Origin of the sequence: Pantoea sp. B_9 (genome assembly GCF_008632015.1) — a bacterium.
In the GTDB taxonomy this organism is placed as follows: Bacteria; Pseudomonadota; Gammaproteobacteria; order Enterobacterales; family Enterobacteriaceae; genus Pantoea; species Pantoea dispersa.
Window position 1 is genome coordinate 1,149,070 of sequence record NZ_VWVL01000001.1, and the last position, 110,944, is coordinate 1,260,013.

Annotated in this window: 114 protein-coding genes, 1 tRNA gene, 1 other RNA gene and 1 other annotated feature (1 of these 117 cut by a window edge); of the genes, 59 read left to right on the top strand and 57 right to left on the bottom strand. The window is 57.6% G+C overall.

The genetic code is table 11. From position 1 onward, the window contains the following. Positions 1–342: 342 nt before the first annotated feature. Both F3I21_RS05520 and F3I21_RS05525 read left to right on the top strand, forming a co-directional pair. Entirely contained in the window at positions 343–588 is a 246-nt protein-coding gene (locus F3I21_RS05520) for a hypothetical protein (protein ID WP_021508600.1), read from the top strand. 101 nt (positions 589–689) lie between these two features. Next, positions 690–1,772, top strand: a complete 1,083-nt coding sequence (locus F3I21_RS05525; RefSeq protein WP_150058456.1) for a malate/lactate/ureidoglycolate dehydrogenase — start codon at positions 690–692, stop codon at positions 1,770–1,772. Positions 1,773–1,805: 33 nt separating this feature from the next. Here the strand turns inward: F3I21_RS05525 and gntT are convergent, their stop codons facing one another. Further along, on the bottom strand, positions 1,806–3,122 hold the full coding sequence (gntT, locus tag F3I21_RS05530) for a gluconate transporter (protein ID WP_150058457.1): 1,317 nt from the start codon (positions 3,120–3,122) through the stop codon (positions 1,806–1,808). A gap of 277 nt (positions 3,123–3,399) precedes the next feature. On the opposite strand from gntT, the gene F3I21_RS05535 reads away from it, so the two are divergent. Then, entirely contained in the window at positions 3,400–4,545 is a 1,146-nt protein-coding gene (locus F3I21_RS05535; RefSeq protein WP_150058458.1) for an iron-containing alcohol dehydrogenase, read from the top strand. A gap of 34 nt (positions 4,546–4,579) precedes the next feature. Here the strand turns inward: F3I21_RS05535 and F3I21_RS05540 are convergent, their stop codons facing one another. From F3I21_RS05540 to F3I21_RS05550, 3 genes are all read right to left on the bottom strand, one after another. Further along, positions 4,580–5,407, bottom strand: coding sequence for a Cof-type HAD-IIB family hydrolase (locus tag F3I21_RS05540; RefSeq protein WP_150058571.1), 828 nt, complete (start codon positions 5,405–5,407; stop codon positions 4,580–4,582). Between the two features lie 109 nt (positions 5,408–5,516). After that, complete coding sequence (locus F3I21_RS05545) at positions 5,517–5,978, bottom strand: RcnB family protein (protein WP_150058459.1); 462 nt, start codon at positions 5,976–5,978, stop codon at positions 5,517–5,519. A gap of 778 nt (positions 5,979–6,756) precedes the next feature. Beyond that, positions 6,757–6,996, bottom strand: coding sequence for a DUF1272 domain-containing protein (locus F3I21_RS05550; protein WP_058769424.1), 240 nt, complete (start codon positions 6,994–6,996; stop codon positions 6,757–6,759). Positions 6,997–7,188: 192 nt separating this feature from the next. On the opposite strand from F3I21_RS05550, the gene F3I21_RS05555 reads away from it, so the two are divergent. The 5 genes from F3I21_RS05555 to F3I21_RS05575 all read left to right on the top strand — a co-directional run bounded on the left by F3I21_RS05555 (position 7,189) and on the right by F3I21_RS05575 (position 10,776). Next, entirely contained in the window at positions 7,189–8,292 is a 1,104-nt protein-coding gene (locus tag F3I21_RS05555) for an AI-2E family transporter (RefSeq protein ID WP_058769423.1), read from the top strand. 256 nt (positions 8,293–8,548) lie between these two features. Beyond that, positions 8,549–9,709 carry a diguanylate phosphodiesterase gene (locus tag F3I21_RS05560; protein ID WP_150058460.1) on the top strand — a complete coding sequence of 387 codons (1,161 nt, stop codon included), beginning with the start codon at positions 8,549–8,551 and terminating at the stop codon, positions 9,707–9,709. A 66-nt stretch (positions 9,710–9,775) separates the two neighbouring features. Continuing rightward, on the top strand, positions 9,776–10,057 hold the full coding sequence (locus tag F3I21_RS05565) for a hypothetical protein (RefSeq protein WP_088516275.1): 282 nt from the start codon (positions 9,776–9,778) through the stop codon (positions 10,055–10,057). A 180-nt stretch (positions 10,058–10,237) separates the two neighbouring features. Continuing rightward, positions 10,238–10,498 (top strand): hypothetical protein, encoded by a 261-nt coding sequence (locus F3I21_RS05570; RefSeq protein ID WP_021508609.1) that lies wholly within the window; start codon positions 10,238–10,240, stop codon positions 10,496–10,498. A gap of 80 nt (positions 10,499–10,578) precedes the next feature. Beyond that, on the top strand, positions 10,579–10,776 hold the full coding sequence (locus F3I21_RS05575; protein WP_021508610.1) for a hypothetical protein: 198 nt from the start codon (positions 10,579–10,581) through the stop codon (positions 10,774–10,776). A 32-nt stretch (positions 10,777–10,808) separates the two neighbouring features. Here F3I21_RS05575 and F3I21_RS05580 read toward each other — a convergent pair whose 3' ends face one another. The 3 genes from F3I21_RS05580 to ycgZ form a co-directional block, all read right to left on the bottom strand. Beyond that, positions 10,809–11,075 carry a biofilm development regulator YmgB/AriR family protein gene (locus F3I21_RS05580; RefSeq protein ID WP_058757917.1) on the bottom strand — a complete coding sequence of 89 codons (267 nt, stop codon included), beginning with the start codon at positions 11,073–11,075 and terminating at the stop codon, positions 10,809–10,811. Between the two features lie 134 nt (positions 11,076–11,209). Further along, positions 11,210–11,479, bottom strand: a complete 270-nt coding sequence (locus tag F3I21_RS05585; protein ID WP_150058461.1) for a hypothetical protein — start codon at positions 11,477–11,479, stop codon at positions 11,210–11,212. Between the two features lie 99 nt (positions 11,480–11,578). Beyond that, positions 11,579–11,821 carry a regulatory protein YcgZ gene (gene ycgZ / locus F3I21_RS05590; protein ID WP_021508613.1) on the bottom strand — a complete coding sequence of 81 codons (243 nt, stop codon included), beginning with the start codon at positions 11,819–11,821 and terminating at the stop codon, positions 11,579–11,581. A 312-nt stretch (positions 11,822–12,133) separates the two neighbouring features. Here ycgZ and F3I21_RS05595 point away from each other — a divergent pair, with 312 nt between their 5' ends. Next, a complete protein-coding gene (locus tag F3I21_RS05595) occupies positions 12,134–12,373 on the top strand; it encodes a biofilm development regulator YmgB/AriR family protein (RefSeq protein WP_021508614.1) in 240 nt (79 codons plus the stop codon). 221 nt (positions 12,374–12,594) lie between these two features. Here the strand turns inward: F3I21_RS05595 and F3I21_RS05600 are convergent, their stop codons facing one another. Together F3I21_RS05600 and F3I21_RS05605 are read right to left on the bottom strand one after the other, a co-directional pair. Continuing rightward, positions 12,595–12,855 carry a hypothetical protein gene (locus F3I21_RS05600; protein ID WP_150058462.1) on the bottom strand — a complete coding sequence of 87 codons (261 nt, stop codon included), beginning with the start codon at positions 12,853–12,855 and terminating at the stop codon, positions 12,595–12,597. A 198-nt stretch (positions 12,856–13,053) separates the two neighbouring features. Continuing rightward, positions 13,054–14,517 (bottom strand): sugar porter family MFS transporter, encoded by a 1,464-nt coding sequence (locus tag F3I21_RS05605; protein WP_081315752.1) that lies wholly within the window; start codon positions 14,515–14,517, stop codon positions 13,054–13,056. Positions 14,518–14,860: 343 nt separating this feature from the next. Here F3I21_RS05605 and F3I21_RS05610 point away from each other — a divergent pair, with 343 nt between their 5' ends. Continuing rightward, positions 14,861–15,436, top strand: coding sequence for a TetR/AcrR family transcriptional regulator (locus F3I21_RS05610; RefSeq protein WP_190286070.1), 576 nt, complete (start codon positions 14,861–14,863; stop codon positions 15,434–15,436). A gap of 23 nt (positions 15,437–15,459) precedes the next feature. Here the strand turns inward: F3I21_RS05610 and F3I21_RS05615 are convergent, their stop codons facing one another. Next, positions 15,460–16,140, bottom strand: coding sequence for a BPL-N domain-containing protein (locus tag F3I21_RS05615; protein ID WP_223815640.1), 681 nt, complete (start codon positions 16,138–16,140; stop codon positions 15,460–15,462). A 299-nt stretch (positions 16,141–16,439) separates the two neighbouring features. Then, a complete protein-coding gene (locus F3I21_RS05620) occupies positions 16,440–16,895 on the bottom strand; it encodes a MarR family winged helix-turn-helix transcriptional regulator (protein WP_058769416.1) in 456 nt (151 codons plus the stop codon). Between the two features lie 77 nt (positions 16,896–16,972). Here F3I21_RS05620 and F3I21_RS05625 point away from each other — a divergent pair, with 77 nt between their 5' ends. Further along, entirely contained in the window at positions 16,973–18,052 is a 1,080-nt protein-coding gene (locus F3I21_RS05625) for an NAD(P)/FAD-dependent oxidoreductase (protein WP_141497081.1), read from the top strand. A 43-nt stretch (positions 18,053–18,095) separates the two neighbouring features. Here F3I21_RS05625 and F3I21_RS05630 read toward each other — a convergent pair whose 3' ends face one another. The 5 genes from F3I21_RS05630 to F3I21_RS05650 all read right to left on the bottom strand — a co-directional run bounded on the left by F3I21_RS05630 (position 18,096) and on the right by F3I21_RS05650 (position 21,604). Beyond that, positions 18,096–18,299 (bottom strand): hypothetical protein, encoded by a 204-nt coding sequence (locus F3I21_RS05630; RefSeq protein WP_150058464.1) that lies wholly within the window; start codon positions 18,297–18,299, stop codon positions 18,096–18,098. A gap of 150 nt (positions 18,300–18,449) precedes the next feature. Beyond that, positions 18,450–18,875 (bottom strand): cell envelope integrity TolA C-terminal domain-containing protein, encoded by a 426-nt coding sequence (locus F3I21_RS05635; RefSeq protein ID WP_223815630.1) that lies wholly within the window; start codon positions 18,873–18,875, stop codon positions 18,450–18,452. Positions 18,876–19,224: 349 nt separating this feature from the next. Beyond that, complete coding sequence (locus F3I21_RS05640; RefSeq protein ID WP_150058465.1) at positions 19,225–20,472, bottom strand: PD-(D/E)XK nuclease family protein; 1,248 nt, start codon at positions 20,470–20,472, stop codon at positions 19,225–19,227. 456 nt (positions 20,473–20,928) lie between these two features. Next, positions 20,929–21,005 (bottom strand) — tRNA-Arg (locus F3I21_RS05645). A gap of 95 nt (positions 21,006–21,100) precedes the next feature. After that, entirely contained in the window at positions 21,101–21,604 is a 504-nt protein-coding gene (locus tag F3I21_RS05650; protein ID WP_141496716.1) for a DUF1198 family protein, read from the bottom strand. Positions 21,605–21,779: 175 nt separating this feature from the next. Here F3I21_RS05650 and folD point away from each other — a divergent pair, with 175 nt between their 5' ends. Both folD and ybcJ read left to right on the top strand, forming a co-directional pair. After that, positions 21,780–22,646, top strand: coding sequence for a bifunctional methylenetetrahydrofolate dehydrogenase/methenyltetrahydrofolate cyclohydrolase FolD (gene folD, locus F3I21_RS05655; RefSeq protein WP_058757932.1), 867 nt, complete (start codon positions 21,780–21,782; stop codon positions 22,644–22,646). Beyond that, positions 22,646–22,858: a ribosome-associated protein YbcJ gene (ybcJ, locus tag F3I21_RS05660; protein WP_010618497.1), complete on the top strand. Its 213-nt coding sequence runs from the start codon at positions 22,646–22,648 to the stop codon at positions 22,856–22,858. The genes folD and ybcJ overlap by 1 nt, the downstream gene beginning before the upstream one ends. A 148-nt stretch (positions 22,859–23,006) precedes the next feature. Here ybcJ and cysS read toward each other — a convergent pair whose 3' ends face one another. Next, the gene (gene cysS, locus F3I21_RS05665) at positions 23,007–24,392 is read right to left on the bottom strand and encodes a cysteine--tRNA ligase (protein WP_021508630.1); all 1,386 of its coding nucleotides are present in this window, start codon (positions 24,390–24,392) and stop codon (positions 23,007–23,009) included. A 218-nt stretch (positions 24,393–24,610) separates the two neighbouring features. On the opposite strand from cysS, the gene ppiB reads away from it, so the two are divergent. From ppiB to purK, 4 genes are all read left to right on the top strand, one after another. Then, positions 24,611–25,105, top strand: a complete 495-nt coding sequence (gene ppiB, locus F3I21_RS05670; protein ID WP_021508631.1) for a peptidylprolyl isomerase B — start codon at positions 24,611–24,613, stop codon at positions 25,103–25,105. Further along, positions 25,105–25,821, top strand: a complete 717-nt coding sequence (locus tag F3I21_RS05675; RefSeq protein WP_058769412.1) for a UDP-2,3-diacylglucosamine diphosphatase — start codon at positions 25,105–25,107, stop codon at positions 25,819–25,821. The genes ppiB and F3I21_RS05675 overlap by 1 nt, the downstream gene beginning before the upstream one ends. Positions 25,822–25,954: 133 nt before the next feature. Then, positions 25,955–26,464 carry a 5-(carboxyamino)imidazole ribonucleotide mutase gene (gene purE, locus F3I21_RS05680; RefSeq protein WP_021508633.1) on the top strand — a complete coding sequence of 170 codons (510 nt, stop codon included), beginning with the start codon at positions 25,955–25,957 and terminating at the stop codon, positions 26,462–26,464. Next, entirely contained in the window at positions 26,461–27,525 is a 1,065-nt protein-coding gene (gene purK / locus F3I21_RS05685) for a 5-(carboxyamino)imidazole ribonucleotide synthase (RefSeq protein WP_150058466.1), read from the top strand. The genes purE and purK overlap by 4 nt, the downstream gene beginning before the upstream one ends. 161 nt (positions 27,526–27,686) lie before the next feature. Here the strand turns inward: purK and ybbP are convergent, their stop codons facing one another. Next, positions 27,687–30,104, bottom strand: a complete 2,418-nt coding sequence (gene ybbP, locus F3I21_RS05690; protein WP_150058467.1) for a putative ABC transporter permease subunit YbbP — start codon at positions 30,102–30,104, stop codon at positions 27,687–27,689. Further along, positions 30,101–30,787 (bottom strand): putative ABC transporter ATP-binding protein YbbA, encoded by a 687-nt coding sequence (gene ybbA / locus F3I21_RS05695; RefSeq protein ID WP_021508636.1) that lies wholly within the window; start codon positions 30,785–30,787, stop codon positions 30,101–30,103. Before ybbA ends, ybbP begins: the two co-directional genes overlap by 4 nt. Here ybbA and tesA point away from each other — a divergent pair. The 5 genes from tesA (at position 30,755) to F3I21_RS05720 (ending at position 34,557) form a co-directional block, all read left to right on the top strand. Next, a complete protein-coding gene (gene tesA, locus F3I21_RS05700) occupies positions 30,755–31,381 on the top strand; it encodes a multifunctional acyl-CoA thioesterase I/protease I/lysophospholipase L1 (protein ID WP_021508637.1) in 627 nt (208 codons plus the stop codon). The genes ybbA and tesA overlap by 33 nt on opposite strands. Positions 31,382–31,412: 31 nt before the next feature. Then, entirely contained in the window at positions 31,413–32,186 is a 774-nt protein-coding gene (locus F3I21_RS05705) for an SDR family oxidoreductase (protein WP_150058468.1), read from the top strand. A 79-nt stretch (positions 32,187–32,265) separates the two neighbouring features. Beyond that, the gene (locus F3I21_RS05710) at positions 32,266–33,120 is read left to right on the top strand and encodes a co-chaperone YbbN (protein WP_021508639.1); all 855 of its coding nucleotides are present in this window, start codon (positions 32,266–32,268) and stop codon (positions 33,118–33,120) included. Positions 33,121–33,184: 64 nt separating this feature from the next. Further along, a complete protein-coding gene (locus tag F3I21_RS05715; protein WP_021508640.1) occupies positions 33,185–34,099 on the top strand; it encodes an SPFH domain-containing protein in 915 nt (304 codons plus the stop codon). Beyond that, entirely contained in the window at positions 34,099–34,557 is a 459-nt protein-coding gene (locus F3I21_RS05720) for an NfeD family protein (protein WP_021508641.1), read from the top strand. Before F3I21_RS05715 ends, F3I21_RS05720 begins: the two co-directional genes overlap by 1 nt. Here F3I21_RS05720 and cueR read toward each other — a convergent pair. Further along, positions 34,533–34,949, bottom strand: a complete 417-nt coding sequence (gene cueR, locus F3I21_RS05725) for a Cu(I)-responsive transcriptional regulator (RefSeq protein ID WP_088516259.1) — start codon at positions 34,947–34,949, stop codon at positions 34,533–34,535. The genes F3I21_RS05720 and cueR overlap by 25 nt on opposite strands. A 95-nt stretch (positions 34,950–35,044) precedes the next feature. Here cueR and copA point away from each other — a divergent pair, with 95 nt between their 5' ends. The 3 genes from copA to ybaK all read left to right on the top strand — a co-directional run bounded on the left by copA (position 35,045) and on the right by ybaK (position 39,067). Further along, a complete protein-coding gene (gene copA, locus F3I21_RS05730; protein WP_150058573.1) occupies positions 35,045–37,555 on the top strand; it encodes a copper-exporting P-type ATPase CopA in 2,511 nt (836 codons plus the stop codon). Positions 37,556–37,623: 68 nt separating this feature from the next. Continuing rightward, positions 37,624–38,424 (top strand): TraB/GumN family protein, encoded by an 801-nt coding sequence (locus F3I21_RS05735; RefSeq protein ID WP_141496713.1) that lies wholly within the window; start codon positions 37,624–37,626, stop codon positions 38,422–38,424. 163 nt (positions 38,425–38,587) lie between these two features. Next, complete coding sequence (gene ybaK / locus F3I21_RS05740; RefSeq protein WP_141496712.1) at positions 38,588–39,067, top strand: Cys-tRNA(Pro)/Cys-tRNA(Cys) deacylase YbaK; 480 nt, start codon at positions 38,588–38,590, stop codon at positions 39,065–39,067. Here the strand turns inward: ybaK and F3I21_RS05745 are convergent. Beyond that, entirely contained in the window at positions 39,064–39,933 is an 870-nt protein-coding gene (locus tag F3I21_RS05745) for a LysR family transcriptional regulator (RefSeq protein ID WP_150058469.1), read from the bottom strand. The two genes, ybaK and F3I21_RS05745, sit on opposite strands and share 4 nt — an antisense overlap. A 90-nt stretch (positions 39,934–40,023) precedes the next feature. Between F3I21_RS05745 and F3I21_RS05750 the strand changes: the two genes are divergently transcribed. Next, a complete protein-coding gene (locus tag F3I21_RS05750) occupies positions 40,024–40,455 on the top strand; it encodes a multidrug/biocide efflux PACE transporter (protein ID WP_021508647.1) in 432 nt (143 codons plus the stop codon). Between the two features lie 34 nt (positions 40,456–40,489). On the opposite strand, the gene ushA is transcribed toward F3I21_RS05750, so the two are convergent. Beyond that, entirely contained in the window at positions 40,490–42,241 is a 1,752-nt protein-coding gene (gene ushA, locus F3I21_RS05755) for a bifunctional UDP-sugar hydrolase/5'-nucleotidase UshA (protein WP_150058470.1), read from the bottom strand. 164 nt (positions 42,242–42,405) lie between these two features. Between ushA and F3I21_RS05760 the strand changes: the two genes are divergently transcribed. Both F3I21_RS05760 and ybaL read left to right on the top strand, forming a co-directional pair. Beyond that, positions 42,406–43,605, top strand: coding sequence for an MFS transporter (locus tag F3I21_RS05760; protein WP_058769404.1), 1,200 nt, complete (start codon positions 42,406–42,408; stop codon positions 43,603–43,605). 219 nt (positions 43,606–43,824) lie between these two features. Then, a complete protein-coding gene (gene ybaL, locus F3I21_RS05765) occupies positions 43,825–45,513 on the top strand; it encodes a YbaL family putative K(+) efflux transporter (RefSeq protein ID WP_150058471.1) in 1,689 nt (562 codons plus the stop codon). 188 nt (positions 45,514–45,701) lie between these two features. Here the strand turns inward: ybaL and F3I21_RS05770 are convergent, their stop codons facing one another. From F3I21_RS05770 to F3I21_RS05785, 4 genes are all read right to left on the bottom strand, one after another. After that, positions 45,702–47,003, bottom strand: coding sequence for an inosine/guanosine kinase (locus tag F3I21_RS05770; RefSeq protein WP_150058472.1), 1,302 nt, complete (start codon positions 47,001–47,003; stop codon positions 45,702–45,704). A 58-nt stretch (positions 47,004–47,061) separates the two neighbouring features. Next, the gene (gene hemH / locus F3I21_RS05775) at positions 47,062–48,021 is read right to left on the bottom strand and encodes a ferrochelatase (protein ID WP_021507223.1); all 960 of its coding nucleotides are present in this window, start codon (positions 48,019–48,021) and stop codon (positions 47,062–47,064) included. Positions 48,022–48,136: 115 nt separating this feature from the next. After that, positions 48,137–48,781: an adenylate kinase gene (adk, locus tag F3I21_RS05780; protein WP_021507222.1), complete on the bottom strand. Its 645-nt coding sequence runs from the start codon at positions 48,779–48,781 to the stop codon at positions 48,137–48,139. Positions 48,782–48,932: 151 nt separating this feature from the next. After that, entirely contained in the window at positions 48,933–49,760 is an 828-nt protein-coding gene (locus F3I21_RS05785; RefSeq protein ID WP_150058574.1) for a DUF6024 family protein, read from the bottom strand. A 189-nt stretch (positions 49,761–49,949) separates the two neighbouring features. On the opposite strand from F3I21_RS05785, the gene F3I21_RS05790 reads away from it, so the two are divergent. Further along, complete coding sequence (locus F3I21_RS05790) at positions 49,950–50,819, top strand: LysR substrate-binding domain-containing protein (RefSeq protein ID WP_058769402.1); 870 nt, start codon at positions 49,950–49,952, stop codon at positions 50,817–50,819. 130 nt (positions 50,820–50,949) lie between these two features. Here the strand turns inward: F3I21_RS05790 and htpG are convergent, their stop codons facing one another. The 6 genes from htpG to F3I21_RS05820 form a co-directional block, all read right to left on the bottom strand. Further along, the gene (htpG, locus tag F3I21_RS05795; RefSeq protein ID WP_190286071.1) at positions 50,950–52,806 is read right to left on the bottom strand and encodes a molecular chaperone HtpG; all 1,857 of its coding nucleotides are present in this window, start codon (positions 52,804–52,806) and stop codon (positions 50,950–50,952) included. Positions 52,807–52,912: 106 nt separating this feature from the next. Next, positions 52,913–53,518 (bottom strand): recombination mediator RecR, encoded by a 606-nt coding sequence (gene recR / locus F3I21_RS05800; protein ID WP_031279660.1) that lies wholly within the window; start codon positions 53,516–53,518, stop codon positions 52,913–52,915. Next, positions 53,518–53,847, bottom strand: a complete 330-nt coding sequence (locus F3I21_RS05805) for a YbaB/EbfC family nucleoid-associated protein (protein ID WP_010616869.1) — start codon at positions 53,845–53,847, stop codon at positions 53,518–53,520. Before F3I21_RS05805 ends, recR begins: the two co-directional genes overlap by 1 nt. 49 nt (positions 53,848–53,896) lie before the next feature. Beyond that, complete coding sequence (gene dnaX, locus F3I21_RS05810; RefSeq protein ID WP_132466464.1) at positions 53,897–55,876, bottom strand: DNA polymerase III subunit gamma/tau; 1,980 nt, start codon at positions 55,874–55,876, stop codon at positions 53,897–53,899. After that, positions 54,494–54,555, bottom strand: a sequence feature (DnaX frameshifting element). (Overlaps the previous gene by 62 nt.) A 247-nt stretch (positions 55,877–56,123) precedes the next feature. Continuing rightward, positions 56,124–56,675 carry an adenine phosphoribosyltransferase gene (apt, locus tag F3I21_RS05815; RefSeq protein ID WP_150058474.1) on the bottom strand — a complete coding sequence of 184 codons (552 nt, stop codon included), beginning with the start codon at positions 56,673–56,675 and terminating at the stop codon, positions 56,124–56,126. A 150-nt stretch (positions 56,676–56,825) separates the two neighbouring features. Beyond that, positions 56,826–57,209 carry a DUF454 family protein gene (locus F3I21_RS05820; RefSeq protein ID WP_104092661.1) on the bottom strand — a complete coding sequence of 128 codons (384 nt, stop codon included), beginning with the start codon at positions 57,207–57,209 and terminating at the stop codon, positions 56,826–56,828. A gap of 58 nt (positions 57,210–57,267) precedes the next feature. Here F3I21_RS05820 and priC point away from each other — a divergent pair, with 58 nt between their 5' ends. Genes priC through rsmS form a run of 3 tightly spaced genes read left to right on the top strand, consistent with a single transcriptional unit; the run spans position 57,268 to position 58,236 of the window. Next, a complete protein-coding gene (gene priC, locus F3I21_RS05825; RefSeq protein WP_021507214.1) occupies positions 57,268–57,777 on the top strand; it encodes a primosomal replication protein PriC in 510 nt (169 codons plus the stop codon). 49 nt (positions 57,778–57,826) lie between these two features. Then, positions 57,827–58,072 (top strand): GlsB/YeaQ/YmgE family stress response membrane protein, encoded by a 246-nt coding sequence (locus F3I21_RS05830; RefSeq protein WP_010616865.1) that lies wholly within the window; start codon positions 57,827–57,829, stop codon positions 58,070–58,072. Positions 58,073–58,080: 8 nt separating this feature from the next. Further along, positions 58,081–58,236: a pleiotropic regulatory protein RsmS gene (gene rsmS, locus F3I21_RS05835; protein ID WP_150058475.1), complete on the top strand. Its 156-nt coding sequence runs from the start codon at positions 58,081–58,083 to the stop codon at positions 58,234–58,236. On the opposite strand, the gene acrR is transcribed toward rsmS, so the two are convergent. Then, entirely contained in the window at positions 58,233–58,871 is a 639-nt protein-coding gene (gene acrR / locus F3I21_RS05840; RefSeq protein WP_031279658.1) for a multidrug efflux transporter transcriptional repressor AcrR, read from the bottom strand. The two genes, rsmS and acrR, sit on opposite strands and share 4 nt — an antisense overlap. A gap of 142 nt (positions 58,872–59,013) precedes the next feature. On the opposite strand from acrR, the gene F3I21_RS05845 reads away from it, so the two are divergent. The 4 genes from F3I21_RS05845 (at position 59,014) to ykgO (ending at position 63,944) form a co-directional block, all read left to right on the top strand. After that, positions 59,014–60,204, top strand: a complete 1,191-nt coding sequence (locus F3I21_RS05845) for an efflux RND transporter periplasmic adaptor subunit (RefSeq protein ID WP_058757947.1) — start codon at positions 59,014–59,016, stop codon at positions 60,202–60,204. A 17-nt stretch (positions 60,205–60,221) separates the two neighbouring features. Beyond that, positions 60,222–63,371 carry a multidrug efflux RND transporter permease subunit AcrB gene (locus tag F3I21_RS05850; RefSeq protein ID WP_021507209.1) on the top strand — a complete coding sequence of 1,050 codons (3,150 nt, stop codon included), beginning with the start codon at positions 60,222–60,224 and terminating at the stop codon, positions 63,369–63,371. Between the two features lie 159 nt (positions 63,372–63,530). Further along, on the top strand, positions 63,531–63,788 hold the full coding sequence (locus F3I21_RS05855; protein ID WP_021507208.1) for a type B 50S ribosomal protein L31: 258 nt from the start codon (positions 63,531–63,533) through the stop codon (positions 63,786–63,788). 15 nt (positions 63,789–63,803) lie between these two features. Further along, positions 63,804–63,944, top strand: a complete 141-nt coding sequence (gene ykgO / locus F3I21_RS05860; RefSeq protein ID WP_010616859.1) for a type B 50S ribosomal protein L36 — start codon at positions 63,804–63,806, stop codon at positions 63,942–63,944. 44 nt (positions 63,945–63,988) lie between these two features. Here ykgO and F3I21_RS05865 read toward each other — a convergent pair whose 3' ends face one another. Genes F3I21_RS05865 through F3I21_RS05875 form a run of 3 tightly spaced genes read right to left on the bottom strand, consistent with a single transcriptional unit; the run spans position 63,989 to position 66,381 of the window. Next, positions 63,989–64,867 (bottom strand): metal ABC transporter substrate-binding protein, encoded by an 879-nt coding sequence (locus F3I21_RS05865; RefSeq protein WP_058769397.1) that lies wholly within the window; start codon positions 64,865–64,867, stop codon positions 63,989–63,991. 21 nt (positions 64,868–64,888) lie between these two features. Beyond that, positions 64,889–65,728 carry a metal ABC transporter permease gene (locus F3I21_RS05870; protein WP_150058476.1) on the bottom strand — a complete coding sequence of 280 codons (840 nt, stop codon included), beginning with the start codon at positions 65,726–65,728 and terminating at the stop codon, positions 64,889–64,891. Then, positions 65,725–66,381, bottom strand: a complete 657-nt coding sequence (locus F3I21_RS05875) for a metal ABC transporter ATP-binding protein (protein ID WP_021507205.1) — start codon at positions 66,379–66,381, stop codon at positions 65,725–65,727. The genes F3I21_RS05870 and F3I21_RS05875 overlap by 4 nt, the downstream gene beginning before the upstream one ends. A gap of 327 nt (positions 66,382–66,708) precedes the next feature. Between F3I21_RS05875 and F3I21_RS05880 the strand changes: the two genes are divergently transcribed. The 3 genes from F3I21_RS05880 to F3I21_RS05890 all read left to right on the top strand — a co-directional run bounded on the left by F3I21_RS05880 (position 66,709) and on the right by F3I21_RS05890 (position 67,828). Next, positions 66,709–67,062: a hypothetical protein gene (locus tag F3I21_RS05880; RefSeq protein ID WP_031279656.1), complete on the top strand. Its 354-nt coding sequence runs from the start codon at positions 66,709–66,711 to the stop codon at positions 67,060–67,062. A gap of 145 nt (positions 67,063–67,207) precedes the next feature. Beyond that, positions 67,208–67,585 (top strand): Hha toxicity modulator TomB, encoded by a 378-nt coding sequence (gene tomB, locus F3I21_RS05885; RefSeq protein ID WP_021313568.1) that lies wholly within the window; start codon positions 67,208–67,210, stop codon positions 67,583–67,585. A gap of 24 nt (positions 67,586–67,609) precedes the next feature. Continuing rightward, positions 67,610–67,828, top strand: a complete 219-nt coding sequence (locus tag F3I21_RS05890) for an HHA domain-containing protein (RefSeq protein ID WP_021507203.1) — start codon at positions 67,610–67,612, stop codon at positions 67,826–67,828. Positions 67,829–67,956: 128 nt separating this feature from the next. Here the strand turns inward: F3I21_RS05890 and ffs are convergent. Next, positions 67,957–68,053: signal recognition particle sRNA small type (gene ffs, locus F3I21_RS05895), an RNA gene on the bottom strand. A 176-nt stretch (positions 68,054–68,229) separates the two neighbouring features. On the opposite strand from ffs, the gene F3I21_RS05900 reads away from it, so the two are divergent. Next, positions 68,230–68,541, top strand: coding sequence for an MGMT family protein (locus F3I21_RS05900; RefSeq protein ID WP_223815631.1), 312 nt, complete (start codon positions 68,230–68,232; stop codon positions 68,539–68,541). A 167-nt stretch (positions 68,542–68,708) separates the two neighbouring features. Here the strand turns inward: F3I21_RS05900 and F3I21_RS05905 are convergent, their stop codons facing one another. Next, on the bottom strand, positions 68,709–69,266 hold the full coding sequence (locus F3I21_RS05905) for a YbaY family lipoprotein (RefSeq protein WP_021507201.1): 558 nt from the start codon (positions 69,264–69,266) through the stop codon (positions 68,709–68,711). Between the two features lie 15 nt (positions 69,267–69,281). Between F3I21_RS05905 and F3I21_RS05910 the strand changes: the two genes are divergently transcribed. Then, positions 69,282–69,473, top strand: a complete 192-nt coding sequence (locus F3I21_RS05910; protein WP_146068777.1) for a hypothetical protein — start codon at positions 69,282–69,284, stop codon at positions 69,471–69,473. Beyond that, a complete protein-coding gene (tesB, locus tag F3I21_RS05915) occupies positions 69,470–70,333 on the top strand; it encodes an acyl-CoA thioesterase II (protein WP_088516247.1) in 864 nt (287 codons plus the stop codon). The genes F3I21_RS05910 and tesB overlap by 4 nt, the downstream gene beginning before the upstream one ends. Before the next feature lie 73 nt (positions 70,334–70,406). On the opposite strand, the gene amtB is transcribed toward tesB, so the two are convergent. From amtB to F3I21_RS05940, 5 genes are all read right to left on the bottom strand, one after another. Beyond that, positions 70,407–71,696, bottom strand: coding sequence for an ammonium transporter AmtB (gene amtB / locus F3I21_RS05920; protein ID WP_058757951.1), 1,290 nt, complete (start codon positions 71,694–71,696; stop codon positions 70,407–70,409). A gap of 33 nt (positions 71,697–71,729) precedes the next feature. Next, positions 71,730–72,068, bottom strand: a complete 339-nt coding sequence (glnK, locus tag F3I21_RS05925; RefSeq protein ID WP_007886947.1) for a P-II family nitrogen regulator — start codon at positions 72,066–72,068, stop codon at positions 71,730–71,732. A 260-nt stretch (positions 72,069–72,328) separates the two neighbouring features. After that, on the bottom strand, positions 72,329–74,104 hold the full coding sequence (locus F3I21_RS05930) for a SmdB family multidrug efflux ABC transporter permease/ATP-binding protein (RefSeq protein WP_150058478.1): 1,776 nt from the start codon (positions 74,102–74,104) through the stop codon (positions 72,329–72,331). Further along, the gene (locus tag F3I21_RS05935) at positions 74,097–75,866 is read right to left on the bottom strand and encodes a SmdA family multidrug ABC transporter permease/ATP-binding protein (RefSeq protein ID WP_058769394.1); all 1,770 of its coding nucleotides are present in this window, start codon (positions 75,864–75,866) and stop codon (positions 74,097–74,099) included. The genes F3I21_RS05930 and F3I21_RS05935 overlap by 8 nt, the downstream gene beginning before the upstream one ends. 24 nt (positions 75,867–75,890) lie before the next feature. Then, a complete protein-coding gene (locus F3I21_RS05940) occupies positions 75,891–76,352 on the bottom strand; it encodes an Lrp/AsnC family transcriptional regulator (RefSeq protein ID WP_021507196.1) in 462 nt (153 codons plus the stop codon). A gap of 115 nt (positions 76,353–76,467) precedes the next feature. Between F3I21_RS05940 and F3I21_RS05945 the strand changes: the two genes are divergently transcribed. Beyond that, a complete protein-coding gene (locus F3I21_RS05945; protein WP_021507195.1) occupies positions 76,468–77,502 on the top strand; it encodes a PLP-dependent cysteine synthase family protein in 1,035 nt (344 codons plus the stop codon). 34 nt (positions 77,503–77,536) lie between these two features. Here F3I21_RS05945 and cof read toward each other — a convergent pair whose 3' ends face one another. After that, positions 77,537–78,358, bottom strand: coding sequence for an HMP-PP phosphatase (gene cof, locus F3I21_RS05950; RefSeq protein WP_150058479.1), 822 nt, complete (start codon positions 78,356–78,358; stop codon positions 77,537–77,539). Positions 78,359–78,451: 93 nt separating this feature from the next. On the opposite strand from cof, the gene F3I21_RS05955 reads away from it, so the two are divergent. After that, the gene (locus F3I21_RS05955; protein ID WP_150058480.1) at positions 78,452–80,167 is read left to right on the top strand and encodes an SgrR family transcriptional regulator; all 1,716 of its coding nucleotides are present in this window, start codon (positions 78,452–78,454) and stop codon (positions 80,165–80,167) included. 26 nt (positions 80,168–80,193) lie between these two features. Beyond that, positions 80,194–80,889, top strand: a complete 696-nt coding sequence (gene queC / locus F3I21_RS05960; protein WP_150058481.1) for a 7-cyano-7-deazaguanine synthase QueC — start codon at positions 80,194–80,196, stop codon at positions 80,887–80,889. Between the two features lie 44 nt (positions 80,890–80,933). On the opposite strand, the gene F3I21_RS05965 is transcribed toward queC, so the two are convergent. The 9 genes from F3I21_RS05965 to bolA form a co-directional block, all read right to left on the bottom strand. Further along, a complete protein-coding gene (locus tag F3I21_RS05965) occupies positions 80,934–81,341 on the bottom strand; it encodes a thioesterase family protein (protein WP_058769390.1) in 408 nt (135 codons plus the stop codon). A gap of 101 nt (positions 81,342–81,442) precedes the next feature. After that, a complete protein-coding gene (locus F3I21_RS05970; RefSeq protein WP_021507189.1) occupies positions 81,443–81,766 on the bottom strand; it encodes a helix-hairpin-helix domain-containing protein in 324 nt (107 codons plus the stop codon). 139 nt (positions 81,767–81,905) lie between these two features. Continuing rightward, complete coding sequence (gene ppiD, locus F3I21_RS05975) at positions 81,906–83,774, bottom strand: peptidylprolyl isomerase (protein ID WP_150058482.1); 1,869 nt, start codon at positions 83,772–83,774, stop codon at positions 81,906–81,908. A 237-nt stretch (positions 83,775–84,011) separates the two neighbouring features. Beyond that, positions 84,012–84,284 (bottom strand): nucleoid-associated protein HU-beta, encoded by a 273-nt coding sequence (hupB, locus tag F3I21_RS05980; RefSeq protein WP_014606441.1) that lies wholly within the window; start codon positions 84,282–84,284, stop codon positions 84,012–84,014. 212 nt (positions 84,285–84,496) lie between these two features. Next, positions 84,497–86,851, bottom strand: coding sequence for an endopeptidase La (gene lon / locus F3I21_RS05985; protein WP_059010556.1), 2,355 nt, complete (start codon positions 86,849–86,851; stop codon positions 84,497–84,499). Between the two features lie 189 nt (positions 86,852–87,040). Next, positions 87,041–88,312, bottom strand: coding sequence for an ATP-dependent protease ATP-binding subunit ClpX (gene clpX / locus F3I21_RS05990; protein WP_021507186.1), 1,272 nt, complete (start codon positions 88,310–88,312; stop codon positions 87,041–87,043). Between the two features lie 127 nt (positions 88,313–88,439). Further along, positions 88,440–89,063 carry an ATP-dependent Clp endopeptidase proteolytic subunit ClpP gene (gene clpP / locus F3I21_RS05995; protein ID WP_010616837.1) on the bottom strand — a complete coding sequence of 208 codons (624 nt, stop codon included), beginning with the start codon at positions 89,061–89,063 and terminating at the stop codon, positions 88,440–88,442. Positions 89,064–89,399: 336 nt separating this feature from the next. Then, positions 89,400–90,704: a trigger factor gene (tig, locus tag F3I21_RS06000; protein ID WP_021507185.1), complete on the bottom strand. Its 1,305-nt coding sequence runs from the start codon at positions 90,702–90,704 to the stop codon at positions 89,400–89,402. Positions 90,705–91,007: 303 nt separating this feature from the next. After that, positions 91,008–91,322: a transcriptional regulator BolA gene (gene bolA / locus F3I21_RS06010; protein WP_058757958.1), complete on the bottom strand. Its 315-nt coding sequence runs from the start codon at positions 91,320–91,322 to the stop codon at positions 91,008–91,010. Positions 91,323–91,590: 268 nt separating this feature from the next. On the opposite strand from bolA, the gene F3I21_RS06015 reads away from it, so the two are divergent. The 8 genes from F3I21_RS06015 to F3I21_RS06050 all read left to right on the top strand — a co-directional run bounded on the left by F3I21_RS06015 (position 91,591) and on the right by F3I21_RS06050 (position 100,473). Then, a complete protein-coding gene (locus F3I21_RS06015) occupies positions 91,591–92,169 on the top strand; it encodes a lipoprotein (RefSeq protein WP_021507183.1) in 579 nt (192 codons plus the stop codon). Between the two features lie 55 nt (positions 92,170–92,224). Further along, a complete protein-coding gene (gene ampG, locus F3I21_RS06020) occupies positions 92,225–93,712 on the top strand; it encodes a muropeptide MFS transporter AmpG (RefSeq protein WP_150058483.1) in 1,488 nt (495 codons plus the stop codon). Between the two features lie 438 nt (positions 93,713–94,150). Then, positions 94,151–95,074, top strand: a complete 924-nt coding sequence (gene cyoA, locus F3I21_RS06025; RefSeq protein WP_031279652.1) for a cytochrome o ubiquinol oxidase subunit II — start codon at positions 94,151–94,153, stop codon at positions 95,072–95,074. 4 nt (positions 95,075–95,078) lie between these two features. Then, positions 95,079–97,061, top strand: a complete 1,983-nt coding sequence (gene cyoB, locus F3I21_RS06030) for a cytochrome o ubiquinol oxidase subunit I (protein WP_021507180.1) — start codon at positions 95,079–95,081, stop codon at positions 97,059–97,061. Beyond that, positions 97,061–97,675, top strand: coding sequence for a cytochrome o ubiquinol oxidase subunit III (locus F3I21_RS06035; protein WP_021507179.1), 615 nt, complete (start codon positions 97,061–97,063; stop codon positions 97,673–97,675). The genes cyoB and F3I21_RS06035 overlap by 1 nt, the downstream gene beginning before the upstream one ends. After that, the gene (locus F3I21_RS06040) at positions 97,675–98,004 is read left to right on the top strand and encodes a cytochrome o ubiquinol oxidase subunit IV (RefSeq protein WP_022549333.1); all 330 of its coding nucleotides are present in this window, start codon (positions 97,675–97,677) and stop codon (positions 98,002–98,004) included. Before F3I21_RS06035 ends, F3I21_RS06040 begins: the two co-directional genes overlap by 1 nt. 13 nt (positions 98,005–98,017) lie before the next feature. After that, the gene (gene cyoE, locus F3I21_RS06045) at positions 98,018–98,905 is read left to right on the top strand and encodes a heme o synthase (RefSeq protein WP_021507178.1); all 888 of its coding nucleotides are present in this window, start codon (positions 98,018–98,020) and stop codon (positions 98,903–98,905) included. Positions 98,906–99,108: 203 nt separating this feature from the next. Next, on the top strand, positions 99,109–100,473 hold the full coding sequence (locus F3I21_RS06050) for an MFS transporter (protein ID WP_125309074.1): 1,365 nt from the start codon (positions 99,109–99,111) through the stop codon (positions 100,471–100,473). A gap of 56 nt (positions 100,474–100,529) precedes the next feature. Here the strand turns inward: F3I21_RS06050 and adhP are convergent, their stop codons facing one another. Further along, positions 100,530–101,570, bottom strand: coding sequence for an alcohol dehydrogenase AdhP (adhP, locus tag F3I21_RS06055; protein ID WP_021507176.1), 1,041 nt, complete (start codon positions 101,568–101,570; stop codon positions 100,530–100,532). Positions 101,571–101,600: 30 nt separating this feature from the next. Beyond that, on the bottom strand, positions 101,601–103,121 hold the full coding sequence (locus F3I21_RS06060; RefSeq protein WP_150058484.1) for an aldehyde dehydrogenase family protein: 1,521 nt from the start codon (positions 103,119–103,121) through the stop codon (positions 101,601–101,603). Between the two features lie 261 nt (positions 103,122–103,382). Here F3I21_RS06060 and F3I21_RS06065 point away from each other — a divergent pair, with 261 nt between their 5' ends. Further along, on the top strand, positions 103,383–105,149 hold the full coding sequence (locus tag F3I21_RS06065) for a sigma-54-dependent Fis family transcriptional regulator (RefSeq protein WP_150058485.1): 1,767 nt from the start codon (positions 103,383–103,385) through the stop codon (positions 105,147–105,149). Here the strand turns inward: F3I21_RS06065 and F3I21_RS06070 are convergent. Then, positions 105,146–105,637, bottom strand: a complete 492-nt coding sequence (locus tag F3I21_RS06070) for a YajQ family cyclic di-GMP-binding protein (protein ID WP_021507173.1) — start codon at positions 105,635–105,637, stop codon at positions 105,146–105,148. The genes F3I21_RS06065 and F3I21_RS06070 overlap by 4 nt on opposite strands. A 127-nt stretch (positions 105,638–105,764) precedes the next feature. Between F3I21_RS06070 and panE the strand changes: the two genes are divergently transcribed. Both panE and yajL read left to right on the top strand, forming a co-directional pair. Continuing rightward, the gene (panE, locus tag F3I21_RS06075) at positions 105,765–106,685 is read left to right on the top strand and encodes a 2-dehydropantoate 2-reductase (protein ID WP_150058486.1); all 921 of its coding nucleotides are present in this window, start codon (positions 105,765–105,767) and stop codon (positions 106,683–106,685) included. Beyond that, positions 106,639–107,250 (top strand): protein deglycase YajL, encoded by a 612-nt coding sequence (gene yajL, locus F3I21_RS06080; protein WP_058757964.1) that lies wholly within the window; start codon positions 106,639–106,641, stop codon positions 107,248–107,250. Before panE ends, yajL begins: the two co-directional genes overlap by 47 nt. Before the next feature lie 140 nt (positions 107,251–107,390). Here yajL and thiI read toward each other — a convergent pair whose 3' ends face one another. Next, positions 107,391–108,839, bottom strand: a complete 1,449-nt coding sequence (gene thiI / locus F3I21_RS06085; RefSeq protein WP_058757965.1) for a tRNA uracil 4-sulfurtransferase ThiI — start codon at positions 108,837–108,839, stop codon at positions 107,391–107,393. Between the two features lie 234 nt (positions 108,840–109,073). Between thiI and xseB the strand changes: the two genes are divergently transcribed. The 3 genes in view from xseB to dxs are tightly spaced (at most 19 nt apart) and all read left to right on the top strand, a layout consistent with a single transcriptional unit that may run on beyond the window. Beyond that, entirely contained in the window at positions 109,074–109,316 is a 243-nt protein-coding gene (gene xseB, locus F3I21_RS06090) for an exodeoxyribonuclease VII small subunit (RefSeq protein ID WP_021507169.1), read from the top strand. Then, positions 109,316–110,215, top strand: a complete 900-nt coding sequence (ispA, locus tag F3I21_RS06095) for a (2E,6E)-farnesyl diphosphate synthase (protein ID WP_150058487.1) — start codon at positions 109,316–109,318, stop codon at positions 110,213–110,215. The genes xseB and ispA overlap by 1 nt, the downstream gene beginning before the upstream one ends. 19 nt (positions 110,216–110,234) lie before the next feature. Beyond that, positions 110,235–110,944, top strand: partial view of a 1-deoxy-D-xylulose-5-phosphate synthase gene (gene dxs / locus F3I21_RS06100; protein ID WP_150058488.1) — the 5' end (the start) only. It continues 1,156 nt past the right edge of the window; the window shows 710 of its 1,866 coding nt (coding positions 1–710); it begins with the start codon at positions 110,235–110,237; its stop codon lies off the right edge, out of view.

Sequence of the window (110,944 nt, forward strand, 5' to 3'; positions counted from 1 at the left end):
GTCAGAAAATCAGTTTAAACACGCCAGTAATCGTCAGTAACCCGACAATAAAGATAATGGCAATAATCCACAGTATTATTTTCATTGTTCGCTCCTTCAGGATGAAAAATAACGCATCGTGCATTCAGTATAGATGATTATTCCGGCTTCGCTGGGCGCTGCGAGCGCGATCCCAGTCACTTGCCTCAGAGACTGTTACCTGCTCTTTTTTTCTGCGAGCCCGGTCGCAGCTTATCGCTTAAGTTGCTATCCCGCCGCACGCGTAGCGCGCTGATTGTCTAAAATTACAGCGCCTGTAGCAGGCCTCAATTGTTCGCTATGTCTACGTAACAAGGAGATGATATGAGCACGATTAATACCAGCATGGGTCGTTACAGCCTCAAGGCAAAGGATCATGGCAGTCACATTCGTGGCAGCATTGCGATTAATGACGAAGGCGGTACGCAGCTCACCCTGCAAGAGTTTGATGAGCATTATCTTGACGATGTCGTCAACAACGTTATTTATCCAATCACGGGTGGGAACCGTGAAATTGCACGCGCACTGCGTGAACAGATGGTTAAAGCCGGCTTCGAACAGCCGCACTGAGTTTGTTGGGCCACGTGTTGTGGCCCATTATCAGCCCTTACTTGCGGTTATTATCCATTTCAGCGCAGGATGCTCTCTCCCCCCATAAGGAGATTAACCGCGTGACTGAACTGCATCGTGTTTCCCCTTCCCGCTTACATCAGTTTGTTCAGGCTATCTGGCTGCATGCCGGTAGCAGTGCCGAAGAAGCGCGCCTGGTGGCTGACCATCTTGTTGCTGCTAACCTCGCGGGCCATGACTCCCACGGCGTCGGTATGATACCGAGCTATATGGCCTCGCTGACGCAGGGCTTTCTCCAGCTCAATCAGCACGTCAGCATCGAAAAAGACGCTGGCGCGGTCCTCACCCTTAATGGCCAGAAAGGCTTTGGTCAGGTGGCCGCGTACGAGGCCATGCAGCACGGCATTGAGCGGGCGAACAGGTTTGGCCTCGCGGCGGTCGGCCTGCATCATTCGCATCACATTGGCCGTATCGGTCACTGGGCGGAGCAGTGTGCCGCAGCGGGCTTTGTCTCCTTTCACTTCGTTAATGTGATGGGCGATCCGATGGTGGCGCCGTTTAACGGCAGCGATCGCCGCTTCGGCACCAATCCGTTCTGCGCGGTGTTTCCGCGTCGCGACGGCGAACCGCTGCTGCTGGACTTTGCCACCAGCGGCATCGCCTATGGTAAAACGCGGGTGGCGTATAACAAAGGTCAGCCGGTCGCGCCGGGCTATTTGCTTGATGCGCAGGGCCAGCCGACCACCGATCCGGGCGTGATGCATCAGTCGCCGTATGGCGCGCTGACCGCCTTCGGCCTGCACAAAGGCTATGCGCTGGCGACGATGTGCGAAATCCTTGGCGGCGCGCTGTCCGGCGGTCGCACTACGCATGACGCCACGCTGCTCACCGGCACTGACGCCATCTTCAACGGCATGACCACCATAATCCTGAACCCAGACGCGTTTGACGCACCGGCGATGCAGCAGGAAGCCGAAGAGTTTCTCGCGTGGGTCAGGCGTTCACCGCAAAGTGGTGAGGCAGAGATTCTGGTGCCGGGCGAATGGGAAACGCGCAATCGGGCAGCACGTGAACGCGAGGGCATTCCGCTGGACAGCAATAGCTGGCAGCAGATTTGCGCAGCGGCACGCCAGGCTGGCATGCCTGAGGAGGAACTGGCGGCCTTCCGCGCCTTAGCGCAGTAAGCCGCCGGGGCTGAGGCACAGTGCCTCAGCCGGTTACAGCGCAGCGGACAGCAGCAAACAGCCCAGCAGACCGCACACCGAGATGATTGTTTCCAGCGCCGACCACGAGCGAATAGTTTCACCGATGGTCAGGTTGAAGTACTCCTTGAACAGCCAGAAGCCCGGATCGTTGACGTGCGAGAAGATGACACTGCCGGAACCGACGGCAATGACCATCAGCTCCGGGCTGGCGCCGCTGGTGGCAATCAGCGGTGCCACAATGCCGCCGGCGGTAATCGCCGCGACGGTGGCAGATCCCAGCGCAATACGCAGCACCGCCGCAATTGACCACGCCATAAAGATTGGCGAGACGTTGGTTTCATGCATCATGCCGGCGATGTATTTATCCACGCCGCTGTCCACCAGCACCTGTTTGAAGGCGCCACCGCCGCCGATGATCAACAGCATCATGGCGATGATTTTGATCGAGTCAGTGATGGTGCCCATCACCTCATCCATGCTGCGGCCACGGTTAAGGCCAAAAGTGAAGATGGCAATCAGCACTGCAATCAGCGTCGCCATGATCGGATCGCCAAAAAATTCCGCGTACGGCAGCAGTACATGGCCTTTCGGCAGCAGCATTTCTGCCACAGCACGCAGCGCCATCAGGATCACCGGCACCAGCGCCGTCCACACGCTAACGCCAAAGCCTGGCATCTCCGCTTCACTGAAAGTTTTTGGGTTCCATAACCCTTCCGGAATCGGCTTATCAATACCTTTCAGAAAACGCGCATACACCGGCCCGGCCAGAATCACCGTCGGAATACCCAGCAGCGTACCGTACAGCAGGGTTTTCCCCATGTCGGCATTAAATAACGTGGCGATCGCGGTCGGGCCTGGATGCGGTGGCAGAAAGCCGTGCGTGACGGATAAGGCGGCCGCCATCGGCACGCCGACATACAGCAGCGGCACGCGCGCCGACGCGGCAATGCTGAACACCAGCGGCAGCATCAGCACGAACCCGACTTCATAAAACAGCGCGAAGCCCACGGTGAAGCCGGTGAGAACCAGCGCCCACTGAATGTACTTCTGGCCGAATTTTTCGATCAGCGTGGTGGCGATACGCTGCGCACCGCCGCAGTCGGCCAGCAGTTTCCCCAGCATCGCGCCAAAGCCCATGATCAGCGCCAGGCTGCCCAGGGTACCGCCGACGCCGGTTTTGATCGATCCAATCACTTTATTGACCGGCATGCCCTGCATCATGCCTACCGCCAGTGCCACCAGAATCAGCGCGATGAAGCCGTTAAGTTTGAAGCGAATCATCAGCAGCAGCAGTAACGCCACGCCAATTGCCACATAGAGTAATGGCATAATTTTTCTCCACTTTTGCGCTCGGCGTATTACCGGCAGCGGTTTGTTGTAATGGGACAAAGGGGTTATCAGTGCCAGATGTTTCAGAATGCGACATCCTGTTACCGGTATCATGTTAAGGGTAACATTGACGGGAAAGCACCTGGTGCAGCGGGTGAATTTCTGTTTTGCGAAGGTGATCAACTTTTTGTCGGAGGGTTATCAGAATGTTTGCCCCGGCAGCGGCGTGGCTTTTGGTTACACTAGCTGTTTTATGCCAACCGATAAGGATCTGCAGGTGAGTGAGAATCTGATTGAGCTGTACAGTAATCAACAAACCCTGTTTGGCCGTGGCAGCATCGACCGCCTGGTCCCGCTGCTGGCGGCGAATCCGCAGCCCACGCTGCTGTTCTGCGGCCGCTCATTTCTCAACAGTGCGGCGTGGGCGCGTCTGGGCGCGACGCTGAACGATCACATTCTGGGCTATGAAATTGTCAGCCATGAAGCCTCGCCAGACGAGATCGATGGCTGGGTGACGCGCTGGCGTGGCCACGTCGATCGCGTTATCGCCATCGGCGGCGGCAGCGTGCTGGATGCGGCCAAAGCCTTTGGCGCCATGATGCAGCATCCGCTGAATATCGCGCGCTACCTCGAGAAAGTGGGCGATACGCCGGTACAGGCGGTCACGCTGCCGCTGATCGCCATTCCTACTACCGCCGGCACCGGCAGCGAAGTCACGCAGAATGCGGTGGTAACCGATCAGCAGCACATTAAGGTGAAGGCCTCGCTGCGCCATCCGGTGTTTGTGCCGCAGGTGGCGATTCTCGATCCCGATCTGCTCAAAGGAGCACCTGATCGCGTGCTGGCCACCTGCGCCATCGATGCCTTTACCCACCTGTTCGAGGCTTATCTGTCACGCAAGGGCAACCTGTTCAGTCAGCAAAACGCGCTCAACGGGCTGCAACTGTTCATGCAGGCGTGGCCGTACCTCAATCAGGACGACAGCCGCGGCGATGCGGCACGTGAAGCGATGATGATGGCATCATGGCTCGGCGGCATCAGCCTGAGCAGCGCCGGTTTAGGGGTGATCCACGGTATTGCCGGCGAGCTGGGGGCGATTAAACCGTTCCATCACGGCGAAGTCTGCGGTCGTCTGCTGTTTCCGTTCCTTGATGTACTGGCGGAGAGCGCGCACCCTGAACAGCAGCGGCTGATGGCGGCGCTGGCTGAACGCCTGCTGCCCGATGAAACGGCACCGCCGGCGCTGGCGCTGAAAGCCTGGCTGCAGCAGCAGGCTATCGTGCCGTTCTGGCTGGAAGGACCCACCCTCGCCGCGGAAGAGGTCGACTGGATTGTGGCGCGCGCCAACAGCAAAAACGGCTGGGTCAATTATGATCCCGCCACGCTCACGGAGATGATTACCGCCGCGTGGCGCGTCGTCTGAGCCTTTCAGGCAGCGCATGCTGCCTGTTGCTTATTCAGCCAGCAAACGGCCCTTCCCCCGCCAGCATCTGCTCAATCACCTGCAGCACGCCTTCCTGGTTATTGGACGGTGCGCCGTAGCGCGCAGCGTCTTTGACCCGCTGCGGCGCATTCTGCATGGCAAAGCTGAAGCGCGACTGCACCAGCATCTCCAGATCGTTGCCGCCGTCGCCAAACGCCAGCACCTCATCGCTGCTGATGTCCCAGCGCTGCTGCAGCAGGCGCAGACCGTTGGCTTTGTGCAAACCGGGCACAATCAAATCCACCGAGCCGTGCCCGCTGGAGGTCGCCGCCGCCGCGCCCTGATGCAGACGCTCAATATCAGCCATCAGAATATCGACATAATCATCGGACAGATTCAGCGCAAACTTAAACAGCCGGTCATCGCCCACGTCAGCGAGGCTATCGATCGCCTTGAGGCGATGGCAGTAGTGACGCATTTTGACCAGCCACTGCTCATCCATGGTGTTGAAGTGATAAGCGCTGTTGCGGCCGCAGAGGATGTATTTCAGGTTGAGATAGTTACCGCGCTGCAGGGTATCGAGCACGGCATTAACGTCCTCGCGCGAGAACGCGCCGCAGAACAGCTCCTCATCCCTGTCGAGGATCCACGCGCCATTTTCGGCGACAAAGGCGATCTCACTGGCGATGTCGGGAAAGAAGGATTTGAGCTGGTAATACTGGTTACCGCTGGCGACCACAAATTTGATGCCGCGCCGCTTCATCTCCTGATAGCAGGCCTGAAAACGTGCCCGGTTGTACTGTTTTTTATCGTCGAGAAAGGTGCCGTCCATATCCACCGCCACCATTTTTACCATGGTCATCATGACTCCTTAACGCGTTGAAAGGAAAAACGGGTTGTCCAGAGAATAACCTGGTGAGCGTTGAAAGCGGAGAGAAACACGGATGGCCGTCGCCATCCGTGCGGCAGGATTAGTTAAATGCGTTATTCAGCAAAATGGCGGTGATAATGCCGGTCGCGGCCGCCACTAACACATAATTTCCGTCGATAAAGGCCCAGTGCTCGCCGCGCGGCGGCTCATACAGACCGCGTGCCCGCCAGTCGTCGACGCGATAGTGTGGACCGCGAAACTCCGGCGGTGCCGGATAACCACGGCGAAAATCATGACCGCGCCAGGCAAAGCGATCGCCGCCGCGATGTCCCTCCGGCATACGGTGGTCAGCATAGTGGTCGTGACGATCCGGGCCCGGTCCGCGATCGTGGCCAAAGTCACGACGATCATGATGATCGGGACCCGGGCGGCTATCCTGATGGCGGTCGCCGCCGTGCGGGTCCCAGCGATGGTCACCGGGACCGTCGGCCCAAGAGACGCTGGAAAACAGTGTGCTGCATGCAATAAATGACGCAATAATCGTAAGTGTTGTTTTTTTCATGGTGTTACCTCCAGGGATAACGGCAGTCTGCGCGCCGTTGAGGCTTACTATTGCCTAAACAAAGCTAAAACAGCATTTCCAAAAGTCTTAAAAATCGGATACTTACAATACATTACGCCAGGTTAGCGCTTTCTTAACGATTGTGGAGACTTTATGGTGGCGTGGCACGATAAGGCTGGCAGGGAAATAAGCAGTTAATTCAGCGGGAATAAAGAAAACCCGATCGCGGGGATCGGGCGGACAATGCTATTTCCATAAAAAGCATAAAGCGGGGAAACCCTGCTAAAAAGAGGGTAAAACTGAAGCACACAACGCCACATCACTAGCATTGCCCGGAAAGAATAACATTCATCAGGGCAAAATACTTTCAGAAAACTTCTATTTTCAGAAAAAACCGTAAAAATGTTCATGGCAGCGAAAATAACCACCAAAGGTACATAACGTGAAAGGAAATAAGGTCCGTGCTCTGACCAGCTGTCGTCAGGAAATATAGTCAGCCCGTATAAAATATCGACATAAAATCACAATGCATTGAATTTTAAAGGTAAAAATTAGCACATGCCATTTTTATTTATGCCGCCATTTAAGCCGACCGGCAAACTAGCTGGCCGGCACATTTCATTGATAACGAGAGCCCTATTGCTGCCCTGGCAATTAATCGATGTGCGTGATTAATATAACGCTAATTTTTCACAAAGCTGAAGCCTAAGGTTAAATAACCAGCAAACGGGCGCACAATAATTATGCGTCGGCTATTAATCCAATTGCGCTGGCGAATTTAGCGGGGTGGCGCAGAAATCGGATATCGCTGAGTTGCAGCCGGATGGCGTAGCAGCGCCTGCGCCGGACGTATCGGTCGCCGTACCAGCTCACCCGCGCAGTTCGGGCAACGCTGCGCCAGCACGCCTTCCGCACAGTCAACGCAAAACGTGCACTCAAACGAGCAGATGCGCGCATCAGGCGAGGCCGGCGGCAGATCTTTATCGCAGCATTCACAGTTAGGACGTAATTCCAGCATGGCACTCTCCTGTCAGGGTTCAGGGCTATCATCGCCGCCGCCGCCCTGGCGCGCCAGCCTGTGAGCGGACATCGCGCGGACAGATCGGGACAGCTTTTCATCCTGCACGCCTTGCCTTGCGCGCTAAAAACATTACATTCCGCAAAAGCCGTTCTATAGTTCATTCGCTACGTTTATCTGCGAGGCTTTTGCATGCGTGTTAAAGGGTTAAATATCGGTTTCTTTATAGTGATTCTGGCGATTGTCACGATCGCCTTTTTTGATGTGCTGGCGCCCTATTTCTCCGCCATTTTGTGGGCGGCGATTCTGGCGGTGATCTTTGCGCCACTGAAATCACTGCTGCGGCGTAAAATGGGCGACCGCAACGGGCTCGCTTCCTTTGTGACCTTACTGATTATCTGCCTGATCGTGTTCACTCCGCTGGCAATCATCACCTCGTCGCTGGTGGTTGAGATCAATACGGTGTACACCAAGCTGCAAACCAATTCCGCGCAGTTCCCGACGGTGTTTGCCTCGCTGCTGCAGCATCTGCCGGAGTGGGCACAAACCTGGCTGGCGGATCACGATCTGAACAATGCCGCACAGATTCAGCAAAAACTCTCCGGCTTTGCGCTGAAGGGCGGACAATATATGGCGGGCAGCGTATTCCTGATCGGTAAAGGGACTTTCACCTTCACCGTGGGCTTTGGCGTGATGCTTTATCTGCTGTTTTTCCTGTTGAAAGACGGCGCCTGGCTGGTCGGGCTGATTCTCGAAGCGCTGCCGCTCTCAACCTATGTTAAGCACCATCTGCTGATGAAATTTGCCGCTGTATCGCGCGCGACGGTCAAGGGCACGGTGGTGGTGGCCGTGGTGCAGGGGGTGCTTGGTGGCTTTGCCTTCTGGATCACCGACATCGACGGCAGCCTGCTGTGGGGTGCGCTGATGGCGTTCCTGTCGCTGATCCCGGCAGTCGGCTCGGCTATCGTCTGGGTGCCCGCGGCCATCTTCTTCTTCGCCACCGGTGCGCTGTGGAAAGGCCTGTTCCTGGTGGGCTTCTTCGTTATCGTGGTCGGGCTGGTGGACAATATCCTGCGTCCGCTGCTGGTCGGCAAAGATACCAAAATGCCGGATTACCTGATCCTGATTGCCACGCTGGGCGGCATGGAAGTGTACGGCATCAACGGCTTCGTGATTGGTCCCTTGATCGCTGCCCTGTTCATCGCCTGCTGGAATCTGCTCTCCGGCCGCGACAACCGGGAAAACGTCGAAGAGATCGACGAAGAGTTTATCGAAGAGGGTAAAACCCGCGAGTAGCAGTGGTACAACAGCTAAAGCCCTGCTGCCGGGCCGCTATCGCTCACTGGCAGGCTCATCCGGAGCGGCGCTTTAAGCGCCGCTTGTCTTTTCAGCGCGGCCGCCAGGCTGTCAGCACCTTTTCCGACCTTTGAATCCCGCTCAACCCTTTTACCGGACTCAGTCAGCCGCCAGGCTGCACTCAGCCCGGACGTTTCACAATTTAACCCATGCTGCTAAGGTGTCAGAGGACAATCGCGACAATCTGGAGCGTAAAATGCTTACAACAATAATTTACCGCAGCCACATCTCTGAAGATGTTCCCGTCAATATCCTGCCGGAGATGGTGGCAAAAGCGAGTCTGCTCAATACTGAGCATCATGTTACCGGCATCCTGCTGTTTAACGGCACGCACTTTTTTCAAATCCTGGAAGGGCCGGAGCAAGGCGTTCTGGCAATCTACGCTCGCATTTGTGCCGACCGGCGTCATCACAATGTGGTCGAGCTGATGCGCGACTACTCGCCTTCGCGGCGTTTCGGTAATGCCGGCATGGAGCTGTTCGATTTGCGTAATCACCACAGCGGCAGTGTGCTGCAGGCGGTGCTTGATCGCGGCACGTCGAAATATCAGCTGACCTATGACGATCGCGGGCTACAGTTCCTCAGAACCTTTGTCGAAGCGCGTGAAAAAGAGAACTACTATGAAGTGCCGCCGGCGGATTACTGGGAGTTCATCCCCGCGGAAGGACAATCTCCCGCGCCGGCCAGTGGCGTCACTTTCCGCCCTGTGGTTGACCCCCTCGGCCGTGAAGTGACGGCCATTGAGGCAATTCCGCACGCGCAACCCGCCGGACTCGGGGAACATGAGCGTTACACTCATGACCTCAACGTGGTGACAGACGCACTGCATAAAGCCGGCCAGGCCTGTCCCGATGGCATGACGCTGTATATCAGTATCCTGCCGATGACGCTGGTTTGTCTTCCCGATGCGGTAAGTCAGCTGGTCAGCGCCATCGCGCAGGCGGAGCTGGTGCCGCAGCAAATCATTCTTGGCGTGAGCGAAACGGAAGTCATCTCCCGGCTCGAAGACTTTTCCACGGCGGTCAGACAGCTGAAAGAGGCTGGCATCAGCCTTTCCATTGATAACTTCGGCGACGGCTCGGCCGGTCTCTCTTTACTGGCTCACGTCCAGCCTGACCGGGTACGTATCGGCGCGAATATTGTTCGTGATATTCACCGTAGCGGCCCGAAGCAGGCGGTGATGCAGGCGGTCATCCGCTGTTGTTCGGCGCTGGAAATCAACGTCATTGCGGCCGGCATTGAGCGTCCCGAGGAGTGGATGTGGCTGGAGGCGGCCGGAATCATCGATTTCCAGGGCAGCCTGTTTACGCCTGAGGGCGGCGCCGTGGCATGGCCTGAGAGCCGCGAGGCGATCTGAAAGCGGTTAAGCCTGACGACGCAGAACCTCTGAAGAGATAAAACGTCAGGCTCACAGGAGAAGACAATGCTGAGCGATGCCCGACTGCAGTTTATATCCAGCCATCCGGAGGAGAACGAACCGGAGGCGGTTTCCATGGCGCGCGAGTTACTTCGGTACCGCAGTGCGCTGGCGCAGCCATGGGCTGTGGTGGAGGCACTGGGTGTGAAGTACGTGGAGGACGGTAACGGGGCGATGATCTGGCCGGCGCGTTACTGCGAACGCGGCGACACCTTACTTTATCGTCTGGATCAGGCGGCTTCAGAGGTCAGCGGGCGCGCTGAAGCCGCGGAACCCGTCAGAAAGTAGCGCCGTGATGGCCGGCGCGAATGCAAATACCATTCTCTTTGCAACGCTGGCAACTCAATATGCTGATCATTGCGCCGATAACCCGCGTCCGGCATCTTTTAGCGGAGTTTGATGTGCTCAATGTGTCCGGGTGAGATTCCTGTGGTAAGCTCATTGCCCTAACCGCAGCCGGACAGACTGATGAAAAACAATTTTGACGATAAAATGGCGGATATCATCATCGGAGAAGCCGTAACGGCGTTACTCGATGATAACGTCGCCATAAGCTGGGCGGCCCTCAACGACAGGCTGCAGGCGATGCTTGACCGCGAAACAGACAGTGACCGCATTCGTGCTGTGCTGCGTGTCATTGAGGACGTCAGACGGGAAATGGAGATGAGCGCGGTGAAGAAAGAGGCGTTCACTGCCGGGCATTTTTCTTTTTCCGGCAAGCTGCACTGATCGCTGCCTGACAATCTGCCGCGCCTGACGCTGTGGTTTCTGCTATACTGTATGCTTATCCACCAACGGATGGAGGTCATTTGAGCGATGACACTACCGCCGAAGATATCTACGCCGTTATTGGAACGGTTGTGGCGCGCCTTCTTAAGCCGGACCAGCACCTGACACTTCAGGACATTACCCATGCACTGCATCATCTTGGCGAAACGGCAAGCGAAGATGAACTGCGGCAGGCCTGTTTAAACGCCATCAGTATGCTTGTGAAGCAGATGCACTAAGCTTAATCTACTGCTCCGGCTTACTAACCTTTTCAGAACCCTTCATCATCCGGCGTTCTGCCGACCACGATTTCAAGCACGTTGCGCAGTACATCCAGTTTGACAATATCGGTGGTCATCTCAAGCTCTGAGATGAGATACAGGATGATGGTTTTGCTCGTCACTTTTTGGCCATGGATGACGATGTCGCGAATCACGGCATCCAGTGCCGCGGCTTCGGCTGCATAGCGCTCACCGCCGCTGCGAAAATGGTGAATAAGGGCCGCTTCAGCGCTGAATGAGTGTTCATTGGTTTGCATGTGTCGTTATCCGTAAACCGGGCGCTGCTGACAGCCCGGTGGTCGCCAAAAAAATCGGCCATCCTGAGATGGCCGTGTTATGCCGGGCGTCCTGCCACACTCCGGTTAATCACGAGATTGTATCGTCCCTGACATTAATGCTTTTTACCAGCTCTGGGTTGTGATATCCCGCCCAGAGCAGCCATCGGCTTTTCACGATTTCCCCGGGCTGCTGGCTGCATCTGCAGCTCCCTGATGGCGATCCTGATCGCCTCCAGACGGTCGGGGTTAAATTCCTCTGCGGCCATTGACCGCAGCCGGGCTGAAACGGTCGCCACATTGATTCGTTTATTATTATCGAGCAGCCTGACCACCGCCTCGCCCAGAACGATTTCGGTTAAACGTTCAATTTGACTTCTCTGCATGCCCACCCCCTGCGGGACTGTGCCCTTTCGGACAAGTGGCTGACCCTTCCCGGGTCATAAAGCGCATGCTGCAGGTACCACCGATTATCCCTTTTCGTATCAGCGTTCAAACAGCATGCCAATCAGCGTCTGGTAATGACGCTCTTCTTCATAATTTGCCGCGACCTCAAGGCGTCTCAGCAGTTTGGTGCAGATCGCCTTACGGTTGAGGTTTTTTCCTGCGCGCAGGATCTCAACGACAATCTGCCCCAGCGTTTCCTGCTGAGTAGGTGCTGTCGCTCTGCTGAAATAGCGGGCAATCTCACTGGCGCTGTCTGGAAATTTTGCAACATTCTGACGCATGATGAACCCCTCGAATGGTTAAAATACCGTCGCTTCTCTCTGTGCGTAAACTTATACAAAGAAATAAAACTTGTACAGCAATACTGTTTCTTTATTAGCTACGTTCTTGTGCAAAAAATGCTAACACCTTAATCTCAGGGGCTTACGTACTGAAATAACCGGCGTAATGGGTGGGTTCAGCGGCAGGAAATACGGTATTGGTTTGGACAACCCGCTGATTTCCTGACACGGGGAGAGGATTGTTGCTGTACAGACGATATCGTATCGGTTACTTTGCGCCCTACAAGATGATCGTGTGCTGCAGGTGGACAAATGAGAAACAACGGGCTGCCGCCTTGTCACAATACCGGACTAGCCGGTTACTTCAGTCAGGTCACCGATCCCCGCCAGATTGCGCTACTGGGACGCATCACCGTTGAAATTTTGCGTCAGGAACGTCGGCTGACGCGCACCGCGATCTGCCTCAAGCTTATCGGGCACATCAATGACACGGACGATGACGTCGAAGCGGAACAGGCACGTTCCCTGCTGGCGATGCTGTTTGGTCGCTGATCGTTTGATTCATCCGCTCACCTTCAGCGCGTTGCACATCCGTCGCTAAAGCCCGCATCCGTTGCCACATGCCGCGTTGCCGAAAATCGTTAATACGAGGTTTGATGGTGGTGAAGACGTCATCCCTGACAGTTTTCTCCGGCCGGTACACGCTAACGCGCGTCCGATGAGGTCATCTACGTTGTCGTCTTCCGGCCAGAGCCGGACTACGTCTTATGGCGTCAGTTCTTCTCGTCGTTCAGGCCTGCAAGCGTCTGCAGGTACGGCACATGGTTCGCGGCCTGCTCAGGCTCATCAAAGCTTCTGAGCCAGCCGATCGCCTCTGAAATCGCGGACAGACGTGTGTCGCTGCCGCCAGCGCGTTTCATGTGTCTGAGCTCGTCGATAAGCGTATTAACGCTGATCTTCTTTTTGCCCAAAGCCAGGCTCAGTGCCGCTTCGCCAATAATGACGTGCCCTTTCCCGTCGTGTTGAATAGACAAATTTACTTCCTCCATTTCACGTTGATGAGAACCTCACGTCACACTGTAGACCCTATTGAGCGAACCGGTGCAGGCAAGTTCTGAAATGAAGCCTGTAACAGGATTTATTTAACGAGCATGAAAAATGCCGCGGCGGGTGCCGCGACAAAGGTTTCTGTCGGCAGGCGCTGGCGCAACCTGCCTCAGCATGACGACGATTCAGCCTGATGACGCGGCTTGATCCGCAGGTTCACCAAAATGCTCGCGCATGTGGGATTCAATTTCTTCCAGTGATTTCCCCCGGGTTTCCGGCAACATCACCGCGATAAACACCAGGGAAGCTACGTTGATTGCGGCAAAGATAAAGAACGCCTTATTACCCACCAGCGACAGCAAAGGCGGAAACGCCAGCGCCACCACGGCGTTGCATATCCACTGAAACGCTACCGCTGAACCGGTTAATACCCCGCGAACTTTCATCGGAAATAACTCCGACATCAGCAGCCAGTAAACCGGGGAAATGCACATCTGCATAAAGAACAGGAACACCAGAATACACGCCAGCGCCAGCAGGCTTTGCGTCAGGCTTTGCGGCATGAGAACCAGCACCGCGCCCAGCGCCAGTTGCATCGCAATCACCACCGCCAGCCCGGTCATCAGCATCGGGCGCCGGCCGAAATGACTGATGGCTTTAATACCGGCAAAGGTGGCCAGTACCGATACCACCCCGTTGCCGATGGTAGCCGCAATCGAAGCACTGGTGCCCAGCCCGGTACTTTTCAGAATGACTGGCGTGTAATACATGAAGGCGTTGACGCCGGTAAACTGCGCGACGATGCCCATGCCGCAGCCCAGCAGCAGCAGACGCACAATCCATTTTTCTTTTAACAGTTCGCGCGCGGGTGGCCCCTGACGGGCTTCGCGGGCATTCTGCCGCATCTCTGCCATCTCTTTTTTAATCTCGCGCGGATTTTCCCGCAGTTTGCGCAGGATACGCAGCGCCTCATTAAAGCGCCCTTCCGCCACCATCCAGTGCGGTGAAGCCGGGACAAAAAAGGTGCCAATAAACAGCAGAATGCCGGGGATCATCGCCAGCGACAGCATATAGCGCCACATGCCCGGATCGTGCAGTAACAAACTCATGGCGGCGCTGACGACATAAGCCAGCAGTTGCCCTGACACAATCATCAGTTCGTTGCGGCTGACCAGTGGTGCCCGGCGCTTAGGCCCGGCAATTTCAGCGATAAAGACCGGAACCGTTGACGATCCGCCGCCCACCGCGAAACCCAGAATAAAGCGCATCACCACCATGATTTCCAGATTCGGCGCAACCGTGGTGCCTAACGCCCCGGCAATGAACAACAGGGCAAGGCTGCGTAACGTGATACGGCGACCAAAGCGGTCTGAGACATAACCGCTGATGAACGCGCCGAGCGCGGAGCCAAAGGTGAGCGCAGAGGTCACCAGCCCTTCAGTAAATGGCGTGAGATCGAGACCGCCCTGCGCGGCGGGCAGCGTCATGTAGGGCAGCGCGCCGGAAATAATGCCGGTGTCGTAGCCAAACGCCAGCGCGCCCATCGTGGCGACTAACACCACAAAAAACAGGCGCTGCTGAACAGTGAACGTCAGGCTGCCGCTATCATCGGATTGAGACTGCGAAGGATTTTGCTTGCTATCGTCCATGGGTGATTCAAGACCTGGTCAATGACGGGATAAAAAAGGAGGTTTGAGTATAGTCAGAAACGAGAAAGTGTGAGGCCGGTCACGATTTTTACCGGATGGCGACGGAATAAAAATCCCGCACCACCCTGACTGCTCAGCGCAGGTTTGCGCCGCAGCCGCGCCCTCGCACTACGCTCCCCCCTGGCTGGCCTGCTGCAATCCCGCTCCCGACAGGGGGAAAATTTTCTGCTAAGGTACGCTGGCTGGTTAATGAGAAACACGCTAAGGCGTAACGCAGAAAGGCAGTTCCGGCGACAGGTTGCTGAATTAACGTTCAGGACAACGGTGTCTTTTAAGGTTGAACGTGAAAAAAGAAACGGTTAAGAAAAATATCATTCTCGCGGCGCTGCAGCTGTTTCGGGAGCGCGGCTTCAACAATGTTTCAACCCGCGATCTGACCAATACGCTGGGCATATCCCGCAGCCACATCTACCACTATTTCAAAAACTGGGATGCGCTGAGGCTGGACTCGATTGCTTTCATGCTGGATGAGGACGTTGCCGCTTTCTCTGTAGAGAGTGAAAAGCGGGATGATTCACAGCATGACGCCTTTTTTCGTGCGCTGGTGGATTATCTCCTGCCAGACGGGCCGGCTTCTCACTGGTTGATCTACCTCGAGTTGTGGCCGCTGGCGGCAAGGGATACGCAATATGAGCAGCTGCTGCTCTCCAGCACGCAGACGTGGACAGCGATCATCCGTCAGGGCTTATCCGGCCAGGCATTTGGCCACCTCAGCGAAGCAGGTAAAGACGAGGTGGCGCGTAATCTTCACGCCCTGATTGACGGTTACTCAAGCGCGCTTATTCTTAACTACTCTGCGGATAAGCGGACACGTTTTTTTCTTGAGATAATGGCCGCCTTGCAGAAACTTTGTCGCTAGCGGGGATTTTTCCACATAGCCGCTTACCTTCCGGGCTTTAAATCATTAAACAGCCTGGCCATCTTGCTGCCGGCTGAGGTGTAGGCCGGATTGTTTTTCTCCGGCGCCATCCAGCTTTCATCCGCTTCCGGATGCGGTCCGCTCAGGAGCACCGTGCCTTTACCGTAAGTATATTTCGCCAGCGCGATATCACCGTTGGCATAGCGCGCCAGAGCGACGAAGCCGTGCGCGTCTTCGGCATTCAGGTAAGGACCATCCTGATAATAAAATTTTTCGGTTTTCCCCTGCCAGACAACATCGACAACGTAATCGCCCTCATCGGGTATGTTAGTCCCCTTGCGCATGACTTCAGAGTCCAGCGATGAGGGGATCAGCCCCAGCCAGTTTTCATCGGCCAGATACGCGCCCATGCACAATCCGAGAAAGCTTTTTCCATTGCGGACAAATTTGCGTATGGCCTCAGCTCCTTCGTCGCCCAGCGCAGCAAAGGCGCCGGGGATGTCCTGCCCGCCTCCGGGCTGGATATACACATCAAAGGTGGCGAGATTATCCTCCGTGACCTTTATTTTTTCCTGCTCTCCGACATACGCGATGTCCAGCGGCAGACCGCTCTGTTCCAGCGCTTTACGGACCATTTCGGAGCAGCCCGGACAGCCTGCACCGCCGCGATAGATAGCGACATGGGTGACGGCAGCACTGGCCATATTCGCGGTGGCTAACCCGCCGGCAAGCAGAATGGCAGCATACGTCAGAAGGTTCTTCATCAGATAACGCCAGAAACGGGAGGAGGCTCTCAGTAACATTGTTTTCACCATCAGCGGCAGGACCAGGCTCAAAATTAGAGCGACCGCTCAATTTAGGGCCAGCACGAAGACGCTGTCAACAGCCTGACAGCGCGAAAAATGCAAACCCCTGTTTTAATTAGTCTTTCACATGATCCCGTCAACGGCTTCCGTGATTGTGCAGGTTGCAGAAGGAGTGTCTGAACCTGACCGGCCGGGAATTATTCGATAAAACCGCTGGCAGACTGCCGTAACCGCCCGGTGATGGCGATCAGCCCTTCGATGTCTTCCGGCGTCAGCAAATCGAGGAAATTTCGCCGCACGCCCGCGGCATGTATCGGCCGCGCTGTAGCAAGCAGCTGGCTCCCTGCCTCTGTCATGCGGACTGAAATCCCTGCGCGAGTCGTGCGGCTGCGCTGTACCAGATCCCGGGCGGCCATACGTGAAAGCTGGTGCGATAGCCGCGACTTGTCCCATTCAAGGTATTCCAGCAGCTCACGCTGCAGCAGTACGCCCTGCGGACTGCGGTTGATTTCCATCAGGATCATGAAATCCGGACCGGACAACCCGGTCGCCTCATTGATCTCTCTGACAATGCGTCCGGTGATGATTTCAGCAAGCCGGCGATATCCGCGCCATGCCTGCCACTCTGCGTCTGAAATCTCTGTGCTGCCCATTATTTATCCCGTCGCGTAGTTGATGTGTCAACTTTGTGATTATACAGTATCCACTTTCACATTGGGGAAGAAAAGACATGTCGGACAAACTGACTATCGCTATCGTGGGCGGCGGCCCGGCAGGCCTCACGGCGGCCGTGATTCTTCAGCGCCACGGTTTTAACGTAACGGTGTTTGAGGATGAGCCGGCGGATGCTGCACGGAGTCAGGGCGGCTCGCTTGATTTGCATGCTGACAGCGGCCAGGCGGCGCTGCGCAGAGCGGGCCTGCTGGAGCAGTTCATCAGTATCGCCAGGCATGAGGATCAGGAAAGCCGGATGCTGAATTACCTTACCGGAGACATTGAGGTCGACAAATTCACGCCGGAAGGTGAAATGGATAAACCGGAAATCGATCGCGGCGAGTTGAAAAACTTGCTGCTGAGCGCCCTGTTACCACAGACCCTGCAGTGGGATCACAAACTGCATTACGTTGACGATGGCCAGCAAAAAGCGCACGGGCTGGTATTCAGAAACGGCAGGCGCTACGAAGCCGATATTGTGATTGGTGCTGACGGTGCCTGGTCGCGGGTCCGCCGTTATCTGACACCGGTACGTCCGGTTTATACCGGTATTACCTTTTTCGAAGGCTGGATAGATCACCCGTCCGACCAAATCAACGGCATTGCCGGCAACGGGACCGCGTTCAGCTTTGGCGGTGCGCAGACGCTGGTCACACAACGCAACGGCGGCGGGAGGATTTGCGTCTATGCGGCGATGAAGCGCGCCCCTGATGTCATCGATCAACACATAACCTCCTCCGGCCTCACCGCCTGGGTGCGCGACAGCTACCGCGACTGGGCCGCTTCCCTGCAATTGGTGGTTAACGCCACCGGTGACTATGTCAGGCGCCCGATTTACAGCCTGCCCGCCGATTTTGGCTGGGCACCACGGCCGGGCATCACCCTGATTGGCGATGCCGCTCACCTGATGCCGCCGGTTGGCGTGGGAGTCAACCTGGCGATGCTTGATGCTTCAGACCTGGCTCTGGCACTGTGCGAGGCCTCGCACCCGCAGAACGGACTGCGCTCTGCGGAGATCCTGATTATGGAACGCGCACGCGACATGATGCCTGATGCAATAGCGGGGTTTCAGAACTGGTTCGATGTGAAAGCCTGACACCAGTTTTACGTGACCCGCCACCCGCAGTTTACTGTTGCTTTTATTCCGCCTCTTTCTGTTTTTTGGCGGCCATGTGGTGGCCCACCGCGCAACCCGCTGCCGCACCGGCAACGCCATGATGAACCAGATGACCTGCCACACCGCCAGCGACGGCGCCTTTCAGGCACCCTTTTGCCTCTGCCTGGGCGCTAACGACTAAAAGAAGGCCTGCCGCTGCCAGGGCCGCAATCCACTGTTTTTTCATTGCCGTAAATCTCCATAAAGATACGTGTTATGTCAGTGCTGCTGAGCATAGCCTGGCAGCACTGACGGCGTGATATACAGGGGTTAAACGGCGAACTTTGTTACCTATGGTTACGCTTATGCAGCAACGGTCTGATCAGGACAAAATCAGTCAGGGCGCAAAACGCACCGGTATCTTTTCTTTCAGATACACAGGCCGCATAGGAAAGGTGTTGGCATCTATCGCCTGCTTTACCGCATCGATAGCGACGGCGCACAGATCAGCATCTCCGCCCTGCGCAGTGACGTTTGTCGGTGGCTGACCTAAGGGTTGCGTAATGACCAAATCACAGGTCTTACCGTGATATAAATTCGCGTCAAAAAACCGATACTGTATTGCGGTAACGGCCTGACAAAGCCACAGATGCGTATCTTTATTTGCTATTTGCGAGGAGGTTTGCGATTCGCACTCGCTTCTTATCTCGGAAGCGGTTGGAAACCTGAATGACTGCCTTGCTGTTTGTTTAGTATGGGACTGGCAGCCGACTAATAACATGACGGCGATAAATGAGAGTGTTTTTTTCATCATGGCTTCCATGCGGATCATTTATGCATTTATAGCATCCCGGACAGATTGCGGAAACCGTGCCTGCTATCGGGTTGCTTTCGCATTGGCAGCGAATACTCACAACCCAGCAACCGACCACATTATAGATGTGAGAATAAACAGCGTAACGTCTCAAGCCAATTCGCAGACCCCATCAAAGGTTGCGAAATAAGGCCAGCGTGTTTTGGGCAGCCTGACATGCAGGGATAGGTTTCTGTTGAAAGGTCGGGACGGCTGCAGAATAAATTCAGTAAAGATCTCTCTGCGCCCCCGACTCAATCCCCAATACGTAAGTGATTTACTGAGCGTCCTTAGTATGATTTTCTTCTTCACTCAGGTGTTAGGAAGATGTTCTCAACAATGATAAGTCCATTTCGTCATGTATGCGTTTTGCAATACTAATTATTGATTGTGCAAAACTGCCCTCTCCACGCTCAAGCAGCAATGCCCAGGCATCTGATTCCATATTCCAATTGCGTGGAACATTCATACCCGCATCAACATAGCACCACCAGGGCCACCATCCTTCACTTTCGATTTTTGCATCGATTTCAGGAAAAACATGCCTCATCGATTGAGCGATTGCAGGAAAATAATCATTATGCAACTTCTCGTGTGGCTCGATAGTTGAGCAGATCCCGTAAGCCAGATTACGGTAATCGCTGGTTTCAAACTCCCAGCATAATTTGAAGTCATCACCTTCTTTAAATAACACTGAGAACGTTGCGTATTTACTGCCTGTGCGTAACTCATCATTCATATCAACCCTGAACCCCAATGGCGATAGTTCCTGACGAAGATATACGATGAAATCTTTCCACAGGCGTTCTTTTACCTGACGCATATTCTGAGCAATTAAAAAAGCTGCGCTGAGATTTTGCGGTGAAGCGACCAGTTTTTCTGTGAGTTCATTTTGCAGTTCCATAGCTGTTTCTCCATTAATATCTTCGCGAATGAATTTTATCAGAGCGTCTACAAAGCATCGTACTGCTGGTGCTTCAATGTGCAATGCACAGCGCGAAAGCCAGTTTTCCAACTGGAAAAAAGTGATAGCTTTTACATGCTTGTTTATTTCGTCAGGTGACTGAGCGCGAAAAGTAAACTCATTTATTTCGTTGTTACAGAGGTATACTAAGGACCATCCACTGCCTCGTCGCTTCGCTTCCGCTGCTAACCAGTGAGCATAGTCATAAAGTTGATCTTTTTGGTCGACTGCCCAGGGTTTGTTTTCAATACCTGTTAACTCGTTTTGATCCGCGACCAATATGTCAATTCTACGACTATTAGAAATGGTGAATTCAGTTGAAGTCCGAGCCTTCATGTCAGCTTTGAGCGTTTCTGGCTTCTCAATTAATTGATAAAAACTCGTGAGAAATAGATCACCCTGAGCATGGCTTTCATCGGGGCTAAGAAGGAATGCCAAACATTTAGAAAGCGTATTTTCATTAATATTAAAAAAACGTAACAAACGAAAATCGGGAGCTATCTTACTGGCATAACGCTTCTTTGCTTGCTGATAGCCCTCTTGCATTAACACAGTGCTACGCAACAACTCTCGTATATCTCGCCACTCATCGTTCTTTTCCATTATTCAGTCCCTTGTGTGATAATTTAGCCTTTTCAAATACTTTAACTATGTAGCAAGCAATTACTGAAAAAAAATCTCCTGTTTTTGAAGTCAGTGTATTGTAATCTTTATCTATCTTTCAGCCAACATTCCTCGATAGTTTTAGCAATGATGTTGTTCATTTCCCCCTCTAAATTTAGGAGATTAAATGTCAGATATGCGGCACCCTACTGAAAGTAATAGATGGAGAAGTCAATATCTTCGTAAACATCCTTGTCAGGATTATCACGTATATGCGACATCGGACAAATTAAAATGTCACCGCGGTATCGGGTATTTGGCCTATCCCTGGTATCAGATACCACCTTCAGTTAGTAATATCGGATCATGCCCCTGAACCAGGGAGGAGCATATAGAAGTGTTATATTTTGATTTAAAAGGAAAAAGCAAAATAAAGAGGCTTTTAACAGGAGAAAATGGCACGCCCTACAGGATTCGAACCTGTGACCTACGGCTTAGAAGGCCGGTGCTCTATCCAGCTGAGCTAAGGGCGCATAGAAGATGCGTCGGATTATACGTCGGCACGCTGGCGCGTCAACGTTTTTGCCGCCAACGGACGGCAGAGTGACGAGGGAATGAACAATTCGCCTTAATGACGCTGGCGCCACTCGCTCAGCGAGACCAGATTACTCACCTCCGCGGATTCCCCTTCCAGTTCAATCCCCTGCGGCGTGAAGCGCGCATTATACTGCTCGCGTAACGCATGCAGCTCCTGGCTGTCCGGCTCCAGCTGGCGCAGAAAGCCCAGCGCCAGCAACAGCTGCTGACGTGAAATCAGAGCGGAGAACCCCGCCTTCGTCAGAATGTGATGCCAGCGCTGCGCGTTCTCATCGCTGCCATCAACAATCAGCACCTGCCAGATCAGCAGCACCGCCGCGCCATTATTGAGGTGCGCTTCGTTGTCGCCGCGAATGTAATCGGTGAACTCGTTTGCCGCCTCTTTGCCCATCTGCGCAAGCAGCGATTCAACATGCACCGGCGGCAGCTGCAGCCGCTTGCTGAGCGCCTGCGCGGCGTGGCGCGAACCGGCGGTCAGCAACTGAAATCCCACAACAAACACTATCGCCAGCGTGGCGAGCATCAACCAAATCATCACGTGTTCCACATCGTTGCCTGGCGGGCATAATACGCGCTAAGCCTGGCGCGCGCCACGGCGAAAAATCGGGAAACCGGTCGCGTAAACGAATCTGTGACTGACAGCCGCACGCGCTTCTGACAGAATAGGCGCCATCCCCGATTTAACTCTCTACAGATGGATTTCCTCTCTGATGGCAGCAAAAATTATTGACGGTAAAACGATTGCGCAGCAGGTGCGCCTTGAGGTTGCCGAAAAAGTGCAGCAGCGTCTCGCTGCCGGTAAACGCGCCCCTGGCCTGGCCGTGGTGCTGGTCGGCGAAAACCCGGCATCGCAGATCTATGTCGCTAACAAACGCCGCGCCTGCGAAGAGGTCGGTTTTGTCTCGCGCGCTTATAACCTGCCCGCCAGCACCAGCGAAGCTGAACTGCTGGAGGTGATCGATGAGCTGAACAATGACGACGCTATCGATGGCATTCTGGTGCAGCTGCCGCTGCCGGCCGGGATCGATAATGTCAAAGTGCTGGAGCGCATCACGCCGGATAAAGACGTTGATGGCTTCCATCCTTATAACGTCGGTCGTTTGTGCCAGCGCGCCCCTAAGCTGCGTCCGTGTACGCCACGCGGCATCGTGACGCTGCTGGAGCGCTATAACATCGATACCTACGGCCTGAACGCCGTGGTGGTTGGCGCATCGAATATCGTTGGTCGCCCGATGAGCATGGAGCTGCTGCTGGCCGGCTGCACCACCACCGTCACGCACCGTTTTACCAAAGATCTGCGCCATCACGTTGAGCATGCCGACCTGCTGGTAGTGGCGGTCGGTAAGCCGGGCTTTATCCCGGGCGACTGGATCAAACCAGGTGCGATTGTGATTGATGTCGGTATTAACCGGCTGGAAAGTGGCAAAGTGGTCGGTGATGTGGATTTTGCGTCAGCCTCTGAGCGCGCGGCTTACATCACGCCTGTACCGGGCGGCGTTGGCCCGATGACGGTCGCCACGCTGATTGAGAACACGCTGCTGGCGTGCGAGCAATATCACGATGTGGAGCAGGCATAATGGCGAGTTTTTCACTGGGTAAACATGCGCACGTTGATTTGTGCGATCTGCTGAAGCTGGAAGGCTGGGTGGAGAGCGGCGCGCAGGCCAAAGCGGTGATCGACGAAGGCGAAGTGCGCGTTGATGGTGCCATCGAGACGCGTAAGCGCTGCAAGATTTTTCCCGGTCAGACGGTTGAGTTTGCCGGTCAGCGCGTAACGGTTGTGGCCTGATTTTACCAGGCAAATCCGGACCTGTAGCGGCGCAATTTATTGCGCAATGAATTGCGCCGCTACGATAAGTGCATCAGGTTAATTACCCATAACCAGTGGGTTAAAGTTAGCCGTATAAAAAAGGGCGAACCGCAGTTCGCCCTTTTTATTATTTACGGCGCCAGCTTGACCCCTGCGGGCCATCTTCCACAATAACTCCCAGCTCATTCAGCTTGTCACGCGCAATATCTGCCTGCGCCCAGTCTTTTGCAGCACGCGCATCGGCGCGGGTTTTCACCCAGTGTTCAATCTCCGCCACTTCATCGGCATTCACCTGTGCGCCACTCTGCAGGAACTGCTCCGGATCCTGCTGCAGAATGCCCAGTACATCGGCCAGCTGACGCAGTTTTGCGGCCAGCGCATCGGCGGCGGCTTTATCTTCACCCTTCAGGCGATTGACTTCACGCGCCATATCGAAGAGCACCGAGTAAGCTTCCGGCGTGTTGAAATCATCGTCCATGGCGGTACGGAAGCGGGCTTCAAACGCCTCACCGCCAGCCGGCGTTGCGCTGGCATCGGTATGGCGCAGCGCGGTGTAAAGACGCTCCAGCGCCGCACGTGCCTGATTCAGGTTATCTTCGCCATAGTTGAGCTGGCTGCGATAGTGGCCGGACATCAGGAAGTAGCGCACGGTTTCCGCATCGTAGTGCTGCAGCACATCGCGCACGGTAAAGAAGTTGCCGAGCGATTTTGACATCTTTTCCCGGTCAACCATCACCATGCCGGAGTGCATCCAGTAGTTCACGTACGGGCCATCGTGTGCACAGGTCGACTGCGCCACTTCGTTCTCATGGTGCGGGAACATCAGGTCTGAACCGCCGCCGTGGATGTCGAAATGGGTGCCAAGCTGTTTGCAGTTCATCGCCGAGCACTCAATGTGCCAGCCCGGACGGCCATTGCCCCACGGTGAGTTCCACGCCGGCTCATCGGCTTTGGACATTTTCCACAGCACAAAGTCCATCGGGTTGCGCTTCACTTCCGCCACTTCCACGCGCGCGCCGGCCTGCAGCTGTTCGAGATCCTGACGCGACAGCGCGCCGTAATCTTTATCGCTCAGCACATCAAACATCACGTCGCCGTTATCCGCCACGTAGGCATGACCGCGATCGATCAGTTTGCCGACCAGTTCGATGATCTCCGCGATGTGGCGCGTGGCGCGCGGCTCGAGATCCGGCGGCAGAATACCCAGCGCGGCAAAATCTTTGTGCATTTCGGCGATCATCCGGTTGGTCAGCGTTTCAATGCTTTCCCCGTTTTCGTTGGCACGTTTAATGATCTTGTCATCGATATCGGTGATATTACGCACGTATTTCAGCTTATAGCCCACGTAACGCAGGTAACGCGCGACCACGTCGAATGCCACAAAGGTACGCCCATGGCCGATATGACAGAGGTCGTAAACCGTGATTCCACACACGTACATACCGATTTCACCGGCATGAATGGGTTTAAATTCCTCTTTCTGGCGACTCAGGGTGTTATAGATCTTTAGCATTGAACGATTCCGTTGTTTACGTGTGCGGGATACGCCTTCTTGATGTAGCCGGTTATTGTGCCGTATTTTTCCGACTTGTGCATCGCTCGCTTCGCAACTGCCGTTGCCTTACTGACGCGTTATTGGAAATTGTGATATAAGAGGCGTCTACAAAAATGCCCCGCCGCCTTGCCGGTGCGGCAGTTGATACTGACGACAACCTCCACAGGACGAATATAATGGTCACTTTCCAGACGAACCATGGCGATATCGTAATCAAAACCTTCGATGACAAAGCGCCGGCTACCGTACAGAACTTCCTGGACTACTGCCGTGAAGGTTTCTACGACAACACCATTTTTCACCGCGTGATCAACGGTTTCATGATTCAGGGCGGCGGTTTCGAGCCGGGCATGAAGCAGAAAGCCACCAAAGCAGACATCCGCAACGAAGCCAACAACGGCCTGAAAAACACCAAAGGCACGCTGGCGATGGCGCGTACTCAGGCACCTCACTCGGCTACCGCACAGTTCTTCATCAACGTTGCCGATAACGACTTCCTGAACTTCCGTGACGAAAGCCTGCAGGGCTGGGGTTACTGCGTGTTTGCCGAAGTGGTTGAAGGCATGGACGTGGTCGAAAAAATCAAAGCAGTGAAAACCGGCCGCAGCGGCATGCACCAGGACGTGCCAGTTGATGACGTGATCATCCAGAAAGTGACCGTCAGCGAGTAATGTCGCGCACGCTGTTTATCGCAGATTTACATCTGTGTCAGGAAGAACCGGCAATCACTGCCGGTTTTCTGCATTTTTTGCAGCGGGAAGCGCAGCAGTGTGATGCGCTTTACATCCTTGGCGATCTGTTTGAAGCCTGGATTGGCGATGACGATCCTAATCCGCTGCATCAGCAGATCGCCGACGCCCTGCGTGCCCTGCCGGTACCCAAATTCTTCATTCACGGCAATCGCGACTTCCTGTTAGGTCAACAGTTTGCCCGCGCCAGCGGCATGACGCTGCTGCCCGAAGAGCAGGTGCTGGAGCGCTATGGTCAGCGCGTGCTGATGATGCACGGCGACACGCTGTGTACTGACGATCACGGTTATCAGCGTTTTCGCGCCAAAGTGCATCAGCGCTGGCTGCAGCGGCTGTTTCTCGCGCTGCCGTTGCGTCTGCGCATGCGTATTGCTGCGCGGATGCGGGCCGACAGCCAGCAGGCCAACCAGCACAAGTCACTGAGCATCATGGACGTCAACCCGCAGGCAGTAGCCGCGGCGATGACGCGCCAGCAGGTGTCGATCCTGATTCACGGCCACACCCATCGCCCGGCGATTCATCAGTTCGAGCTCGCCGGCACGCCAGCGCAACGCGCGGTGCTGGGCGCGTGGCATGAGCGCGGATCAATGATTCAGCTGGACGCACAGGGCGTGCAGTTGATCGAATTTCCTTTCTGATTGTTTGCGGCGGAAATGCCGGTTTTCCGCCCACGCAACCGTTTTCCTTGCCGCTGTCTCGTGCTATTCTCTGTGCCCTTCTTTACCTGCCCGCCCGGCCAGGTTCGTTTGATTATTCACAGGAGTTGACCGCATGTCATCCAACGCCGCCCCGGCCCGTATCGCCATCGTCATGGGTTCCAAAAGTGACTGGGCTACCATGCAGTTCGCCGAGGAAATCCTTAACAGCCTGGATGTCCCGTTCCACGTTGAAGTGGTCTCTGCGCACCGTACGCCAGATAAGCTGTTCAGCTTTGCAGAGCGCGCAGCCGACAACGGTTTTCAGGTGATCATCGCCGGTGCCGGCGGTGCGGCGCACCTGCCAGGCATGCTGGCGGCGAAAACCCTGCTGCCGGTGCTGGGCGTACCGGTACAGAGTGCAGCGCTGAGCGGCGTGGACAGCCTCTACTCCATCGTGCAGATGCCGCGCGGTATTCCGGTCGGTACGCTGGCCATCGGTAAAGCCGGTGCCGCCAACGCCGCACTGCTGGCGGCGCAGATCCTGGCGATTCACGATCGCGATCTGGCTGCACGCCTGGCCGCCTGGCGTCAGAGCCAGACCGATGAGGTGCTGAATAATCCGGATCCGCGGGAGGACGCATGAAGCCAGTTTGCGTACTCGGCAACGGTCAGCTGGGCCGCATGCTGCGCCAGGCCGGCGAACCGCTGGGCATCGCCGTGTATCCGGTCGGGCTGGACGCGGAGCCGTCGGCACTGCCGATCGCGCAAAGCGTGATCACCGCGGAAATCGAGCGCTGGCCGGAAACCGCGCTGACGCGCGAGCTGGCTAACCATCCGGCGTTTGTCAATCGCGATATTTTTCCGCGCCTCGCCGATCGCCTGACGCAAAAGCAGCTGCTCGATCAGCTCAACCTGGCAACCGCGCCGTGGCAGTTGCTGGCCGATAAAAGCGAGTGGACGGCGGTGTTTAGCACGCTGGGCGAGCTGGCGATCGTCAAGCGCCGCACCGGCGGCTACGACGGCCGCGGCCAGTGGCGCCTGCGCGCCGACGAAACCGCAACGCTGCCGGATGAGTGCTACGGCGAGTGCATCGTTGAGCAGGGTATTAACTTCAGCGGTGAAGTCTCACTGGTGGGCGCGCGCGGGCACGATGGCCGCACGGTGTTTTATCCGCTGACGCACAACCTGCATCAGGACGGCATTCTGCGTACCAGCGTTGCCTTCCCGCAGGCTGATGCCGCGCAACAGCAGCAGGCAGAAGCGATGCTGAGCGCGATCATGCATGAGCTGAAGTACGTGGGCGTGATGGCGATGGAGTGTTTCGTCACACCGCAGGGCTTGCTGATCAATGAGCTGGCACCGCGCGTGCACAACAGTGGCCACTGGACACAGAATGGCGCCTCAATCAGCCAGTTTGAACTGCACCTGCGTGCGGTGCTCGGTCTGCCGCTGCCGCAGCCGGTGGTGTTTGCGCCGTCGGTGATGGTCAACCTGATTGGCACCGACCTCAATACCGACTGGCTGCAGCAGCCGCTGGTGCATCTGCACTGGTACGACAAAGAAGTCCGCGCCGGACGCAAGGTCGGCCACCTGAATCTGACCGACAGCGATCCGGCACGCCTCACCGCCGCACTCAATGCGCTGGTACCGCTGCTGCCTGACGCCTATGCGAGCGGCATTGCGTGGGCCGTGGCGAAGCTGTAGTTCTGCGGTGTTCCCCTCACCCTTGCCCTCTCCCACAGGGAGAGGGGATTATACGGTGCGATTTTTCCGTTTGACGCTCACCTGAACGTCCTGAAGTGCAGAATCACGCATACAGGCTCGATCGGCCCCCTCTCCCGTGGGAGAGGGCTGGGGTGAGGGCATCAGGCAGCGTCAAACCGCCTGAACAGCGCTTTCCCCTTCAGTAAGCGGACACCCAGCCAGCCGCCGCACAGCGACAGCAGCGCCGCACCGCACAGCGGCAGCGCCAGCCACAGCGTCCAGTCCGGCTGCCACGGGAAATCAAAAATCTTGCGCTGAAGTCCCCACAGTGCCGCTTCCGCCCCCAGCGCCGCCGCGATACCCGCCACCACGCCAAGCAGCGCAAACTCACACCATAGCGTGCCGCGCAGCAGGCGCTGGCTGGCACCGAGCGTGCGATACACCACCAGCTCCTGCCGGCGCTGGCGCATGCCGACCTGGATCTGCGCCAGCAGCAGCAACACACCGCAAACCGTCACCAGGATCACCATGATCTCCAGCGCCTGGCTCACCTGCGCCAGCACCTGTCCAATCTGCTTCAGCATGCTGCCGACATCCAGCAGGCTCAGCGTCGGGAACGCGCGGTTGAGCTGCGCCAGCAGCGCGGGATCGTTCGCCATGCGGAAGCTGGTCAGCCAGGTTTGTGGCTGCTGATCGAGCGCCCCCGGCGGGAAGATAAAGAAGAAGTTTGGCCGCAGGCTCTCCCAGTCGACCTTGCGCAGACTGGTGATCGTCGCACTGAACTGCTGCGTATCGCCGCTAAATGTCAGCCTGTCGCCGAGCCTGACGCCCAGACGATCGGCCAGCTCGACCTCCATCGAGACTTCACCGGCTTTCGGCGGCCAGCTGCCGGCCACCAGCGGATTGTGATCCGGACGCTCCGCCTGCCACGTCAGATTAAGCTCGCGATTCAGCGCGTTATCCAGGTTGGGATCGGCTGGCTTGCCGTTCAGCTCAGTGAGCCTTGCCCGCACGATCGGATAGAAGGTTCCGGCGTTAACCTGGTGCTGCCGCAGGAACTCGTCTACCTGCGGCACCTGCTGCTGGGTCAGATTGAGCAGAAAATAGTTGGGCGCATCCGCCGGTAATTGCTGCTGCCAGCGATCGAGCAGATCGCCGCGCATCACCAGCAATAACGCCAGCAGCATAAAGGAGAGCGAAAATGCCGCCAGCTGGCTGAGCGTCATGGCTGGCTGACGCAGCAGACGGTTGATCGCCAGGCGCAGCGCCAGATTACGCACCACCAGTCTGCGCAGCAGCAGGAGCGTGCCCCAGCCGAGCAGCGCCAGCAGCAGTGCCAGCATCACCACGCCAGCCAGCAGCGCCCACAGCATTTTGCTGCCGCCCATCAGCAGCGCAAGGAGCGCTACCACCACCAGCGCCATCACCGGCAGATAAATACGCAGCGGCCACAGCGAGGCTACCGCATCACGACGCAGCACGCGCAGCGGCTGTGTGGCCATCAGCAGACGGTACGGACGCAACCCGACCAGCAGCGAGATCACCACCAGCGCACCAATCGCCCACAGCCACGGCCAGACGCTGGCAGCCGGTAAAGCGGCGGGCAGCACCGGTTTGAGCATCAGCAGCAGCGCGACTTCAATGCCCTGCCCCAGCGCACTGCCGGCGATGGCCGCCAGCAGCAGCACGGCCAGCCACTGACCGATAATCAGCCGCTGCAGCGATTTACGCGTGGCGCCCAGCGTTTTCAGCACCGCCACCAAATCGTAACGGCTGCGGCAGTAATGACTCATGGCGACCGCCACTGCGGCAATCGCCAGCAGCAGGGTTAACAGCGCCGAGAGCAACAGAAACTGCTGCGCACGCTGCATTGAGCGGCCCAGCGCATCCTCGGAATTTTCCACGCTGATCCAGCGCTCGCCGGCCTGCAACTGCGGCTGAATCCAGCGATCATAGCGCGCCAGCGGTGCCGCCTCGCCGGAAAACTTATAGCGCCAGCTCAGACGGCTACCAGGCTGGATCGCGCCGGTTTTCTCCACGTCAGCAAGGTTCATCAGCAAACGCGGTGCCGTCTGAAACGGATTGAATCCGCCGTCCGGCTCCTGAATCACTTCGCCGGCAATGCGCAGCGTGGTATCGCCCACGTCAATGCGGTCACCGACCTTCAGGTTAAGCAGCGCCAGCAGACGCGGCGCGGCCAGCACCGTTCCGGCCACCGGACGCAGGCCGGGCGGATCCGTCTGCAGGGTGCCGAACATCGGGTAGGCATCATCGACCGCTTTGACATCGGCCAGCTGCGGTGTCTCCTGCGCAAAGGTCATGGTCATAAAGCTGAGCTGCCGGCTGACCGCCAGCCCCTCTTCGCGCGCTTTGTCCAGCCACGCATCCGGTGCCGGTTTACTGCTGCGCAGCGTGCGGTCGCCGGCCATAAAGTCACGGCTCTGCTGGCTCAGCCCTTTCTCCATGCGATCGCTAATGGAGCCCAGCGCCAGCACGCAGGCCACCGCCAGCGTCAGCGCCAGCCAGACAATCAGCAGCGAGGGTGAACGCCACTCGCGCCAGAACCAGCGCCAGATCATGCTTCCTCCCACAGCTTGCCGTCGCGCAGCCGCAGGCGACGATCGCAGCGTGCCGCCAGCTGCTCATCGTGCGTCACCAGAATCAGCGTGGTAGCGAAATCGCGATTGAGTGAAAACAGCAGATCGGCGATGCGATCGCCGGTTTTGCGATCAAGGTTACCGGTCGGCTCATCGGCAAACAGCAGGCCGGGACGGCCGCTGAAGGCGCGCGCCAGCGCCACGCGCTGCTGTTCGCCGCCGGAGAGCTGGGCTGGCAGATGGTGCAGACGATCTTTTAGTCCGAGCTGCGTCAGTAATTCAGTGGCCTGCGCGCGACTGTCGCGATCGCTGTCTCCGCGCAGCAGTGCAGGAAGCTGCACGTTCTCCAGCGCGTTGAGCGTGGGCACCAGCATAAAGGACTGAAACACAAAGCCGACCTCACGCGCGCGCAGCGCGGCGCGCTGCTCTTCGTTCATCTGATGAAGCGGCTGGCCCAGCAGATGCACTTCGCCGCTGCTGCCATCATCCAGTCCGGCGAGAATCCCCAGCAGGGTGGATTTCCCGGATCCCGACTCGCCGATCAGCGCCAGCGTCTCGGCTGGTTTGACAACCAGCTCAACTCCGGTAAGGATGGTCAGCTGATGCTCTCCCTGACCGACGGACTTAGTAAGATGATGAACTGCAACAATGTTTTCCGCTGGCATTATTCCTTCCTGTTGTTATTGCTGCTGCTGGTATCGCGCATCGCCGCCGCCGATACCCTGCTGATTCTCGGCGATAGCCTGAGTGCCGGCTATCGCATGTCCGCCACCGCCGCCTGGCCGAGCCTGCTCGACAAAACCTGGCAACAGCAGCCCAAAGTGGTTAACGCCAGCATCAGCGGTGATACCGCCGGTCAGGGGCTGGCGCGGTTGCCGGGCCTATTAAAACAGCATCAGCCGCAGTGGGTGTTAATCGAATTGGGCGGTAACGATGGGCTGCGCGGCTTCCCGCCGCAAAACATCGCGCAGGATCTGAGTAAAATTATCGATCAGGTCAAAGCCGCTAACGCTCAGCCGCTGCTGATGCAAATTCGTCTGCCGGCTAATTATGGCCGACGCTACACCGACGCGTTCAGCGCGCTCTATCCGCGCCTCGCGCAGCAGTATCATATTCCGCTGGTACCGTTCTTTATGGAGCAGGTTTATCTGAAGCCGGAGTGGATGCAGCAGGACGGTATTCACCCCAATCCGGATGCACAGCCGTTCATCGCCAACCTGATGGCTGAGCAACTGGCTCCGCTAGTTAAGCATGATTAACGCCGCGATGAGCCCAATGACAGGTAAAGATATGCAAAAGTCCGTATTAATTACCGGCTGCTCCAGCGGCATCGGTCTGGTGGCGGCCAACGATCTGCTGGCGCGCGGCTATCGCGTGCTGGCCGCCTGTCGCCGCGCCGACGATGTGGCGCGCATGGATGAGCTCGGCTTCACCGGCATCCTGCTGGATCTTGACGATCCGGCCAGCGTGGATGCCGCCGCGGATCGCGCGCTGGCCCTCACCGACCACTGCCTGCACGGGCTGTTCAATAACGGCGGCTTCGGCCAGTACGGTCCGCTGACCAGCGTGTCGCGTCAGCAGCTGGAGCAGCAATTCTCCACCAACTTTTTTGGCACCCACCAGCTGACGCTGCGCCTGTTACCGGCGCTGCAAAATAGCGGCGACGGGCGGATTATCAACACCAGCTCGGTGCTCGGCCTGATTTCCACGCCGGGCCGCGGCGCTTATGCCGCCAGTAAATGGGCGCTGGAGGCGTGGAGCGATGCGCTGCGCATGGAAGTGCGCCACAGCGGCGTGCGCGTCAGCCTGATTGAGCCAGGCCCGATTACCACCCGGTTTACTGAAAACGTGCAGCAGGGCGAACGCGACAAGCCCGTGCGCAACCCCGGCATCGCCGCACGCTTTAGCCTGCCGCCGGAGGCGATTCTGCCGAAACTGCGGCATGCGCTGGAGAGTAAACATCCGCGCCTGCGCTATCCGGTGACGCTGGTCGCCTGGGCGATGAGTCTGCTCAAACGACTGCTGCCGGGCTGGATGCTGGATCGCATTTTACGCAGTAACTAAACTGCAAGCCGGAATTGAACTTGAAGCCGGGGCGTTTGCCCCCATATCCTCAACACACTTTCTGCCAAGAGACGTATTCATGTCACACGCTTTGATTATCGACATCAACGAATCCAACCTGCAGCAGACGCTGGAGCAATCAATGCAGCTGCCGGTACTGTTCTACTTCTGGTCGGAGCGCAGCCAGCACTGCCAGCAGCTGACGCCGGTGCTGGAGCGTCTGGCACAGGAGTACGCCGGCCAGTTTATTCTGGCGAAGCTGGATTGCGATAAAGAGCAGCTGGTGGCATCGCAGTTTGGTCTGCGCTCTCTGCCGACCGTCTACCTGTTCCAGAACGGCCAGCCGGTCGACGGCTTCCAGGGCCCGCAGCCGGAAGAGGCGATTCGCGCGCTGCTGGAGAAAGTCCTGCCGCGTGAAGAGGAGTTAAAGGCGCAGCAGGCGATGCAGCTAATGCAGGAAGGCAAGCCGCTGGATGCGCTACCGCTGCTGAAAGACGCCTGGCAGCTGAGCAACCAGAACAGTGAAATCGGTTTTCTGCTGGCAGAAGTCCTGATCACCCTGAACCGCAGCGAAGAAGCCGAAGCGGTGCTGGCTGTGGTACCGTTGCAGGATCAGGATACGCGTTATCAGAGCCTGATTTCGCAAATCGACCTGCTAAAACAGGCCGCCGACACGCCGGAGATCCAGCAGCTGCAGGAGCAGATGGCAAGCGAACCGGACAACGCCGGTCTGGCTGCTAAACTTGCGTTACAGCTGCATCAGGTGGGCCGCAATGAAGAAGCGCTGGAGCTGTTGTTAGGTTTTCTGAAGCGCGATCTCAGCGCCGGTGACGGCGAAGTGCGCAAAATGTTCCAGGAGATTCTGGCGGCCCTCGGCACCGGCGATGCCCTCGCCTCGCGCTATCGTCGCCAGCTCTACTCGCTGCTGTACTGACCGGTACCGCGCGGTAAACGGGCCGAAGCGACTCGGCCCGACAATCTGACAGCCAGGAGGTTATATGTTAACAGTGATTCCCGTCATCATCGTGCTCGCGCTGGTTACCGTGTGGGCCGGTGTCAAAATTGTGCCACAGGGCTACCAGTGGACGGTGGAGCGCTTTGGCCGCTACACCAAAACCTTACCGCCCGGTCTGAATTTAGTCGTGCCGTTCATGGATCGTATTGGTCGCCGGATTAATATGATGGAGCAGGTCCTCGATATTCCGTCACAGGAGATCATCTCCAAAGATAACGCCAACGTCACCATTGATGCAGTGTGCTTTATTCAGGTGGTGGATTCGGCGCGCGCCGCTTATGAAGTCAGCAATCTTGAGCTGGCCATCATCAACCTCACCATGACCAATATCCGCACCGTGCTCGGCGGCATGGAGCTGGATGAGATGCTGTCGCAGCGCGATAACATTAATACCCGCCTGCTGCACATTGTGGATGAAGCGACCAATCCGTGGGGGGTAAAAATCACCCGTATTGAAATCCGCGACGTGCGCCCGCCGCAGGAACTGATAGCGGCCATGAACGCGCAGATGAAGGCTGAGCGTACCAAACGCGCCGATATCCTCGCCGCCGAAGGCGTACGCCAGGCGGCCATCCTGCGCGCCGAGGGCGATAAGCAGTCGCAAATCCTTAAAGCGGAAGGCGAACGTACCTCCGCCTTTTTGCAGGCGGAAGCGCGCGAGCGTCAGGCCGAAGCCGAGGCCAACGCCACGCGGATGGTGTCAGAAGCCATCTCTGCCGGGGATATCCAGGCGATTAATTACTTTGTGGCGCAGAAATACACCGATGCCCTGCAAAAAATTGGCGAAGCGAATAATAGCAAAGTGGTGATGATGCCGCTCGACGCCAGCAGCCTGCTCGGCTCGGTGGCCGGTATCAGCGAGCTGCTGAAAGAGAGCCGTCAGGAGCGCAAACCGTGATGCTGATGGAGCTGATTGCGCATCCGCACTGGTTCTGGCTCACGCTGGGCGGTTTACTGCTGGCAGCGGAGATGCTCGGCACCAGCGGTTACCTGCTGTGGAGCGGCGTGGCGGCGGTGCTGGTCGGGATCATTGAGTGGCTGTTTCCGTTCTCGTGGACCAGCCAGGGCATGTTGTTCGCCGCCCTGACGCTGCTGTGCGTGTTTTTCTGGTATCGCTGGATGCGCTTTCGCGAAAGTGCGCAGCAGCCCAATACACTCAATCAGCGCGGCAGCCAGCTGATTGGCCAGCACCTGACGTTAGACAGTGCGCTAAAAGACGGCGTCGGTCATGTGCGCATTGGTGACAGCAGCTGGCGCGTGCAGGCGCAGGAAGATTTGCCAGCGGGCACGCCGGTGATCGTGACCGGCGTGTCAGGCATCACGCTGCTGATTCAGCCGCGTTTGCCGCCCTCCTGATGACCGCAGCCCGCCAGGTGATTGATGATGGGACATTCGGCACCGTCATCGCCCGGGCAGGCTGCAGCCAGTTCCAGCAGACGCGCGCGCATCGCGTGCAGCTCTTCAATATGCGCCGCGATCTCATCCGCCTTCTGCAGGGTACGCGCTTTGACATCGGCACTGTGGCGCGCCGGATTATTAAACAGTGCGACCAGTTCGCGGCACTCCTCGAGCGTGAAGCCCACCTGCCGCGCCTGGCGCAGAAAATTGAGCTCATCCAGATGGTGCGCGGCGTAACTGCGATAGCCATTGTCACTGCGTAACGGCGGTGTAACCACCCCTTTCTGTTCGTAAAAACGAATCGCTTTGCTGGTCAGCCCGGTTTTTTTTGCTACATCGCTGATGTTCATCTCTGCCCCTTGACCTTCCCCTGAATGGAAGGTTTAGGCTTTATAACTAATGCAAATCTTGCAGCGAGTCAAACCTGATAAACGAGGAGTTGATGATGTCACACACACAATTACTGGCTCTGGACGGCTTGTCCTGTGGCCACTGTGTTAAACGCGTTAAAGAGGCGCTGGAGCAGCGCAGCGATGTGGAACAGGCCGAGGTAACGCAGCAGGAAGCGCGCGTCACCGGCGCAGCCAGCGCCAGCGATCTGATTGCCACCGTTGAGCAGGCTGGTTATCACGCCACGCTGAAAAATGAGGCGTCCAGCCCAAAGCCTGATCCGTTGCCAGCTCAGGAGCCGCAGCCGGAGGCGCTGACAACGGAGTCGCAGCCGGCAGAAGAGAATCTTGCGGTGCACCATCTGCTGATAGGCGGGATGAGCTGCGCCAGCTGTGTCAGCCGCGTCGAGCAGGCGTTACAGAAAGTGCCCGGCGTGAGCCAGGCGCGCGTCAATCTGGGTGAGCGCAGCGCGCTGGTGCTGGGCGATGCCGTACCCTCAGCGCTGGCCAGCGCCGTAGACGAGGCGGGTTATTCTGCGGAAGTGATCGAAGATGAACAAACCCGGCGCGAGCGCCAGCAGGTCAGCGCACAGCAGGCGATGCGCCGCTTTAGCTGGCAGGCGGCGCTGGCGCTGATCGTCGGCGTGCCGATGATGGTCTGGGGCATGCTCGGCGATCACATGATGCTAAACGACAGCAACCAGACGCTCTGGCGCGTGCTCGGTGCCGTCACGCTGGCGGTGATGGCGCTTGCCGGCGGCCACTTCTATCGCAGCGCGTGGCGCAGCCTGCGTCATGCTACCGCCACCATGGACACGCTGGTGGCGCTCGGTACTGGTGCGGCCTGGATCTACTCGATGAGCGTCGCGCTATGGCCGGCATTTTTCCCGCCGCAGGCGCGCCATCTTTATTTTGAAGCCAGCGTGATGATCATCGGCCTGATTAACCTCGGCCATGCGCTGGAACAGCGCGCGCGCCAGCGCGCCTCACAGGCGCTGGAGCGGCTGCTGGATTTAACCCCGGCGCAGGCCTGCGTGATCACCGCCGAAGGGGAAAAGCCGCTGCCGCTGAGCGAAATCGAACCGGGCATGACGCTGAAGCTGGTGACCGGCGATCGCGTACCGGTGGACGGCGAAGTCAGCCGCGGCGAAGCCTGGCTTGACGAAGCAATGCTCACCGGCGAAGCGCTGCCGCAGTCGCGCCGTCCTGGCGATAAGATTTATGCCGGGACGCTGGTGCAGGACGGATCGCTACAGTTCACCGCCCGCGCCACCGGCAGCCATACCACGCTGGCCCGTATTATCAATCTGGTGCGTCAGGCGCAGAGCAGCAAGCCGGAAATGGGCCGGCTGGCCGATCGCATCTCGGCGGTGTTTGTGCCGGTGGTGGTGGCGATTGCCCTGCTCAGCGGAGCGGTCTGGTATGTTGTCGGACCGCAGCCGCAGCTGGCCTATACGCTGGTGATTGTCACCACGGTGCTGATTATCGCCTGTCCGTGTGCGCTGGGCTTAGCCACGCCGATGTCGGTGATCGCGGGCGTCGGCCGCGCTGCCGAGCTGGGCGTGCTGGTGCGCGATGCCGATGCGCTGCAGCGGGCCAGTGAAGTCGACACCATTGTTTTTGATAAAACCGGCACCCTGACCCGGGGCACGCCGCAGGTCAGCGAGGTTCTGCTGTACAGCGACTGGGATCGTCAGCAGGTATTGCAGGCCGCCGCCCAGCTGGAGCTGGGGTCGGGGCATCCGCTGGCGAAGGCCATCGTCGTCGCCGCACCGACCGTCAGTGACGCCCGTGTTGCGCAATTTCGTACAATACGTGGCAAAGGCGTGAGTGCTACTGTCGCTGACAGAACGCTGCTGCTGGGCAATGCGGCGCTGCTGGAAGAGCAGCACATCGACCTGCGCGCCGCACAGCAGGATATCGCGCGACTTGCTGCGCAGGGCGCCACGCCGGTGCTGCTGGCGGATCAGCAGCAGCTGCTGGGCCTGATCGCCCTGCGTGACCAGCTGCGTCCGGAGAGCCGTGCGGCGCTACAGCGGCTGCATCAGCTGGGCTACCGACTGATCATGCTTACCGGTGACCATCAGACCACTGCCGAAGCCATCGCTGCCGAAGCGGGCATCGATGAGGTGATCGCCGGCGTGCTGCCGGACGGTAAAGCGCAGGCGATAGCGCAGCTGCAACAGCAGGGGCGCAGCGTGGTGATGGTGGGCGACGGCATCAACGACGCCCCAGCGCTGGCGCAGGCGGATGTGGGGATTGCCATGGGCGGCGGCAGCGATGTGGCGGTTGAAACCGCGGCGATGGCGCTGATGCGCAACGATCTGCACTGCGTGGCCGACGCGCTGGCGATGGCCAACGCCACGCTGCGCAATATGCGGCAGAATCTGCTGGGTGCCTTTGTCTATAACAGTCTGGGCATTCCGATTGCTGCCGGCATACTCTATCCGTTTACCGGTGTGCTGCTCAGCCCCATCGTCGCCGGTGCCGCCATGGCGCTGTCGTCGATCACCGTGGTGAGCAATGCTAACCGTTTGCTGCGCTTTAAACCGGCGCAGCGGCAATAGCAACCTCTGCCCTGTCTTTCGCTGAGCGAAATCGCTAGCATGGATTTTTGACTTAAAAAGGACACGGCATGAGACGCAGTGTGTGGCACCGCCTGCAACAGCTGGCCAGCAGCCTGTTCCCCGCCAGCTACAGCTGGCCCGCCATGGATATCAGACTCGGAGACCGCCGTCTGCATCTGGCTGGCAGTATTCATATGGGCACGCGCGATATGCAACCGCTGCCGGCCGGCTTGCTGCGCCATCTGCAGAAAGCCGATGCGCTGGTGGTGGAAGCGGATATTACCCGCGGCAGTTCACCATTCAGTGAGGGTGAAGCGTATCCGCCGCTGGCAACGCGGCTGACGCCAGAGACGCTGCAACAGCTGACGGCGCTGTGCGATGAGCTGTCACTGAACATCGCGCTGTTTGATACCTTGCCGTTCTGGCAAATTGCGCTGATGCTGCAGGCGCAGCAGGCGCAGCGGCTGGGGCTACGACCGCAGTACGGTATTGACTATCAGCTGCTGCAGGCAGCGCAGGCGGCAGGAAAACGCATTATTGAGCTGGAAGGGCCGGAAACGCAGATCGCGTTGCTGAAATCACTACCGCAGGATGGCCTGGCGCTGCTGCTGGATACGCTGGAACACTGGCACACCAACGCGCGACTGCTGCAAACCATGATCAGCTGGTGGCTGGATGCGCCGCCAGCCAGCCAGCCGGTGGCGCTGCCGACTACGTTCAGCAGTGAACTGAACGATACCCTGATGCGCAACCGTAATCAGCACTGGCGCGAGCTGCTGCTGGCGCTGCCGCGCGGGCGCTATGTGGTGGCGGTCGGTGCACTGCATCTCTACGGCGAAGACAATTTGCCGCAGCTGCTGAAGGCATAAAAAAAGAAGGCCAATATTGCTATCGGCCCGTCAAAGAGGAATTTGTTTATGATTTTGGTTATCGCCAGGGTGACTGGCGCCGGCCAATTTTCGCGCAAAGTTCAGATTTTCGCCAGTACTTTCACGCAAACCGAGATAAGAATTTTCGTAGCAAGGATTGATTATGACACCCGCCGTAAAACTGCTGGAAAAACAACAGGTCGCTTTTACCCTGCATCCCTACGAGCATGACAGCCATGAAACCCACTTCGGTGACGAGGCGGTGCGCAAGCTCAACCTGGATGCGCGCCAGGTGTTTAAAACCCTGCTGGTGGCGCTTAACGGTGATGGCAAAGCGCTGGCAGTGGCGGTGACGCCGGTCTCTTCACAGCTGGATTTGAAAAAAGTCGCCAAAGCGCTGGGGGCAAAAAAAGCCGACATGGCCGATCCGCAACTGGCGCAGCGCGTCACCGGCTATCTGGTGGGTGGCATCAGTCCGCTGGGGCAGAAAAAGCGGCTGCCGACGGTGATCGATCAGCAGGCCAGCGAATTCCCGACCATCTTTATTTCCGGCGGCAAGCGCGGGCTGGATATCGAACTGGCCGCGCAGGATCTGGCACGGCTGCTGGATGCCATGCTGGCTGACGTGGCGCGCCGCGATTAATCAGGCTGCTGCGCGCACAGCTGGTCAATCATCCAGCGCCCGGCCGGACCCGGCGGATTGCGCCGCGACCAGATAACATCCACCGCAATATGCTGCGGCCAGCCCGGCACCTGCAGCTCGCGCAAGACCTGATGACCAAACTGCTGCACCAGCCAGCGCGGCAGTACGCTCCAGCCAAACCCCTGCTCCGCCATCTCCAGCAACAACAGATAAGTTGGGGCCGACCAGGTGCGGCCGGCTGGCAGCGGCTGGCGGGTTTCTACCCAGGTATTGAGCCGCAGCTGACGCAATTCGCCCAGCTGCGCCTCGCTCACCTGCGAACGGGCTGCCAGCGGGTGATCCTGATGCAGGAAAATCGCCATTTGCGCTTCAACCTGCAGTCGCGCCACCGCCAGATCCGGCGGCAAACGCGGCTGGGCGCGCACCACGCCAAGATGTACGCGCCCGGCCTGCAGTAAATCCAGCACATCCTCATCTTCCGCAATCATGCATTCAAACTCGATATCCGGATAGCGTGCCTCAAAGCGCGTCAGCAGATTTTCATGGTGATCGGCCTGCCAGAAGTCGGAAATGGCCAGACTGAGGCGCGGCTCAACGCCCTGCGACAGCCGCACCGCCAGTTCATCCAGCCGCTGGCTGGCAGCAAGAATTTGCTGCACCTGTGCCAGCGCGCGCTGACCCTGAGCGGTCAGCACCGGCTGGCGGCCGCTGCGATCAAACAGCGCAAAGCCTAAGTCATCTTCGAGATTGGCCACCGCGCTACTGATGGTGGACTGACTTTTTGCCAGCGCACGCGCCGCTGCGGAAAACGAGCCGCTGGCTACGGTCTGGACAAATGCCTCAAGGGATTCTGGTGAGTACTTCATGCTGAACCATCGCTTTTATCGATAGGTAATCATTTTATCTTAGCATTGTGCAGTGAGAAAATGCGTGGCGTTACTCAAAAGGAGGTTTATATGCGTACCCGTTCACTGAAAGAACGTTTTTGTCATGCCGCAGGCTTTGAAGGGTTAGCGATCGTCACGGTTGCGCCGCTGGCCGCCTGGGTCATGGATAAACCGCTGTTTCAGATGGGCGCGCTGGCGATTATGCTGTCGACCGTCGCCATGCTGTGGAACATCATTTATAACAGCGGTTTTGACCGCCTCTGTCCGCCGCAGCGCCAGCGCGGTCTCGGCCTGCGCGCGCTGCATGCGCTCGGCTTTGAGGGCGGTTTTATCCTTATTGGCCTGCCGATTGCCGCGTGGATGTTGCACATTTCGCTGCTGGACGCTTTCCTGCTGGAAGTGGCGTTCTTTCTGTTCTTTCTGCCCTACACCATGGCTTACAACTGGGCATGGGATAAGCTGCGCCAGCGCTGGGTGAGCCAGAAATCCTGCCGCGCCTGAAAAACTGCGGGCGGCTGAAGTGCCGCCCGTTTTGTCACTCGTGCGCCGCGCGCGGCCAGATCCACGCCAGGATCATCTGCGGATAGCTGCGCTTCTTTTGCTTCTCCAGCGCTTTGTCGCGCTCCTCAACCTGCTGCGGTGTCAGGTGCACAATCTGCGGTGGCGCATAATCGGCGACGCGCAGCGGTGAGTGCTGACTGACATAGCTGCGCAGCACCTCGGCATCACGCAGGCCGCTGTTGCGGAAACCAGCATGGCCATCAATCACCGGATAGCCGTCGCCGCCGCTGGCGTTAAAGCTGTTAGTGGCCATGCGATAGGTTTTATCCAGCTGCAGCGGCTCGCCATTGATTTTTACTGCGCTGACGCTTTTGCCATCGGCCACCAGGCTGATGTTGCTGAACTGCGCGAAACCGCCGGAATCGGCTTTGATATTCGCCACCGTCGCCAGGTAGTTCAGCAGCTCTTTGCCCGTCAGCGTCACGGACACCACCTGATTGCCAAACGGCTGGATCTGCAACAGATCGCGCCAGCTGATCTCTCCTTGCGCCAGCGAGGTGCGAATACCGCCGCCGCTGATAACGGCAAAGTCGGCCTGAGTAGCCGCCATCTGCGCGCGCAGGATCAGCTGAGCCAGTGGCATTTGTTCAAAGCGCACCTTGCTGCGGTCGCCATCAAACACGCTGTCGCTGCGACCCACGTTGACCGCCAGCTGTTTGCCGGCGCGCAGCTGATACGGCGTCAGCAGCTTCATCATTGCGCCGTTCTGCGCTATCGCTTCCTGATACGGCAGCCAGGTTTCGCTGCCATCAAGGTTCTTCACCTTGTGCTTAAGGTTGACCGGAATCAGCTGATAGTTATCCAGCGTCAGCTCACCGTTGCGGAAGGTGAAATCGCCGCGACCGACAAATTTCCCCCACTCTTTCGCCTGCACGATCCACACGCCGTTCTGGCGATCCGGCTGGCACGGCTGTCCGGGCTGATAATCCGCCACGCTGACGTTCTCTTTTGCCATGCACACTGCATCGTGCGAATGCCCGCCGACGATCACGTTAACCGTGCCCGGCGGCAGGCTGCGCGCCAGTTCCACATCGCCCGGTGCGTTGCTGCCATGCTGCCCATCGTCGTAGTGGCCCATGTGCGTCAGCGCGATAATTACATCCGGCTTGTCGCTGGCGCGCAGTTCCGCCACCGCTTTTTCCGTCTCTTTCACCGGATCGCGAATATCTATCTGCGCTACGTTCTGCGGATTGGCGATGCGCAGCGTGTCAGTGGTGGTCAGGCCGATCACCGCAATTTTCAGCCCCATACGATTGAATATCGCCCACGGCTTAAACAGGCGCCTATCGCTGCCTTTGGCATAAATGTTGGCGGCAAGAAACGGAAACTTCGCCCATTTCTGCTGCTTTTGCAGCACGCTGAGCGGTTTGTCGAATTCGTGGTTACCGAGCGCCATCGCGTCATAGCCGATGAGGTTCATGCCGCGAATGTCCGGCTCGGCGTTCAGCACATCCGATTCCGGCACGCCGGTGTTAACGTCGCCCGCCGACAGAATCAGCGCGCCGCCGCCTTTGGCCTGTACATCATACCGCTGCTGATCCATTAGCGTTTTCTGCGCGGCCAGACCATATTCACCCTGCGCGTTGGCCCAGAAGTGGCCGTGATGATCGTTGGTGTGCAAAATGCTGAAGCGATAGCTGCGGTCCGGCTGCCACGCCTGCGCCAGTAGCGGCAACAGCAGCATAATCAGCGCCAGCCAGCGCCCTCTGTGCGGTGATAACAACAAAGCCGATCTCCTTATTCTGCGTTTTTTACCGGGCGGTGCGCCTGATGTGCCTTTTCGCCCTTCTGTGTCGCACAGTTCGCCCTTTAACTCAAGGCCAAAGGCGAATACAGTCATGCATGACGTAACAATCTGATAACGAAATTCCCACCCCCTTCAGGATCTTTATGGCAAGTGAACAGACGTTAACCCCGACGCGGCGCACCGGGCGTACCGCTTTTGGCATTCTTGGTGCCATCAGTCTCGCGCATCTGCTGAACGATATGCTGCAATCGCTATTACTGGCGATCTATCCGCTGCTGCAGAAAGATTTCAGCCTCAGCTTTGTGCAAATTGGTTTGATTACGCTGACGTATCAGGTGACGGCCTCATTATTACAACCGCTGATTGGCTATTACACCGACAAATATCCGAAACCCTGGTCATTGCCGGTCGGGATGGGGTTTACCCTGTTCGGTCTGGTGCTGCTGACCTTCGCCAGCACTTATCCGCAGGTGCTGCTGGCCGCAGCGCTGGTTGGCTGCGGCTCATCGGTGTTCCATCCGGAATCGTCGCGCGTGGCGCGTATGGCCTCCGGCGGCCGCCACGGGCTGGCTCAGTCGCTGTTTCAGGTCGGTGGTAACTTTGGCAGCGCACTCGGGCCGCTGCTGGCCGCCATCATCGTCGCGCCCTATGGCAAAGGCCATCTCAGCTGGTTCATGCTGGCCGCGCTGCTCGGCATCATTGTGCTGCTTCAGGTGAGCCGCTGGTACAGCCACCAGCAGCGCGCCACGCAGGCCAGCGCTGCCAGCAGGCCGCGTAACCCCCTGCCGCGCAATAAAGTGGCGCTGGCCATCGGCATTCTGCTGCTGCTGATATTCTCCAAGTACTTTTATCTCACCAGCCTGAGCAGCTATTACACCTTCTATCTGATGCACAAATTCGGGCTGTCCGTGCAGGCCTCGCAGTTCCATCTGTTTGCCTTTTTGGGTGCGGTCGCCGCCGGCACCATCATCGGTGGGCCGATAGGCGATAAAATCGGGCGGAAGTATGTCATCTGGGGATCGATTCTCGGCGTGGCGCCGTTTACCCTGCTGTTACCGCACGCCAGCCTGATGTGGACCAGCGTGCTGAGCGTCATTATTGGTCTGATCCTTGCCTCGGCGTTTTCCGCCATTCTGGTCTATGCCCAGGAGCTGCTGCCCGGGCGCATCGGCATGGTTTCCGGGCTGTTTTTCGGTTTTGCTTTTGGCATGGGCGGCCTCGGCGCGGCGGTCCTGGGCGTGGTCGCCGATCACACCAGTATCGAGTGGGTGTATCAAATCTGCGCCTGGCTGCCACTTATTGGCCTGTTGACCGCTTTCTTACCTGATCAGCAGCAGCGCTGAGCCCTTTCGGGGGGCAACTATTTTTCTCTGCCCCCCTCCATTCTGCATAAATCCTGCCGATATGCTGAGATAACTGAGGAAAATAGCGCTTCGGCTGCGTTTTTGTCTCATTTTTTCAATTTTTTCGTCTTTCACCGCTCAAATGTTTAAACGCGGCGAACGATTGTGCATTACACTAGGTTGTTACAAGCGGATACATTTGCACACAAGGAGACAGGCATGCATCACACTACCCCGTTGATCACCACCATTGTCGGAGGTCTGGTCCTCGCATTTCTCCTTGGTATGCTGGCGAATCGCCTGCGCATCTCGCCGCTGGTCGGCTATCTGCTGGCCGGCGTGCTGGCGGGTCCTTTTACCCCGGGCTTCGTCGCGGATACCAATCTGGCCCCCGAACTGGCTGAACTCGGCGTCATTCTGCTGATGTTCGGCGTCGGTCTGCACTTCTCGCTTAAGGATTTGATGTCGGTAAAGTCGATCGCCATTCCCGGTGCCATCGCGCAGATCGCGGTCGCCACGCTGCTGGGAATGGGTCTGTCATGGGCGATGGGCTGGTCATGGATGACCGGCCTGGTGTTTGGCCTGTGTCTCTCTACCGCCAGTACCGTGGTGCTGCTGCGTGCGCTGGAAGAGCGTCAACTGATTGATAGCCAGCGCGGGCAAATCGCCATCGGCTGGCTGATCGTCGAAGACCTGGTAATGGTGCTGACGCTGGTGCTGCTGCCGGCCATTGCCGGCATGCTGGAGCAGGGAAATGCCAGCCCGACGCTGCTGGCGTGGGACCTGTTACTGACCATCGGCAAAGTCGCTGCCTTTATGGTGCTGATGATGGTGGTTGGCCGCCGCGTGGTGCCGTGGATTCTGGCCAAAAGCGCCGCCACCGGTTCACGCGAGCTGTTTACGCTGTCGGTACTGGCGCTGGCGCTGGGTATCGCGTTTGGCGCGGTGGAATTCTTTGATGTTTCCTTTGCCCTCGGCGCCTTTTTTGCCGGCATGGTGCTGAATGAATCAGAGCTCAGCCACCGGGCGGCACACGACACACTGCCGCTGCGCGATGCGTTTGCCGTGCTGTTTTTTGTCTCGGTCGGCATGCTGTTCGACCCGATGATCCTGCTGGAGCAGCCGCTGGCGGTGCTCGGTGCGCTGGCCATTATCGTGCTGGGCAAATCGATTGCCGCCTGGCTGCTGGTCACGATGCTCGGCCACTCGCGGCGCACCGCGCTGACCATCTCCGTCAGCCTGGCGCAGATTGGCGAATTCGCTTTTATCCTCGCCGGACTGGGGATTTCGCTCGGCATGCTGAGCGACGAAGGCCGCAACCTGGTGCTGGCGGCGGCGATTCTCTCCATCATGCTTAACCCGATTCTGTTTACCGTGCTGGAGCGTTATCTCGACAAAACCGAGACCATGGAAGAGCAGACGCTGGAAGAGGCAATTGAAGAAGAGAAGCAGATTCCGGTGGATATCTGCAATCATGCGGTGATTGTGGGTTATGGCCGCGTCGGCAGCCTGCTGGGACAGCAGCTGATGGAAGCTGATGTGCCGCTGGTGGTGGTGGAGAATTCGCGCCCGCGCGTCGAAGCGCTGCGCGAACAGGGCATCAAAGCCGTGCTGGGCAACGCGGCGCGAGTCGATACCATGGATTTAGCGCGTCTTGACTGCGCGCGCTGGCTGCTGCTGACCATCCCCAACGGCTATGAAGCCGGGGAAATTGTTACCGCCGCGCGCGAAAAGCGGGCAGATATTGAGATTATCGCCCGGGCGCATTACGACGACGAAGTGGCCTATATCATGGAGCGTGGCGCCAATCGCGTGGTGATGGGCGAGCGGGAGATTGCCAACAGTATGTTGCATGTATTGCAGGAAGAGATCGCGCAAAACCCGATTGTGCGCGAGTGCCCGATTTAAGACGTTATTAATTTGCCAGGTCGCCATGAATGGCGCCCCTACCATAAGGTGCGCCGCCATGGAGACCCAACGTAGGGTGCGCATTCATGCGCACCGTTTCACACAGCGCAGATATCCATCACGCATTCATGCGCACCGTTTCGCAAAGCGCAGATATCCATGACGGATAGCTGGTCAACCCGCCGTTATTACCTGTCCCAGTAAGACTCTTCTAAACTGTCTTCCCGCTCCGGCAGCCCGCGCGTCAAACGCGGTGAGTGCTGGTTCAGCACCTGATAACTGACGCGGTTGGCATATTTACACACCTGCGCCAGCGACGAGTAGGTCAGGTATTCGCGGGCGTGTTTGCTGGAGTTTGGCACTTTCTGACGATGGAAATTGTTGGCGGTAATATCGTGCAGCAGCGCCGCCAGCGCGCCATCACCGGCACCGTTGGTGTTCATGATCTTCTCCGGACCACCCATGTAAGGCGCAATGTGCGAGAAGATCCGCAGCGGTTGCTGGCAATCCTGATGGCGCATGGCGCGGCTGAACTCAAACTGGTTGAACTCGGCAATCGCCCCCGGCAACAGCGGATGATTGGTTTTGCGCTTAAACGCCTCTTCGGTGAACCCGGCCATATACAGCCCGGTCGGTCCGGCGGTGCACAGCACCAGATCGACCCAGTCGAGCGCCATGTTAGAGGCCAGCAGCGGATCCGCTTCGCCGGTCAGCGCGAACGCTTCCTCTTCATTCATCGCCACAATCGAGACGTGTTCGCGCAGGAAATCGCGCCAGAACTGCGGGTTATCCTGAATCACATATTTGGTACCCAGCGTCAGCACCACCGGTACATTGTGCTTTTTGGCGAACTCAATGGCCCGCAGCGTCGCTTCCGGCATCGGTTCGCCCGGCTGACAGCGCACCAGGTAGGATGTCAGCACCAGCGCCGACGCACCGGCAATCACCTCTTCCGGAATACTGGCAGCCTGCAGCTGGTTCATCAGGCCAGGGCTGATAGCAAAAGTGCGCTCGCCCTGCTCGCCGATCAGAGTAAAGCAGCGGCCAATGGCGCCATCGACACCCTGCAGGAAGTTAAGGTCCATGCGGCTGGAGGTATTGCACAGGTAGCGATAGGCGTAACCGCCAATCTGGATGTTGTTACACATCACGCCGAGCAGCACCGAACGGTCATCAGCCAGCACCGAGTAATTGTGCAGCGTATTACCGATGGTACCGCCGGCAAACTGGTGGCTGATCAGCTGCTCGCGCATCAGCTCGTTGTACAGCGCTTCGGCGGTCGCATCGTCGATCACCAGCGAATGACCGGCGCTCAGGCCATAGCGCTGCAGGAAGTCATCATCGACTTTGGCTTCAATATCCACCAGCGTCTGGTCGATACCCACCACCCAGCTGCCGTCTTCCTGCTCCTGCTGGGAAGCCTGCAGCAGCGGATCGCGCGCGTTGACGGGGAAATAGTGTTTGGATTTGCGTTTGCCGGGAAATTTCATGAAAGCTGCCGTCAGGGAAAATCAGGCAGAGAATGATATCACATTCTCTGCCGCACCCTTAGCGGCGCGCTTGTACCAGCTGCACCATCATCTCGATGTGCTCATCATCCGCATTAAGCGCCGGAATGTATTCAAATTTCTCGCCGCCAGCGTGCAGGAAGATTTCGCAGTTTTCGCCGCTGATCTCCTCCAGCGTCTCGAGGCAGTCCGCCGCAAAGCCCGGACTCATCACCTGCACATGTTTGATCCCTTTAGCCGGCAGGCTTTTCATGGTCTCATCCGTGTACGGCATCAGCCATGGCTCGCGGCCAAAGCGCGACTGGAAGGTCATCATGATTTTATGCGGCGCAATGCCGAGCGCGGCGGCCAGGGCGTCGGTGGTGTCTTTGCAGCGCAGCGGGTAGTCGTCGCCTTCATTGGCGAAGCGCTGCGGAATGCCGTGGTAAGAGAGCACCAGCAGATCCGGCTCGCCGTGTTGGGCAAACGAGCGCTCCACCGAGGCCTTCAGCGCGGCGATATAGGCCGGATGTTCAGCGTAATCGCGGATAAACGCCACTTCCGGCAGGGAACGCAGCGGTTTAAAGCTGGCCGCCAGGCCATCCCACACTGCCGCCACCGTGGAGCAGGAGAACTGCGGATAGAGCGGCAGCACGATGAATTTGGTCACGCCCTGCGCCAGCAGACGCTCCACCGCACCGTTGAGGCTCGGCTGGCCGTAACTCATGCCCAGCTCTACCGGCATATCCAGCCGCTGCGCCAGCGCGGCACGCTGCCGCTTGCTGAACACCATCAGCGGGGAACCTTCATCCATCCACACCGATGCGTACAGCTTCGAGACGCGCGGCGAGCGGAACGGCAGAATGATGAAATTGAGAATCGGCCACCACAGCCAGCGCGGCGTATCCACCACGCGCGGATCGCCGAGGAACTGTTTCAGATAGCGTTTCACCGCCGCGGTGGTCGGTGCGTCTGGTGTACCTAAGTTAACCAGTAAAACCCCTGGCTTATCTTGCCTCATTGTATTTCCTTGATGTCGCAGACAATGGTTCTGAATCGGGGGAAATTGTAGCGGAAAAAGCGGAGGGGGAAAGCAATTGCTGCAAAAGGGCCGGACAACCGGCCCTGGTCACCACTTAGCCGAGGATATCGGCCAGCTGTGCACTCACTTCGGTCACCTGGCGGGTGCCGTCGATTTTGTGGTATTCGGTGTTACCGGCTTCGGCTTCTTTGCTGTAGTAAGCAATCAGCGGCGCGGTCAGCTGATGGTATTCCACCAGACGCTTACGCACGGTCTCTTCCTGGTCGTCTTTACGCGTGGTCAGCTCTTCGCCGGTCACGTCATCTTTACCTTCCACTTTTGGCGGATTGTATTTGATGTGGTAAACGCGGCCTGACGGCGCATGCACGCGGCGGCCGACAATGCGATCGACAATCAGTTCGTCCGGTACGGCGAACTCGAGCACGTAATCCACCTTGATGCCCGCCTCTTTCATGGCGTCAGCCTGCGGAATGGTGCGTGGGAAACCATCGAGCAGGAAGCCGTTTTTGCAGTCTTCCTGCGCGATACGCTCTTTAACCAGCGCAATCACCAGCTCGTCCGTTACCAGTTTACCGGCATCCATGATGGCTTTCGCCTGCTGGCCCAATTCGGTGCCGGCTTTAACAGCCGCACGCAACATGTCGCCCGTGGAGATCTGCGGAATACCGTATTTCTCCATGATGAATTGAGCCTGAGTGCCCTTACCTGCGCCCGGTGCCCCGAGCAGAATAATACGCATTGCGTAATTCCCCTTGCGAATCGCATTGATCAATCTGAGAAGGCCAAGAACATACCATTATGACCCGCACACCACAAGGCAACGGGCCCCCGGGCGCTGAAAGGCTTACTTTGACCTGCTTTAGCGCGGTGCGCCAGTAGCAGGCGTGTTTTTAAGAATTTCGGCTGTCTCTGAGCACCTCGCGCAGCCGTTTTTTTAGCGCAGCGGTGACGTTCTGCGGCTTATTGCCGTTGCCGCGTACGCTGACCGGCAAAAACAGGCGATGCGGCGCGGGCAGCAGCTGCATATCCGCGGGCAACGCTGGCAGCGCACTGCCGGGCGGCAAGGGCAGCAGCGCAAACGGCAGGCCGGGCTGGTGAACCGACTGCAGCGTGAACGGCGTATCCAGCGTCAGGCTGTCGACACTGGCAACGTTAAAGGGCTGCCAGTCGTCCTGCGCCATGCACTCCAGCGCGCGTTCCGGCGCGTCACCCAGCGCCAGTCCCTGTTCGAACAGCCGCAGTTCGCTGCGCACCAGCGTACTAAAATCATGAGTACGCAGCGCAATCAGCACCAGATCGTCGCTCAGCATCGCATGCTGATTCAGCTGGGTGACAAACAGTCGTGCCTCGCTGATGAGTCGTTTATGCAACACGCTGGCGAAGGAGCCGGACGCGTGCGTCACGCCCTGGCTCTGGCAGGCGTTCAGATTGCGCACCCGGCCCTGCTGCATATCGACGTGATCAACCAGCGCGATATTGCCCGCCATCATCGGCAGGGCCGGCAGCACGCTGAGTTCGCTGACCGGATATTGCGCGGCGTAGCGCGTCTGATTGCGCGCCTGCTCCTGGCGCAGAAACAGTTGCGAGAGCAGCACGCGCGCGATGTGCAGTGAAGGGGCAAAAAACAGATCGTAATTTTCCAGCCGATAGTGACGGGACAGCAAGCCGCGCAGCCGATCGCGCGCCGCCGCCCTGGCAGTAGCCTGTTGTGAAGTCATCACGTGACATTTCTCTTGGTTATTCTGCTGTGTGAAGCTGGCGCTGGCAGCGGACATCGCCGCTGCTGTACACAGCGCAGCCGGTCCGTCAACCCGCCAGATTAAGCAGGAAAGGTTAGGTTAATGCGGCTGGACATTAAAATGATATAAACTGACAATCCCTGTTAGGTTTTTACACAGGGGATGAGTATGACCGCGCTTCCGTCGTTACGTGCACTGCACTATTTTCATCAGGCGGCGCTGCATTGCAGCTTTAGCGTCGCGGCCGAATGTCTCCATGTCACCCACAGCGCCATCAGCCATCAGATTCGCCAGCTGGAGAGCTGGATGGGCAAACCCCTGTTCATCCGCACTAACGGGCGCGTGCGCTTAACCTCTCACGGCGAACGTCTGCTGGTGAGCTGCCAGAAAGCCTTTAGCGAACTCTCTACCACCTGCGTAAGTATTCGCACCGGGATGCGCAATCACCTGAGCGTTGCCTGTACCCCAAGTTTTTTATCCCAGTGGCTGATTCCGCGCATCAGCAGCTTTTACCAGCGCTATCCCGATATTGAAGTGCAATTTCAGCCGCAGGGCGAGATTGCTCAGCTGCGCAGCGAACACACCGATGTGCTGATCCTCAGTTATGAACAGGCGCCGGACGACGACATAGATGCCTCGCTCATCAGCGATGATTACGTTGGCCCGCTGTGCGCCCCACAGTACGCGGCGCGTTTTCACAGCGAGCAGGATCTGGCGTCGCTGCCGCTTTTGCACGCCGATACCCGCCTGCAGGCCTGGGCCGAATGGGCGAAGATCAGCGGCGTGCGCGGTAATTTTTGGCTGGGCAAACATTTCGATAATCTGACGCTGGCGATTCAGGCCGCGAGAAACGGGCTGGGCGTGATTGTGGCGCCGCGCCTGCTGGTGCGTCAGGAGCTGAACGACGGCACGCTGATTGCGCCGCTGGGGTTTGTGCGCGCCGACCGTGCCACCTGGATGATGACCAAGCGGTCACGCCAGCACGATGCGGAGATTACGTTGTTCCGGGATTGGCTGCGGGATGAAGCGCTGAAGTAAGCAAGGGCGGCATAAATAAAAAAAGGTCGTCATTAATGACGACCTTACAGAGAGTGGACAGTTGTCGAATCGGTGACAGGTAACCTGTAGGGTCGGCATTCATGCCGACCGTTCCGATTACCGCACCGCGTTACGCCGTCAGCAACTGATTCATGCGGCGGATAAACTGGTTAGGATCGTCCAGCGTGCCGCGCTCGGCCAGCAGCGCCTGATCCAGCAGCAGTTCAACCCACTCCGCAAAGCGCGCTTCATCCTGGGTATCAGCCACGCGTTTCACCAGCGTATGCTCCGGGTTGATCTCAAAGATGTACTTCACTTCCGGCACATCCTGACCGGCTGCAGCGAACAGCTTCGCCATCTGCGTGGTCATTTCGTTGGCGTCGGTGGTGACAATCGCCGGCGTGTCGGTGAGGCGATGGGTCAGGCGCACCTCTTTGACGCGCTCGCCCAGCAGGGTTTTCACGCGATCGACGAATGGCTCCAGCGCTTTTTCCGCTTCCGTCTCTTCGTCCGCCAGCTTGCTCAGCGACTCATCCGCTTTGCTCACCGACTGGAACGCTTTGCCATCGAACTCCGTCAGGTAGCTCATCATCCACTCGTCGATACGATCGGACAGCAGCAGGACCTCGATGCCTTTCTTACGGAACAGCTCCAGATGCGGGCTGCTTTTCGCGGCGGCATAGCTGTCGGCAGTGATGTAGTAAATCTTCTCCTGCCCTTCAACCATGCGGCTGACGTAATCTTCCAGCGAAACGGTCTGCGCCGCGCCTTCGCTCTGGGTGGTGGCGAAACGCAGCAGTTTAGCAATCGCCTCCTGGTTGGCATGATCTTCCGCCGGCCCCTCTTTCAGTACCAGACCGAACTCTTTCCAGAACTGCTGATATTTCTCTGCGTCGTCTTTGGCCAGTTTTTCCAGCATTTGCAGGCTGCGTTTGGTCAGCGCGGCGCGCAGGCTCTGCGTGACGCGGCTGTCCTGCAGGATCTCACGGGAGACGTTGAGCGGCAGATCGCTGGAATCAATCAGGCCACGCACAAAGCGCAGGTAGTTGGGCATGAACTGTTCCGCGTCATCCATGATGAAGACGCGCTGCACGTACAGCTTCAGACCGTGCTTGCTGTCGCGGTTCCACATGTCGAACGGCGCACGCGACGGGATGTACAGCAGGCTGGTGTACTCCTGCTTACCTTCGACGCGGTTGTGGCTCCAGATGGCCGGCTCGCTGAAATCATGGGCGATGTGTTTGTAGAACTCGTTGTACTCTTCGTCGCTGATTTCGCCTTTGTTGCGCGTCCACAGCGCCTGGGCTTTGTTGATCTTCTCCCAGGTGACGGTGTCGTTCTCTTCGTCTTTGGTCTCGATCTCCACCGGCAACGCGATGTGATCGGAATATTTGCTGATCACGTTGCGCACGCGCCACGCGTCGAGGAAGTCATCTTCGCCTTCACGGAAGTGCAGCGTAATTTCGGTGCCGCGATCGGCTTTCTCAATCTCCGCCAGCGTATATTCGCCTTCGCCGGCGGATTCCCAGAACACGCCTTCGTCGGCTTTGGCGCCTGCGGCACGGGTGCGTACCGTCACTTTGTCAGCGACGATAAACGCCGAGTAGAAACCGACACCGAACTGGCCGATCAGCTGGCTGTCTTTTGCCTGATCGGAACCCATCGATTCCAGAAACGCTTTGGTACCGGATTTCGCGATGGTGCCGAGGTTTTCAATCACCTCATCACGGCGCATACCGATGCCGTTGTCGCTCAGCGTCAGCGTGCGTTTTTCCTTGTCGACCGAGATACGCACGCGCAGGTCGCCATCGCCTTCATACAGATCCGGCGTCGACAGTGCGCGGAAGCGCAGCTTGTCAGCCGCATCGGAGGCGTTGGAGATCAGTTCACGCAGGAAAATCTCTTTGTTTGAATAGAGGGAATGGATCATCAGGTGCAGAAGTTGTTTTACCTCTGACTGGAAGCCACGCGTCTCTTGTCCTTTCATGGTCATTGCTACCTCAACAGAATCGGGGTTGATCAATTGTTGAGAGTGAAATGGGGATGGTGGGAAGAATTTCAAGCCGGTATCGCAGCAGGATACCGGCAAGTGGTCAGAATTTAATCTTGTGCCGTCCGGCAAGCGAGTGTGACAGCGTTGTGCCGTCGACCATTTCCAGTTCACCGCCGACCGGAACCCCGTGCGCAATGCGGCTGGCGTCGACGCCATACTGGCCGCACAGCTCGGCGATATAGTTAGCCGTAGCTTCGCCTTCCACCGTGGGATTGGTGGCGAGGATCACCTCCTGCAGCGTCTCACGTTCAAGGCGCTGCTCCAGCCGATCCAGGCCAATGTCCTGCGGGCCGATGCCGTCCAGCGGCGACAGATGGCCCATCAGCACAAAATAGCGACCGCCAAACTGGCCGGTCTGCTCGATGGCGTGGATATCCGCCGGGCTCTCCACCACGCAAATCTGGCCGTTTTGCTGACGGCGGGGATTGGCGCAGATGGTGCAGATCTCCTGCTCGGTGAAGGTGCGGCAGTCGGAACAGTGGCCGATTTCTGCCATGGCGCGGGTCAGCGCCTGCGCCAGACGCATGCCACCGCTGCGATCGCGCTGCAACAGATGAAACGCCATGCGCTGCGCCGATTTCGGGCCAACGCCCGGCAAACAGCGCAGCGACTCCATCAAAGCTTCAAGCAGTGGACTGGTTTGCATCAGAACGGCATCTTGAAGCCAGGCGGCAGCTGCATACCGGCAGAGACGGACGCCATCTTCTCTTTCTGCGTTTCATCAATACGGCGCGCCGCATCGTTGAACGCCGCAGCGATCAGATCTTCCAGCATCTCTTTGTCATCTTCCAGCAGGCTGGGATCGACTTCCACGCGGCGGCAGTTGTGCGCACCGTTGATGGTCACTTTGACCAGGCCAGCCCCTGATTCGCCGGTGACTTCCAGTGCGGCGATCTCTTCCTGAACTTTGGCCATTTTATCCTGCATCTGCTGGGCCTGTTTCATCAGGTTGCCCAATCCGCCTTTACCAAACATAGTTTTCTCTCTCTGCTGGGGCTGCGCGCAACGCTGCGCGACAGCGTGATCATACGGGTCGGATACTCTCTTCATCCAGGTCCGCATCAAAGAAGCGACGCAGCGTCTGAATGTGGGTATCGCTTTCGATCGACTGACGCGCCTGCGCCAGTTTCTCTTCATAAATGGCCTGACGCCACTCCAGCGGCGTCAATACCGCCGGATTATCGTCTTCCACGATGGTCAGTTCAACCGGCTGGCCGGCCGCCTGGCTCAGCGCCTCCTGAATCGCCTGGCGCGCCGGGGCAGAGTTGAGATGACGCTGGCTGCTGCGCAAATGCAGCGTCACGCCCTGCTCATTCACCTCTTTCCACGCGTTCAGCGCGACCTGCTGGACCAGCTTCGGCAGCGTCAGCGTGGCGATTTCCGCCGCCCAGGCATCGCGCTGCAGCGCCTCTTCCGCCAGTTTGAGCGCCAGCTCTGGCGTTTTCTCATGCTCCAGCGCAGAACGCAAGGCTTTTGGCGTCGCCACTGGCTCCGGCTTGATCTCCTCCTGCTGCTGGGCTTTCCAGCGATACGCTTCCGGTTTCGCCGGCGCTTTTACCGCCGGCTCAGACGCGCGCTGTTGCACGCGCTCGGTGACGCTTGCCAGACGTTCCAGCGCCGGGTTTGCCGGCCGCGCGGAACGCGCTGCCGGCTCACTCTTTTTTGCTTTGCCGGCTCCCTGACGCAGCAGCTGCGTCCGCGCCTGTAACAGCTGACTGGTGGCGTCGGGCAAGTTATCCGGGGCCGGTGCCATATCGGGATAATCATCGGCCGGCGGTGGCGACTCATCCATCGGCGGTGCCATCTGCGGCTGCGCGGCCACAGCGGGTGCGGCTTTGGTCTGAGGCGCTGGCGCGGCAACGGCCGGCGCGGCCTGCGGCGTCAGCGACGGGCGCGCCACCGGTTCAGCAATGGTGGCCTGCGGATGAAACGCCAGCGCACGCAGCAGCGTCATTTCCACGCCCAGCCGACGATCCGGCGCCAGCGGCAAATCTTTGCGCCCCATCAGCAGCGTCTGATAATAGAGCTGAACGTCAGCAGGCGGCAGCACGCGCGCCAGTTCGCGCAGGCGCTGCGCCTGGCTGGCATCATCTTCGCCAAGCGAGCTGGGCAGCAGCTGGACCATCGCGATACGGTGCAGCAGACGCAGCATCTCCACCAGCAGCGCCTCCCACTCCACGCCGCGCGATGCGGCCTGATTCAGCAGCGCCATCACCTGTTCGCCGTTGCCTTCCACCAGCGCTTCAATCAGCGCCAGCGGCTGTTCATCATCCAGCGTGCCCAGCATTTGCGCCACGCTGTCGCGCGTGACGCTGCCCTGCCCCATGGCAATCGCCTGATCGGTGAGGCTGAGCGCATCGCGCATACTGCCGTCGGCGGCGCGCGCCAGCAGATGCAGCGCGCGCGGCTCGGCGTCAATCTGCTCCTGCTGCAGCACGTGCGCCAGCTGCTGCTGAATCTGTTCGACGTCGAGGGCTTTCAGATGGAACTGCAGGCAGCGCGACAGAATGGTTACCGGCAGCTTCTGCGGATCGGTGGTCGCCAGCAGGAATTTCACGTGCGACGGTGGCTCTTCCAGCGTTTTCAGCAGCGCATTAAAGCTGTGGCGCGACAGCATGTGCACTTCATCGATCAGATAGACCTTAAAGCGCCCGCGCGCGGGTGCATACTGGACGTTATCCAGCAGGTCGCGCGTGTCTTCCACTTTGGTGCGCGAGGCGGCATCGATTTCGATCAGATCGACAAAGCGCCCCTGTTCAATCTCGCGACAGTTATCGCACTGTCCGCAGGGCGTGGCCGTGATACCGGTTTCGCAGTTGAGGCCTTTGGCCAGCAGACGCGCAATCGAGGTTTTCCCCACGCCGCGCGTGCCGGAAAACAGATAGGCATGATGGATGCGTCCCAGTGACAACCCGTTGGCCAGCGCCGTCAGCACATGTTCCTGACCGACTACGTCGGCGAAAGCCTGGGGACGCCATTTTCGCGCAAGTACCTGATAGCTCATGTGGATTCAATCACTGGAGTTGTTTAACCTGGCACAGCAGCACGCTCAGTTGCGCCGATTCTGCCGTGGGACTTAGGGGAAAAATGCGGTGACGCAAACCCTGTTTATTTTGACAGGAGTGTAACAGCCACAGCCGGATATGCCTATACCCGTGATACGTTGCGCGCTGCGCTTCAGGGCGGAATACGCCTGTCAGGGAGTGCAAAGAGAGGCGCCGCCGGGCATGAAGGCGGGCGGCGCGATGGCCTTAGTGGCCGGGGAAGTTGACCAGGCTGTAGCAGTCGATACCCAGCGCGTTCAGGCGCGCTTCGCCGCTTAAATCAAACAGGTTGATCACGAACGCGGCGTCTTTAACTTCACCGCCCGCACGACGAATCAGTTTCACCGTGGCTTCAAGGGTGCCGCCGGTAGCCAGCAGATCGTCCACCACCAGCACCAAATCGCCGGGTTTGATGGCGTCTTTGTGCAGTTCCAGCGCGTCTGAACCGTACTCCAGTTCATAGCTTTCGCTGAAAGTTTCACGCGGCAGTTTGCCCGGTTTGCGCACCGGCACAAATCCCACGCCCAGACCCAGCGCAACCGGCGCCCCGAACAGGAAGCCACGCGCTTCGGTGCCCACCACTTTGGTGATGCCTTTATTACGATAACGCTCCACCAGAATGGCGATCGCTGCGGCATACGCCTGCGGATCTTCCATCAGACTGGTGACGTCACGGAACAGGATGCCCGGCTTCGGATAGTCAGGAATGCTTTTGATGCTGTTTTTGATCAGTTCAAGCTGCTGCGCAGTTGCGGTCATAAAGGTTACGCCTGGAAAAATATCTAAAACGCGCAGCTCCCACAGCGCCAATACCCGGAAACCGGGTTAAGCGAAGTCGTTTCTCAAAGGGAAGCCACGCACGAAGATGCCCAAATCTAAGCAAACAGCCGGCTAAATGCAACCCTGATGCTACGGTTCGTGCGGGTTCGCACTTTCTGCTACAACCGGGATGCGCCACAGCATGAGCAGCAGCAACGCCAGCATCGCGCCGAGCAGGATGCGCAGCCACAGCAGCTTCACCAGCCAGATTGAAACCGCAAAGGTGATGACAATCAGCAACATGGCGCGGCTTTTGGCACCGGGCGGCATGGCGCGATGCTGCTGCCAGTGGCGCAGATAGCGGCCAAACGGCGAGCGCCACAGCAGCCAGTGGTGAAAGCGCGGCGACGAGCGGGCAAAACACCAGGCGGCCAGCAACACGAATGGCGTGGTCGGTAGTAAAGGTAATACAATGCCCAGCGTGCCCAGCACAATCGCCAGCCAGCCAAGGCTTAACAGTAAAATGCGCTGCATGCCAGATGCCTGAAAAATGTCACAACAGCGCTACGTTAACACAGACGGAATCGAAGTGATGCCTCAACTGCCCGCCCAACAGCGTCTGCACGCAATGATTGACACGCTGCGCCAGCAGATTGCGCAGCAGCCGGACGGTAGCTGCCGTCAGCCGCGCTTTGACGCGCAGCTGTTTCGCTGCAAAGGCACGCGACTGGCTGACTATCTGCAAGAGCTGCAGCACAATGCGGCGCAGCTCGCGGCGTCCGACAGTGATGCGTCGCGCCGCCAGTGGCTGGCGCAGAAGGTGCTGGACCAGATTGCCGCGCTGCAGCGCGAGTGCAGTAGCCAGCAACTGCGCGTGGTGCGTGAACGGCCGCGTCGCGATCCGCTGCAGCCGAAGCGTGATGAGTACCGCGGCTACGAAACGCGATTGCTGGCCATGCTGCAGCAGCGCGAACAGCACCTGGCACGCGCTGAAACGCTGAGCGTGCAGCAGCAGCTGATGCGCGAGGTGGAGATTCTGCAGGAGCGGCTGGCGCGCTGCCGCGCCGCGCTGCATAAACTGGAGATCGCGGCGCAGCCGTAAGCCGTTCGCTTTCCTCTATACTGGAAACAGCGCTGACGGGAGGAGAAGCATGACCCTTATCATCTGGATTATTATTGGCCTGGCTGCCGGCTGGCTGAAGCGGAGGGTGTTTCCCGGCCGTCCCGGCGGACTGGTGCCGACGCTGGTGCTGGCGGTGATCGGCGCGCTGATTGGCGGCTACATCGCCACGTATTTCACCACGGGCGACCTCGGTACGCTGCATCCGACGGGCTTTGCCGTGGCGCTGGCCGGTGCACTGCTGATGCTGCTGGTCGCCGCTAAACTACGTATTTAGGAGACACTATGACGCTGGATACCGCGCCGGACGACATCAAGCTGGCGGTCGATTTAATTCAGCTGCTGGAGGAAAACCAGGTACCCACGGCCACGGTGCTGGCTGCGCTGGCGATTGTCCAGCGCGATTACGAGCAGAAGCTGGCGGCCGAACGCAGCGCTTAGCGCGTGCCGGCGAGCGTCGGGCTCAGGCGCAGCATATCTATAAAGGCCTCTACCACCTGCGGCGCTTCACTCACCAGATCAAAACTTTGCGGATTGAATAACCAGCTCTCCATCATGCCGCTGATGTAGCCGCGCATCAGCAGCGCCGCCTGGCGGGTGTTGAGGCTGGCCGGGAGCTGCCCGGCCTCGATACAGCTGCGCAGCACCTCTTCGATGCGGTCATAACACGCCTGCAGCAGCCCCTGCTGCATCGCCATTAACGTCGACATTTCGCCAACGAACTCACATTTATGGAAGATAATCTCCATTAATGCGCGTCTTTGTGGATCCTTTGCTGTGGCTTCAAGGATATAGATCAGCATCGAACGCATTACAGAAAGTGGATCGCCAGGGTATTTTGTCTGATACTCAAGTTCCACATCGTCGAGCCCGGCGTCGCAGCGCAGCCAGATCTCCTGTAACAGATCGGCTTTATTTTTAAAATGCCAGTAGATAGCGCCGCGCGTGACGCCAGCGGCCGCGGCGATATCCGCCAGTGAAGTGGCGGCCACACCGTGTTCAGAAAAGTGAGCTAAAGCGGCATCCAGAATTTGATGTCGCGTTTCAAGTGCTTGCGCTTTGGTTTTTCGTGCCATAGAGGACTGTTTTTACAAACTGGCAAGTTTACATACATTTGTGAATGTATGTACCATAGCACGACCCGTGTTTTAACGCAGCAATGGGTTTAACGGTTTGTGATCCATTGATCATTTGATATCGGACACTAGAGGTTTATTTATGAATAAAAACAGAGGATTAGCGCCTCTGGCGGCCGCCGTGATGCTTACAGGCAGCTTTTTGTTAACAGGATGTGATGATAATAAATCCCAGCAAGCCGCCCAGCAGCAGCCCCCGGAAGTGGGTGTTGTCACGTTAAAAAACGAGCCCCTGAAAATCACCACCGAACTGCCAGGCCGTACTTCGGCGTTCCGCGTGGCTGAAGTGCGTCCGCAGGTGTCAGGTATCATTCTCAAGCGTAATTTTGTTGAAGGCAGTGATGTTAAAGCCGGCGATTCGCTGTACCAGATCGATCCCGCCACCTATCAGGCCGCGTACGACAGCGCAAAAGGCGATTTAGCCCAGGCGCAGGCCAACGCGCGCGTTGCCCAGCTGACGGTGAATCGTTACAAGCCACTGCTGGGTACCAAATATATCAGCCAGCAGGACTACGATAACGCCGCGGCCACCGCCGCGCAGACCGCCGCAGCCGTACAGGCGGCGCAGGCTAATGTGGAAACCGCCCGCATTAACCTGGCGTACACCAAAGTGACCTCGCCAATCAGCGGCCGCATTGGTAAATCCTCGGTGACGGAAGGTGCGCTGGTGTCGAACGGCCAGACCACCGCGCTGGCGACCGTGCAGCAACTCGATCCGATGTACGTCGATGTGACCCAGTCCAGCGATGATTTCCTGCGCCTGCGCGGCGAGCTGGAGTCGGGTCAGCTGAAGCAGAACGACGGCAAAGCTAACGTTACCCTGCTGATGCAGAACGGTAGCGCATACAGCCAGCCGGGCACACTGGAATTTTCTGATGTTACCGTGGATGAAACCACTGGCTCGATTACCCTGCGCGCGATTTTCCCGAATCCGGATCATCGTTTGCTGCCGGGCATGTTCGTGCGTGCACGTCTGGATGAGGGCACTAACCCGACGGCGCTGCTGGTACCGCAGACCGGCGTAACCCGCACGCCAACCGGTGAAGCCACCGCGATGGTAGTGGGCGCGGATAATAAAGTCGAAGTGCGTAAGATTACCGCGAACCAGGCGTTTGGCGACAAATGGCTGGTGACCGATGGCCTGAAAGAGGGCGATCGCGTGATTACCGTCGGTATTCAGCGTGCTAAACCGGGTGCTCAGGTGACGCCGCAGGAAGTCAAAGATGATGCCAAAGCCGCACCGGAATCTCAGTCTGCTAAATCATCGTCATAAACAGGAGCCGTTGATACATGGCTAAGTTCTTTATCGATCGCCCCATTTTTGCCTGGGTGCTTGCCATCATTATTATGCTGGCGGGTGCGCTATCGATTATCAAACTGCCGATCGAGCAATATCCCAACGTTGCGCCGCCGGCAGTTGAAATCCAGGCATCTTATCCGGGTGCAGATGCGAAAACGCTACAGGATTCGGTAACGCAGGTTATCGAACAGAATATGAACGGCATCGACGGGCTGATGTATATGTCCTCGAGCAGTGACTCTTCTGGTACGCTGACGCTGACGCTGACCTTCCAGTCTGGCACCGACGCCGACATTGCTCAGGTGCAGGTGCAGAACAAACTGCAGCTGGCAATGCCGCTGCTGCCGCAGGAAGTACAGCAGCAGGGGATTCAGGTGAAAAAATCCTCCAGCAGCTTCCTGATGGTCGCCGGTTTCGTCAGCGAAGATGGCAGCATGACGCAGAACGACATCTCAGACTACGTAGCGTCGAACATCAAAGATCCGATCAGCCGTACGCCTGGCGTCGGTGATACTCAGGTGTTTGGTGCGCAGTATGCGATGCGTATCTGGCTCGATCCGCACAAGCTTAACAACTACCAACTGACGCCGGTGGATGTGATCAGCGCGCTGCAAACCCAGAACACCCAGGTGGCCGCCGGTCAGTTGGGCGGTACCCCACCGGTGCCGGGTCAGCAGCTTAACGCTTCGATCATTGCCCAGACGCGTCTGACCTCGACCGAAGAGTTCGGCAACATCATGCTGAAGGTCAATCAGGACGGCTCACAGGTGCGCCTGCGCGATGTCGCGAAGATTGAACTCGGCGGTGAAAACTACGAGATCATTGCCCGCTATAACGGCAAACCAGCGTCCGGTATCGGTGTCAAACTGGCGACTGGCGCCAACGCACTGGATACCGCCGACGCGGTGAAAGCGGAACTGGCCAAGCTGGAACCGTTCTTCCCGGCTGGCATGAAAACCGTTTACCCGTACGACACCACGCCATTCGTTAAGATCTCCATTTTCGAAGTGGTGAAAACGCTGTTCGAAGCCATCGTGCTGGTGTTCCTGGTAATGTATCTGTTCCTGCAGAACTTCCGCGCGACGCTGATTCCTACCATCGCCGTGCCGGTGGTGCTGCTGGGCACCTTTGCCATCATCAGTGCCTTTGGCTACTCGATAAACACCCTGACGATGTTCGGCATGGTGCTCGCCATCGGCCTGTTAGTTGATGACGCCATCGTGGTGGTGGAAAACGTTGAGCGCGTCATGGCGGAAGAGGGATTACCGCCAAAAGAAGCCACCAAACGCTCGATGGAACAGATTCAGGGCGCGCTGGTTGGCATCGCGCTGGTGCTGTCAGCGGTATTTATCCCGATGGCGTTCTTCGGCGGCTCAACCGGGGTGATTTATCGTCAGTTCTCGATCACCATCGTTTCGGCGATGGCGCTGTCGGTGCTGGTGGCGTTGATTCTGACGCCAGCGCTGTGTGCCACCATGCTGAAGCCCATCAAAAAAGGCGAACACGGCAAAACCACCGGTTTCTTCGGCTGGTTTAACCGCCTGTTTGATAAGAGCACCAACCATTACGTCGACAGCGTCGGCCACATTGTGCGCAGCACCGGTCGCTATCTGCTGATTTATCTGCTGATTGTGGTCGGCATGGCTTACCTGTTCCTGAAACTGCCTACCTCGTTCCTGCCGGAAGAGGATCAGGGGCTGTTACTGGCGCAGGCGCAGCTGCCTGCGGGTGCGACTCAGGAACGTACGCAGAAGGTGCTGGATCAGGTTACGGATTACTTCCTGACCAAAGAGAAAGACAGCGTGAATTCGGTGTTTACCGTTAACGGCTTTGGCTTCGCCGGTCGTGGACAGAACACCGGTATCGCCTTCGTCAGCCTGAAGCCATGGGATGAGCGTGGTGATGCCAGCCTGAAAGTGCCGGCGATTGCCGGACGTGCGATGCAGGCGCTGGGTCAGATCAAAGATGCCATGGTGTTCCCGTTCAACCTGCCGGCCATTATCGAACTGGGTAACGCCACCGGTTTCGACTTCCAGCTGATCGATCAGGGTAACCTCGGCCATGAGAAGCTGACCGCCGCGCGTAACCAGCTGTTTGGCATGATTGCCCAGCATCCGGATACGCTGGTGGGCGTGCGTCCGAACGGGCTGGAAGATACGCCGCAGTACAAACTGATTATCGATCAGGAAAAAGCGCAGGCGCTTGGTGTGTCGCTGTCTGACATCAACACCACGCTGGGTGCGGCCTGGGGCGGTTCTTACGTCAATGACTTCATCGACCGTGGTCGCGTGAAGAAAGTGTACGTGATGGGTCAGGCCGACTCGCGCATGCTGCCGGATGACATCAGCAAATGGTACGTGCGCAATAGCGCCGGGACCATGGTGCCATTCTCAGCCTTCTCTTCGGCGAAGTGGCAGTATGGTTCACCGCGTCTGGAGCGTTACAACGGTCTGCCATCAATGGAGATCCTGGGTCAGGCGGCGCCGGGCAAGAGCTCGGGTGATGCCATGAACCTGATGGAGAGCCTCGCCTCGAAGCTGCCTGCGGGTATCGGCTACGACTGGACCGGCATGTCCTATCAGGAACGCCTGTCCGGCAACCAGGCGCCTGCACTGTACGCCATTTCGCTGATTGTGGTGTTCCTGTGTCTGGCCGCGCTGTATGAGAGCTGGTCGATTCCGTTCGCGGTCATGCTGGTGGTGCCGCTGGGTGTGATTGGCGCCCTGCTCTTCACCACGCTGCGCGGTCTGAGTAACGACGTGTACTTTGTGGTGGGTCTGTTGACCACCATTGGTCTCTCGGCGAAGAACGCCATCCTGATCGTCGAATTCGCCAAGGATTTGATGGAGAAGGAAGGCAAAGGGCTGGTCGAGTCGACGCTGGAAGCCTCACGTATGCGTCTGCGTCCGATTCTGATGACGTCGCTGGCGTTCATCCTCGGCGTACTGCCGCTGGCGATCAGCAGCGGTGCCGGCTCCGGCGCACAGAACGCCGTCGGTACCGGCGTGATGGGCGGGATGGTGACGGCCACCGCGCTGGCGATCTTCTTCGTGCCGGTGTTCTTCGTAGTGGTGCGCCGCCGTTTCAGCAAGAACAAGTCTGAGCTGGAACAGGGCCATCCGGTGGATCACCCTCACTGATAGTTTCTCTCTGCTAAAAGGCCGCGCAAGCGGCCTTTTTTATTGCGCACTCCCCTGCCCGCTCGTCCCATGACAAATCCGCACCGGACGCGTGGTTGCAATCCTGCGGCGCGAGGTTCATAATATTGTTATATTATAACATTACACGAGAGCGCTATTATGAAACCAAACATTCATCCGCACTACCGTCCTGTGGTGTTCCACGACACCACCGTCGACGAATACTTCAAAGTCGGCTCAACGATTCAGACCGATCGTACCATCCAGTTTGAGGGCGAAGAGCTGCCGTACGTCACGCTTGATGTGTCGTCGAAGTCGCACGTTTACTACACCGGTAAACAGAAAGAGTTTGCCAAAGAGGGCAGCGCCGCACGCTTCAACAAGCGTTTTGGCAGCTTCCTGACGCGCAGCAAATAACCGGAGTTCAGCCACATGCAAGTTGTCAGTTCATTGCGGTCTGCCAAGACTCGTCACAAAGATTGCAAAGTCGTGCGGCGTAAAGGTCGTATTTATGTGATTTGCAAAACCAACCCGCGCTTTAAGGCGGTGCAGGGAAGAAAGAAAAAACGTTAGGAAAGTGTCGTGATAATTGGCCGGGATGCTCCCCGGCCTTTTTTTTACTTCATGCTGTGCAGCAGAGTTTCCACGTTGTGCTTAAACGCCGCCTCATAGGTGGGCGCCGGCCCGCTGGCCGCTGACAGCGCTTCCGGATAGAGCTCGCCACCGGGTTGCGCACCGGTTTCACTGGCGATCTGTTTCACCAGACGCGGATCGGTCTGATTCTCCATAAAGTAGGTGGTGATGTGCTCGGCCCGGAGCTGTTTGATGATAGCGGCGACATCGCTGGCGCTGGCTTCCGCTTCGGTTGAGAAGCCCACCGGCGCGAGGAATGTCACGCCGTAGCGCTGGCCGAAGTAGCCAAAGGCATCATGGCTGGTGAGTACCTTGCGTTTACTTTGCGCCACGCCGGCAAATTCACTTTTGGCCCAGCTATCCAGCTTCTGCAACTGCTGAATATAGCGTTCACCGCTGTGACGGATGTCGGCGGCATCGTCCGGATCGGCTTTGATCAGCGCGTTCATCACGTTAGTGGCGTAGATCACGCCGTTGTGCATGCTGTTCCACGCGTGTGGATCGGTGATGGTTTTGCCATCCTCCTCCATTTTGCGCGTATTAACGCCGTTCGAGGCGACCACCACCGTGCCCTTATAGCCGGACGCGCTAATCAGTCGGTCCATCCAGCCTTCCATGCCCAGCCCGCTGACGAACACCACATCGGCCTGCGCCAGCGCCTGGCTATCCTGCGGCGTCGGCTCAAAGGTGTGCGGATCGCCATCCGGCCCCACCAGCGATTTCACCTTAACGTGATCGCCGCCGACCTGTTTAACGATGTCAGCCAGCACGGTAAAACTGGCTACGGCATCAACAGTTTTTGCCAGCGTCAGCGGGCTAATCAGCATCGCGCCAATCGCCAGACTCAACGGTAACTTCTTCATACCTATCCCCTTGTCATCTTATTATCGACGGCGCAGCAGGCCGCCACATGGTCCTGTCAACACAGACAGCAAAAACAGTACGGCCGCACTCAGTACCACCGCCGGTCCGGCAGGCAGGGCATAGTGCCAGGAGAGCAACAGGCCGATAAAGGCGGCGATCAGCGCCAGCAGCATGGCAATCGCCAGCATGCGCGTAAGGTGACGGCTCCAGAAGCGCGCGCTGGTGGCGGGCAACATCATCAGCCCAACGGACATCAGCGTGCCGAGCACCTGAAAACCCGCCACCAGATTCAGCACCACCAGCGTGAGGAAAATGCCGTGCACCAGCGGTGCGCTCCATCTCCCCTGCGCACGCAGAAAATCAGGATCAAAGGCATCAATGACCAGCGGCCGGAACATCACGGCCAGCATCAGCAGGGTGAACGCGGCGATGCTGCCAACCAGCACAATCGCGCCGTTATCCACCGCCAGCAGCGAGCCGAACAACACGTGCAGCAGATCGACACTGGAACCGCGCAGTGATACCAGCGTGACGCCGAGCGCCAGCGAACCCAGATAGAAGCCGGAAAAGCTGGCATCCTCCTTCAGGTGGGTGTAACGGCTGACCGCACCGGACAGCAGCGCCACCGCCAGCCCGGCAATCAGGCCGCCAATGCCCATCGCCACCAGCGACAGGCCGGACACCAGATAGCCGATGGCGGCGCCCGGCAGTACCGCATGGGACAGCGCATCGCCCACCAGGCTCATACGGCGCAGCGAGAGAAAGACGCCGAGCGGCGTTGCACTGATCGCCAGCGCCATGCAGGCCACCAGCGCCCGGCGCATAAAACCAAACTCAATAAACGGCTGGAGTAACGTCATGACGCCACCCGGCACAGCCGCGGTTGCTGCGCACTGTCGCGCTCATCCAGCGACAGCACATCACGAAAATGGCGCGCCACCAGCAGCTTGTCGTGCAGCACCACCAGCAGCGTGGTGCCCGCCCGCTGCTGCTGTTCGAGAATCGACATCAGTAAGGTTATCGTCGGCGTATCAATGCCGTTGAAGGGTTCGTCCAGCAGCCAGAGCTGACTGCGCTGGAGCATCAGGCGCGCAAACAGCACGCGCTGCAACTGCCCGCCGGAGAGCATCGCGGGCTGCGCAGTGGCGAAATCGCGCATCTGCACCGCCTCCAGCGCGGCATCAATCTCCTGCCTCAGCGCACGCGTGATGCCACCGAACCAGCCGCAGCGCGGCCAACAGCCCATTGCCACCAGCTCATAGACGGTGAGCGGGAAGCGGGTGTCCAGCTCGCTACGCTGCGGCAACCAGCCCAGCGCTTTTCGCGGCAGCTGCAGTTCACAGCGTCCCGCCACTGGCGGCAGCAGTCCGGCGATAGTTTTGAGCAAGGTTGATTTGCCCGTTCCGTTGGCCCCGACCAGTGCCGTCATACTGCCGGCCGCCAGTTCGCCATTCACCACCGGCGTCACCGCCCTGCCCTGATAGCCGCCCTGCAGACGATGAAAACGCATCATTGGTGCAGGCCCCAGACGATGGCTAAAGCCAGCAGGCTACTCAGCAGTAGCGCTACCAGCAGGCGCCCGCCGAGCGAGAGAAGTAATCCACTGTGATTCATGATAGGCAACCAAAATGTTATAACATAACAATATACTACCTGATGGCATCATCGCGACGCGCGGACGAAAGTGTTTCAAAAATTGATCAGCGGCGATACGCCTGGGCGATTTGTGCCATCAAGCCAGCGCCCATCGCAGCAATCGCCCTTTCTGTTTACCAATGGCTTGCAATGTCCGGGCTGAAAGCCAATGATAGAACTCTCCTTGCTTTTTACGGGATGCAAAATGCAGTCTATTATTCATAGTGATATTGATGTGAATGAGGATGATTGCGGCAAGTTACGCCAGATTATCCAGGGGAATATTCTCAAAATAGCCCAGGACCTTGCCGGCGATTTACAATGGTATTCTCAAAACGCGCAATTAGTTCCGGACAGTTTTACCATTATTTCCATTCAGCCCGTCGGCCACAAACGATTTAAAATGCTTTACGATTTCACGTGGGATTTATTTAATCCCTGCCTTGATTTAAATGAAACCTTTACCCAACGTGAAGAAGTTATGTTCCAGACAACGCCCGGTGCACTGGTGTTTGAGGTGATAGACAATACCCGCCCGTCACCGTGCGACGAATTGTAATATTTAGTAATTGGGTGAGCAAAACTAATGATTGTGGATTATATTTAAAAGGTCGCTGAATTCTTTTTATTCGTGATCGCTCCCTGGTAGCTTTTCCAAATCTCGCCGCGTCGCGGTAACTGTGCTCGCTATGGAGGGGAAAAAGATGGACGAATACTCACCGAAACGGCATGATATTGCCCAGCTTAAATTTCTGTGTGAGAACCTGTTTGACGAAAGTATGGCGACGCTAACCGACAGCCATCACGGCTGGGTTAATGATCCTACTTCGCCAGGCAATTTACAGCTCAACGATTTGATTGAGCATATCGCCTCTTTCACGATGAATTACAAAATTAAGCATGTTGAAGATGAAGCGCTGATTACGCAAATCGATGAATATCTTGATGATACCTTTATGCTGTTTAGCAGCTATGGAATCAATACTCAGGATCTTCAACGGTGGCAACGTTCAGCAAAACGCTTATTTAATCTGTTTGCCGAAGAGTGCGCTTATCTCCAGCAACCCAGCCATTCCTTTTAGCATCAGAGTGAGACCGGTTTATTTATGAGCAACCCAGCCTTAACCAAAACAGACTATTTGATGCGACTGCGTCGTTGTCGCTCAATTGACACCCTTGAACGGGTGATTGAAAAGAACAAGTATGAATTACCCGATGATGAGTTAGCGGTATTCTACTCCGCAGCCGATCACCGTCTGGCCGAGCTGACCATGAACAAGCTCTATGACAAAGTGCCCGGATCTGTCTGGAAGTACGTCCGCTAAGTTTTCTCCCCGCAGGTCGCTTCGTTACTCACCTTTATTTCCACGGATGACAGGCAGGCAAAGGAGTGCCGATACGGTGCTGTGCCGCATTGCGCGCAGTGATTTTGCATGGGCAGAAATGGTGGAGGCCCTGCCAGCTACATCCCGGCACACGCGTCGCCTGCTGCGGCTGCTTCCTTCCGGACCTGACCGAGTTCACAAGTTAGCGTTGCGGGAGAACCAACAGGGCCCCCATTGACGAGCTCTCATGTTGAGAGCGCTGGCATTATCGGGGAAGCCCCTGGCAATTGCAAGCGCAGGCCGGGCAACCGTTGGTTTCTTGAACAGGCCGGCGGCAAAACCCTGCAGATAGCCGCAATCGCATGCTAAAGTGGCGCTTTTCCCGCAGACGAGGTGCGTCAGTGAGTGAACAGAGCAATTTTTCCGAGCGCGTCTGGCAAATTGTTGCCGCTATTCCTGCCGGTAAAGTGACGACCTACGGCGATGTCGCGCTGCTGGCCGGTTCACCGCGCGCCGCACGTCAGGTGGGCGGCGTGCTGCGACGCCTGCCGCCAGGCAGTAAACTGCCGTGGTTCCGCGTGATAAATCGTCATGGTCGTATTTCGCTGCAGGGCGATGATCTTTTTCGTCAGCGCGATGCGCTGGAAGCCGAAGGTATTGAAGTGAGTGATGCGGGAGAAATTGAACTGACAAAGTATCGCTGGGAGTATTAATGCTGACAGGCCGCACTCCCTTTAAGGCGCGGGAATGGCACTGCAGAAAGTAAAGCGTCACACGCCAGGGATGGCGTGTGCCGAGCGATCAGGGACGAGACAGCGCCTTTACTTTCTGCAGTGCCATTCTGGCGCAGCTGCCGTAACGCGCTGTCTCCCGTTTCAACTTACAGACTGGTTGGTGCCGGCACGGAGGCTGACGGCGTAACCTGGGTTGGCGACGTCGAAGGCACGGTGGTAGCAGCGCCCGGCTGGGTTGGCATCGCCATATTGGTCACTGGTACCAGCAGCAGTTCCGCTTTCGTTCCACCCTGATTAATCACCGGTTTCACCGTATCGGTAATAAACGCCAGCTTGCCGTCGATGGTGATCGCTGCGCTCAGCAAAATGCGCGCGTTCGGCTGGATATCGGCCGGGTTAAAGGGCAGCACAAACTGGAACGGTGCCTGTTTGCCCTCGGTGCGAACCACACGCTGTGACAGCACTTTGGACGGCGCGTCCGCCAGTGACGCATCGGCCAGCGTCACGGTCAGCACCGCATCCGGCGGCAGCGCAATACGCTGGCGAATATAGACGGAACCGCTTACGTTCGGCTGGGCAATTGCCGACGGCTGCCCGGCCACGCTGGCGCCTAAAGTTGGCGTCGGCACGGGTTTACTGTGATCGGCACAGCCTGTGATTGCCACCGCCAGTGTCATACCGCTAATTACATGCCAGAGTTTCATCGATGTCGTCTCCTTATGAACACTATGATTGTCGGCGGTAAATTTATTGGCTGGGTTTTCCACCGCCGATTGCTGTTAATTCTGGCACAAAAATCCGCTTTGCGCCTGAAGCCCCGCCATGCTGCTGAAAACCGGGTAAAAGCGTTGCGCAAACTGGTCGGATCTTTCACACTGACGCCATTGGCATCACTGAGGAATCCGTTATGAGCCAGGCACTGCATAACCTGCTTAATTTATTGAATCTGGAAAAACTGGAAGAAGGCCTGTTTCGTGGGCAGAGTGAAGACCTCGGCCTGCGCCAGGTGTTTGGCGGCCAGGTGGTGGGACAGGCGCTATATGCGGCAAAACAAACCGTGCCGGAAGCCCGTATCATTCACTCCTTCCACAGCTACTTTCTGCGCCCGGGCGACAGCCAGAAAGCCATTATTTACGATGTGGAAACCCTGCGCGACGGCAAAAGCTTCAGCGCCCGCCGCGTCAGCGCCGTACAAAACGGTCAGCCGATCTTCTACATGACCGCCTCCTTTCAGGCACCGGAAGATGGCTTCGAACATCAGAACAGCATGCCGCAGGTGCCGGGACCCGATAACCTGCCCTCCGAGCAGGATCTCGCCCACCGGCTGGCTGCGCACCTGCCGCTCAAGCTGAAAGAAAAATTCCTCGCCGAGCGCCCACTGGATATCCGTCCGGTGCAGATCCACAATCCGCTGAAAGGCCACGTTGATGAGCCGCTGCGCCAGGTCTGGGTGCGTGCCAATGGTCAGCTGCCGGACGATCGCCGCATTCATCAATATCTGCTGGGCTACGCTTCCGATCTCAACTTTCTGCCGGTCGCGCTGCAGCCGCATGGCAAAGGCTTCCTTGAGCCGGATATGCAGGTGGCAACGATTGATCACTCCATGTGGTTCCACCGTCCATTCGATCTCTCCGAGTGGCTCCTGTACAGCGTGGTAAGCACCTCAGCGTCGGGCGCACGCGGCTTCGTGCGCGGTGAGTTCTTCAGCCAGGACGGCACGCTGGTGGCGACGACGGTGCAGGAAGGGGTAATGCGTCAGCGCGAAGCATAAAAAAAGGGGCGATTATCTCGCCCCCTTTCTCATCATTATAGTTATAGCGCACTGCTCTTCTGCCAGCCGGCACTTACTGGTTGTAAGCGTTCTCGCCGTGGCTGTTCACATCCAGACCTTCACGTTCCTGTTCTTCCGGTACGCGCAGGCCAACAATCATATCTGCCAGCTTGAAGCCGATGAAGGCGACCACGCCAGACCAGACGATGGTCAGGCCACAGCTGAACAGCTGAACCCAAACCTGATGGCCCATAGTCACGCCTTCTGCGTAGCCGACGCCGCCCAGTGACGAGGAGGCAAACACGCCGGTCAGGACACAACCGAGGATACCGCACACGCCGTGCACACCGAACACGTCGCACGGATCATCCACGCGCAGCCATTTCTTCAGCGTGGTCACACCCCAGATACCTGCCAGGCCACCGGCCAGACCGATAATCAGTGCGCCGCCGACGCCGACATAACCACAGGCTGGCGTGATGGCAACCAGACCGGCGATGAAGCCAGAAGACGCACCCAGCAGTGAAGGCTTACCGCGCAGCGCCCACTCACCGAACACCCACGACAGCACGGCACCCGCAGTGGCCACCACGGTATTCAGGAAGGCCAGCGCCGCGATTTCGTTAGCGGAAGACGCAGAGCCGGCGTTGAAGCCGAACCAGCCAACGTACAGAATCGCGGTACCGGTAAACACCATCGGCAGGTTATGCGGTTTGAACGCTTCTTTACCGAAGCCAGCACGCTTGCCTACCAGGTAAGCACCAACCAGACCGGCAACGGCGGCGTTGATGTGCACCACGGTACCGCCAGCGAAGTCCAGCGCGCCATCCTGTGCCAGGAAGCCGCCAGCCCACACCATATGTGCGATAGGCAGATAGGCCAGCGTCAGCCACACCAGCACGAAAATCAGTACCGCCGAGAAGCGAATACGCTCAGCCAGCGAACCAACAATCAGCCCCACGGTGATACAGGCGAAGGAAGCCTGGAACGCCACGTGAATGTACTGATAGAAGCTGCCCATCACCGCTTTCAGCTCGATATTTTTCAGCATCGCCCACTGGAAGTTACCGAAGAAGGCATTGCCTTCGCTGAACGCCAGCGAGTAGCCGTAGACGATCCACAGTACGCACACTAACGCGAACGTCACCGCGACCTGCGTCAGCATCGACAGCACGTTTTTGCCGCGAATCAGGCCGCCGTAAAACAGAGCAATGCCGGGAATCGTCATGAACAGTACCAGCGCGGTACAAATCATCATAAACGCGTTATCGGCTTTATCCGCTACGGCAGGCGCAGCTGCCATCGCAAGAGACGGTAACAGCGCCAGGCTGGTGAGGCCCAACTTAGTCATTACTTTATTCATTTCTTTCCATCCCATCACAATTCAGAGCCCCAGTTACAGTGCTGCTTCGTCGGTCTCGCCGGTACGAATACGAATCACGCGCTGCAGTTCCGCGACGAAAATTTTGCCGTCGCCAATTTTGCCGGTGTACGCGGCTTTGCTGATCACATCCACCACTTCATCCAGCTGATCGTCCGCAATCGCAATATCGATTTTTACTTTTGGCAGGAAGTTAACGCTGTACTCGGCACCGCGGTACAGTTCTGCATGGCCTTTCTGACGACCGAAGCCTTTCACTTCGGTCACTGTCAGGCCCTGAATGCCAATGGAGGATAAGGCTTCACGCACGTCCTCCAGCTTAAATGGTTTGATTACCACGGTAACCAGCTTCATACGTTCCCCTCCGGATATAAAAATAGGTGAGTCTTCGCGGACACGCAGAGAGTTAAGCAAAGGCTGTGCCACAAATGGCAAAAGTACGCGCTAAGGCTGCCGGGCGCAGAGTATCTGCGCTCCGGTATGGCGTAACGGGCAAGGTTTTCATTCGGAAAAACAGAAAGGTGGGACTTTACTGCACTCCTTTGGTGCTTACGGCCTCAAAGGAGTGCATCAATACAGAACATTCCGATAAATCTGCGCAAAAAAGGTGCAAATCACCCCTCTGCCGTTGCGGGTATGCCCGCCGCGAGTTCATCGCCAGCCTGCTGCAGCTGGTACATCTGCCAGTAACGGCCCTGCTGCGCCAGCAGTTCGGTGTGTGTGCCGCGTTCGACTACCTGACCACGGTGCAGCACCAGAATCTGATCCGCTTCGGTGATGGTGGAAAGACGGTGAGCAATCACCACCAGCGTGCTGTGCTGGCGCAGCGTGCGCAGCGCCTGCTGAATCGCCTGCTCGGTGCCTGAGTCGATATTGGCAGTGGCCTCATCGAGGATCAGAATCTGCGGCAGCGACACCAGCACGCGTGCCAGCGCCAGCAGCTGCTTCTGCCCGACCGACAGCGTGTTCCCCTGCTCACCGAGCCGGGTATGAATACCGTCGCGCATCGCGCGGGCCAGCGGTGCCAGCTGCACCTTCTCCAGCGCGCGCCACACATCCTCTTCGCTGATATCGCGTCCCAGGCGCACGTTGGCCAGCAGCGTATCGGCCAGTACCACCGGATCCTGTTGCACCATCGCCACGCTGCCGCGCAGCGCATCGTGCGTCAGCTGGCGCAGCGAGCGGCCATCCAGCTCAATGCTGCCGCGCGTCACCGGATAGTAGCCCATCAGCAGATTGGCTAAGGTGCTTTTGCCGCTGCCGGTATGGCCGACCAGTGCCACGAAGCCGCGCGCCGGCACTTCGAGGTTGATATGGCTGAGCACGTCGCGGTTGTCGCGGTAGGCAAAGCTGACATCGCGCAGGGTGATACGCCCGGAAGCCAGCGGCTGAGCGTCACTGCCGTAGCCCTGCTGCGCCGCATCCATCAGTTCAAAAATACGCTCGCCTGACACCACCGCCTGCTGCAGCATTGACTGCTGCGTGGTGAGCTCGATCAGTGGCTCGTTAAGGCGGCCAAGGTAAGTGATAAAAGCGTAAAGCACGCCAACCTCAAACACACCCGGTGTGGCAAAGCTGAACAGCATTAGCAGACCGCACAAAATCAGTGCAGAAAACAGGCTGAGCAGCGGACGCAGCAGAAAGCCGTCCAGCCTCAACGTCTCCATCCGCGCCAGATAGTGTGAACGGCTGGCTTCGCCCATGCGCTCGCCAAAGCGCGCCTGCTGGCGAAACTGCTGGATCACACTCATGCCGTTAATCACTTCGTTGAAGCCATTATTGATTTCGGCCAGATAGCTACGTACGCGGCGCGCAATCGGCGTGCTGTAGCGCTGATAGATCAGCATCACCGTTAACACCAGCGGGAAAATCACCAGCGCCACCAGCGCCATACGCCAGTCGAGTGCAAACATCGCCACCAGCATCGCGCCAATCAGCGCAGCGCTGCGCAGCACAGTGGCCACCACCGTGACGTAAAGATCTTTGATCACTTCAGTGTCGTTGGTGACGCGCGAAATAATCTGCCCCACCGGCTGGGTATCGAAGGCACTGAGCGGCTGGCGCAGCGCCGCATTCATCACGTCGACACGCAGCTGCTGCACAACGCCAATCGCCGCGCGGTTAAACAGCAGCGCCTGGAAATAGTGCAGACCCGCTGCCAGCAGCTGTAGCAGCACAAAGCCCACCAGCAGCCCGGCCACGATGCCCCACGGCATCTGGTGTTTAGCCACCAGGTTATCGATAAAATAGCTCACCAGCACCGGGCCGGTGACTTCGGCAGCGGCAGCGATCCACAGCATGCCGACGGCCAGCCACAGCGATTTGCGCCACGGTTTACCGTAAGCCAGCAGGCGTTTCAGCGTTGGCCATAAGCGTTGCGATTTAGCCATGGTCGGCTCCCTGTTCTGACTCGTCCTCATCCAGCGCGGCTTCCAGCTGCTGATAGCGATACATATCGCGATACCAGCCCGGCTGCGCCGCCAGCGTATCGTGATCGCCGCGCTGTGCCACTGCGCCCTGCTGCAATACCAGAATCTCGCTGGCTTCGGTCAGCGCCGACAGCCGATGCGCGCTGATGATCAGCGTGCGCCCTTTGCCCCACTGGCGCAGGTTATGCAGGATTTCATGTTCGGTACGGCCATCAACCGCCGACAGCGCATCGTCGAGGATCAGAATCTCCGCGTTGAGCAACAGCGCACGCGCAATGGCGATGCGCTGTTTCTGCCCGCCAGAGAGCATGACACCGCGCTCGCCCACTTCGGTAGCGTACCCCTGTGGCAGACGCAGTATGTCATCGTGCACGCAGGCCATCTGCGCCACGCGCTCGATCTCTTCCTGCGTTGCCTCCGGGCGACCCAGCGCCAGGTTATTCGCAACGGTATCGGAAAACAGGAACGGCGTCTGGCTGACCACCGCCAGCCGGCTGCGCCAGCTGTCCAGCCGCAGCTGCGGCAGCGGAATGGCGTGATAGCAAATCTCGCCCTGATCGATATCAAAATGGCGCTGAATCAGGCTCAGCAGCGTGCTTTTGCCGCAGCCGGTTGGCCCGCACAGCCCAAGCATCTGCCCGGGTTGTAGCTGGAAATGCACGTTGCTCAGCACCGGCGCGCTGCTCGCCGGATAGTGGAAGGCGCGGATCGCCACCTGCAGCAAGCCCGCATCCGCCGGCAGTGGCTGCTGACCATCCTCAACCGCAGGCGCTTCCGCCAGCAGCGCGCCAATACGGCTCCACGCGGCGCTGCCGCGCTCGACGATGTTAATCATCCACGCCAGCGCCAGCATCGGCCAAATCATCAGCCCTAAATACATGACGAAGCTGGTGAGCTGCCCGAGCGTTAGTGAACCGTGCCACACCATCCAGCCGCCACCGCCAATCGCCAGCAGATTCGAAAAGCCCACGGCAATATAAATGATGGGATCGAAGCGCGCATCGACGCGCGCCACGTGCAGATTTTTGCGGCCGGTGTCGCTGGCGATATCGGCAAACTGGCTCGACTGATGATCTTCCAGGCCAAAGGCTTTGATCATGCGGATGCTGGTCAGACTCTCCTGCGTTTGATCGTTCAGGCTGGAGAACGCCGCCTGCGCCACTTTGAAGCGCTGATGCAGGCGCGCGCCGTCTTTCTGAATCACCAGCGCCATAATCGGCATGGGAATCAGCGCCAGCAGCGTCAGCTCCCAGCTGATCTGCACGCTCATTACCGCCAGCACGACCAGCCCCATCACCAGCGAATCCACCAGCGTCAGCACCCCTTCACCCGCGGCAAACACCACGCGATCGACATCGTTGGTCGCGCGCGCAATCAGATCGCCGGTACGGTGGCGCAGGTAAAATGCCGGATGCTGGCGGCTAAGCTGGCGGTAAAAGTCTTCGCGCAGCTCCACCGCCAGCTGGTAAGAGGCGCCGAACAACAGCACGCGCCAGACGTAGCGCAGCAAATAGACAATCACTGCGGTCACCAGCATCACGCCGATCCACAGAAAAATTTCGCCGCGCGTAAGGCTGTGCTGGGTCACGCCGTCGACAATTACGCCGACCAGATGCGGAGGCAGCAGCTGCAGCAGCGCAATGATAATCAGCAAGCTGATGGCGCCCAGATAGCGCCGCCACTCGCGCAAAAAATACCAACTTAACTGGCTGAATAATCGCACAAAACAATCTCTTGTGATGCCCGTTCAGGGCGCTACCGGCAAGGCGGTGGTGTATTTAATCTCTTCCATAGCGAAGCTGGAGGTGACGTCAATCAGCCCCGGCACGCCGTTAACCAGACGCTTGTAAAACGCGTCGTAGCTCTTCATATCGGCCACCTGAATGCGCAGCAGGTAGTCGTACTCGCCCGCCATGCGGTAGAAGGCCATCACTTCCGGCATCTGCTGTACCACCGCGACAAACTGCTGAAACCAGTCGCTGCTGTGCTGCTGGGTTTTGATCAGCATAAAGGCGGTAAGCGACAGGCCGAGCTTTTCACCATCCAGCAACGCGACGCGCGCCCGAATAATGCCATCATCTTCCAGCTTTTTCAGGCGTTTCCAGCACGGCGTGGTGGTGAGATTCACCGCATCGGCCAGCGCCTGCAGCGACAGCGTGCAGTCTTTTTGCAGCAGCGCCAGCAGTGTGCGGTCAGTTTTATCTAGCATTCGCCACCTCAGGAGAAAAATTTTCTCTTATTTGCCGATTATAACCAACTTTTAGCAACCTCTTTTTCCTGCCAGTGCCTTACACTGAGCGCAATCTCGCTGCCGGAATCGCACCATGCAAACGCCCTGGGTTCGCCACGCTATCAATGAAATTAACGCCGACTTTCAGCGCTCCGCTGATACGCACCTGATCCGTTTTACGCTGGACGATTTCCCCGGCATTCGCTTTTATCTTAAGGATGAAAGCACCCATCCAAGCGGCAGCCTGAAACATCGCCTGGCGCGTTCGCTGTTTCTCTATGGTCTGGCCAATGGCTGGATTGGAGAAAACACGCCGATCATCGAAGCCTCCTCCGGCAGCACCGCGGTGTCGGAAGCCTATTTTGCCCGTCTGCTCGGCCTGCCGTTTATCGCCGTGATGCCAGCCAGTACCGCACGGCGCAAAATCGAGCTGATCCGCTTTTACGGCGGGGAGTGCCACTTCGTCGCCGATCCGTGCCAGCTGTACAGCGAATCCGAGCGTCTGGCGCGTGAACTCAACGGCCATTTTATGGATCAGTTTACCTACGCCGAACGCGCCACCGACTGGCGCGGCAACAACAATATTGCCGAAAGCATTTTCCGCCAGATGGCGCATGAACCTTTCCCGGTGCCACACACCCTGATCATGAGCGCCGGCACCGGCGGCACCTCGGCTACGCTGGGGCGCTACATCCGCTATCAGGGCCACGACACGCGCCTGCTGGTGGTCGATCCGCAACACTCGGTGTTTTTCGATTACTGGCACAGCCGCGATCGTACGCTGCGCAGCGAGCGCGGCAGCCTGATTGAGGGGATTGGTCGCCCGCGCGTTGAGCCGTCGTTTTTACCGGATGTGATTGACGAAATGATGAAAGTGCCGGATGGCGCCACCGTGGCGGCCATGTTAAGGCTGGAGCAGATTCTCGGCCGGCGTCCGGGCGCCTCTACCGGCACCAATTTCTGGGGCATGCTGCAGGTGGCAAAACGGCTGCGCGCGCAGGGGCAGTCCGCTGCGCTGGTCACGCTGCTGTGTGACAGCGGCGAGCGCTATCCGGATACCTATTACAATCCGCAGTGGGTCGCTGAGCAGATCGGCGATATTCAGGCGTGGCAGCGCGAGCTGCAATAAAAAACCGGACATCCTGTCCGGTTCACTGTAAGCCTCAGCATTCGGGGGAATAATCGAGGTGTGGTGTGGTCATCCAGTGATTTAAGTAGTGAGACACCGCCTGTGTCTCGCAATGGCCAATAATCGGTAAATGGGGCAGCGAGGTTTTCAGCTGATGCATGGCGTTGCCCATGATAAAACCGCGCCCGACGCGCTCCAGCATTTCGCGGTCGTTCATCGCATCGCCAAATGCCATGCAATCCGCCAGCGACAGCGACAGATGCTGGCACAGCCGCGCCAGCGCGGCGCCTTTGTGGCAATCAACCGACAAAACTTCCAGACACTCCCTGGCGGAGAAGCACAGGCTGGCGCGATCGCCGAGCGCCTGTTGCAGTTCAATCTTCAGCGCCAGCAGCATCTCATACGGCGCGATAAAGCAGATCTTGGTGACTTCATGTGCCGGCATGCGGCGTAAATCACGCAGCTGATAGTGAAACCCGCTCATCGCGTGCGCTTCCAGCAATCCCGGGAGCGGTTTATCGGTAAACCAGCCTTCGTCATTAAAGATGTGGATCGATGCGGGAGTTTGCCAGTGACTGTGCAATACCTCTTCCGCCACCGACGGCGCTAAATCACAGCCGTACAGCTGCCTGCCCTCGACATCGTGAATGCGCGTGCCGTTACCGGTGATCAGCCAGGCGGGCAAGGTGATCTGCTGACGTACTGCCTGCATATCCAGCAGGTGACGCCCCGTGGCAAACGCCAGTGTAACGCCACGCTGATGTAAGGCGTTGAGGCTCTGCAGCGTCTCCGCACCTAAACGGTGGGTAGGCAGCAGCAGTGTACCGTCCATATCAAATGCCGCGAGGCGGGCCATAGGAACTCTCCGGTCTGAATGAGGGGTTTACTATCGCCTGGTAATTACGGAACTAATAGTGAATACTTTCAAAAAACTGTTCCGGGTTTAATCATGCGACAGCTTCATCGGGTTAATCAGTTTCAGCGCCTGTGGCAGCTTAGCCAGGGCGAAGCGCAGCGCATCAGCGTTGCGGCCATGGCGCAGCACTGCTTTTGCAGCGAGCGCCACGTGCGTACCCTGCTGCGGCAGTGGCAGCAGGCGGGCTGGCTGCAGTGGCACGGTGCGGCGGGACGCGGTAAACAGGGCGAACTGCGCTTTCTGCTCTCTCCCGAACAGCTGCGTCAGCAATTGCTCAGCCAGCAGCTGGCAGCCGGTGAAGCGGTACAGGCGCTGCAGGTGCTGGATGTCGCGCCTGAACGGCTGGTGAAAATGCTGCGCCCACTGATGGGCGGCCAGTGGCAGAATCAGGCGCCGGTGCTGCGCATTCCCTATTATCGCGCGATGGAGGCGCTGGATCCGCTGCAGCTCACCGGACGCGCCGAGCAGCATCTGGTACGCCAGATTTTCTCCGGCCTGACGCGCTTTAACGCGGATGATGTCGAGGGCGATCTGGCACATCACTGGCAGCACGATGCGCAGGGCCGCGAATGGTATTTCTGGCTGCGACCACTGCTCAGCTGGCACAACGACGAACCGGTGCAGGCGGCACAGCTGGTCCAGCAGTTGCAACGTATCATGCAGACGCCGCAGGGCGGCCGTCTGCTGGCGGCGGTGGAACACATCGATGCGCCACATCCGCTGGCACTGCGTATCCAGCTGCGCACCAGCGATTACTGGCTGCCGCAGCGGCTGGCGCATCAGTTTTGCCTGCTGCCGCATCCGGAGCATGCCGATACCGGCAGCGGACCGTGGCGCCTGACGCACTTTACCCGCGAGCTGGTGCGGCTGGAGAGCCATGCGCGCTGGCACCATCAGCGTCCGCTGATTCAGGTAGTGGAATACTGGATTACACCGCAGCTGTTCGATCGCGGGCTGGGCACCAGCTGTCGCCATCCGGTGCAGATCGCCATTGGCGATCCCGACGAGCTGGACACGCTGCGGCCGGTGGATCGCAGCATCAGTCTCGGTTTCTGTTATCTGGCGCCGCGTTTCTCGGCTCGCTTCAGCCAGGCGCAGGCCAAAACGCTGCTCGCGCTGATTCAGCACAGCGGCGTTATTCAGCAGCTGCCGCTGGATGAAGGCTTAATTACGCCAACCGCAGAGCTGCTGCCCGGCTGGCCGCTGCCCGCCCCGCACCGCCCGGAAGGCACACTGCCCGCAACGCTGACGCTGCATTATCACCTGCCCATCGAACTGCACGTCATGGCGCAGGCGCTGGTGCCGCTGCTGGCGGCACAGGGCTGTACCCTCACCTGCGTATTTCACGACGTCAAAAGCTGGCGCGACGACATCGATCTGAGTGACGCCGACATCATCATGGGCGACCGTCTGATTGGTGATGCGCCGCAGTTTACCCTGGTGAACTGGCTGGAAAATGATGCGGCCTGGCAACCGCTGCGTCCGGCGGTACTGCAGGCACCGCTGCACGCTATCGCCCGTCAGGCCAATCCGGCACTGCGCAGCGCCGCGATTCATCAGCTGTTTCAGCAGTTAATGCGCGACGGCCATTTGCTGCCGCTGTTTAACTATCGCTACCAGGTGTTTGCTCCGCCAGGCGTCGAAGGTATTCAGCTTAACAGCATGGGCTGGTTCGATTTCACCCGCGCCTGGATCCCGCCGCCTGCCGCAGGCGGTGCTGTTCAGCCCGCGCCAGAGCCAGTACCATAGGCGCACTGATTTATGGGGAAGAAAACATGAAACGAGCCGTTGTCGTATTCAGTGGCGGACAAGACTCCACCACCTGTCTGATTCAGGCGCTGCAGCAGTATGATGAAGTGCACTGCGTGACCTTTGATTATGGTCAGCGCCATCGCGAAGAGATCAACGTCGCCGCAGAGCTGGCGCACCAGCTGGGCGCGCGGGCACACAAAGTGCTGGACGTAACGCTGCTCAATGAACTGGCGGTCAGCAGCCTGACGCGCGATAACATTCCGGTACCGGCCTACAATCCACAGGCCAGCGGCCTGCCCAGCACCTTCGTACCGGGGCGTAACATCCTGTTTCTGACGCTGGCCTCAATTTATGCTTATCAAGTGGAAGCCGAAGCGGTGATCACCGGCGTGTGTGAAACCGATTTTTCCGGTTACCCGGATTGCCGTGACGAGTTTGTCAAAGCGCTGAACAACGCTGTCAGCCTGGGCATGGCGCGCGACGTGCGTTTTGAAACGCCGCTGATGTGGCTGAATAAAGCAGAAACCTGGGCGCTGGCGGACTACTGGCAGCAGCTGCCGCTGGTCCGCTCGGAGACGCTAACCTGCTACAACGGCGTTAAAGGCGACGGCTGTGGCGAGTGCGCGGCCTGCCACCTGCGCGCACGTGGCCTGGCCGATTACCAGGCCAATGCGGCCAGCGTGATGGCGGCGATGAAACAGAAAAGCGGCCTGCGCTGATTGCGGCCGCGCTGCGGGCTGGCGTGCTGTCAGGGCATGCCAGCTCAGGAAGGCGCGGTCATCAATGCCGCCAGGCGTTCACGTAACTCCCCTTCCAGCGGCACGGTTTTTTGCGTGCGCAAATCGATGCAGACGAAGGTCAGCGCCGCATCCGCCACCAGCGTGTTATCACCCGCCAGCACCACCCGCTGTAAAATAATGCCGCTTTTGCCGTTGAGCTGCGAGACCTCGCTCTCTATGTGCAGCACGTCGCCCAGCACCGCCGGACGACGATAGTTAATGTTGATATTCACCACCACAAACGCCAGCTGCTGCTCCAGCAGCCAGTGAAAGGCATCGGCATCTTCCAGCCACTGCCAGCGCGCCTCTTCCAGAAATTCCAGGTAGCGCGCATTGTTCACATGCTGATAGACGTCAAGATGATAGCCGCGCACTTTGATGGTGGTTTGCATGATTGCTCCTGTTCAGGCTGTGAATGACAACTGGTTGGACCTGTTGAGCATAGCACAGCCTGATGGGCCGCTTTAGCAATCCTTCAGAGTCGCGAGCCGCTTCACAATTTCAGCCGCGCGCTGTTCCGCTCCACCAGCGCACTGCCAATACCCGGTACTTCTTTCAGCTGCTCGATGGCGCTGAAGGGCCCGTACTGCTCACGATAGCTGACAATCGCCTGCGCTTTTTTCAGTCCAATACCGTTCATGGCGGCGGCCAGCTGCTCGGCCGTGGCCTGATTGATGCTGACCTGTTCCGGCTGCGGCGTGGACACCTGCGTCGCCTGCGTTTCACTGGGGCTTTCCGCCGCCGCCAGTCCGCTGGTCCAGAGCGCGCCGCCCAGCGCCAGCGTGATGCAAAAGGCACGAAATGTTGATTTAACCATGCTGTGTTTCTCCTTGTGTTTGACAGCCACTGCAGGGTGGCACAAGCGAGAAACGCACTCAAAAGGCGATGATCAGAAATGGAAAAGGCCGCAGAAGCGGCCTTTCGGTATTGCAGCAGTTTACCTTTTTTTGTGAGGCTTACTGGTTTTGTGCGGCGGTGCCGTACTTAATCTTCGCCTCTTTACGCAGGTTTTCCAGCAGCGCTTCAAAGGCAATCTGCGCGTTGTTTTGCGTCACGCCTTTCACCATTTCGTCGATCTGCGCCTGCGGCATGTTGCCCGCGCTGACCTTATCCAGCGCGACCAGTACCACGTTGCCCTGCATATCTTCGCTGACACCCCACGACGGCTGGTTATCCGCCGGCTGTGGCAGGTTGAATGCGGCCTGTGCCACCGGATCCTGCGCGTTGCGATCGACGGTTTTGCTGACGCTCAGCGTCAGGCCAGCCGCCTGCAGCGCGTCCTGTTTGCCCGCTTTCAGCTCGGCCAGCAATTTGTCTGCCTGCGCTTTGGCCTGCTGCGTCGCTTTGTCATGCTTCAGGCTGTCGGCAATCTGCGCTTTGACCTGATCCAGCGGTTTAACCGCTTCCGGTTTGTGCTCGCTGATGCGCAACACAAACGCCCGATCGCCATCGACGCTGATGATGTCAGAGTTGTTGCCCGGCGCGCCGTTCTGACCGGTCAGGCCACCGTTGAAGATCGCCTGTTTAACCGCATCGAAATCGAGATCGGCCGGCACGTTATCGCGGGTGATCCAGCCCGTTTCCACCACTTTCAGGCCAGATGCCTGTGCGGCGCCCGCCAGGGATTCGTTGTCGTTGCTGGCGGCTTCGCTCACCTTCTGCTGCATCTTATAGAAGGCGTCGACGGCTTTTTCCTGCTTCACTTTATCCGCCACCGCGTCGTGCACCTCCGCCAGCGGTTTAACCTGCTCTGGCTGGATATCGTCCAGACGCACCACCAGGAAACCGACTGAGGACTTGATCACGCCAGACAGCTGGCCTTTCTGCGTCAGGTTGGCGTTTTTCAGCTCATCCGGCGTGGTGTTCGGCTCCAGCCAGCCCATGTCGCCGCCTTTACGCGCAGAGATTGGGTCGATGGATTTGCTCTTCGCCAGCGTGGCGAAATCCTCGCCCTTTTTCAGCGCATCCAGCACTGCGTTGGCATCGGCTTCGGTTTTGGTCTGAATGATGCTGTAACGGTTGCGCTGCGGCTGTGAATAATCGGCTTTGTGCTGATCGTACCAGCTCTGAATATCCGCTTCGCTGGCGTTCTCCTGCAGGCTGGCCGCATCCATTTTGATGTAACTGACGCGGAACTGCTCAGGTGCCATAAAGCTGCTCTGATGCTGCTGGTAGTACTGATTAATTTCGTCGTCGCTGGCAGTTTGTTTCGCGGCCAGCGCATTAACGTCAATCACCGCCTGACGAATCTCACGCTGCTGCGAGACCAGATCCACCAGCTTGCTGGTTTCACCCTTCAGCATGAAGTCGGTATTGGCGATGGCGTTAATCAGCTGCTGCGTCGCCAGCTGCTTGCGCAGCGCTTCGGCGTACTGATCGGCACTGAAGCCCATGCTGGCGATCAGGCCGTTGTATTTCGCGTTGTCGAACTTACCGTTGGTCTGGAAAGCCTGCTGATTGAAAATAGCCTGCTTCACCTGATCGTCGCTGATGCCAATGTGCAGATCTTTGATGTACTGATCGAGCAGCGCCTGATCGATCAACTGTGACAGCGCCTGCTGGCGCATCTGCTGCATGTAGCCGTCGTTGCTGGCCAGCTGCGAGAACTGGTCGCCCAGCATCTGCTGCTGACGGTTGCGCTCGTTGTTAAACGCCTGTTCCAGCTCACCGCGGCTAATTTCATGGCCGTTCACTTTGGCAGCGTAATCGCTGTTACCGCCAATCAGGTAGTTGCCCACCCCGGTCAGTACGAATGACAGGATGATCAATCCCAGAATGATCTTGAGCACGACATGGTTCGACGCCGCGCGTAAATTGTCCATCATGGTATGACAACACTCCGCTGTAGTGTGGATGTAAAGCTCTGACACGATGTCATCATCGTGCAGCTGCGGTTCAGGCTGGCAGCTGGCAACCATGCGGAGACTGAAGCCAGCGGCTAAAGTCGCGCATCAAGATAAAAAAAGGCACATCAAAAATGATGTGCCCGTATGTTACATGAGAACGCCTTTTTCGTCCTCAATCCATGGAAGAAAATGCTTCGATGGACAGGTCAGCGGTCATTAATTGACGGCGTCTTTCAGTGCTTTACCTGCACGGAAGCCCGGTACTTTACCAGCCGGGATGGTGATTTCTTTACCGGTTTGTGGGTTACGGCCGGTGCGGGCAGCACGCTCGCGTACAGAGAAGGTACCGAAACCGACCAGTGCCACTTCGTCACCGCCTTTCAGCGCGTCAGAAACGGAGCCCATGAATGCATCTAACACACGTCCCGCTGCCGCTTTAGAAATGTCAGCGTCCGCAGCAATTTTGTCGATCAACTGTGACTTATTCACTCTCTTCATCCCCTCTTTTATTATTCACTCGCACCCGCGCTTCCCGCCCGGTGCGAACGCGCAGCCAGTTATATCAAGCCTGTGGAGCTGAAACAACGGTATTCATCTTAATCGTTGATCCAGCAGCCCCCTAAATTAGCGGCACAAAAAAAAGCTGGCAAGCCCGATTTGGCCTGCCAGCTTCGCTTTTTAGCGCTTTTTGTCGCTAATCACTATTTTGCCGTGGCAACCTGCATCCCGTACGGGGCATTTTCCAGCGCCAGGCTCAGCACTTCTTCAATACGCTTCACCGGATGGATCGACAGATCGGCAATCACGTTCTGTGGAATCTCTTCCAGATCGCGCTTGTTTTCGTCCGGGATCAGCACGGTTTTGATGCCGCCGCGATGCGCCGCCAGCAGTTTCTCTTTCAGGCCACCAATCGGCAGTACCTGACCGCGCAGCGTAATCTCGCCGGTCATCGCCACGTCCGAACGCACCGGGTTACCGGTCAGACAGGAGACCAGCGCGGTACACATCGCGATACCGGCGCTCGGACCATCTTTCGGCGTCGCTCCTTCCGGTACGTGCACGTGGATGTCACGCTTCTCATAGAAGTCGCCGTTGATGCCGAGTTTCTCCGCACGGGCGCGGACTACTGTCAGCGCCGCCTGGATGGACTCCTGCATCACCTCACCGAGTGAACCGGTGTAGGTCAGCTTGCCTTTGCCCGGCACGCAGGCGGTTTCGATGGTGAGCAGATCGCCGCCCACTTCGGTCCACGCCAGGCCGGTGACCTGACCAACACGGTTTTCGCTGTCGGCACGGCCGTAGTCAAAGCGCTGCACGCCCAGGAAATCCTTGAGGTTTTCGCCGGTGATTTTGATGCTCTTTTTCGCTTTGTCCATCAGCAGCGCTTTTACCGCTTTACGGCACAGCTTGGAGAGTTCGCGCTCCAGGCTACGCACGCCCGCTTCACGGGTGTAATAGCGGATAATGCCGATAATGGCGCTGTCGTCAACGCTGATCTCTTTCTCTTTCAGCGCATTACGCTCGATCTGCTTCGGCAGCAGGTGCTGTTTAGCGATGTTGAGCTTCTCATCTTCGGTGTAGCCGGAGAGACGAATCACTTCCATACGATCCAGCAGCGGAGCCGGAATGTTCATGGAGTTGGAGGTTGCCACAAACATCACATCTGACAGATCGTAATCCACTTCCAGATAGTGATCGTTGAACGCAATGTTCTGCTCCGGATCCAGTACCTCCAGCAGCGCTGAAGCCGGATCGCCGCGCATGTCGGATGACATTTTGTCGATCTCATCCAGCAGGAACAGCGGGTTTTTCACGCCGACTTTGGCCATTTTCTGGATCAGTTTGCCCGGCATCGACCCGATATAGGTACGACGGTGGCCGCGGATTTCCGCTTCGTCACGCACGCCGCCGAGCGCCATACGCACATATTTACGGCCAGTGGCTTTGGCGATTGACTGTCCCAGCGAGGTTTTACCCACGCCCGGCGGTCCGACCAGACACAGAATCGGCCCTTTAATTTTGCTGACGCGACTCTGCACCGCAAGATACTCAAGGATGCGGTCTTTCACGCGCTCCAGACCGTAATGGTCGGTATCCAGCGTCTCCTGCGCTTTCCGCAGGTCTTTTTTCACCTTGCTGCGCGCGTTCCACGGTACCTGCACCATCCAGTCGATGTAGCCGCGCACCACGGTGGCTTCCGCTGACATCGGTGACATCATCTTCAGCTTCTGCAGTTCAGCTTCGGCCTTCTCGCGAGCCTCAGCCGGCATTTTCGCCGCGTCGATTTTGCGTTTCAGCGCTTCGTATTCATCCGGCGCATCATCCATCTCGCCCAGCTCTTTCTGAATCGCTTTCATTTGCTCATTCAGATAGTACTCGCGCTGGCTTTTCTCCATCTGCTTTTTAACGCGGTTGCGAATACGCTTCTCAACCTGCAGCAGATCGATTTCCGATTCCATCATCGCCATGAGATATTCCAGACGCTCATTGATGTCGGACATCTCCAGCACTGACTGTTTGTCAGCCAGCTTAAGCGGCATGTGCGCCGCCACGGTGTCGGCGAGACGCGCCGCGTCGTCGATGCTGTTGAGTGAAGTCAGCACCTCCGGCGGGATTTTTTTGTTCAGCTTGATGTAGCCTTCAAACTGATTGATGGCGGTACGCACCAGCACTTCCTGCTCGCGCTCTTCAATTTCCGGCGAGATCAGGTATTCGGCCTGGGCAACAAAGTGGTCGCCATTGTCCGCTAAAGTGGTGATGTGTGCGCGCTGAAGACCTTCCACCAGCACCTTAACGGTACCGTCTGGCAGTTTCAGCATCTGCAGTACGGAAGCAACGGTCCCTACCGCGAAGAGATCGTTAATACCAGGTTCATCCGTTGAAGCCTCTTTCTGGGCAACCAGCATGATCTTCTTGTCATGATCCATCGCCGCTTCGAGGCAACGAATCGATTTTTCCCGACCAACAAACAACGGAATTACCATGTGCGGATAAACCACCACGTCGCGCAACGGCAACACGGGGATTTCAATGCGTTCAGAACGCTCAGGATTCATAGAGCTCTCTCTTAGTTTAATGTCCGCCAGGTGATGGGAACCGCGTGATACAGGCTGTATGCAGTTAGACCCACAGGATTATGAGTATATGGGGATGCTTGCACGACATTCAATGTCACAGAGGTGAGAAAAATAAAAGGGGAAACATTTTCCCCTTTTTTAAGATAACAACGCGGTGTAATTGATTATTTATTCGCCAGAAGCCTGGGCTTCATGCTTACCGTAAATCAGCATCGGGTCAGATTGCCCCTCGATTACTGACTCATCGATCACCACTTTCTCTACGCCTTCCATTGATGGCAGGTCGTACATGGTTTCGAGCAGCGCCGCTTCTACGATAGAACGCAGACCACGTGCCCCGGTTTTACGCGAGTTGGCTTTTTTCGCAATCGCCGTCAGCGCTTCGTCACGGAACTCCAGCTCCACGCCTTCCAGGTTAAACAGCGCCTGATACTGCTTGGTCAGCGCGTTTTTCGGTTCACGCAGGATCTGGATCAGCGCTTCTTCGCTCAGCTCGTTGAGCGTCGCCACCACCGGCAGACGGCCAATGAACTCCGGAATCAGACCAAATTTGATCAGATCTTCCGGCTCAACCTGTGACAGCAACTCGCCTTCGCTGGCTTTCTGCGATTTACCTTTGACGGTCGCGCCAAAGCCAATACCGGAGCCGGTTTCAACACGCTGTGAAATCACTTTATCGAGGCCGGCAAACGCACCGCCACAGATAAACAGGATTTTCGAGGTGTCGACCTGCAGAAACTCCTGCTGCGGATGCTTACGTCCACCCTGCGGCGGCACGGCAGCCACCGTGCCTTCAATCAGTTTCAGCAGCGCCTGCTGCACGCCTTCACCTGACACATCACGGGTGATAGACGGGTTGTCTGATTTACGGGAAATCTTATCGATTTCATCGATGTACACGATGCCGCGCTGCGCTTTCTGTACGTCGTAGTCGCACTTCTGCAGCAGTTTCTGGATGATGTTTTCCACATCCTCGCCCACGTAACCGGCTTCGGTCAGCGTGGTGGCATCCGCCATGGTGAAAGGCACATCCAGCAGGCGCGCCAGCGTTTCCGCCAGCAGGGTCTTACCGCTACCGGTTGGACCGATCAGCAGAATGTTACTTTTGCCCAGTTCAATCCCGTTGCTGGTGTCGCCGTTACGCAGACGTTTGTAGTGGTTGTACACCGCCACCGCCAGCACTTTTTTCGCCTTCTCCTGACCGATAACATAATCGTCAAGGTGATGGCGGATCTCATGCGGCGTCGGGAGCGCGCTGCGCTCGCGGTGCGGGGCCACTTCTTTAATCTCTTCGCGAATGATGTCGTTACACAGATCGACACACTCGTCGCAAATATACACTGACGGCCCGGCAATCAGCTTACGGACTTCATGCTGGCTTTTGCCGCAGAAAGAGCAGTACAGCAACTTACCTGAACCGTCTTTGCGCTTATCTGTCATCAGCTAACCTCTTTTCGTTCTCAGACCTAATTGGTGTACGGCAATGGCCGCACAGCAACGGCCGATATGCATGCAACTCACCTGTCTGCACCCGTTAACTATAGCGTAAGGGGCAGACAGATGTGTCTTATTGGCGATGCGTCAGGATGGAGTCGACCAGGCCATACTCTACCGCTTCGCTGGCAGAGAGGAAACGATCGCGCTCGGTGTCGCGTTCAATCTGCTCCAGCGATTTGCCGGTATGTTCCGCCATCAGCTCATTCATACGCTGCTTCACTTTCAGGATTTCACGCGCGTGGATCTCAATATCCGTGGCCTGGCCCTGATAACCGCCCAGCGGCTGGTGAATCATCACGCGTGAGTTTGGCAGACAGAAGCGCTTGCCTTTAGTCCCCGCCGTCAGCAGGAATGCGCCCATCGAACAGGCCTGGCCCATACAGATGGTGCTCACGTCCGGCTTGATGAACTTCATTGTGTCATAAATCGACATACCGGCGGTAATCACACCACCTGGCGAGTTAATGTAGAGGTAAATGTCTTTTTCAGGATTCTCAGCTTCCAGAAACAGCATCTGCGCCACAATCAGGTTCGCCATGTGATCCTCAACCTGACCGGTCAGGAAGATCACGCGCTCTTTAAGCAGGCGGGAGTAGATGTCGTAAGAACGCTCGCCGCGCGAGGTTTGTTCGACCACCATTGGCACCAGCGCATTGGTTGGTGCAGTAAATTCACGATCGCCACTGTATGACATTACCGTCTCCTGATAAATTTCATTGGCAACATTCTGTACCGATTTTACGCGAGGCGCGCGGCGAAAACTATGCGCAGCGGTCTCGTTCCGACATAACAGGACGGTTAATCAGCCAGTCTTACTGTTTTCACGCATTCTCCCTGTATCTGGGGATGCAGCCCAGTTGTTTCAAGCATAACAACCTTTTCCCCATTCGCTAACACGGAAAAACAGCTTAGCGAAGAATTTGCCGACTAATTAGTCAAATAGCGCACAAATGTGGTTGGTTTCCACCAGAAACGAAAAAGCCCGCGACACAGCGGTCGCGGGCTTTAGCACTCAGGGTTAACTCACGAATCAGGCCGCAGAGGTCTGGTTCATCAGCTCCTGGAAGTTAGTGGCTTTGTCAGTCACTTTGGCTTTCGCCAGTACCGCTTCAACCGCCTGCTCTTCCAGCGCAACGTTGCGCATGTTGTTCATCAGCTCGCTGTTTTTGCTGTAGAACTCGATCACTTCCTGCGGATCTTCGTACGCAGAAGCCATCTCTTCGATCAGCGCTTTAACGCGATCTTCATCGGCTTTCAGCTCGTTGATGCGAATTACTTCGCCCAGCAGCAGACCGACCACAACGCGACGTTTTGCCTGCTCTTCGAACAGTTCACGTGGCAGTTCCAGCGCCTGCTTCTCGTTGCCGCCGAAACGCTGTGCAGCCTGACGACGCAGAACGTCGATTTCGCTGTCGATCAGTGCCACTGGCACGTCGATTTCGTTCGCGTTAACCAGACCGTCAATCGCCTGCGTCTTCACGCGGTTACGGATAGCGCCTTTCAGCTCGCGCTCCATGTTCTTACGCACTTCAGCGCGCAGACCTTCGATGGAGCCATCCTCCACGCCGAAACGCTTGATGAATTCAGCGGTCAGCTCCGGCAGTTCGCGGGTTTCCACTTTCTTCAGCACGATGTCGAACTTCGCATCTTTGCCTTTCAGGTTTTCCGCGTGGTAGTCATCCGGGAATTTCACGTCGATGGTGAAGGTGTCGCCGGCTTTCTTGCCAGTGATGCCTTCTTCGAAGCCTGGGATCATACGACCCTGACCCATCGCCAGCACGAAGTCAGACGCTTTGCCGCCTTCGAACTCTTCGCCGTCTACAGAGCCGGTGAAATCGATGGTCGCGCGATCTTCTGCTGATGCCGCTGCATCGGTCTCTTTCCAGGTCGCCTGCTGCTTCTGCAGGGTTTCCAGCATGGTGTCGACGTCAGCGTCGGTCACTTCAACCACCGGTTTTTCGACTTCGATTGCATCCAGGCCTTTCAGCTCAACTTCCGGATACACTTCGAACTCAACCGCGTAAGTGAAATCTTCACCTTCTTTATACTCACCCGGCACGTAGTTCGGTGCGCCAGCTGGGTTGATCTTCTCTTTGATGATGGCGTCAACGAAGTTACGCGTCATCAGCTCGCTCAGGACGTCCTGACGAACAGAGGCACCGTAGCGCTGATTAATGATGGTAGCCGGCACTTTGCCTTTACGGAAACCGTCGATACGGACTTTCTTAGCCACTTCCACCAGTTCTTTCTTCACTGCGCTTTCGATGCTGTCCTTAGGAACAGTAATCGAAATGCGACGGCCCAGACCCTGAGTGGTTTCTACTGAAACTGTCATCTTGTTACCTCAAAAAATCACGTGCTCGGTCAACTTCAGACACCACACAATTAATGCGCCGTATCCAACAACCGGGACGGCCTCTGCAGGCAGAACCTAATCCCTGTCACCAGAAGCGTCCCGAAGACATTCCGGAAAAATAGACGCCGCATTATAGCGGCATCCCCGGAATGAGTCGAGGCTGCAAACTCACCACTTTTTAACGGTTTTGCTGCTTTTTTGCGCCGCAGATCGCGTTTGTGCATCATTGAGGTAAGAAAAAACGGCCCGCAGGCCGTTTTGGAGGAAGCTGGAGAGGAAAACTCAGGCCAGCGTACCGGCACCGCGACAGTTCGGTGAGGCGAGTACGGTATCCTGCAGCCCATCCCACTCTTTGCGCGTGTAGGTATGCAGCGCCAGCGCATGGACGCTGCCTGCCAGCTCGGTCGCCAGCTCGCCATAAATGGCGCGGTGACGCTGCAGGAAGCGCTGTCCGGTGAAAAGGTCGCTGACGATCACCACTTTGAAGTGACTTTCAGAACCGGCAGGCACGTTATGACGATAGCTTTCGTCATGCACTTCGAGATGTGCAGGCTCAAAAGCGTTACGCAGCTTTTCTTCTATTTGTTCGCGAATCATTGTTAACACTCCTCTACGGCGAGCGCTGTGCCCCATCTGTTTAAATATTAGTAGGTTTTTTACCTTTCCCGCAGTCCGGCAGGAAATAAATCCTGCTGCGCTGCGCATCTTAGCCTGCTCAGGCTGTCGGTCAATCGGTTACCGCGTCCGGCTGTCCGAAAAAATCCTTTACAATCAATTTCCCCTGGTGCGGGGCTTTTTTCGCCGTGCCGCAATGCTATGATGGCCGCAGTTTTGCAAACCAACCCATATGCTAACGAGAATGAGTATGTTGAAAAAACTGTTATTCCCTCTGCTGGCTGCCTTTATTTTGGCCGGCTGCGCCAGCAATAACACCACGCTGAACATCCAGCCAAAAATCCAGCTGCCACAGCAGGATCCGAGCCTGATGGGCGTTACCGTCAGCGTTAACGGTGCCGATCAGCGCAGCGATCAGGCGCTGGCCAAAGTGAACCGCGACGGCCAGCTGATCACCCTGACCCCGTCACGCGACCTGCGTTTCCTGCTGCAGGAAGTGCTGGAGAAGCAGATGACCTCGCGCGGCTACATGATTGGCCCGAACGGCGCGGTAGATCTGCAGATCGTGGTTAATGGCCTGTACGCCGATGTTACGCAGGGCAACGTGCGTTACAGCATCACCACCAAAGCGGATATCTCTATTATCGCTACCGCGAAAAACGGCAACAAGCAGGTGAAAAACTACCGTCAGACTTACAGCGTAGAGGGTGCCTTCAGCGCCACTAACGATAAAATCACCAACGCGGTTAACTCGACCCTGAGCGACGTGATTGCCGATATGGCGCAGGACACCAGCGTCAATAACTTCATCAAGCAAAACGCGCGTTAATTTTCCGCAGTAACCTGCCCGGTCCCCGCTGACCGGGCTTCATTTCAGGCTGGCTATGACATCTCACTATCTGCGTATTTTTACCCAACGTAACGCTGCGGTCCTGCTGCTGCTCGGTTTCGCTTCCGGTCTGCCGCTGGCGCTGACCGCCGGTACGCTCCAGGCGTGGATGACGGTAGAGGATGTCGACCTGAAAACCATTGGTTTCTTCTCCCTCGTCGGTCAGGCTTACGTGTTTAAGTTCCTGTGGTCGCCGATGATGGATCGCTATACCCCGCCCTTTCTTGGCCGGCGGCGCGGCTGGCTGCTGGTCACGCAGTTAGCGCTGATTGCCGGCATTGTGGCGATGGGCTTTATGCAGCCATCACGCGACCTTACCCTGCTGGCGGCGCTGGCGGTGCTGGTGGCGTTCTGCTCAGCCTCGCAGGATATTGTGTTTGATGCGTGGAAAACCGATGTGCTGCCGCCGGAAGAGCGCGGCAGCGGCGCGGCGATTACCGTGCTCGGTTACCGGTTGGCGATGCTGATTTCCGGCGGCCTGGCGCTGTGGCTGGCGGATCGCTATCTCGGCTGGCAGGCCACCTACTGGCTGATGGCGCTGCTGATGGTGCCCGGACTGATCGCCACGCTGCTGGCGCGTGAACCTGAGGCGCCGGTGCGCGAGCCGCACTCGCTGCGTCAGGCCGTCGCGTTTCCGCTAAAGGATTTCTTTCAGCGCAACAACGCCTGGCTGCTGATCACCTTAATCATTCTCTACAAGCTGGGCGACGCGTTCGCCGCTTCGCTCACCACCACCTTTCTGATTCGCGGCGTGGGCTTCAGCGCCGGCGATGTCGGTCTGGTGAATAAAACGCTCGGCCTGCTGGCGACCATTATTGGTGCGCTGTACGGCGGCGTGCTGATGCAACGCCTGAGCCTGTTCCGCGCGCTGATGATCTTCGGCGTGCTGCAGGCAGTATCTAATTTCGCTTACTGGCTGCTGGCGGTAACGCCACCGCATCTGTGGAGCATGGCCAGCGCGGTATTTATCGAAAACCTGTGCGGCGGCATGGGCACCGCCGCCTTTGTGGCGTTGCTGATGACGCTGTGCAACAAATCGTTCTCGGCCACGCAGTTCGCGCTGCTGTCAGCGCTGTCAGCGGTTGGACGCGTGTATGTCGGTCCGGCGGCTGGCTGGCTGGTCGAACTGTGGGGCTGGCCGGTATTTTACGCCTTTACCGTGGTGGCCGCCGTACCGGGCCTGCTGCTGCTGTGGGCATGTCGCGGCACGCTGCAGGCAATGCAGCACAGCGGTGAATTCATGAAGCGCAGCCTGTGGCCACAGGGTTATCGCTGGACGGTACGCCTGTTCGCGGCGGGCTGTACGCTGCTGGCGCTCTGGCTGCTGACGCTGGCACTGCGTGCGGCGGATATCTGGCACAGCGCGACGCTGCCGACCCATCTGTTTGAGGCAGGGATGGCGCTGGCGCTGCTGGCGGTGCTGCTCGGCGTGATGCTGGACTGGCTGGCATTAAGAAAAACAGCGTCAAATCGTGCACATTAACGCTGCGCTATTTGCCAGACGGGGATAAATCGCTTAAAAATAGCCCCCGGCGAATTTTAAGCGATAGCATTTTTTTTAACGCGAAATAGAAACATTAAATTAACAAACCCGCGTAATATTTAAATCCGGTGAGCAATTAATTTGTAGAAATTTCATCGCCAAAATGATGCAGAATTGTTAAATAAATGAGTATTAAAACTCCGGTTTATGCTTTCCCTGTTTTCTCTGCGGTTAATGTCATTGGTTTTTGTTATATTGCCGCCAACTGCTTGTCGCAGTTAATAATTTGTCACCCTGCGCAACATCTGTGACACCCTTAGCAAAAGGTGTCAACAGCCTTCTGACACATCCTTAAGCTGGTTTACACTGCATAAACCTTCCCGTAAAATGCGCGCACACTTAAACGACAATAGAGCCCTTTGTCATTGAGGTCGTTAAATGAGACTCAGGAAATACAATAAAAGTTTGGGGATTTTGTCATTAATTGCAGGCGCTGTATTACTCAGCGGCTGCGATAGTGCGTTGTTAAATCCCAAGGGACAGATTGCACTGGAGCAACGTTCACTGATTCTGACAGCTTTCGGCTTGATGATGATCGTCGTTATTCCGGCAGTCTTAATGGCTGTTGTGTTCGCCTGGAAATATCGGGCAACCAATACCAACGCGAAGTATAGCCCTAACTGGTCACACTCTAACAAAGTGGAAGCCGTGGTCTGGACCATTCCGATCCTGATCATTCTCTTCCTCGGCGTGCTGACCTGGAAATCAACCCACGCGCTGGAGCCGAGCAAACCGCTGGCCTCTGACGTGAAACCGGTTGAGATCGACGTAGTGGCACTGGACTGGAAATGGCTGTTCATCTACCCGGAACAGGGTATTGCAACCGTCAACCAGATTGCCTTCCCGGCAAATACTCCGGTGAACTTCAAGATCACCTCGAACTCCGTCATGAACTCCTTCTTTATTCCTACGCTCGGCAGCCAGATCTACGCCATGGCGGGTATGCAGACCAAACTGCACCTGATCGCCAACGAGCCAGGTACGTTCGACGGTATCTCTGCTAACTTCAGCGGTCGCGGTTTCTCTGGCATGAAGTTCAAAGCCATTGCCACCAAAGACGATGCGGAATTCCAGCAGTGGGTTGCCAAAGTTAAAGCGGCACCTAACACGCTGACCACCATGGATGATTTCGAAAAACTGGCTGCGCCAAGCGAAAATCACCCGGTGGAATATTTCTCAACTGCGAATCCGGAACTGTTCAAGCAGGTTATTGATAAGTTCATGATGAGCCACGGGAAAATGGACATGTCGCACGAAGGCATGGACATGAATCACGCCGCAGCTGCGGGAGCCGAGGAATAATACGATGTTCGGAAAATTAACACTGGATGCAGTGCCCTACCATGAACCCATTATCATGGTTACGGTCGCCGGTATCATCATTGGTGGTCTGGCGCTGATCGCTGCTATTACCTATTTCGGTAAATGGCAGTATCTGTGGTCTGAATGGTTAACCTCCATCGACCACAAAAAACTGGGTATCATGTACATCATCATGGCCTTTGTCATGCTGCTGCGCGGCTTTGCCGATGCGGTAATGATGCGTACCCAACAGGTGATGGCTTCCGCCGGGGAAGCAGGCATACTGCCACCGCACCACTACGACCAGATCTTCACCGCTCACGGCGTGATCATGATCTTCTTCGTGGCGATGCCTTTCGTGGTGGGTCTGATGAACATCGCGGTTCCGCTGCAAATCGGTGCCCGTGACGTTGCCTTCCCGTTCCTGAACAACCTGAGCTTCTGGTTCACCGCTATCGGTGTGATCCTGGTTAACCTGTCACTGGGTGTGGGCGAATTCGCACAGACCGGCTGGCTGGCTTATCCACCGCTCTCGGGGGCAGAATACAGTCCTGGCGTCGGGGTCGATTACTGGATCTGGAGTCTCCAGCTCTCCGGTATTGGTACCACGCTGACCGGTATCAACTTCTTCGTGACCATTCTGAAGATGCGTGCACCGGGCATGGACCTGTTCAAGATGCCGGTATTCACCTGGGCAGCACTGTGTACTAACGTCCTGATTATCGCTGCGTTCCCGGTTCTGACCGTGACGCTGGCACTGTTGACGCTTGATCGTTACCTCGACTTCCATTTCTTTACCAATGATATGGGCGGTAACATGATGATGTACGTCAACCTGATCTGGGTCTGGGGTCACCCGGAGGTGTACATCCTCGTTCTGCCGGTGTTTGGTGTCTTCTCTGAAGTCACGGCCACCTTCTCGAAAAAGCGTCTGTTTGGTTACACCTCGCTGGTGTGGGCAACCATCGCCATTACCGTTCTGTCGTTCATCGTTTGGCTGCACCACTTCTTCACCATGGGTGCCGGTGCGAACGTTAACGCCTTCTTCGGTATCATGACGATGATCATCGCGATTCCGACCGGGGTGAAAATCTTTAACTGGCTGTTCACCATGTATCAGGGTCGTATCGAGTTCAACTCGGCGATGCTGTGGACCATCGGCTTCCTGGTGACCTTCTCCGTTGGTGGGATGACCGGCGTACTGCTGGCGGTGCCAGGCGCAGACTTCGTGCTGCACAACAGCCTGTTCCTGATTGCACACTTCCACAACGTTATCATCGGTGGTGTGGTGTTCGGTTGTATGGCTGGCGTGACCTACTGGTTCCCGAAAGCCTTCGGCTTCACCCTGAACGAAACCTGGGGCAAACGTGCTTTCTGGTTCTGGATCATCGGTTTCTTCGTTGCCTTTATGCCGCTGTACGCGCTGGGCTTCATGGGGATGACCCGTCGTCTGAGCCAGGACATCGATCCGCAGTTCCACTCTCTGCTGGTGGTTGCAGCAGGCGGTGCAGCGCTGATCGCCTGCGGTATCCTGTGCCAGCTTATCCAGTTCTGGGTATCGGTACGTGACCGTGAGCAGAACCGCGATCTGACTGGTGACCCGTGGGGCGGCCGTACGCTGGAGTGGGCAACCTCTTCACCTCCGCCGTTCTACAACTTTGCTGTGATCCCACATATCCACGAGCGTGATGCGTTCTGGGAAATGAAAGAGAAAGGCGAAGCGTACAAGCAGCCAGAAAAATATGAAGAAATTCATATGCCGAAAAACAGCGGCGCGGCCATTGTTATCGCTGCCTTCATGACAGTCTTCGGTTTTGCCCTGATCTGGCACATCTGGTGGCTGGCAGGTCTTACTTTCCTTGGCACCATCGTGACCTGGATTGTGAAGAGCTTCGATGAAGACGTGGATTACTACGTACCGGTTGCTGAAATCGAGCAGATCGAGAAGAAGCACTTTGATGACATCAGCAAAGCAGGTCTGAAATAATGTCAACTGAAACCGTTAAACACCACCACGACGCCCATGCGGAGCATGGGCATCACGATGCGGGAGCCAATAAAGTCTTTGGCTTCTGGATCTACCTGATGAGTGACTGCATTATCTTCGCAACCCTGTTTGCGACCTATGCGGTCATGGTTAACAACACTGCCGGTGGCCCGGCAGGTAAAGATATCTTCGAACTGCCGTTTGTGCTGGTTGAAACCGCGCTGCTGCTGCTGAGCTCCATCACGTATGGTATGGCAGTGATTGCGATGAACAACCAGAACAAAGGTTCGGTCATCAGCTGGCTGGCGTTGACCTTCCTGTTCGGTGCCGGATTTATCGGGATGGAAATCTATGAATTCCATCACCTGATCAAGGAAGGTTTCGGTCCTGACCGCAGCGGCTTCCTGTCTGGCTTCTTTACTCTGGTCGGTACGCACGGTCTGCACGTGACCTCTGGTCTGATCTGGATGGCCGTGCTGATGTTCCAGATCGCTAAACGCGGTCTGAGCGCCACCAACCGCACCCGTATCATGTGTCTGAGCCTGTTCTGGCACTTCCTGGATGTGGTGTGGATCTGCGTATTCACCGTTGTCTATCTGATGGGGGCCATGTAATGAGTCATTCTGTAAACGAACATGGTGCATCTCACGGTAGCGTGAAGTCCTACATGATCGGCTTCATCCTCTCGATCATCCTGACGGCGATCCCGTTCTGGATGGTGATGGATGGCAGTGCTTCTCACGGCACCATTCTGGGTGTGGTTCTGGTGTGTGCAGTGGTTCAGGTGCTGGTGCACCTGGTCTACTTCCTGCATCTGGACAGCAAGTCCGAGGGTGGCTGGAACATGGTGGCCATTGTCTTCTCCGCAGTCATTATCCTGATTGTGGTGATTGGCTCACTGTGGATTATGTGGAACCTCAACTACAACATGATGGCCCACTAAAGAGTCACGCGTAATGATTAAGCAATACCTGCAAGTAACAAAACCAGGAATTATTTTCGGCAATTTAATTTCTGTGATCGGTGGATTCCTGCTGGCTTCAAAAGGCAGCATTGATTACCCCCTGTTTCTCGTCGCTTTGGTGGGCGTTTCGCTGGTGGTCGCATCCGGTTGTGTATTCAACAATGTGATTGACCGCGACATCGACATCAAAATGGAGAGAACGCGGAACCGTGTTCTGGTCAAAGGCCTGATCTCGGCGAAAGTAAGCCTGGTTTATGCAACCGCATTGGGTATTGCTGGCTTTGCGTTGCTGTATTTTGGCGCTAACCCGCTGGCCATGTGGCTGGCGGTGATGGGCTTCGTCGTCTATGTCGGCATTTACAGCCTCTACATGAAGCGTCATTCGGTCTATGGCACGCTGATTGGCAGCCTCTCTGGCGCTGCGCCGCCAGTGATTGGCTACTGCGCGGTGACCAACCAGTTTGATGCTGGCGCGTTAATCTTACTGGCTATCTTTAGCCTGTGGCAGATGCCGCACTCCTACGCGATTGCCATCTTCCGCTTCAAAGATTATCAGGCCGCCAATATTCCGGTTCTGCCGGTGGTGAAAGGCATCTCCGTGGCGAAAAATCATATTACGCTGTACATCCTGGCGTTCATGATTGCCACGCTGATGCTGTCGCTGGGCGGTTATGCTGGCTACAAATATCTGGTGGTGGCTGCCGCCGTCAGCGTGTGGTGGCTGGGTATGGCACTGTCAGGTTACAAAACCTCAAACGATAAGGTTTGGGCGCGTAAACTGTTCGTGTTCTCCATTGTCGCCATCACTGCGCTGAGCGTGATGATGTCGGTGGACTTTATGGCCCCGGCCTCTAAGGACCTGCTGACTTACGTCTGGTAAGTCAGACCGTTACTCCGGACAAGGGCGCGAATTTCGCGCCCTTTCTTTTTGTTACCACTGCTTAAAAACAATTGTTTTACCCGCCCTGCCCTGCTTTCTAAAATAAGCGCTGCATGTCCCGGTGAGTCGGGTCGCAGATAAGGGCGCGCAACCTGTGCCGCTGCAACCTGAAGTCCCAGGGGCATAAACTTACAGAGGTTGGAATGAACGATAATAGAATGACACCAGTTGAGCTTCGGGCAACATGGGGTTTAGGCACAGTTTTTTCCCTGCGCATGCTGGGAATGTTTATGGTCCTGCCGGTACTGACCACTTACGGTATGGCTTTACAGGGCGCCAGCGAAACGTTAATCGGTCTGGCAATTGGTATTTATGGTCTGGCGCAGGCCGTGTTTCAGATCCCCTTTGGTCTGCTGTCCGACCGTATCGGCCGCAAGCCGCTGATTGTCGGTGGCCTGCTGCTGTTTGTGCTTGGTAGCCTTATTGCCGCCACCAGCAGCTCCATCTGGGGCATTATCCTTGGTCGCGCGCTGCAGGGCTCCGGTGCCATTGCCGCGGCGGTGATGGCGCTGCTGTCAGACCTGACCCGTGAACAGAACCGCACCAAAGCGATGGCGTTTATCGGCATCAGCTTCGGCGTTACCTTTGCGATTGCCATGGTGGTCGGCCCGATTGTCACGCACGCGCTGGGTCTGCACGCGCTGTTCTGGATGATTGCCCTGCTCGCCAGCCTGGGGATCGTGATCACCCTGCTGGTCGTGCCCAATGCGCCGGGCCACGTATTGAACCGCGAATCCGGCATGGTCAAAGGCAGCATTCGCGCAGTGCTGGCTAATCCCAAATTGCTGAAGCTGAATATCGGCATTCTCTGTCTGCACATTTTGCTGATGTCGAGCTTCGTCGCGCTGCCGGGCCAGTTTGAACAGGCGGGCTTCCCGGCGGCTGAACACTGGAAAGTGTATCTGGTGACCATGCTGGTGGCGTTTGTCGCCGTGGTGCCGTTTATTATTTATGCCGAGGTAAAACGCCGCATGAAGCGGGTGTTTGTCGGCTGCGTGGCGCTGATCATCATCGCGGAAATTGTGCTGTGGGGCGCCGCAGGCCACTTCTGGACGCTGGTGATTGGCGTGCAGCTGTTTTTCCTCGCCTTTAACCTGATGGAAGCGATTCTGCCCTCGCTGATCAGCAAAGAGTCGCCGGCGGGCTACAAAGGCACGGCCATGGGGATTTATTCCACCAGCCAGTTTATTGGCGTCGCGATTGGTGGCAGCCTGGGCGGCTGGATTTTCGGCCACTTCGATGCGCAAACGGTGTTTCTGGTCGGCGCGATAGTGGCTGCGGCCTGGCTGTTTGTCGCCATGTCGATGCAGGAGCCGCCGTACGTCAGCAGCCTGCGCCTGGTGCTGAGTGATGCGGTGCTGGCAGTACCGAATCTGGAGAAGCGGCTGCGCGCGCAGCCCGGCGTGGCGTCAGTGTTTATCGTGCCGGAAGAGAAAAGCGCCTACATTAAAATTGACAGCAAAGTGACGAGCCGCGTGGAGCTGGAGGCGCTGCTCGCCAGCAGTTAATGACTTAGCCACAGCGGACCGCGATGCTCTGGCGCCACGCGGTCCGCTCAGCGTCACTACAGCGACATATCCACCACAATACGCCCTTCAATTTTGCCGGCGTGCATGCGCGCAAAGATATCGTTGATGTTAGTCAGCGGCTCAACCGCGACATTCGCTTTCACCTTATGGCGACCGGCAAAATCCAGTGCCTCCTGCAGATCTTTACGCGTGCCGACAATCGAGCCGCGCACCGTAATGCCATCCAGCACCATGTCGAAGATCGAGAGATCGAATTTCCCCGGCGGCAGGCCGTTGAGCACCATGGTGCCGCCGCGACGCAGCGTGCCGATCGCCTGTTCAAACGCTTTTGGCGAGACCGCCGTTACCAGCACACCGTGCGCACCGCCAAAACTTTCCTGGAACACTTTCGCCGGATCGACCTGCTTCGCATTGGCAACCACGCTGGCACCGAGCCGTTTGGCAAATGCCAGCTTATCGTCGTCGATGTCGACCGCCGCCACGTTGAGCCCCATCGCCACCGCATACTGAATAGCCATGTGCCCCAGCCCGCCGATGCCGGAAACCACCACCCAGTCCCCTGGTTTGGTATCGGTCATCTTCAGGCCTTTGTAGACGGTTACGCCGGCACACAAAATCGGTGCCACTTCATTGAACTCAACGTTATCCGGAATGATGCCGACGTAGTTGGCATCCGCCAGGCAGTACTCGGCAAAGCTGCCGTTGACTGAATAGCCGGCATTCTGCTGCGACAGACACAGCGTTTCCCAGCTGTCGAGGCAGTGCTCGCAGTGACCACACGCCGAGTAAAGCCACGGTACCCCGACGCGATCGCCCAGTTTGAGATGTTTCACGCCCTCGCCAATGGCCACCACCTGCCCGACGCCTTCATGGCCGGGAATAAACGGCGGATTGGGCTTGATCGGCCAGTCGCCTTCGGCGGCGTGCAGGTCGGTGTGGCACACGCCGGTAGCGGCGATTTTCACCAGAATCTGTCCTGGCCCAACGGACGGCACCGGCACCTGCTCAATCACCAGCGGTTCACCAAACGCCTTTACAATTGCGGCTTTCATGGTGGTTTTGATTTGCATATTCATCTTTCACTCTCCATTTGAACGGATGCGGACTCAGAACAGCCCCAGTGGCGCTATGCCATAGCTGACCAGCAGATTTTTGGTTTGCTGATAGGCGCTGAGCGCCATTTTGTGGGTTTCACGCCCGACGCCCGACTGCTTGTAGCCACCGAATGCCGCATGGGCGGGATAGATGTGATAGCAGTTGGTCCAGACGCGACCGGCTTTAATGCCGCGGCCCATGCGATACGCCAGATTGGTATCGCGCGTCCACACGCCCGCGCCCAGACCAAACTGGGTTTCATTGGCGATCGCGAGCGCCTCTGCCTCATCATGGAATGTGGTGACGCCAATCACTGGCCCAAAAATCTCCTCCTGGAAACAGCGCATCTGGTTGCTGCCCTTGATCAGGGTGGGCTGGATGTAGAATCCGTTATCCAGCTCCGCGGCGATATGCGCACGCTCGCCCCCTGTCAGAATCTGCCCCCCTTCCTCGCGGGCAATGTTGATGTAGGACAGGATTTTGTCGAATTGCTGGCGCGAAGCCTGAGCACCGATCATGGTGTCGGTATCGAGCGGATCGCCACGGCGAATGGTGGCAACCTTGGCCAGCACCCGCTCCATAAAGGGCTGGTAGATCGATTCATGAATCAACGCGCGCGATGGACAGGTACAGACTTCGCCCTGATTAAAGAAGCCCAGCACCAGCCCCTCGACCGCTTTCTCGATGAACGCCTCTTCGCCCGACATCACATCCGCGAAGTAGATGTTAGGTGATTTGCCGCCCAGCTCGACGGTGCAGGGAATGATGTTCTCCGCCGCACAGGCCATGATATGCCGCCCGACCGGCGTGGATCCGGTAAAGGCAATTTTAGCGATGCGCTTGCTGGTGGCCAGCGCTTCGCCGGCTTCGCGGCCAAAGCCCTGCACTACATTCAGCACGCCCGGAGGGAACAGATCGCCAATCAGCTCCATCAGCAGCGTAATACCAAGCGGCGTCTGCTCAGCCGGTTTCAGCACCACGCAGTTACCGGCGGCCAGCGCCGGTGCCAGCTTCCACGCCGCCATGAGCAGCGGGAAGTTCCACGGGATGATCTGTCCGACCACGCCGAGCGGCTCGTGGAAGTGATAGGCCACCGTGGTTTCGTCGATCTCAGCGGTGCTGCCCTCCTGCGCGCGCAGGCAGCCGGCAAAATAGCGAAAATGGTCGACCGCCAGCGGCAGATCGGCGTTGAGCGTCTCGCGAATCGGTTTACCGTTATCCCAGCTCTCCGCTACCGCCAGCTTCTCAAGACTGGCTTCCATGCGATCGGCCACCTGCAGCAGCAGGTTGGCGCGCTGCTGTACGCTGGTTTTGCCCCACGCATCCGCAGCCTGATGCGCGGCATCCAGCGCCAGATCGATATCGCGCGCGTCGGAGCGCGGGAACCGGGCAATATCGCTGCCGTCTACCGGCGAGGTGTTCATAAAGTACTGGCCGCTCAGCGGCTCGGTGAAGTTGCCGGCGATATAGTTGCCGTAGGTCGCCTGGAAAGAGACCAGCGCGCCGGGCGTGCCGGGATGTGCATAACGCATCGCAAACTCCTTATTATCAGGTCAGAGGGTCTGAACAGGCAGCGCAACTGCCTGTGTCGGTATTGCAGCGCGCGTGCCAGTTTTTTCTCATCAGGCGCAAAAGCGATAAATGCATTATTTATCAATCAAATAAATTCATTCCCCGCCAGCTACCCTGTCAGTCCTCCACGACAAACATTGTATCTGTGTTGCGTATCGCAACAGTGCAGAAACCCGAACGCTACAATGTTGCAACACTTACACGCCGTTCTGAGGTCACTCATGCAGGGAAATTCAGCCGCGTCTGCCGTGCACGCCAACCCGCTGTTAAGCGACTCCTGGTTCCGCAGCCAGCTGTATGGATTAGAGCGCAGCGCCGACGATTTCCCGCGCGTGCGTCAGGGCGAGCTGGCCGATGTGCTGGCCAGCAACGCCGGGTTGCAGCAGTTTGCGCAGCCGGTCATCCGCCAGCTGGCGCAGCAGATGGCGGAGACACAGTCGGTGGTGATCCTGTCCGATGCCAGCGGGCTGGTGCTGAACACTTTTGGCGATATGCAGGCGCTGGAGAAAGCCCAGCGGTTTGCCCTGGCACCCGGCAATCTGTGGAGTGAATGCGGACGCGGTACCAATGCGATTGGCACCGCGCTGGCGATTGATGACGGCTGTGAAATTGATGGCCAGCAGCATTTCCTGACGCGCAATCAGGGTCTGTACTGTGCCGCGATGCCGTTGCAGATGCCCAACGGCCAGATAGCCGGCGTGCTGGATATCTCGGGTCCGGCACACTTTCCGCATCCGCATACCCTGAACCGGGTGAAAGCAGCGGCAAAGCAGATCGAGTACCTGTGGGTGAAGCAGAGCCTGCATCCGCAGCAGTGGCTGCTCAGTCTGCATCCGCAGCCGCAGGGCATCGACACCAGTGATGAACTGCTGCTGGTATTCTCTGACAATGTGCTGACCGCAGCCAACCGGCTGGCGATGCGCGAACTGGCTCTCAGCGCCGACCGCTTTGCCAGCCTGACGTTTCAGCAGCTGTTTCCGCAACTGCAGCAGCAGGCCAACAGCGTTCCCGCCGCGGTCGACATTGGCACGCAGCGCTACTGGTTCCGCCTGCGCGCGCCGCAGCGCAGCCACGTCAGCGTGCCGGACAGTCGCACGCATGATCTGCCGCGCGTGCTGGGAGCTGACGGCGCAAAAATGCTGCGCTTGCTGGATGCCGGCGTTTCGCTGTGCATTTATGGTGAAACTGGCAGCGGCAAGGAGTATGTCAGCCGCGCGCTGCACCAGCAAAGCCGCTGGCGCACGGGCAAGTTTGTCGCCATCAACTGTGCCGCCATCCCCGAAGCGCTGATTGAATCCGAATTGTTTGGCTACCAGCCCGGCGCATTTACCGGCGCCAGTAAAAATGGCTACATCGGCAAAATTCGCGAAGCAGATGGCGGCGTGCTGTTTCTGGATGAAATCGGTGATATGCCGCTGACGCTGCAGACCCGTTTGCTGCGCGTGCTGCAGGAAAAAGAGGTGGCGCCACTCGGCTCCAGTCGCAGCTGGCCGGTGAATTTTGCCGTGATTTGCGCCACGCATCGCGATCTGGCCCAGCGCGTGACCGCCGGCGAATTTCGTGAAGATTTGCTCTATCGTCTGCAGGAGTTCGCCCTGACCCTTCCGCCGCTGCGCGCCTGGCCGCACGTCGCCGGGTTTATCCGCGATTTATGGCAGGAACTGGGAGCCGCGCAGCGTGGCGTACAGCTGTCTCAGGCGCTGCTGACGGCGCTGGCGCAGCAGCCGTGGCCGGGCAATGTGCGCCAGCTACGTAGTCTGCTGCGCGTGCTGCTGGCGCTCGCCGATGAGGGCGAAACGCTGACGGAAAGTCACTTGCCGGCAGAGTATCGCCGCCCACCAGCCCCGCCGCTGCGCGAACGCCACGATGAACAGCTGATCAGTGAAACGCTGCAGCGCTATGACGGCAATATCAGTAAAGCGGCGCAGGCGCTGGGGGTCGCGCGCAGCACGCTGTATCGTCGTGCGGCACGCGACAGAGGGGATTAATCGCGGAAGTTTTTGAACTGGAACGGCTGACCCAGGTTGCCACCGCGCACCAGCGCCATCGCACCCTGCAGATCGTCGCGGGATTTACCTGTGACGCGCAGCTCTTCACCCTGAATCTGCGTCTGCACTTTCAGTTTGCTGTCTTTGATCAGCTTAACGATTTTCTTCGCGACATCGCTTTCGATGCCTTTTTTCAGCTTCGCTTCAACGCTCCAGCTTTTACCGCTGTGCACAATCTCTTCCGGTACTTCAATCGCCGCGCCTTCAATGCCGCGCTTCAGCAGCTTTTCACGCAGAATATCCACCAGCTGCTTCACCTGAAAATCCGATTCGCTGGTGACTTTGATGGTCTCATTCTTTTCGTTGAGCTCAAAGCTGGCGCTCACGTTGCGGAAATCGAAACGGGTTGAGATCTCACGGTTGGCATTCTCCACCGCATTACGCACTTCCGGCAGTTCGACTTCGGAAACGATATCGAAAGATGGCATCTTTTCTTCTCCTGATACTAAAGTGACATGCATAATACGCGTCTTGTCGCGCTAATAAAACACGCGACGCGGAAAGCTATAATTAAGGGTGTGACACCCATTCACCCACCCGCCAGCGGGAGGCATAATGAAAATTACCGTGTTGGGTTGCGGCGCCCTGGGGCAAATCTGGCTCGCGGCCCTTGCACGCCAGGGACATGACGTTCAGGGCTGGCTGCGCGTACCGCAGCCGTACTGTTCGGTCAACGTGGTCGATCCGCAGGGCCACGTCAGCAATCACACCTTCATCGCTAACGATCCGCTGTTTCTGGCTGAAAGCCAGCTGCTACTGGTGACCCTGAAAGCGCCACAGGTTTCACCTGCGGTGAAAAACCTGCAAAGCGTGCTGCCGCGCCACGCGCCGATCCTGCTGCTGCACAACGGCATGGGTACGATCGAAGAGCTCAAAGAAGTGCAGCAACCGCTGCTGCGCGGCATCACCACGCACGCGGCGATGCGCGACGGCACGGTGATTAAATATGTCGCGCAGGGCATCACCCACATCGGGCCTGCCAGCCGCGAAAGCGCGGCGCTGAGCGATATCGCCGATATTCTGCATCAGGCGCTGCCGGACGTGGCGTGGCACGATAACATCGCGTCCGCCAGCTGGCGCAAACTGGCAGTTAACTGCGTGATCAACACGCTGACGGTTGAGCACGACTGCCAGAATGGCGCGCTGCGCGCCTGGCCGGAGCAGATTAACCGGCTGTGCGAGGAGCTGGCCTGGGTGATGGAGCGCGAGGGCCAGCACATTGCGCTGGATAACCTGCGCGACATTATCTACGACGTCATCGACAGCACCGCCGCCAACGTCTCCTCAATGCTGCAGGATGTGCGTGCGCAGCGTCAGACTGAAATTGATTACATTACCGGCTACCTGCTGCGCCGCGCCCGCGCGCAGGGGATTGCACTGCCGGAAAACACCCGCCTGTACGACCTGATTAAACGCAAGGAGTCCCAATATGAGCGCGAACGCATCAGTGCTGGTTTGCCTGGCCCATGGCAGTGAAGAGACCGAAGCGGTCACCACTATCGACCTGCTGGTCCGCGCCGGCCTGAAGGTGACCACCGCCAGCGTGGAGAGCGACGGCACGCGCGAGATTGTCTGCTCCCGCGGCGTACGCCTGCTGGCTGACGCACCGCTGGTTGAAGTGGCGGATAACGATTTTGCCGCCATCGTCCTGCCGGGCGGCCTCAAAGGCGCTGAAACCTTCCGCGACAGTCCGCTGCTGGTGGAGACGGTACGCCAGTGCCATCTGGCGGGCAACATTGTCGCGGCGATCTGTGCCGCGCCGGGCACGGTGCTGGTGCCGCATGACCTGTTTCCGGTGGGCAACATGACCGGTTTTCCCGGCCTGAAGCACACCATTCCGGAGGAGAAATGGATGGAGCGCCGCGTGGTGTGGGATCCGCGCGTTAATCTGCTGACCAGCCAGGGGCCGGGCACGGCGATCGATTTTGCCCTGAAGCTGATTGATCTGCTGGTGGATAAAGAGCAAGCACGTGAAGTCGCGTCACAGCTGGTGCTGGCGGCAGGGATTTATAATTATCAGGAATTTGAAGAGCGCGCGTAAAAAAGGTCGCCATCAATGGCGACCCCACGAGATCAGTGCACAGTTTTATTCGTCGCGGTGATTACAGGGTGCGCATTCCTGCGCACCGGGTTTTGCCCATGCACCCGAAATCAGGCGCGCCAGGCTTAACTCCCCCGCGATTACGGACGGTACACCTTCACGTTCTTAAAGCCCTGCTCGTGCAGATACAACGCCTGCAACCGGCTCATCACGCCGCGATCGCAGTACAGCAACCAGGTTCTGCTCTGATCGAGATCGCCGAACTGAGTGCTCAGCTTATAGAACGGCAGCGATTTCACTTCCACGCCGGTCAGCGCCAGCGGCTTGTCGTCCTGTTCATCAATTGAACGGATATCCAGCACCACATCGTTGCCGCTGAATGACGCCACGGTTTCCACTTCCACCACTTCGTCTTCCGTCTGCTCCGCAATTTCACGGATATCGACGTTGCTGGCTTCCTGCACCACGCGCTGCAGAATGTCGAAATCGAAGTTCTGCTCTTCGGCTTCGATCTTCGCCTTCACCGCTTTCACCGTGGGGCTTTTCGAAATCACGCCGCAGTACTCCGGCATGGTGCGGGCAAAGTCTTCGGTGCCGATCTGACGCGCAATATTGATGATGTGCTCTTTATCGTGCGAGATCAGCGGGCGCAGAATCAGCGTGTCGGACGCGTTATCAATCAAACGCAGGTTAGTCAGCGTCTGGCTGGAGACCTGGCCCAGCGCCTCACCGGTCACCAGCGCCTGCACGCCGTAACGCTCAGCCACCATTGACGCCGCACGCACCATCATGCGCTTCAGCACCACGCCCATCTGGCCGTCATCAACTTTTTCCAGAATCTCGCCCACCACCGGCTCAAAATTGATGGCGACAAAACGCACGCGATGTGAACGGCCAAAACGCTGCCACAGATAGTGCGCCACCTGACGCACGCCGATTTCATGCGCCGCGCCGCCGAGGTTAAAGAAGCAGTAGTGCACGCGACAGCCGCGGCGCATCAGCATATAGCTGGAGACGCCGGAGTCAAAGCCGCCGGAAATCAGCGACAGCACATCTTCCTGGGTGCCGATCGGGAAGCCGCCCAGGCCTTCATAGCGGCCGGTAATCAGCAGCAGGCGATCGTCTTCAATCTCCAGATTCACCGTCACATCCGGGTGATTCAGCTGCACGCGCGCGCTTTCAATGTGCTGATTGAGACCGCCGCCGACGTAGCGCTCCACATCCTGCGAGCTAAAGCTGTGCTTGCCGCGACGCTTCACGCGCACGCAGAAGCTCTTGCCTTCCAGCCGCTCGCGGTTGAGCGCCAGCGTCTGCTCGAAGATATCGTGCATGTCGGTATAGGCGCGGTCTTCGACCGCCAGCACATGGTGGATACCGGGAATGCGCGTCAGCTCTTCCGTGACGGTGGCACGCAGCGCTTCCTTCTTCGCGCGCACTTCGATGTGATCCCAGTGGCGCACCACGGCGATCTCTTCGTCGAGGGTGCGCAGGGTATTACGGATGTTACCGGTCAGAATTTTGATAAAGCGCAGGCGCACCGACTGACTTTTGATGGTGATTTCAGGGAAGAGCTTGATGATAAACTTCATGGCGACACAGCTTCGTTGGGCAAATAAGTGCTAAAATCATCAACACTTAGCTGGTAAAATCATATAATTGCGGGTTGGCATCAGCCACCGCATCCGAGGCGCGCAAGTATATCACCTTTGTTAGGTGACTGCTGTAAGCAACCTTCGCCGCATTGATTATTTTGCTAATCAATGCCCGTCGGCTACCATGACCGATTGCAACATAATGTCCCAACCTGTGAGTCGACACTGATTATGCCGAAAAAAGCCGAAGCGCCCGTGAGTTTCGAAAACGCACTGCAGCAGCTGGAACAGATTGTCAGCCGTCTGGAGAGTGGCGAACTGCCGCTGGAAGAGGCGCTGAATGAATTCGAGCGCGGCGTACAGCTGGCACGCAGCGGCCAGCAAACCCTGCAGGCGGCGGAACAGCGCGTGCAGATTCTGCTGAGCGACGACAAAGACGCCCCGCTCACCCCTTTCACGCCGGAAAATGAGTAATGGATTTCGTGCAACTGCAGCGCGCCTACCATGAGCGCGTGAACCAGGCGTTGACGCGCTTAATAGATCCACTTCCTTTTCAGAGTTCTCCTCTGGTGAACGCCATGCAATATGGGGCACTATTAGGGGGTAAGCGCCTGCGCCCGTTTCTGGTGTATGCCACTGGCGAGATGCTGCGCGCCGAGGCGGCCAGCCTGGATGCCCCCGCCGCAGCGGTGGAGTGCATTCACGCTTACTCATTGATTCATGATGACCTGCCGGCGATGGACGACGATGCGTTACGTCGCGGGCAGCCAACCTGCCATATCAAATATGGCGAAGACACGGCAATTCTGGCCGGCGATGCCCTGCAAACCCTGGCGTTTACCATTCTTGCGGACCAGCCGATGCCCGGCGTAAGCCCGCAGGATCGCATTGCCATGATTTCCGAACTGGCGCAGGCCAGCGGCGTGGCCGGCATGTGCGGTGGCCAGGCGCTGGATTTAGCCGCCGAAGGCCAATCCGTGGACCTGAACCAGCTGGAGCAGATCCATCGCCACAAAACCGGCGCGCTGATCCGCGCCGCCGTGCGTCTCGGCGCCCTCACAGCAGGTACAGCGGGCCGCGATGCGCTGCCGCAGCTGGATATCTACGCCAACGCCATCGGACTGGCGTTTCAGGTGCAGGATGACATCCTCGATGTGGTCGGCGATACCGCCGTTCTGGGCAAAACCCAGGGAGCCGATCAGGCGCTGGGGAAAAGCACTTACCCGGCGCTGCTGGGACTGGATAACGCGCGGGCCAAAGCGCAGGATCTCTATCGCGAAGCACTGGGCGCGCTGGAGGTGCTGGCGGCACAGTCGTATGACACGTCCGCTCTGCAGGCGCTGGCCAGCTTTATAATTGAACGCGATAAATAACTTATATAATGAGTCTCTGATGAGTTTTGATATTGCAAAATACCCGACACTGGCGTTAGCAGGCACGGTTCAGGAATTACGTTTACTGCCTAAAGAAAAACTTCCGGACCTGTGCGACGAGCTGCGTCAGTATCTGCTGGACAGCGTGAGCCGCTCGTCCGGCCACTTTGCTTCGGGTCTGGGCGTCGTCGAGCTGACCGTCGCGTTGCATTATGTGTATAACACCCCGTTTGACCATCTGGTGTGGGACGTCGGCCATCAGGCCTATCCGCACAAGATTCTGACCGGCCGCCGCGACCGTATCGGCACTATCCGTCAGAAAAATGGCCTGCACCCGTTCCCGTGGCGCGGCGAAAGCGAATATGACGTGCTGAGCGTGGGCCACTCGTCGACGTCCATCAGCGCCGGTCTCGGCATGGCCGTGGCCGCCGAACGCGAAGGCAAAGGTCGTCGCACCGCCTGCATTATTGGCGACGGCGCGATTACCGCGGGCATGGCGTTTGAAGCCATGAACCACGCCGGTGATATCAAGCCGGACATGCTGGTGATTCTCAATGACAACGAGATGTCGATCTCTGAGAACGTAGGTGCGCTGAACAATCGCCTGGCGCAGATTCTCTCGGGGAAAACCTATTCACGCCTGCGCGAAGGCGGCAAGCGCGTGCTGGGCGGCCTGCCGCCGATCAAAGAGCTGGTGAAGCGCACTGAAGAGCACCTGAAAGGCATGGT

What these genes read in the sequence shown, in the direction of transcription:
- F3I21_RS05520 (WP_021508600.1), top strand. Translation starts at nt 343, where the DNA reads ATGAGCACGATTAATACCAGCATGGGTCGTTACAGCCTCAAGGCAAAG.
- gntT (WP_150058457.1), bottom strand. Translation starts at nt 3,122, where the DNA reads ATGCCATTACTCTATGTGGCAATTGGCGTGGCGTTACTGCTGCTGCTG.
- F3I21_RS05540 (WP_150058571.1), bottom strand. Translation starts at nt 5,407, where the DNA reads ATGACCATGGTAAAAATGGTGGCGGTGGATATGGACGGCACCTTTCTC.
- F3I21_RS05545 (WP_150058459.1), bottom strand. Translation starts at nt 5,978, where the DNA reads ATGAAAAAAACAACACTTACGATTATTGCGTCATTTATTGCATGCAGC.
- F3I21_RS05550 (WP_058769424.1), bottom strand. Translation starts at nt 6,996, where the DNA reads ATGCTGGAATTACGTCCTAACTGTGAATGCTGCGATAAAGATCTGCCG.
- F3I21_RS05555 (WP_058769423.1), top strand. Translation starts at nt 7,189, where the DNA reads ATGCGTGTTAAAGGGTTAAATATCGGTTTCTTTATAGTGATTCTGGCG.
- F3I21_RS05560 (WP_150058460.1), top strand. Translation starts at nt 8,549, where the DNA reads ATGCTTACAACAATAATTTACCGCAGCCACATCTCTGAAGATGTTCCC.
- F3I21_RS05565 (WP_088516275.1), top strand. Translation starts at nt 9,776, where the DNA reads ATGCTGAGCGATGCCCGACTGCAGTTTATATCCAGCCATCCGGAGGAG.
- F3I21_RS05570 (WP_021508609.1), top strand. Translation starts at nt 10,238, where the DNA reads ATGAAAAACAATTTTGACGATAAAATGGCGGATATCATCATCGGAGAA.
- F3I21_RS05580 (WP_058757917.1), bottom strand. Translation starts at nt 11,075, where the DNA reads ATGCAAACCAATGAACACTCATTCAGCGCTGAAGCGGCCCTTATTCAC.
- F3I21_RS05585 (WP_150058461.1), bottom strand. Translation starts at nt 11,479, where the DNA reads ATGCAGAGAAGTCAAATTGAACGTTTAACCGAAATCGTTCTGGGCGAG.
- ycgZ (WP_021508613.1), bottom strand. Translation starts at nt 11,821, where the DNA reads ATGCGTCAGAATGTTGCAAAATTTCCAGACAGCGCCAGTGAGATTGCC.
- F3I21_RS05595 (WP_021508614.1), top strand. Translation starts at nt 12,134, where the DNA reads ATGAGAAACAACGGGCTGCCGCCTTGTCACAATACCGGACTAGCCGGT.
- F3I21_RS05605 (WP_081315752.1), bottom strand. Translation starts at nt 14,517, where the DNA reads ATGGACGATAGCAAGCAAAATCCTTCGCAGTCTCAATCCGATGATAGC.
- F3I21_RS05615 (WP_223815640.1), bottom strand. Translation starts at nt 16,140, where the DNA reads ATGGCCAGTGCTGCCGTCACCCATGTCGCTATCTATCGCGGCGGTGCA.
- F3I21_RS05620 (WP_058769416.1), bottom strand. Translation starts at nt 16,895, where the DNA reads ATGGGCAGCACAGAGATTTCAGACGCAGAGTGGCAGGCATGGCGCGGA.
- F3I21_RS05625 (WP_141497081.1), top strand. Translation starts at nt 16,973, where the DNA reads ATGTCGGACAAACTGACTATCGCTATCGTGGGCGGCGGCCCGGCAGGC.
- F3I21_RS05630 (WP_150058464.1), bottom strand. Translation starts at nt 18,299, where the DNA reads ATGAAAAAACAGTGGATTGCGGCCCTGGCAGCGGCAGGCCTTCTTTTA.
- F3I21_RS05635 (WP_223815630.1), bottom strand. Translation starts at nt 18,875, where the DNA reads ATGGAAGCCATGATGAAAAAAACACTCTCATTTATCGCCGTCATGTTA.
- F3I21_RS05640 (WP_150058465.1), bottom strand. Translation starts at nt 20,472, where the DNA reads ATGGAAAAGAACGATGAGTGGCGAGATATACGAGAGTTGTTGCGTAGC.
- F3I21_RS05650 (WP_141496716.1), bottom strand. Translation starts at nt 21,604, where the DNA reads ATGATTTGGTTGATGCTCGCCACGCTGGCGATAGTGTTTGTTGTGGGA.
- folD (WP_058757932.1), top strand. Translation starts at nt 21,780, where the DNA reads ATGGCAGCAAAAATTATTGACGGTAAAACGATTGCGCAGCAGGTGCGC.
- ybcJ (WP_010618497.1), top strand. Translation starts at nt 22,646, where the DNA reads ATGGCGAGTTTTTCACTGGGTAAACATGCGCACGTTGATTTGTGCGAT.
- cysS (WP_021508630.1), bottom strand. Translation starts at nt 24,392, where the DNA reads ATGCTAAAGATCTATAACACCCTGAGTCGCCAGAAAGAGGAATTTAAA.
- ppiB (WP_021508631.1), top strand. Translation starts at nt 24,611, where the DNA reads ATGGTCACTTTCCAGACGAACCATGGCGATATCGTAATCAAAACCTTC.
- F3I21_RS05675 (WP_058769412.1), top strand. Translation starts at nt 25,105, where the DNA reads ATGTCGCGCACGCTGTTTATCGCAGATTTACATCTGTGTCAGGAAGAA.
- purE (WP_021508633.1), top strand. Translation starts at nt 25,955, where the DNA reads ATGTCATCCAACGCCGCCCCGGCCCGTATCGCCATCGTCATGGGTTCC.
- purK (WP_150058466.1), top strand. Translation starts at nt 26,461, where the DNA reads ATGAAGCCAGTTTGCGTACTCGGCAACGGTCAGCTGGGCCGCATGCTG.
- ybbP (WP_150058467.1), bottom strand. Translation starts at nt 30,104, where the DNA reads ATGATCTGGCGCTGGTTCTGGCGCGAGTGGCGTTCACCCTCGCTGCTG.
- tesA (WP_021508637.1), top strand. Translation starts at nt 30,755, where the DNA reads ATGATGAACTGCAACAATGTTTTCCGCTGGCATTATTCCTTCCTGTTG.
- ybbA (WP_021508636.1), bottom strand. Translation starts at nt 30,787, where the DNA reads ATGCCAGCGGAAAACATTGTTGCAGTTCATCATCTTACTAAGTCCGTC.
- F3I21_RS05705 (WP_150058468.1), top strand. Translation starts at nt 31,413, where the DNA reads ATGCAAAAGTCCGTATTAATTACCGGCTGCTCCAGCGGCATCGGTCTG.
- F3I21_RS05710 (WP_021508639.1), top strand. Translation starts at nt 32,266, where the DNA reads ATGTCACACGCTTTGATTATCGACATCAACGAATCCAACCTGCAGCAG.
- F3I21_RS05715 (WP_021508640.1), top strand. Translation starts at nt 33,185, where the DNA reads ATGTTAACAGTGATTCCCGTCATCATCGTGCTCGCGCTGGTTACCGTG.
- F3I21_RS05720 (WP_021508641.1), top strand. Translation starts at nt 34,099, where the DNA reads ATGCTGATGGAGCTGATTGCGCATCCGCACTGGTTCTGGCTCACGCTG.
- cueR (WP_088516259.1), bottom strand. Translation starts at nt 34,949, where the DNA reads ATGAACATCAGCGATGTAGCAAAAAAAACCGGGCTGACCAGCAAAGCG.
- copA (WP_150058573.1), top strand. Translation starts at nt 35,045, where the DNA reads ATGTCACACACACAATTACTGGCTCTGGACGGCTTGTCCTGTGGCCAC.
- F3I21_RS05735 (WP_141496713.1), top strand. Translation starts at nt 37,624, where the DNA reads ATGAGACGCAGTGTGTGGCACCGCCTGCAACAGCTGGCCAGCAGCCTG.
- ybaK (WP_141496712.1), top strand. Translation starts at nt 38,588, where the DNA reads ATGACACCCGCCGTAAAACTGCTGGAAAAACAACAGGTCGCTTTTACC.
- F3I21_RS05745 (WP_150058469.1), bottom strand. Translation starts at nt 39,933, where the DNA reads ATGAAGTACTCACCAGAATCCCTTGAGGCATTTGTCCAGACCGTAGCC.
- F3I21_RS05750 (WP_021508647.1), top strand. Translation starts at nt 40,024, where the DNA reads ATGCGTACCCGTTCACTGAAAGAACGTTTTTGTCATGCCGCAGGCTTT.
- F3I21_RS05760 (WP_058769404.1), top strand. Translation starts at nt 42,406, where the DNA reads ATGGCAAGTGAACAGACGTTAACCCCGACGCGGCGCACCGGGCGTACC.
- ybaL (WP_150058471.1), top strand. Translation starts at nt 43,825, where the DNA reads ATGCATCACACTACCCCGTTGATCACCACCATTGTCGGAGGTCTGGTC.
- F3I21_RS05770 (WP_150058472.1), bottom strand. Translation starts at nt 47,003, where the DNA reads ATGAAATTTCCCGGCAAACGCAAATCCAAACACTATTTCCCCGTCAAC.
- hemH (WP_021507223.1), bottom strand. Translation starts at nt 48,021, where the DNA reads ATGAGGCAAGATAAGCCAGGGGTTTTACTGGTTAACTTAGGTACACCA.
- adk (WP_021507222.1), bottom strand. Translation starts at nt 48,781, where the DNA reads ATGCGTATTATTCTGCTCGGGGCACCGGGCGCAGGTAAGGGCACTCAG.
- F3I21_RS05785 (WP_150058574.1), bottom strand. Translation starts at nt 49,760, where the DNA reads ATGACTTCACAACAGGCTACTGCCAGGGCGGCGGCGCGCGATCGGCTG.
- F3I21_RS05790 (WP_058769402.1), top strand. Translation starts at nt 49,950, where the DNA reads ATGACCGCGCTTCCGTCGTTACGTGCACTGCACTATTTTCATCAGGCG.
- htpG (WP_190286071.1), bottom strand. Translation starts at nt 52,806, where the DNA reads ATGAAAGGACAAGAGACGCGTGGCTTCCAGTCAGAGGTAAAACAACTT.
- recR (WP_031279660.1), bottom strand. Translation starts at nt 53,518, where the DNA reads ATGCAAACCAGTCCACTGCTTGAAGCTTTGATGGAGTCGCTGCGCTGT.
- F3I21_RS05805 (WP_010616869.1), bottom strand. Translation starts at nt 53,847, where the DNA reads ATGTTTGGTAAAGGCGGATTGGGCAACCTGATGAAACAGGCCCAGCAG.
- dnaX (WP_132466464.1), bottom strand. Translation starts at nt 55,876, where the DNA reads ATGAGCTATCAGGTACTTGCGCGAAAATGGCGTCCCCAGGCTTTCGCC.
- apt (WP_150058474.1), bottom strand. Translation starts at nt 56,675, where the DNA reads ATGACCGCAACTGCGCAGCAGCTTGAACTGATCAAAAACAGCATCAAA.
- F3I21_RS05820 (WP_104092661.1), bottom strand. Translation starts at nt 57,209, where the DNA reads ATGCAGCGCATTTTACTGTTAAGCCTTGGCTGGCTGGCGATTGTGCTG.
- priC (WP_021507214.1), top strand. Translation starts at nt 57,268, where the DNA reads ATGCCTCAACTGCCCGCCCAACAGCGTCTGCACGCAATGATTGACACG.
- F3I21_RS05830 (WP_010616865.1), top strand. Translation starts at nt 57,827, where the DNA reads ATGACCCTTATCATCTGGATTATTATTGGCCTGGCTGCCGGCTGGCTG.
- rsmS (WP_150058475.1), top strand. Translation starts at nt 58,081, where the DNA reads ATGACGCTGGATACCGCGCCGGACGACATCAAGCTGGCGGTCGATTTA.
- acrR (WP_031279658.1), bottom strand. Translation starts at nt 58,871, where the DNA reads ATGGCACGAAAAACCAAAGCGCAAGCACTTGAAACGCGACATCAAATT.
- F3I21_RS05845 (WP_058757947.1), top strand. Translation starts at nt 59,014, where the DNA reads ATGAATAAAAACAGAGGATTAGCGCCTCTGGCGGCCGCCGTGATGCTT.
- F3I21_RS05850 (WP_021507209.1), top strand. Translation starts at nt 60,222, where the DNA reads ATGGCTAAGTTCTTTATCGATCGCCCCATTTTTGCCTGGGTGCTTGCC.
- F3I21_RS05855 (WP_021507208.1), top strand. Translation starts at nt 63,531, where the DNA reads ATGAAACCAAACATTCATCCGCACTACCGTCCTGTGGTGTTCCACGAC.
- ykgO (WP_010616859.1), top strand. Translation starts at nt 63,804, where the DNA reads ATGCAAGTTGTCAGTTCATTGCGGTCTGCCAAGACTCGTCACAAAGAT.
- F3I21_RS05865 (WP_058769397.1), bottom strand. Translation starts at nt 64,867, where the DNA reads ATGAAGAAGTTACCGTTGAGTCTGGCGATTGGCGCGATGCTGATTAGC.
- F3I21_RS05870 (WP_150058476.1), bottom strand. Translation starts at nt 65,728, where the DNA reads ATGACGTTACTCCAGCCGTTTATTGAGTTTGGTTTTATGCGCCGGGCG.
- F3I21_RS05875 (WP_021507205.1), bottom strand. Translation starts at nt 66,381, where the DNA reads ATGATGCGTTTTCATCGTCTGCAGGGCGGCTATCAGGGCAGGGCGGTG.
- F3I21_RS05880 (WP_031279656.1), top strand. Translation starts at nt 66,709, where the DNA reads ATGCAGTCTATTATTCATAGTGATATTGATGTGAATGAGGATGATTGC.
- tomB (WP_021313568.1), top strand. Translation starts at nt 67,208, where the DNA reads ATGGACGAATACTCACCGAAACGGCATGATATTGCCCAGCTTAAATTT.
- F3I21_RS05890 (WP_021507203.1), top strand. Translation starts at nt 67,610, where the DNA reads ATGAGCAACCCAGCCTTAACCAAAACAGACTATTTGATGCGACTGCGT.
- F3I21_RS05905 (WP_021507201.1), bottom strand. Translation starts at nt 69,266, where the DNA reads ATGAAACTCTGGCATGTAATTAGCGGTATGACACTGGCGGTGGCAATC.
- F3I21_RS05910 (WP_146068777.1), top strand. Translation starts at nt 69,282, where the DNA reads ATGAACACTATGATTGTCGGCGGTAAATTTATTGGCTGGGTTTTCCAC.
- tesB (WP_088516247.1), top strand. Translation starts at nt 69,470, where the DNA reads ATGAGCCAGGCACTGCATAACCTGCTTAATTTATTGAATCTGGAAAAA.
- amtB (WP_058757951.1), bottom strand. Translation starts at nt 71,696, where the DNA reads ATGAATAAAGTAATGACTAAGTTGGGCCTCACCAGCCTGGCGCTGTTA.
- glnK (WP_007886947.1), bottom strand. Translation starts at nt 72,068, where the DNA reads ATGAAGCTGGTTACCGTGGTAATCAAACCATTTAAGCTGGAGGACGTG.
- F3I21_RS05930 (WP_150058478.1), bottom strand. Translation starts at nt 74,104, where the DNA reads ATGGCTAAATCGCAACGCTTATGGCCAACGCTGAAACGCCTGCTGGCT.
- F3I21_RS05940 (WP_021507196.1), bottom strand. Translation starts at nt 76,352, where the DNA reads ATGCTAGATAAAACTGACCGCACACTGCTGGCGCTGCTGCAAAAAGAC.
- F3I21_RS05945 (WP_021507195.1), top strand. Translation starts at nt 76,468, where the DNA reads ATGCAAACGCCCTGGGTTCGCCACGCTATCAATGAAATTAACGCCGAC.
- cof (WP_150058479.1), bottom strand. Translation starts at nt 78,358, where the DNA reads ATGGCCCGCCTCGCGGCATTTGATATGGACGGTACACTGCTGCTGCCT.
- F3I21_RS05955 (WP_150058480.1), top strand. Translation starts at nt 78,452, where the DNA reads ATGCGACAGCTTCATCGGGTTAATCAGTTTCAGCGCCTGTGGCAGCTT.
- queC (WP_150058481.1), top strand. Translation starts at nt 80,194, where the DNA reads ATGAAACGAGCCGTTGTCGTATTCAGTGGCGGACAAGACTCCACCACC.
- F3I21_RS05965 (WP_058769390.1), bottom strand. Translation starts at nt 81,341, where the DNA reads ATGCAAACCACCATCAAAGTGCGCGGCTATCATCTTGACGTCTATCAG.
- F3I21_RS05970 (WP_021507189.1), bottom strand. Translation starts at nt 81,766, where the DNA reads ATGGTTAAATCAACATTTCGTGCCTTTTGCATCACGCTGGCGCTGGGC.
- ppiD (WP_150058482.1), bottom strand. Translation starts at nt 83,774, where the DNA reads ATGATGGACAATTTACGCGCGGCGTCGAACCATGTCGTGCTCAAGATC.
- lon (WP_059010556.1), bottom strand. Translation starts at nt 86,851, where the DNA reads ATGAATCCTGAGCGTTCTGAACGCATTGAAATCCCCGTGTTGCCGTTG.
- clpX (WP_021507186.1), bottom strand. Translation starts at nt 88,312, where the DNA reads ATGACAGATAAGCGCAAAGACGGTTCAGGTAAGTTGCTGTACTGCTCT.
- clpP (WP_010616837.1), bottom strand. Translation starts at nt 89,063, where the DNA reads ATGTCATACAGTGGCGATCGTGAATTTACTGCACCAACCAATGCGCTG.
- tig (WP_021507185.1), bottom strand. Translation starts at nt 90,704, where the DNA reads ATGACAGTTTCAGTAGAAACCACTCAGGGTCTGGGCCGTCGCATTTCG.
- bolA (WP_058757958.1), bottom strand. Translation starts at nt 91,322, where the DNA reads ATGATTCGCGAACAAATAGAAGAAAAGCTGCGTAACGCTTTTGAGCCT.
- F3I21_RS06015 (WP_021507183.1), top strand. Translation starts at nt 91,591, where the DNA reads ATGTTGAAAAAACTGTTATTCCCTCTGCTGGCTGCCTTTATTTTGGCC.
- ampG (WP_150058483.1), top strand. Translation starts at nt 92,225, where the DNA reads ATGACATCTCACTATCTGCGTATTTTTACCCAACGTAACGCTGCGGTC.
- cyoA (WP_031279652.1), top strand. Translation starts at nt 94,151, where the DNA reads ATGAGACTCAGGAAATACAATAAAAGTTTGGGGATTTTGTCATTAATT.
- cyoB (WP_021507180.1), top strand. Translation starts at nt 95,079, where the DNA reads ATGTTCGGAAAATTAACACTGGATGCAGTGCCCTACCATGAACCCATT.
- F3I21_RS06035 (WP_021507179.1), top strand. Translation starts at nt 97,061, where the DNA reads ATGTCAACTGAAACCGTTAAACACCACCACGACGCCCATGCGGAGCAT.
- F3I21_RS06040 (WP_022549333.1), top strand. Translation starts at nt 97,675, where the DNA reads ATGAGTCATTCTGTAAACGAACATGGTGCATCTCACGGTAGCGTGAAG.
- cyoE (WP_021507178.1), top strand. Translation starts at nt 98,018, where the DNA reads ATGATTAAGCAATACCTGCAAGTAACAAAACCAGGAATTATTTTCGGC.
- F3I21_RS06050 (WP_125309074.1), top strand. Translation starts at nt 99,109, where the DNA reads ATGAACGATAATAGAATGACACCAGTTGAGCTTCGGGCAACATGGGGT.
- adhP (WP_021507176.1), bottom strand. Translation starts at nt 101,570, where the DNA reads ATGAATATGCAAATCAAAACCACCATGAAAGCCGCAATTGTAAAGGCG.
- F3I21_RS06060 (WP_150058484.1), bottom strand. Translation starts at nt 103,121, where the DNA reads ATGCGTTATGCACATCCCGGCACGCCCGGCGCGCTGGTCTCTTTCCAG.
- F3I21_RS06065 (WP_150058485.1), top strand. Translation starts at nt 103,383, where the DNA reads ATGCAGGGAAATTCAGCCGCGTCTGCCGTGCACGCCAACCCGCTGTTA.
- F3I21_RS06070 (WP_021507173.1), bottom strand. Translation starts at nt 105,637, where the DNA reads ATGCCATCTTTCGATATCGTTTCCGAAGTCGAACTGCCGGAAGTGCGT.
- panE (WP_150058486.1), top strand. Translation starts at nt 105,765, where the DNA reads ATGAAAATTACCGTGTTGGGTTGCGGCGCCCTGGGGCAAATCTGGCTC.
- yajL (WP_058757964.1), top strand. Translation starts at nt 106,639, where the DNA reads ATGAGCGCGAACGCATCAGTGCTGGTTTGCCTGGCCCATGGCAGTGAA.
- thiI (WP_058757965.1), bottom strand. Translation starts at nt 108,839, where the DNA reads ATGAAGTTTATCATCAAGCTCTTCCCTGAAATCACCATCAAAAGTCAG.
- xseB (WP_021507169.1), top strand. Translation starts at nt 109,074, where the DNA reads ATGCCGAAAAAAGCCGAAGCGCCCGTGAGTTTCGAAAACGCACTGCAG.
- ispA (WP_150058487.1), top strand. Translation starts at nt 109,316, where the DNA reads ATGGATTTCGTGCAACTGCAGCGCGCCTACCATGAGCGCGTGAACCAG.